The organism is Paenibacillus alkaliterrae, from assembly GCF_021532375.1.
GTDB classification, from domain to species: Bacteria; Bacillota; Bacilli; order Paenibacillales; family Paenibacillaceae; genus Pristimantibacillus; species Pristimantibacillus alkaliterrae.
Window position 1 is genome coordinate 1 of record NZ_JAKGAP010000017.1, and the last position, 115343, is coordinate 115343.

Below are 115343 nucleotides of genomic sequence, written 5' to 3' on the forward strand. Positions count from 1 at the left end.
ATTGCCGGGCAGAAACTCTATGAGTTCGTCCGGCAGATGAAATACAAGTGTGAGAAGATCGGGGCAAATTTTTTGCAAGCCGACAAATGGTTCCCCTCATCTAAATTGTGTTCATGCTGCGGGCAAGTCAAAACAAATCGTCATCGCCGATATGTAGGATTCGTTGCATCCGAATTTACGCCTGTAGAGTGTTAGACCAAACGCAAGTAGCCTTGGCAAAAGCGGACACGCTGAAGCAGGAAGCAAACAAGGATTTATAGACTTTTATAAGTTCTTGGCAACGGGTGGGAAGGATGAAAGACTTTCAGGACTACATGCAATTGCATCTTTGCTTCGATGGAACGGGCAATGAGGTCGAGGTCATAGATGTCACGCAGCTGGATGACATCACATTCAAAATCGAGGAAAACCCCGTGTTTACGGAAAAGGTGTCATACGGGGATATCATTAAAGTAAGATGGATGAAGGATGTCGCTCTTTACATAGAAACGATAAAAAAATCAAAGTTTACAAGATACAACTGGCTGCTCAGCAAAGAGGTCATTCATTCCTTGGAGCTGAAAATTCTTAAAAATAAAATTCGCGAATGGAAAGGGAAGTCCGAGCAGGTTTTTGGTGGGATCTTTATTGTCAATTTGCCAGCTAACTCATCCATTGATATTCATGATGAAGTACAGAAGGTCATCCAAACGGTTCAAAAATAAGGATAAGGGAGGCGACTGCTGTGGAGCTTGGTTTACAGGGGAAGGTAGCCATCGTCACGGGCGGAAGTAAGGGGATCGGTTTTGCTACCGCGCTGCTGCTGGCTAGGGAGGGCGCTGAAGTGGCGATTATTGCCAGAGAGCCGGTATCGCTGCGAGAAGCTGCAGCGCAAATATTGGAGCAAACGGGTAAAGCGGCGCTGGCGATCAGAGCGGATGTATCGGTGCAGGGGGAAGCGGTTAGAGCCGTGAACGAAACGGTGGAACGGTTCGGGAAGGTCGACATTCTTGTTAACAATGCCGGCACATCGGCAGCGCGGCCCTTCGAGGAAGTTGAAGCGGATGCCTGGACGGCTGACCTTGATTTGAAGCTGCTCGGTGCCGTGCAGTTCTCGCGCGCTGCGCTTCCCCATATGCGCAAAGCAGGCGGGGGAGCCATCGTCAATGTTACGGCTGTCGGCGGAAAAACGCCCTCAGCCTCGTCGCTTCCGACGTCGGTTAGCCGAGCGGCGGGACTTGCGCTCACCAAAGCGATGAGCAAGGACCTCGCCCCCGACCGCATTCGCGTAAATGCGGTTTGCATCGGATTAATTCGCAGCGCCCAAATCGAACGGATGTGGCAGGCGAAGGCTCCCGAGCTATCTTGGGATGAATTTGCTGCCGACCCGCGGCATGGCATACCGCTGGGCCGGATTGGCCGGGCGCAGGAAGCGGCTAATGTCATCGGTTTTCTCGTGTCCGATGCCGCTTCTTTCGTTACAGGCACTTCCGTAAATATCGACGGAGGAATATCTTCGGTCTTATAGAATATGGCATTTGATTAATTTTCAAAAGTGTACTACCATTAGATTATAATGATTATAAAAGTAAGCCTTTACATAAGTAAGTTAATCGCTTTATGTAATCGGCTTTTCTATAAGAGGAGGTATCCATGCAGATGAGCATCTCGGCGGAAATGGAACGGATAAACCGACACCTGATGGCGAACGGATACAAATTGACCACACAGCGAGAAATCATATTGCGGGTATTGCTTGAAAATGAAAAAGATCACTTGAGCGCCGAAGGCGTGTTCATGCTGGTAAAGAAAAAGTATTCCGAGATCGGACTGGCTACCGTATACCGCACGCTAGAGCTGCTCGCTGAGCTGAACATCGTCGAGAAGATGAATTTCGGAGACGGCGTAGCCCGTTATGACCTTCGCGGCGAAGAGCAGGAGCATATGCATCATCACTTGATATGCGAAGAATGCGGATCGCTCCAGGAAATTAAAGAGGATTGGTTGTTCGAGCTTGAGCAGCGGCTTGAACGGGAATACGGCTTTAAAGTGACCGACCATCGATTGGATTTTACAGGCACCTACAAGGACTGCACCAAAGGCGAATGCAAAAGAGACCGTAAAGCAGTGTCTTGATTTAGCGAAAAATGGAAACCATAAAAGTCTTTCTACCTAATTGGCGGAAAGACTTTTTATACTGTATTAATCGTAATGATTCTGATATACTTTTATGTAATGATTACGATTAAAAGTGAGCTGAAATTAAAGGAGCCATACCCGCAATGAGCAAAAATAACTTCGAGTGCGACAGCATTTTTATGGCCGCGACAAACCTGCATGAGGAATTGGATCATGCTGTGTGGCGCAGGTTCGATACGAAAATGACGTACGGGCTGCCCGATGATGAGACGCGAAACGAGTATATCCGCTTGCTTATCGGGGACTTCGGGCGGGAGGAGCACACTCTGGAGCAGGCTGCCTTCTCGCTTAGAGGCTGCAGTTTTGCCGATATGGAGCAAATCGTGCTGAAGGCGAAGCGGAAAGCGATTATTGAAGGCTGCGCGCTTACAGCTGCCCATATCCGGTACTCGCTGGAAGAGTATAAACCGCATTTGAATGCGGGAATAACCTCATGAGCGATCATAATTATAGTATGAACATTTACTTGAGGGGGTTGAACGATGGCTGGCATAGCCTTAAACGACGATTCGGAAATCGTATTAAGCTCGCAGACGATACATTTATGGGAACGAAGGCGGATCGAGCTGGCAGCTTGGGTGGATCGGGATAAGCTCAAAATAAAGGATAAGCTTACCGTTGAACTCGAAGGATTTACAGTGGATGCAGAACTCTGCACTGCGCTTTCTATCATTAGGAATTTGAAGATACACACGGAATTCAGCTGCGCGGGCGTTAGCCTGGTCGATGATCCTTTCGATCACTCCCTGTATGCGTACATCACGCTTTCAGCCTCCGAGCGTACGGAACGCTTCGTTGCTTTCGTGCAGCGCCTCATGAAGCACAGGCTGCTCGTGACATTCGAGCCCGGACGCAAGCGTTACGATTTGTCTTCCTTCTTCATCGGCCACAATCGCTCCTTCTGCCTGCTGATTCAACGCTGCGCGGAGGCTTATGCACAGGCTGACGGCAACGCGGCGGAAAGGCTGCCGTCATGAAAGCGCTGGCCTCATATTGGAACAGCAAAGCCGAAGCATATGCAAAGCGAGTGGAAACGCTGACGGCAACGCCTAATCATAAGGAGCTTTGGGCCGTTCTACTGAGTAAGCTGCTCGGCGTGAAATCCGGATTGGAGCTGCTCGATATCGGAACGGGAACTGGATTTCTGGCACTGCAGCTGGCAGCTCTGGGACATCGGGTAACAGGCATCGATTTTTCGGAGGAAATGCTGTTCATCGCAAGGGCAAAAGCTAAAGAAACGGGCCATGCGTGTTCCTTTCTGAAAGGTGACGCCGAGGATATGCCGTTTCCGGATGACAACTACGATATCATCGTTTGCCGGCATGTATTATGGGGGCTGGCATGTCCCGATTGCGCATTGGCGGAATGGCATAGAGTGCTTAAGCCGGGAGGGAAAATAATTATTATGGATGGGGATTGGAAAGCCCGCAACGTTGATCCAATCTTTCGCAGCGCTGCGGCCATGGGGCGCATACGCTTGGGAGGAGTGCAGCCGAAAGCGTGGAAGAAACGGAAGTCGGAGCATACGGAAAAAAGCCGGCTTGACCCAGAAAAACAATTATTTAAGCTTTTGAGCGACTCAGGCTTTCGCGATATTGCCAGTCATCATCCCGCAGCCATATTTGAACGGAAAACAAGCGATTTGTTATTGGAGCAATTTCAAAGAATATGGATAACCGCTTTAAAATAATTGAAGAACTGGCAAAGCTCAGCCCTCCACGCATAGCGGAGGGCTTTTTTACGTATAGAAGCGTCTTACACAGCTATATAAGTTGAAATAAAGATTACAAAGGTTTCTTCTGCCATAACGTCGCGCCTGCTAGATGAATTACGAATCTAACTGGAAAAAATTCTGCTAAACTTGCTTCATCAGCGAGTAAGTCTGGCCTAACTGGAATTTGTCATGCTAGTGTGGGCCGTTTACGCTTGGTTCAGCACGAATTTCTCGATGACGTGGCGAACGCCCTCTTCATTGTTCGATCGTGTAACGTAGTCGGCAATATCCTTTAGCGATTGAATGGCATTGCCCATGGCTACGCCGAGACCGGCTGCTAGAATCATTTCGTTGTCATTCCAGGCATCGCCCATGGCGATCGTTTGCTCCATGGTGCAGCCGATGTGATCGGCCAGAAATCGCAAGGCATGCCCTTTGGTGCCTTCCTTGTGCATAAACTCCAAGTAATGCGCCTTCGATTTTGTAATGTGAACGCGATCGCCGATTAATGGTCGAAGCTGCTCGGCAATTTCATCGAGTCTAGCCGGTTCATCAATGATCAACATTTTGTTCATCGGGAAATCGAGCAACTTGCCAAAGTCGGGTTCTATTTTGTATGGAATATTGGAAAGCTTGGAGTAGGCTTTAATTTTGTCATTGTCCTCCGTGCCATAAAGCTCGTCGTCCACGTAAAGCTGCAGGTGGAGACCATTCGCCTCTGTAAAGGCATGCAGCTCCTTGGCTGCATCGACCGGCACATTTCTTTCATATAGCACCTGGCCGTCGAGCAGCGTTTTGACGAGGGCTCCCTGATAGGTAATAATAGGAACATTGAGTTCAATTTGCTTCGCAATCTTCCGGGCGGAAGCGAACATGCGGCCGGTTGCCAGCGTAACCATAACCCCCTTCGCAATGGCGGCTTCTAACGCGCGTTTCGTGCCTTCCGTTACAGTGATTTCGTCGGTTAGTAAAGTATCATCCACATCAATGGCAATTAATTTGTACATGCTTGCGGTAATGCTCCTCTCCGGCTCTCTAAGTTTATGTATAAGATTAGGTTGATTGTAGCGAAAATGCAGCAGACATACAAGACCAAGACGATGCTTTCAAAGTAAAACCTTTTAGGAGATGAATGGATGAAAAACTTTACGACAGCTGCGGCCAAACAACGCTTTCTGACGCTCTGCCTGCTGGGCGCATTATTATGTATAGCGACCGGCTTCGCTTTAGGGCTGCTATGGATGGGCAACCGGTATCCCATGCTGGGCGAGCCCGCGTTTCAACAATTTACGGTATCTTACAAGAAAATTATGAATGATTATTTAAACGGCGCCGAGCCTAAGAATCTAATTAACGGAGCGGCTGAAGGAATGGTTGCGTCGCTTGAGGATCCGTACTCCCGTTATTTGGTCGAGGAGAAGGGGGATGCGTATACGCAATCGTATGAAGGCGAGATTTACGGGATCGGGGCGGAAATCAGGGAAGAGGAAGGCGAATATGTCATTTCCGGACTGACGAAAGGGGCGCCAGCCGAGCGGGGAGGGCTGCTGCCCGGCGACACCTTGATAGCCGTCGATGGCCAAAAAATAAGCGGCAAATCCTTTCAAGAGCTGCTGGGAATCATTAGGGGCGAAGAAGGAACGGATGTATCGCTGCAGGTTCAGCGGCCGAATCAGACTGAGCTGATTTCCTTGACGCTGAAGCGGGAAGCGATTCCTATTCATTCCGTTACAGCCGAGCTGCTTGAAGAAGGAATCGCGCATGTGACGATCAGCCGCTTCGCCGAGAAAACGGCAGAAGAATTCGAGGGAGCTCTTAAAGAGCTGCAGACGAAGCAGCCGATCAAGGGCTTGCTGCTCGATATGCGTTCTAATCCGGGCGGCCTGCTCCAGCCGACGCTGCAAATAGCGAATACGCTAATTCCGAAGGATAAAGTGATTTTAGATGTCGTATACAAGGAAGAACGGCAGACGATTACGTATAAATCGCAGCAGGAGAAGGAATGGACGGTGCCGGTAGCTGTATTGGTGAACGGTCAGTCCGCCAGCGCGAGCGAGGTATTGGCGGCGGCGCTCAAGGAATCGGCGGGGGCTGCGGTCATAGGCGAGAAAACGTACGGCAAGGGTGTCGTTCAAGCTTTTAGGCAATTTAAGGATGGCTCCGTATTAAGCTTGACCGAAGCGCAGTGGAAGACGCCCGGCGGGACTTGGATTAATGAAGTCGGCGTTTCGCCGGATTACGCAGTTGAGCTGCCTGCTTATACGAAGCTGAGACCGCTGGCGATCGGCACCGATATGAAAGTTGGAAGCTATGGCGAGGATGTGAAGACGCTTCAGCTAATGCTTAAGGAGCTCGGCTATAAGTCGGCGGAGCAAGAGGGCTTGTATGATGAGCGGACTGCTGCAGCCGTTCGCGCGTTTCAATTAGCGGAAAAGCTGGAGGAAACCGGAGAGTTTAATGACAAAACCGGATACAAGCTGCTTGAGCGCTTGCGCGAGAAGCTGAAGCGCGAGGATAGCCAGCTGCTGAAAGGGCTTGAGCTGTTGAAAAAATAGTATCTTTTAAACAGCATGAAAAATCGCTGTTGACAACGAGGGTGATAATCATTATCATCTAATAGAAAGCAAATCCTTCGTTGCGGTGCGGGGTGAATCGGATGAAAAAGATCAAATATTGCAAACGGAATTTCAAGAACGGATTAAAGCCGATTTATAAGGCGATGAAGGAACGTTATCCTGACATTAAGCAGAAGAAGAGCGACTGTCTGGGCAATTGCAAAACCTGCAAGCTGGAATGTTTCGTTGTCGTCAAGTCGAAAACGGTAAGCGCGCCGTCCGCAAACCAACTGTACAAACGATTGAAGAAAATGATCGGATAATCATATAAGATGGATATACTTACAAAGGACGGCATTTGCCGTTCTTTATTTTTATGTTAGAATAAGTACAAACTAGGAAAGCTGAGGTGCATGAGCGATGAATGATGGATTAGCAGACGCGTTAAATGAGCAGATGAATTTTGAGTTTTATTCCGCGCATGTGTATCTTGCGATGGCAGCGTATTGTTCCGGTGAAAGTCTTGACGGATTTGCGAATTTCTTTATTGTACAGGCTGAGGAAGAACGATTTCACGCTATGAAAATATACAAGTTTTTGAATGACCGCGGCCGCCGCGCTACACTATCCGCCCTTGGTGAACCGAACAACGACTATGCGTCAATCCTCGACACTTTCGAGCAGGGCTATGCTCATGAGCAGCAGAACACGAAACGCTTCTACCATCTGTCCGACCTTGCCATGAATGATCGAGAGCATGCGACGATCAACTTCTTGAAGTGGTTCATTGACGAGCAGGTAGAGGAAGAGGCGTTGTTCGATAGCATTATACATAAGCTTAAGCGAATCGATAAGGACAGCAATGCCTTCTACATGCTGGATGCCGAATTCGCCGGGCGTTCCTTCACGCCTCCGGCTTTGTAATATCCGATTAATAACATCTATAGAAAAAGCCGTTCCTTTAGTAGTGCTTTCTACTGAAGAAACGGCTTTTTCTAAATGTTCTTAGTTCTTTTTGCTTGGCAACAGCTTCGTCCCTTGCTCCATGGGCGACCGGCACAATGGACAGGAGCGCGCCTCGGCCTGCGAATCTTCGTACGTTATGATACGCTGCCACACCTGACAGCTATCGCTCGTACAGAGCCAAGCAAGCGCCGTTTCGCCGTCGCCATCTGCCTCGCAGTCCTTCGAGAAAGCCGAGCGGATGAATCTGGATAATTCCGCAGGATTACCGCGATACGTAGCGGGAGAGCTAATATAAAGCTCCTCTTGCGCCCTTGTAACCGCAACGTAAGCAAGGCGCCTCTCTTCCTCAAGGGCCTCGGTTAAAGTATCGATTCCCGTCTGAATAGAGCTGCGGTCGCTATGCTTGTCAGCCGCAAGCGCGGAGCTATGCGGAAGTATACCCTCGGAAGCTCCGATGACGAATACGACCGGAAATTCAAGCCCTTTCGATTTGTGGATCGACATCAGCGATATAGCGTTTCGGTTCAGTCCATGCTTCTGCTCCCGCGAAGCGGCAGCATACTTGTCCGTAATATCGTCAATGTAGGCCATAAATGCTTCAATGGTATCGTAGCTGCCAGCCGCGGCTTCGAATTCATCCAGCACCTCCTTCAAGCCTTCCTTGTGCTCGGTCATTTCATGCCGTTTGCTCGTCTCGAGGTATTGATCGTAGAAGGCTTGGCGAAGCTGCATAACGGCATCTGCCGGCTTGCTGTCGGCAAAGGATTTAATGAGCTTAATACGCTCTTTAATTTTGTCCTTCTGAAAATCCTTCAGCTGCGGGAAGTCGAGCAGATGGATGAGCGGCCATTTCTTCGCGCGCTGCTTGTCTTGATTCCATATAAACGCCATAGCTTGCTCGCGATTGATATAGAGAGAGGGAAGCAAAGCTTCTATGGCGTCAAAATTTCGGCGATCCAGAAACAGGCGCAAATGTGCGACTAAAGGCTTGATCGCCCATTGGTCATAGAACAGCTGGCCGTCGCCGTAATCAATGAACGGAAGCTGCTTGGTCAGCAGCAGCTCGACGAGCGCTCTGCTGCTGCTCGCCGTACGGAATAGGACGGCAAAATCTCCAAACGCCCATTTCCCTTGCCCGGTCTGCTCGATAATCTTCTCCACGACGAGCTGCGCTTCGTCCTGCGTCGATTTCAGTCTGGCGTAGGCGGGGTTAATACCCTTTGACTTAACGGCGAGGAGCGTTTTCTCCTTGCGCTGCTTATTATATTGAATGATGGCATTGCCGAGCCCGACAATCGTGCTTGTTGAGCGGTAATTGATATCGAGAACAATCGTTGACGCTCCCGGGTATTGCTGCTCGAAGTTCAAGATATAGTCGTTCTTGGCCCCATTGAACGAATAGATCGTCTGATCGTCATCGCCGACGACCATCAGGTTGCGGTGCTTGTCAGCGAGCATTTGCACGATCACGTATTGAACCTGATTCGTATCCTGGAACTCATCGATCATGATGTATTGAAAGCGCCGCTGCAGCGTGGCGAGAAGCGTTTCATCATCGCGAAGCAGCCGGAAAGTCTCCAGCAGCAGATCGTCGTAATCGAGCTTATCCAGCTCCTTCTTCCACTGCTCGTAACGGGTGAACAAAAGCTTAAGCTCTCTTTCCTCCGTGGTCGTTTCGGGAAGCTCGCTTATGCTGAGCATCCGCAGCTTAATGGCCGAGAGCTGGGCCAGCAGCGTTTCCGGCTCGTAGTCGTTTTGCAGCAGCAGCTCGCGCATCAGCCGTTTGAAAAAGATATGCTTCTGACCGGTTTCGCCAAGAATAGATTGGCGATAGCCGCGTCCCCGCAGCAATTGGAGGCAGAAGGAGTGGAAGGTACGCGCTTCAACGCCGCTTGCGGCCTGCGCGTCAAGGACCGGAAGCGAGCGAATTCGGCTTCTCATCTCATCGGCTGCTTTTTTGGAAAAGGTCATCAGTAAAATATGCTGGGGCTGCACATGCCGCACGGCAACCAGGTAGGCTGTCCTGCAAACGAGCACCGAAGTTTTGCCCGAGCCAGCGCCCGCTAGCGTTAAAGCGGCTCCCGTTTGGTGGCGAACCGCCGCCATTTGCGGTCTGTTGAGTGAAATCCCGTATTGCTCCAGAGCCCGGAAAAAACCGCTGTCCGCTTCACCATCGCCAACTAGATCACGGCTCGTTTCCGCCTCCGCCTTGGAGGCAAGGGGCACCTCGCTATTACGGATGCCGATAGGGAATGTATAATAATGGTTACTCAGCTTTATCACCTTCAATAATAATATTTTTCAATTATAACAGATCACACATAGAATGAGGGATGTCACAATAACAGGAAGCCGATATATACGCATGGTTAAGCTCAAGCCGCTGAAGCAGTCTGCGATGAATTCAAAGTTGATTATGGAATAAAAAGGATTTTTACGCTAAGATGAAAGGGTTGAATAAAATATTTTGTCGACTTTCATCGTAACCGGGAGCGTGTTGTTCATGTCCACTGCCAGCTTCAAATCGAAATTAGCTTACAGCTCGGGTAACTTATCCGTCAACTTGATTGCACAGGCTTTCGCTTCTTACATTGTATTTTATTATGTCGACGTGCTGGGCGTCAGGCCGGGCCTGATCAGCGTGGCGATGGTCATTCACGGTATCGTGAATGCGGTTCTTAATCCGTTTTTCGGCCATCTCTCCGACCGGACGAGCTCCCGCTGGGGGAGGCGCATTCCGTACATGATGTTTGGCATGGTGCCGCTCGCTGCCTTGTTTACGGCGATCTGGTTCCCGATTGGGACGGGCTCAGCGTTGTTCTGGTACTTTTTGACGATCGTTCTCCTGTATGATGTGCTGTTCGTAATGGTTGTGCTCAATTATTCGGCTTTGTTCCCGGAAATGTTCACGACGATCAAGGATCGGGCCGTTGTATCGTCCTGGCGCCAAATGTTCGGAATTGTCGGGATGATTATCGGCGTGGCGCTGCCGCCGCTCGTATACGGCAATCTCGGCTGGGGCCCGATGGGAGCGATCTTCGCCGGAATCGCGTTACTGTTCTTCATCATTATGGTGTCGTCAAGCAAAGAGAAAATGGTCGTTAGGCGCGAGGAAATTGGATTTCTGCAATCATTGAAATTTACATTTTCGAACAAAGCTTTCGTATTATTCGTAATCGGCAGCTTTTTCGTGCAATTTACGTTTGCGGTACTGCCCGCAGCCATCCCGTTTTTCACAAAATATGTGCTTCAAGCAGCGGAGGACAGCAATACGTTTCTGCTTGGCGCTATCTTCATCGCCGCTATTCCTTGCGTTTACGTGTGGGGCAGACTCGTGCAAAAATGGGGACCGCGAAGGACGGTTATCTATGCGGTATCCATTTATGCGGCCGCGATGATTCCGTTCTTGTTCGTGGCGAATGTGACTGCAGCCGTCGCGGCTGCTGCCGTGATCGGAATTGGTTTAGCGGGCTTGCTCGTGCTTTTAGACGTGCTGCTGTCCGAAATTATCGACGAGGACGAGCAACGGACGAACGTGCGCAGGGAAGGGATGTATTTCGGGATGAACGGTTTCATCGTCAAATGGGGCGTTTCGCTGCAAGCGGTTGTGCTGGGCGTAATCCTGGAAGCAACCGGCTACGTCAAGGATGCTGTGCAAACCGAAGCCGCCGAATGGGGAATCCGTTCGATGCTCAGCGTTATCCCTTTCCTTGCCTTAATAATAGCCCTAATATTTTTTTACCTTTACCCGATACGCAGCTCGAACCATCCAGGCGCCGGAACAGAACTCAAATCATGATTAGAGCTTATATGTGGATGAGACAAAATCCGCTTAAACCAGGACGAGGCCTCCATCGGCTATGAGGCTTATTCCATCCTTCATTATGGAATGGATCGCAACGGCATAACGCTGCCGATTCATCTTATCGCATGGGGAAGCGGACAAAATGCGCTGTATGCTTATTAATCGATACCGTTTATTTATTTGTTTGGATTAAATGTTTGGTCGGTGCGTGCGGTCAGCATCTTCTTCGGCATCGTTAGCATGCTTCTGTTTTATAGCATTTCCAATCAATTGTTTAAGAGGAAGCGCGCTGCGGCTGCCGCGGCTTTCTTTATCGTGATTTGTCCGTGGCATATCATGATGTCGAGGTGGGCGCTGCATTACACGGTTATGATTCAAAAGTAATGAGAACTGCTGTGCAACACCGGTCTATTGCTTGCTGAAATAGCAGAACAGACCGGTTTCAAGAGTGTGTATCATCTATCCAGGATGATAAAAAAAATACCGGACAGACACCGACTGAGTACCGCCGAACCAGTTGGAGCGGCGAAAAGGATAGTCCATTCGGTAGATTATAACCAGGTTTATTTCGTCTTTTTCTGTGCAGCGGATCTTCCCTGCTTTTTCGGATCGCTTGATTTTGGCGCGACATGTTGCACGTTGGGCTTGTTTTGATCGCTCATGATCGATGCTCCTTTCCTTTGGCTTCTTTTTAGAATGCGCCAATGGCAAAGAAACTATAACTGTTGGAAACGATTTGCTGAACTGATGAGCTAAATCCAGAAGCTTAGTGACGAGCTGGCGGCTTTGGCAAAGACCAGCGACTCAAGTAACTAGCTGGCTGTTACGATTTTACGGGTTCACCATTTATATAATAGCTTTCTTCACGATAAGCATGGAACACGATTTCGATTTCGTTGATACCGAGCTGCCGAACGTATTGCGTGACAGCGTGCGCGAAGCTATTGCGCACCTGCTGTCCGCGCTCGAACCAGCCTACCTCAATGAAGGCGAAGGCCGGCTCGTCTGGAGCTCCTCCGTAGACGTTGGTTGCGTTCATGACGTTCATGGTGAAGTTATCCGTACCGCAGCTGCATAGGATAGCTAACTTCTTGGCTAACGGTGCAGCTACCTTCCGCAGCAGTTCGGCCTCCACGCCGCGAAATAAAAGATGAGGCATGCTTCTATTCCTCCTTCTGAAACGGCTTAAGAAACAGCTTCGGTATTTCGGTTTCAAAGCGTACCAGCTTGCCGGTTATTGGATGGGTGAAGGCAAGCACCCGGGCATGCAGCCCAAGGCGGCCGATTGCGCGTGAGCGCGAGCCGTATTTTTTGTCGCCTACGACGGGATGGCCGATGTCCTCCATATGAACGCGGATTTGATTTTTACGTCCCGTTTCCAGTTGAACCTCGAGCAGCGAGAAGGCTTTGCTGGCACGCAGCACCTTGTAATGCGTTACGGCATGCAATCCGTCATTCGGATAGGAGCTGGAATACATCTTGAGTGTCTTGCTTTCTTTCAGCCACGAAGTAATCGTTCCATTCTCCTTCTTAACCGCTCCTTCAACGAGCGCGACGTAAATTCTCTCCTGTACCGCACTCTGCCAGCTGTTCTGAAGCTGCTGCTGAACGGCTTCGCTCTTCGCGAACAGCATGACGCCCGACGTATCGCGGTCCAGCCGGTGTACGATGAAAATTCTGTTTTTCGGATTGTCGAGCCGTACATGAGCCATTAGCTGGCGGTAGGCGGTTACCTCGTTTGGGGGTGCGGAGTCCGAGGAGACCGATAATAATCCGGCATCCTTCTTAATGATGATGATATGCTCGTCCTCAAACATGATGGAAAGCCCTTCGAACGGCAGCTTCTCCTTCGGACGTTCCTTGCTTACGGTTACCGTATGGCCGGGCTGCAAGGGATAGTTGTAAGCGGTTGTTGATTTTCCGTTGACGGCAACCTGTCCGTGGGCCAGTATGTTCTTCACGACGTTACGGCCGGCACCGGAAATATTTTTTATAAGAAAAGGCAATAGCTCTATCGTCTCCGTCACCGGATAGGTTTTGCTTTTATCTGCCCCAGCGTGATGAGTCGGGCGCTTTCTCCCCTTTTGCATGCTGACAACCTCCTTGATTCAATGCTCCTACTATAACACGAGTGATGCTTGCAATTCTAATCTTCCTTTCTATGCGTAATGGAGTTCTATGAAACTCGTTTTCATAGACAAAGCGTCAGCCGGGATGGTACGATGAATGTGAACAAACCTTATGGTGAATATGGAAATAGTTGGGGGAAACTACGGCGTGAAAACAAAACTTATCCAGTCGCTCCTTTGTCCTTTGTTAGCGGCAGCTTTATTGCTGACTCCGCTGCCAGGCACTGGCGAGGCAACCGCTTCTACGGCTAATGCCGCGACTAAGGCTGTCGCGGCTTCAGCATCGCAAGTGCAAGTGGTTGTAGACCACAAGAAGCTTACTCTCTCAGCTCCGGCTTATGTAGAGAAGGGCGTTACTTTTGTACCTATGCGCGAAATTTTCACTGCATTGGGGGCGACTGTAACCTGGGAAGGCAAGACAGGAACGATCATCGCTCGCAAGGGCCATCTTACTATTTCTCTTCAAGCCGGAAAGAAAGAAGCTGTGATCAACGGTAAAGGGGTAAAGCTGAATGCACCTTCCGTGGTGCGCAATGCTGTTACATTTGTACCGGTGCGTTTCATTTCGGAAGCGCTTGGCGCGTCCGTAGCGTGGGATCGTGCCGCGAATACCGTTAGCATTTTGTCTGAGGAAGCTGTTGAACTGGCGAAGTACAAGGAATGGCTTGAGGAACAGAAGAATATACCGAAGCTGACTTCGACCGAAATCGTCGAAAAATTTGATAAGAGCGTCGTTCTCGTTATGACGAATCGCGCGCAGGGCAGCGGTGTCGTCATCGGCGATCATTTGATTTTGACCAATTATCACGTCATTTCGGACGCAGTCTCGGCTACGGCGCTGACCCTTTACGGGGAGGAGCTTGCGATCGAGGGCGTAGTCCACTATGACGAGCAAGCCGATTTAGCGATTATAAAGACGAAAGAGCCTCTCGATGTGGCAGCGGTAGAGATTAACTATGGCTTAAATGACCGCAAAGGCGACAAGGTCGTTGCGATTGGAAGCCCGCTTGGGCTGCAAAATACAATTTCAGACGGTCTTATCAGCAATATTACTTATGAAGGCGGAGTCCGCTACGTCCAAACGAGCGCGCCAATCGATCACGGCAGCTCCGGCGGCGCTCTATTTAACGAATATGGCGAGCTTATCGGAATTACTACGCTTGGTTACTCCGACACGATTGCTGACCTTAATTTTGCGGTTTCCGTCATGCATGCAGCTATTCTGGTTGACGATTTGACCGAGGAAATGATAGACGAAGCGGCATTTTTGCCCTCCACTCTCCCGGACACGTTAGTCGGCGCTCCGCTGACCGATATTCAGAAGCTGCTGGCGGAACAATTTGCTTCGGTGGTCACTACGGAAGGAGAAGCTAATTTCACCGGCTGGGAAGCGAAACGCGATTCTGCCGGCTGGTTAGTCTTGAGTGCTGATATCGATCCCCTCTTCTATATGTATTACGGTCCGTCTACTGCCGATGAGCTGCGGATTTGGGCGATCAATTTAGGCTATGAGCTCCATGACCTGCTGCCCGACGAGAAAATTCAGGTGCTTATTTCCTTCGAACGGGATTACGGATTCGAGCCGCGAGGTTTTGCATCCGGCGAGGTGACTTCGCTTGGCAGCGACAAATGGCGCGTTCGTTATCCCGTCATAGACATGCAGCTGAAAGATCAGCTTCACATTCAAGTAAGAGACTAATCGAGCGAGGTATCTATTCCTAATGGACGGGAATGGGTGCCTCTTCTTTTTTGCAACATTTTTCGGTACAATAGAAGGCATCTTGCTAAAGGGATATGGCATCAGCGAATTCAGTTTTGTTAGCCAATGTATAAGTTAGAGAGGTCATATTATGAAAGTGGTACTATCCACATTAAATGCAAAGTTTATCCATACCTCACTCGCGCTTCGGTGTCTCAAGGCGTATAGCGGCGAGCGGTTCGATATCGATATTGCAGAGTATACGATCAAGGATCCGTCGATGAACATCGTGTCGGATATTTTCTCGCGCAAGCCTGATGTAGTAGGCTTCTCCTGTTACATTTGGAACATAGAAGAGACGATAACGGTTATAAATATGCTTCGAAAAATTATGCCGGACATAAAAATCATTCTCGGCGGCCCAGAAGTCAGCTATGATATGGACTTCTGGATGAACCGTGTGCAAGAAGTTGATTTTATCGTGGTCGGGGAAGGTGAAGAGACCTTCCATCACTTGCTTGCCGAAATCGAGGGCGAAGGCAAATACCATATGGTGTTCGGCGTGACGTACCGGAAGCAGAGAGAGGATCGGGTGGAGGTTATTGTCAATCCGCCTCGTCCGAAGCTGAATTTGAACGAGCTGCCCTCGCCGCATCGCTTTCAGGAGGACATCCCCCATCTCGGGAGCCGCGTCGTATATTTCGAGACAAGCCGGGGTTGTCCGTTCAGCTGCCAGTTTTGTTTGTCCAGCATCGAGGTCGGCGTTCGATATTACGATATGGAACGCACAAAGGCCGATATATTGTATCTGATTGATTCGGGAGCGAAGCTCATTAAATTCGTTGACCGTACGTTTAATATTAAAAGAGATTATGCGTTGGAGATTTTCGGATTTTTGATCGAGAATCATCGCGGCTGCGTCTTCCAATTTGAAATAACGGCAGATATTATGCGCCCTGAGGTGCTGGATTATTTGGCTGAACACGCGCCTCCCGGCATATTCCGCTTCGAGATCGGCGTCCAGTCGACGAATGATCCGACAAATGAAGCGGTACAGCGCAGACAAAATTGGATGAAGCTCGTACGTACGGTAATGAAGGTAAAAAATTCGCAAAAAATCGATCAGCATCTCGATTTGATTGCGGGCCTGCCGCTCGAAAACTACGATACGTTCCGCGGAACGTTTAACGATGTGTTCGAGCTTCGACCCGAGGAGCTGCAGCTTGGCTTCCTCAAAATGCTGCGAGGCACCGGACTTCGCCGCGACGCGGACAAGTGGGGCTATATTTATATGGACAGGGCGCCATACGAAATGCTGGGCAACGATCTGATGCCGTTTGGCGATATCGTACGGATCAAGCGAGTGGAGGACGTGCTGGAGAAATATTGGAACGCGCACCGGATGGATCGCACGCTTCTTTATTTGGTGGATCGCGTGTTTCCGTCTCCATTCGATTTCTTCCAGGCGTTCGGGGATTTCTGGGAGCGCAGCGGCTGGCAGAAGATCGGTCATCAGCTGGAGGATTTATTCTCGCGGCTTTGGGCGTTTTTAGACTCTTTGCCACTCCCTTCAGTGAAGGACAAAGGTTCGTTAACGACGGAGCGGGAGGATACGTCCGGCGATGATCCATTCTCGTTCGACGCGATTATCGCAGTTGCGGGGGCGCGTTTGGATCCGGATGTTGTGTTCGGGCTCATGAAATATGATTATTTCCTGAATCATAACTACAAGCCGCGCAAAACTTGGTGGGATTTCACGATGGACAAGGCGGTTTGGAGCGGTTATATGCGGCGTCTGGCCGAACGGCCGGGCGAGGTTTCCGAGAAATTCGCTGCTCTTGGCTTGAACGAGAGGGAGCTTCAAAAGCATGCGGTTATCGAACGGCTGCCTTTTGATTTGGATATGTTCCTGGCAACCGGCGAAGTAAATAAGGAGCGGCATACGTTATTGGCCGTTCTGTATGCGATAGAGGCAGGAAACAGCAAGCCTAAGGCTCGCCCGTTTATGCTGACGATGGAAGCGGGAAGCGAAGCATTTTCTTTGTAAAGCTGAATTTCCTCCGCATAAAAAAGGTCCGGCGTTTTCGCAAACGTCGGACCTTTTTTATAAAACAAACTTTGCTTATGCCGGAACGACGCTGCGAAGTACGGTCATGCTGCCGGAGAGCTCATAGCTGCCTAAAGTAGCGGGAAGCAGGAAGCATTCCCCGGCTTTTACCGGCTGCTCGCCGTCGGCCCATTTCAACTGTCCCTCTCCTTCGGCTATAACTAGAATGACGAAGCTCTCTTGCGAGGCAGCTAGCTGCCAAGGAGCCGTCACGATTCCTTTTTCCACGACAAAGTATGGTGATGTTGCAATGTTCAACCACTCGCCGGCAACGGCGTCGTCGGTTTTCATTCGCTGTGCGCCTGCGCCTTCGTAAGCGATAACGTTAAGCGAATCGTCAATGTGAAGCTCGCGCATTTGACCGTCGAGACCAGGGCGGTCATAGTCGTGCAAGCGGTAAGTGGTATCGGAATTTTGTTGAATTTCCGCCACAACGACGCCTGAGCATAGAGCGTGAACCGTACCGGCAGGAATGTAGAACGCATCTCCGGCTTCGACGGAAACCTCCTGCAGCGTGTCCATAATGCGCCCCTCCGCGATAGCGGATTCCATCGCCGCACGGTCAACGCCGTCCTTCAGGCCGTAGATGATTTTCGCGCCGGGTTTGGCGTCAAGAATGTACCACATCTCCGTTTTGCCAAGCTCACCCGCAGGAAGTCCCTCGTAAGCATCGGTTGGATGCACCTGAATCGACAAATCATCATTGCAATCGAGTAGTTTAATGAGAAGGGGGAAACGTCCATTTTTTTCGGAAAAGCCTTGCGTGCCGAACCATTCGCGTCCGTACTTTTCCCGGATTTCGTCGAGACCTGTCCCGGCAAGCGCGCCATTGACAACCTTCGTTGTACCATTCGGATGATCGCCGATCATCCAGCCCTCGCCAATTGATCCTTCCGGAAGCTCAAGGCCAAAGCCCTCAAGCGCGCGTCCTCCCCAAATACGTTCTTTCATTTCCGCCTTGAATTGCAATGGATAAGGTTTAACTGCCATTTTTCATATCTCTCCCTTGGTTATGAATATGTAAACTTTTTCTCTATCGCGATGAGATAAGGTGATTCCTCACGCTGCAGTTGGCGGTATACAACCGCCTGCGCCAGCCTTTGCGGCAGCGATGAGGCATAAGCCTCAACGGATGCGGCCTCATCCGCGCCGCCCGGATGTCCAGGATACAGTACACAGGTAATGATGCCGCCCGGACGAAGCAGTGTGAGAGCCGCATCCAAGGCGGAGAGCGTTGAGGACGGCTCCGTAATGACCGTCTGATCGGCACCTCCAGGCAAATAACCCAAATTGAACATGACGGCCGATACTCGTCCTTTGAATGCCGGATCAACGATTTCCGCCATTTGCGCGTGATTGTTCAGCACCAGCTTTACTTCGGGCAGCATGCTGCCGCCGGTGCGGGCGCTAAGACGCTCACTCGTTCGGTTAAGAGCTTCTTGTTGAATATCAAAGGAATAAACCGTTCCCTTAGCCCCTGCAAGCTCGGCCAATACCAGCGTGTCCACGCCGGTGCCGGCCGTTGCATCAATCACGATATCGCCGGGCGAGGTCCGCTCGGCGATCCACTTGTGCGCCATGCTCAGCACGGATAGGAAGCCCATGCGGCACCTCCAATTACGATCCCAAGGTTATGCTCATCGTTCGCCCAATGCTTGCTTGCAGATCCCTTATTCATGTGTTCAGCGGCAAGAGTCATTATTATGCTTAAACCTCCTGCTGCCAAAGCTTGCCCTGCCAGGTTTGGCGGCGGCGCAGCTCGTCGTCGAAGGCGTTGAGAACTTCCCATTTCTTGAGGCTCCACATCGGTCCGATGAGCAGGTCGCGCGGGGCGTCGCCGGTTAACCGGTGAACAATCATCCATGGAGGCAAATACTCAAGCGTATCGACTATAAGCTTCACATACTCGTCCTGCTCAAGAAACTTCAGCAAACCTGCTTCGTACTGGCGAACCATCGGAGTCTTGCGCATGAGATGAAGCAGGTGAATCTTGATTCCCTGAACATCCATCTTCGCCACGGCGCGGCCGGTTTCCAGCATCATCTCATGCGTTTCCTGCGGCAGCCCGTAAATGATATGCGCGCATACGCGGATACCGCGATCGCGCAGCCTGCGTACCGCATCCAGGTAGCACTCGGTATCATGCGCCCTGTTAATGAGCTCGGACGTAGATTCATGCACCGTTTGCAGTCCCATCTCAACCCATAGATAAGTTCGCTTATTAAGCTCCGCCAAATAATCGACGACATCATCGGGCAAGCAGTCGGGACGCGTTGCAATCGACAAGCCGACGACACCAGGCTGCTGAAGGATCACTTCATAATACTCGCGCAGCTGTTCGACGGGCGCATACGTATTCGTATAGGCTTGAAAATAGCCGATGTATTGCGCGTCGGGCCATTTCTGATGCTGACGGTCACGTATATGGTTGAATTGCGTGACGAGATCATCGCGCCTGCTCCCTGCAAAATCGCCAGAACCCCGCGCGCTGCAAAATGTGCAGCCGCCCTTGGCAATGGATCCGTCGCGGTTCGGGCACGTGAAGCCGGCGTCGAGCATGACCTTGAATACTTTACCGCCGAACTGCTCGCGCATTTCGTAATTCCATGTATGAAATCTTTTATCGCCCCAGAGCAGAGGCTGCTGTGAAGACTCGTGCAGCTCAATCATCGTTTTCCCCTTCTTTCAATACATACACCCTATATTTTAACGAAAAACGAACGGAAAAGCCACGGTTGATGTGCTTGCGCATAGAGAATGTTCGGGAATCGCTTTCATTGGAAATTATTTTTGAATTGGAGCATTTTGGGCTTGATTAACCTTACATGAAGTGTTATATTAAAAGTGCGAGAAGACAATAAAAATACCTGACACAGCCCATTTGAACCTGTATTCATGATATGTCGATTAAATGGAAATACTCTTATAATAAATCGATGAGGTGATTTGAGATGAGTACAATAACAAAAATTCAGCATGGCGATGACAAAGTTACAGTTGAGCTGACGGTTAAAGAATTGATTGCATTGACGGGTGTCCGTTTTCATAATAACCACAGCATAGAAATATCCGCCCGCAAGAAACTTAATGAAGTCCTTATGAAAGCCTATGAGCGCGATCAGCGGGATAACGGTCCGATTCCGTATCAGCTGCTTTCCTAATCAACGTACAACTGCTTGCATATTCCTAAATGAGTAAGCCGCAGCGCCGACAGGCCGCGGCTTTTTGTTTTGGCATGCCCCTTTACATTACTCCCATTCTTGGGCACAATAAGGACTAGTTTAGTCGTATACGATAATTGGAGGAATCATAGCTTATGCGTTTAAGAGGAAGAAAAGGTATTCGTGAAAGCTTAGAGGCGCAACCGGAGCTTGTTGTACTTGATGCTGCGGCCCACAAAGGAAAGTGGCGCGAGTTTTTTGGAAACGATAATCCGATATTTGTCGAGCTTGGCATGGGAAAGGGGCGTTTCATCAGCCAAATGAGCGTACGCTATCCGCATATTAACTTCATTGGGGTCGATATGTACGATGAGCTGCTTCGCCGCGCGAGCGAGAAGGCACGCGACATTTGGGAGCAGAAGGGAGAGGCGAATCCTCCGAATCTGGCGCTGCTGCGGGCTAATATCGAAGGCATCGAGACCATGTTTGCGCCAGGCGAAATCGAACGCGTTCATTTAAACTTCAGCGACCCGTGGCCAAAAGGCAAGCACGCCCGCCGCAGGCTGACGCATCCTCGATTTGTCGCGAAATACATCGAGCTGCTGAACGAGCGCGGAGAAATACATTTTAAGACGGATTCGCAATCCTTGTTTGAGTTCTCGCTGAACAGCTTTGCGGAGATGGAGCTGATCATGCGGAATATTTCACTGCATCTGCATAAAGAAGGCCCCCGAGAGGACCTTGTATTTACCGAATATGAGATGAAATTTATGGAAAAAGGACAAAATATTTATCGCTGCGAGGTCGTGATCGGCTCCGAGGCGCTTCGTAAGCATCGCGATGCTAAGCAAGAAAAGTTGCTCAAGGAAGAAGCCGCCGCGAAAGATGCTGATTCGAATGAATCGGATGACGACGGTAACTAATAAAGTCCTGCCGCGGAAGTGACCCAGGAATAATGGACCGCGAAGGCGGTCAAGGTTCCGATAAACGCGCCTGCGACAATATCCGACGGATAATGCAAGCCAAGATACATTCTCGACCAGCCTACCGATATGCCGATCAGCAGCAATATTGGAATCAATAGCGCCAGCCATATGCCGCTTGTCAGCAATATCGGGACAATCCAAGCGAATATCGCTGTTGTATGGCCTGAAGGAAAGGAAGAGTCGACGAGCGGCTTCGGACATGTATGGACATCGGGCAACGCCTGATAAGGTCTCAGCCGCTTGAATTTTCGTTTTACGACAGCCACTGGCAAATGGCTAATAATGACCGCAGCCAGACATTGCCAGCCAGTCATGCTCCACGGAGCAGGCGCCAGAAGCGCATATAAGAGGGCGGTAGCGAGCGTGAAAGTGGCGCCGCCCATATGCGTGACGGTACTTAGCCACCGGCCGAGAAGCCGATGTCCTTTCCCCCCCGCCGGTCTCCGATTTGCCCAAATCAGCATTCGCTGCTCGTTCGTTTTCAGCCAGCCTATCATTCTTTCCATCGCTGTCATCCTCCTAAACGGTGGCTTTTGATTACTTTTAAAAATAATCTTAACATGTTTTTGTTAGGCGAACGTAAACTATTTCTTGTACCTATATAAATTGTACGTGAAATATTGATTGCAACTAATTGTTTAATTATGTGCATATGATGGAAAACTGTAATGGACACCGCGCAAGAAGCATGAACCGCGCTTTGCCAAGCATTCGAAAATAATGTCGAGACGAAGAATGGTGTCGAACGAGCCCCTGCTTGTTCATCTATACGACACAAAGATGCTTTTCGTTTGTAGAAACAGATTAAAACCTTTTAACAAATAAGGACGTTAGTGCTAAAAACGCTGTAAATGGTTGAAAATAAGGCTGAGTCGCCGTAAAAGGAGGTAATGCACACATTCCTATGCCATGCAAGCGTTTTTCTGCCGTGTTTAAGCGTAATCACGACCAATTGGGCTTTTGACAAAGAAGTTGTTTCTGTGGAGAATCAGTAATGTTCACGAGTCGTTTGCAGATAAACGCTCATACAAAGAGAAAATATATAATAAAAAGCTTGTCGGGCCTCCCGCTGGAGGTGCTGAAGCAGGCAAAAAAATGGGGTCTTAAGGGGGCAGTACCGCATGTTCAATACGATTATGTTTGTTGTTCAGATTTTGTTTGCAGTATTAGGCGTGTATCAGTTGTTTTTAACGTTTTTCGGATGGCGCCGCAAGAAAGAGGATCTATCGCATGCACCTAAAAAATCTTTTGCTTTATTGGTGGCAGCCCATAACGAAGAGCAGGTCGTTGGAGCATTAATTGAAAATTTGCAAAAAATGAAATACCCGCGCGAGCTGTTTGACATATTTGTTATTTGCGATAACTGCAGCGACGGTACGGTTGAGGTTGTGAAAAGCTACGAGGGCGTATACGCTTGCGTTCGAGAAAATCCAGCCCAGCGCGGTAAAGGCTATGCAGTGGAATGGATGCTTAAAGAGCTGTGGAAAATGCCGAAGAGCTACGACGGCGTCGCGATTTTCGATGCTGACAATCTTGTGGCTACCGACTTCCTGCAGTATATGAACAATGATTTGATCAACGGACATCAAGTCATTCAAGGCTATCTGGACACAAAAAATCCGAACGATTCTTGGGTCAGCTCGGCCAATGCCATTAATTATTGGTTCTGTAACCGCTTATGGCAGCTGCCGCGTACGAATCTGGGCTTGGCAAACTTCCTTGGCGGAACCGGTATGTGCTTCGATGCCAAGCTGCTTCAAGAAATGGGCTGGGGCGCAACAAGCCTGGTCGAGGATTTAGAGTTTACGGTACGCTGCATCAAGAAGGGCATTTACCCGAAATTCAACTTCGAGGCGAAGGTATTCGACGAGAAACCGATCACGTTCCAGGCTTCCGCGCGTCAAAGGCTGCGCTGGATGCAAGGACACTTCGACGTAACCCGCAAATATATGCTTCCATTGTTATGGCAGGGGATCAAGGAACGCAGCTGGACGAAGATTGACGCTGCGCTTTACGTATTCAACGCTTATAACTACTTAGCCGGCTTTTTTATCGCAGCAATCATTTGGGGCGATATCATATTGTCGGGCGGAGACAACGTAACCTCCGTGTACAACCTGCTGCCGATATGGCTCAGCATTCCGTACATGGCATACATTTTGGTCCAAATTCCGTTATCGATGTATTTGGCGAAGGTGTCCTGGAAGCTGTACCTGCGCATTCCGACCTTTCTGCTGTTCACCCTTTCCTGGTGGCCGATCACAGTTCACGCCTTCTTTACTCAAAATAACAAGAAGTGGAGCCATACGCAGCATACTCGCGTGATAAGGCTGGAGGAAGTACAAAGCAAGCAGCTCTAACTTCCCGGTTCTTCATAATGCTTAAGCGCCGCTCCTTATCTATCATTTTAGCAGTTGACACCGATTTGCGGGCTATGGTATAGTAACACGGTAACATTTTCAACTAACTTCATGACGCACAAGCAGAAGCACCCGCTTCTCACCTTTCGGCGCAAGCTGGCTGGTTCGCGATAATCGATTGGTCATTTCATTGTTTCAGCAGAAATAATGTATTGGCATAAATGTACGGTTATGAGATGCGGGTTCGAGCGAATCCGCATCTTTTTATTGTGTGAGAACATGAAAAAGACCATTTTGGAGGTGGCACGTTATTAGCAGAGAACATCAAATCAATGATGAAATCCGAGCCAGAGAAGTACGTTTAGTCGGAGCTGAAGGTGAGCAAATCGGTATCAAATCGATTCGCGACGCCATGCAGCTTGCCGTTGAGCTTAATCTGGATCTGGTGAACGTTGCTCCGACGGCCAAGCCGCCGGTATGCCGCATCATGGACTACGGGAAGTTCCGTTACGAGCAGCAGAAGAAAGAGAAGGAAGCACGCAAGAATCAGAAGATCGTCGATATCAAAGAGGTATGGTTCCGCGCCAACATTGACGAGAACGACTACCAAACGAAATATCGCAACGTTGTTAAGTTTCTGAATGAAGGCGATAAAGTGAAAGCTTCCGTCCGGTTCCGCGGCCGCGAAATTGCGCATGCGTCGCTCGGGCAAAAGATTTTGGACCGTCTCTCGAAAGAGGTTGCCGAATTATGCAGCGTTGAGCGCGCTCCCAAGCTGGAAGGCCGGAGCATGATTATGATTTTGGCACCTAAAACAAACAGCTAACAACCGGATTACGACTTTTAAGGAGGATAACTGATATGCCTAAGATGAAAACTCACAGCAGTCTGAAAGACCGCTTCAAAATTACCGGTACTGGTAAAGTAAAACGTTACAAAGCTTACCGTAACCACTTGCTTTCGCACAAATCCGGTCGTCAAAAACGCGTACTTGCCGGCCAACCGCTAATGGCTGCCGGCGACGTTAGCCGTTTGAAGCAAGGCCTTTCCAACTTGAAATAATAAGCTCGGTCCAATAAGCAAAATTCAACCTACAGGAGGTTTCCACTCATGGCAAGAGTTAAAGGCGGATTTGTCCGCACTCGTCGTCGCAAAAGAATTCTAAAGCTGGCTAAAGGTTATTTCGGTTCGAAGCATCGTCTGTTTAAAACAGCGAAGGAGCAAGTTGGTAAGTCCCTTATGTACGCTTACCGCGACCGTCGCAACAAGAAACGCGACATCCGCAGACTGTGGATCGTCCGTATTAACGCGGCAGCTCGTATTAACGGCCTTTCGTACAGCAAATTGATGCACGGCTTGAAGCTTGCTGGCGTAGAAGTTAACCGTAAGATCCTTGCTGACCTTGCAGTGAACGATATCACTTCATTCAACTCGCTTGCAGGCATCGCCAAACAAAAAGTTAACGCTTAGTCGTTATGAGATAAGGGCTGTCCCATGTTGTCTTTTCGAAGACTACGGGACGGCCCTTTTTGTTTTTTATCATCATGTGCACATTTGCGTGCGCAGAGGACAAACAAACAGACGGATGCTTCCTGACCTGAATATGCTGAAGAACAACGGGAAAGGAGGGATTTCACATGCGTAATGTTACCAAGCAACAAGTACGGAAACTGGTCGGCAAATCCATTTATGCAGTACGCCCTGACGGCTCTGTCGTCACAGGCAAGCTTGTTCGGGTTCACCAAAATAAACTTATCGTAGCACCGCTCAAAAAAGATAAGGGCAAGCTCGTGCAAACGAAAGCTATTTTACCTCTAGTCTTATTCAATCTTCTGGCAATCGGAACGCTGCCTTACTGGGGCGGCGGCTACGGCGGCGGCTACGGCGGAGGTTTTGGCGGCAATTGCTGCTACACCGGCTATGACAAATGCTGCTACGGCGATTCATACGGATATGGGAAAGGCTACAATTTCTACTAATGGCGATTAGGTAATCATAGCGGGGTCAATGACTTAAGCAGCTCATAGCAGTGAAGCTCTGGGTAATAACGGACGGTTTGATACCCAAGCTTTTTATATAAATTATGGGCTTTGGCGTTAACCTGATCCACGAATAACCGAGCTGCTCTGCAATTTTGTGCTTGACCGTAGGCCTCGCTATAGGCCATTAGCTTTTTTCCCCATCCGCGATTGCGATGACTGGGATGCGTGACCATCATATCCAGATAAAGCACTTCACCCATGACCTCAAAATGGATGAAGGCGACAGGTGCGCTTTTCTTGGACAAGGAGGCTACATAGGTAATACCGCGCCTGAAGCGCTTCGGAAGCTCGCGAATCGTCTGTGCATCATGCTGGTGTACCGTATGAGATAAGGGAATAAGCTCGCTTTGGATGAGGCGAACCAGCTCGGCCTGATCAATTCTCGGGTCGTAAATTCGAATCATGATCATCTCTCCAATTCTGCGGCTCCCCTTGGCAGGAACCCTGCATGAGTTTGCCGATTAGGGGTTAAATTAGTATATGTGCCATCACCGCTGTTTGCGCCAAATACGTTTTTACGCTAAGAGTAGTTAATGGTTCTTGACGAACAGGAATTCACGGCATATAATAAAGGAAGTCTTATCTACCACGTACTGGTGTAATACATGTGGTAAATACAAAATCGGCAATGATGAGGACGAAGTGCTAAGGGCTCTTTTGATCAGAGAGCGGACAGATCAGCTGCAACTGTCGCCAAAATCCCTTTTCTACGAGCTCACCTCGGAGCTGTTCCCTTGAAAAGCAACAACGATTGCTGTTGCGTATTAGGGGGAATCGCAGGGCAAGCGTTACAGTGCCAATGGTATGAACAGCCGTGCACGCGTTCTTACCTGTGGAGGTTATGCATCGGGAGATGTGTAACGAATTTGGGTGGTACCACGAAAGATCAACCTTTCGTCCCTCTTTGCTTCAATTTGAAGCAGGAGGAGCGAAAGGTTTTTTTGTTTTTTCTGAGAGGAGGATGACTGATGGTAACGCAAGATGCAACAATGAAGTCAAAAGAGGAATTGAAGGAAAGGCTCTCGAAGCACGAGGTCATATCAGGTTCGGAGATCCTGCTTCGCAGCTTATTGCTTGAGGACGTAGACTGCGTATTCGGCTATCCGGGCGGAGCGGTATTGTACATTTACGACGCGATGCACGGCAATCCCGATTTCAACCATTTGCTCACGCGGCACGAGCAAGGTGCGATTCATGCGGCTGACGGCTATGCGCGCGCAAGCGGTAAGGTAGGCGTATGTATCGCTACGTCGGGCCCGGGCGCAACGAATCTTGTTACCGGCATCGCAACCGCATATATGGATTCCGTGCCAATGGTCGTCATTACAGGCAATGTTATCTCGAGTCTGATCGGAAGCGATGCTTTCCAGGAAGCGGACATTACGGGCATTACGATGCCGATTACGAAGCACAGCTACTTGGTACGCGATGTTGTTGACTTGCCGCGCATTATTCATGAAGCCTTTCACATTGCCAACACTGGACGCAAGGGTCCGGTATTGATCGATATACCAAAAGACGTATCCGCTGCGAAAACGTTGTTCAAGCCTGTTACGGAAGTGAGCATCCGCGGCTATAATCCGACTGTATCGCCTAATAAGCTGCAGGTCGACAAGCTCATTAAAGCGATCGAGCAAGCGGAGCGTCCGCTCATTCTAGCCGGCGGCGGAGTCGTCTATTCAGGCGGCCATGAAGAGTTGTTGGAATTCGTAACGAAGACACAAATTCCGATTACGACAACGTTGCTCGGTTTGGGGGCATTCCCGAGCGGCAATGATTTGTGGCTGGGCATGCCGGGCATGCACGGAACATACACTGCGAACAAATCGATCCAAAGCGCTGATCTGCTGATCAACATCGGCGCTCGCTTCGATGACCGCGTAACCGGCAAGCTGGCAGGCTTCGCACCGCTGGCGAAGATCGTTCATATTGACATCGATCCAGCTGAAATCGGCAAAAACGTGCCAACGGATATTCCAATCGTCGGTGACGTGAAGACGGTACTGCAGCTTGTTAACCAGCAAGCAAAGCGTGCTGACAAAGCGGATGAATGGCGTGCACAGCTTAAAGCCTCCAGTGAGCAATATCCGTTCAGCTACACGGACTCCGAGGATGAGCTTAAGCCGCAATGGGTAGTTGAGCTGATCTACGAGACGACAAACGGGGATGCCATCGTAACGACTGACGTCGGCCAGCACCAAATGTGGGCCGCTCAGTATTACAAATTCAACAAGCCGCGGTCCTGGGTAACATCCGGCGGACTTGGCACGATGGGTTTCGGATTCCCTTCCGCCATCGGGGCTCAAATGGCAAATCCGGACCGCGTGGTCGTTTCTATTAATGGAGACGGCGGCATGCAAATGTGTGCGCAGGAGCTCGCGATTTGCGCCATTAACAACATTCCGGTTAAAGTTGTTATTATTAACAACCAAGTACTCGGCATGGTTCGCCAATGGCAAGAGCTCATTCATGAAAACCGCTTTAGCCACATCGATCTTGCCGGCAGCCCGGACTTCGTTAAGCTTGCCGAAGCCTATGGCGTTAAAGGCTTCCGCGCAGCGAATAAAGAGGATGCTCGCGCGGTGTGGGAAGAGGCGCTTCGCCATCCAGGTCCAGCGGTCGTTGAATTCGTCGTTCGCAAGAATGAGAACGTGTATCCGATGGTAGCACAAGGAAGCACAATCGACCAAATGATCATGGGGGATGCGGAATGAAAAAGCACACGATCGCAGTAATCGTAAACGATCAGCCAGGCGTTCTGCAACGCGTTTCCGGTTTGTTCGGACGCCGCGGCTTTAATATTGAAAGCATTACAGTAGGTTCGAGCGAAGAAGCGGGCTTGTCCCGTATGGTCATCGTCACATCAGGTGATGACCATACTCTCGAGCAAGTGACGAAGCAGTTGTACAAGCTGATCGATGTCATCAAGGTTATTGATCTTAGCTCTAATCCGATGGTGGCTCGCGAGCTTGCGCTCATTAAAGTCAATGCGGAGCCCGCAGCCCGCCCGGAAATACTCGGCGTAGTCGAGACTTTCCGCGCCGCGGTTGTCGACATTGGCACACATTCGCTTATCGTACAAGTCGTCGGCGATACCGAGAAGATCGATGCAATGGTTGAATTGCTCAAGCCGTATGGCATACGCGAGTTGTCGCGGACGGGTGTAACCGCGTTAAACCGAGGCAGCGCAAAGTAAGGCATGTTCATTTCAATATCCCGCTTTGAGCGGGAGTTTAAGGGGGGAACCGCTGGCTATGCGCCATTCTCTGCTTAAACACCCGCTCAAAAGGGTTAAATTAAAGGAGGCAATTATTAAAATGGCAGTTACAATGTACTATGAAAAAGACGCCGATCAAGGCGTACTACAAGGTAAAACAATCGCAGTTATCGGTTACGGCAGCCAAGGTCACGCGCAAGCGCAAAACCTTCGCGACAGCGGCTTGAAAGTGGTTATCGGTCTTCGTCCCGGTAAATCCGCTGACGTAGCTAAGAAAGACGGTTTTGAAGTACTTACTGTTGCGGAAGCAACTAAAGTGGCTGACGTTGTTCAAATCTTGCTTCCCGACGAAACACAATCGAAGGTATACAATGAAGAAATCGCTCCTAACTTGAAAAAAGGCGCGGCTCTTATGTTCTCCCATGGCTTCAATATTCACTACGGCCAAATCGTGCCTAGCAAAGATACGGACGTATTCCTGGTAGCTCCAAAATCCCCTGGTCACATGGTTCGCCGTACGTACCAAGAGGGCTTCGGCGTACCTGGACTAATCGCAATCGAGCAAGATGCTACTGGCAATGCTAAAGCTATCGGTCTTGCATATGCTAAAGGTATCGGCTGTACACGTGCAGGCGTTATCGAAACTTCTTTCAAAGAAGAAACAGAAACAGACTTGTTCGGTGAGCAAGCCGTACTTTGCGGGGGTGCTTCGGCACTGGTTAAAGCAGGATTTGAAACGCTTGTGGAAGCTGGATATGCTCCAGAAATGGCTTACTTCGAGTGCTTGCACGAGCTTAAGCTGATCGTTGACCTGATGTATGAAGGCGGACTTGCAACTATGCGAGATTCCATCTCCAATACAGCTGAGTACGGCGACTATGTAACGGGCCCTCGTATCGTTACAGAAGAAACGAAGAAAGAAATGAAACGCGTTCTGGAAGACATCCAATCCGGACGTTTCGCTCGCGACTTCATCTTGGAAAACCAATCGAACCGTGCGATGCTTACGGCTACCCGCCGTAACGAAGCAGCTCACCCGATTGAGCAAACAGGCGCTCAGCTTCGTGAATTGATGCACTGGATCAAGAAGTAATAAATAGAGCTTGAACGAAATAGTTTTCAGAAGAACGATAATATCCCGGTTCGCCGGATCGCGTGACGACGGTTGTAATGGCCGGCATGCGACTCCAACTGCGTACCGGGATCATTCTGTTCACGGAGGTGCATGGCACAAATGCGGAAAATATATATTTTCGACACAACGCTTCGTGATGGAGAGCAGTCTCCTGGCGTAAACCTGAACACGAAGGAAAAGGTAGAGATCGCGCTGCAGCTTGAGAAGCTTGGAGTGGACCGTATTGAAGCCGGCTTCCCGGCAGCATCGCCTGGCGACCTTGCAGCGGTTAACGCCGTAGCACGCGCTGTTAAGAACGCAACCATTATCGGCTTGTCCCGCTCGCGTGAGCAGGACATTGATGCAGTCCGCGAAGCGCTTCAGGGAGCTCAGGATCCGTGTATCCACTTGTTCCTTGCCACAAGCCCGATTCACCGTAAGCATAAGCTGCGGATGGAGAAGGAGCAGGTGCTTGAAACGGCGGAGCGCGCGATTCGTTATGCGAAGCAATATTTTGACAAAATCGAGTTTTCTCCTGAGGATGCAGGCCGTACCGAGCTGGACTTCCTGTGCCAAGTAACGGATATGGCGATCAAAGCGGGCGCCACGGTCGTTAACATACCGGATACGGTTGGATACATGAATCCGCAGGAATTCGGCAACATATTCAAAACGCTGAAGGAAAACGTCCCGAATATCGAGACGATCCAGCTGAGCGCGCACTGCCATGACGATCTCGGCATGGCGACGGCTAATGCTCTAGCGGCGATTATGAACGGTGCCGATCAAGTGGAAGGCACGATTAACGGAATCGGTGAGCGCGCGGGCAATACGGCGATCGAAGAGATCGCGATGGCGCTTGCGACGCGTCCAGATTTCTTCGGTGCGCAAACGACGCTGAACCTGAAGGAGATCGCGAAGACGAGCCGCCTTGTCAGCAAGCTGACGGGCATGGTCGTTCCGGGCAACAAAGCGATTGTCGGAGTGAATGCGTTCGCGCATGAGTCCGGCATTCATCAGGACGGCATGCTGAAGGAAAAAACGACTTACGAAATCATTTCGCCGGATACAATCGGTCTGAAGGAATCGAAGCTTGTACTCGGTAAACACTCCGGACGCCATGCTTTCCGCGAGAAGCTGATTGATCTTGGCTATGAGCTCGAGGAAGAAGCGGTTAACGCGGCATTCGCCAAATTCAAGGATTTGGCGGACCGGAAGAAAACCGTCAGCGACGAAGATATTCGCGCCATGCTCGAGGAGAAGCTCATAGATACGCCGGAGGTGTTCTCTTTGGAGACGATTCAAGTGAGCTACGGCAATCAATCGACTCCGAGCGCATCGGTCCGCATTCGCAAAGCCGAAGGCGAGGTCGCGGAAGAAGTGGCGATCGGCAACGGTTCCGTTGACGCGATCTATAACGCCATCGACAAAGTAACGCAGGAAACGGTCGAGCTTGAGGATTACTCGATCAAATCGGTATCGCAAGGCAAGGATGCGCAGGGCGAGGTTCATGTTGTGCTGAAGCAGGATGAAGTGTCTGCTCAGGGGCGTGGACTTAGCACGGATATCCTTGAAGCAAGCGCGCGGGCGTACATCGATGCGCTTAACCGGCTGATTGACAAACGCAAGTCGCCGGGCCGCCGTGACAAAATGAGCTTGATCTGATTAGTTGTACGAATAAAGGGGTTGTTCAGGGAGTCTGTTGTGACTCTCCCGAACAACCCCATTTTCTTAAAAAGAAAGTGATTCGTCGTTAAAAACGCAGGACATATGCAGTTCACTCCAAATTGTAACTCCATGCTCCCAAGCCCTGTTTGGAGCGTTATGAATAAAGGAACGCGGTGTTCGATTGAGCCAGCAAACGATTACTCCGAAAGCGATACTGGAGATAGAAGGCGAGCTATTGACTCTATAGACACAGTCTATAGAGTCAATAGATTTTATATCTTTGTAATCATTCAGGTTTTATGGTACAAATGATAATAGATTGAGAATGAAGAGGAGTGTTACATACAAATGTCCGACGTAAAAAAAATTGCAGTTATTGCCGGCGACGGTATCGGTCCCGAGGTTGTAGGCGAAGCTCTGAAAGTGCTTAAAAAAACCGAGGAGCTGTTCGGCTACCAATTTGAAACGGAGCACGGATTGTTCGGCGGAATAGCAATCGACGAGAAGGGCACGCCCCTGCCGCAGGAAACGCTTGAGCTTTGCAAACGCGCAGATGCGGTATTGCTTGGCGCAGTTGGCGGCCCGAAATGGGATAACAATTCGAAGGAGCTTCGTCCGGAAACGGGCTTGCTCGGCATCCGTAAAGAGCTTGGCTTGTTCTCGAACATTCGTCCCGCAACAGTATTCGATTGCTTGAAGGAAGCTTCGACGCTAAAACCGGAAGTGCTTGAAGGTACGGACCTGATCGTGGTTCGCGAATTGACGGGCGGCATATACTTCGGTGAGAAGTTCCGTCGCGAAGGCGTGCACGGCGAAGAAGCCGTTGATACTTGCGTTTACAATGTACAAGAGATTGAACGAATCGTTCGTCAAGCCTTCGAGATCGCAATGACTCGCGGCAAACGCCTTGCTTCCGTCGACAAAGCCAACGTACTGGAGACATCCCGTCTATGGCGCGAAGTCGTAAACCGGATTGCGCCGGAATATCCGGAGGTCGAGCTGGAGCATGTGCTGGTTGACAACTGCGCGATGCAATTGCTTCGCCGTCCTTCCAGCTTTGACGTTATCGTAACGGAAAATATGTTCGGAGACATCCTTAGCGACGAGGCGGCGATGCTTACCGGCTCGATCGGCATGCTTTCCTCTGCTTCGCTAGGCGAAGGCAGCTTCGGTTTGTACGAGCCTGTACACGGCTCGGCGCCTGACATCGCAGGTCAAGGCATCTCCAATCCAATCGCAACCATTCTTTCTGTTGCGCTGATGTTCCGTCTAACATTCGGCTACCATGAAGCGGCAGCGGCTATCGAAGCGGCCGTGAAGGAAGTGCTTGATGCAGGACATCGTACAGGAGACATCGCTGTCGATAAGAGCAAAGCGATTGGAACGACTGAGATGGGCGATTTGATCGTAGCGGCAATTAAAAAATAGATTGTTAATTATAATTATTATAAAAAAGTAATAATTATAATATTGACTTCATTATAGACTAGTGATACTATTTACTAGGTAAGTCACATCTATGAAGTGACATAAACAAAATAAATTTTCGGATAGGTCAAGGAGGTTTTCTATAATGGCAGAACGTTTGGTAGGCCGCCCGGCTCCGGATTTCTCTATGGAAACGGCAACAGGCAACGGCCAAGATTTCGGTACGGCAGCTCTTTCGGATTACAAAGGCAAATGGTTGGTCTTGTTCTTCTACCCGCTAGATTTCACTTTTGTATGCCCGACTGAAATTACAGCATTGAGCGCAGCTGCTGCACAATTCAAGAAGCTTGACACTGAAATTCTTGGCGTAAGCGTGGACAGCAAACATAGCCACCGTGCATGGATTAACACACCGGTGAACGATAATGGACTTGGCCAATTGGAATTCCCTCTTGCTGCCGACATTACGAAGAGCGTTGCTCGTGACTACGGCGTATTGATCGAAGAAGAAGGTATCGCGCTTCGCGGTCTATTCATTATCAATCCAGAAGGTGAAGTGCAATACCAAGTCGTTAACCACAACAACGTGGGCCGCAGCGTTGAAGAAACGCTTCGTGTATTGCAAGCTTTGCAATCCGGCGGACTTTGCCCGATCAACTGGAAGCCAGGCCAAAACCACCTGGTTGCAAAATAATAAATTTTGCACTGATAACAAACAAAACCCGTGCCGCTCGCTGGCACGGGTTTTGTTTGTTATCAGTGCTGTCATACATATCCTTATTGAAAAGCAGGAATTTCGGGTATGTAAAGCGAATAACTTATACTTAGCAAGAAACCTAAGAAGACACTTACGATTAGCTTTGGATCCGCAAGCCTAAGCATACGCTTACGAAGCAGGTTGCATCCGCAACCTTTAAGGAGGGTATCGTCATGAGTTTTTGCTGTGGAGCTAGTATGATTGGAACGAAGGGGACGTTAAAGCATTTTCGTACTCATATCCATAATGTGCCAATCATGTTCTGCCCGGTTTGTCACCGCGTGGACATTCATTATTTAATCGAGAATGAATATGAAATATTAGCCGAATATGCGCATGGCGACGGTGCGGCTGAGGTTGATTTTCAAGAATACGTGGACCAGGAAGGTAAGGCGCTGCTGGAAAACTGCGTCAATCATGAGAATGAAGATCCGATGGCAGTGGTTCATAGTCAAATCGATATGGCGCTTGACCTGCTTAGCTTCGCCAAGCAGATTGAGGATGCGGAATGGCAGCAGTTATTGAAGAAAAGGCTTGTCATGCTGGGCAGCAGAAGAAACAAGCTGCAGCAGCGCCGGACGTCCGTTTAAGCTTTTACAACGAATTGTGAGCCTCCTTTTCGGGGGCTTTTCTTTTTGTTGCAACATTCCGAGATGTTCCAGTAGATGTACCCCCTTAACCGGATATACAGAAACGAATCCTACTAATAGTGAGGTGGAGCGGTTGTTACTTGTATTGTTCAAGCGCTTCCTGCGGAAATCCGTTTCCTCAGAAGCAGAAGAGAGCGAGCAGAAGCTGGCTCCCGAACAATGGGTTGCTCGAATTCGTCAAGGAGACGAGCTGCTTCGCGAGCAGTTCATAGCAGACTACAGACCTTATATATTGAAAGTAACAAGTCGATTTTGCAAACGGTACATTGATCCGACTAGAGATGATGAATTCAGCGTGGCGCTGTTGGCTTTTAATGAAGCGATCAATCAATACGCCAGCCACGCCGGAAAATCATTTATCGGATTTGCTGAAACCGTCATACGCCGTCGGCTTATTGATCATGTCCGAAAAGAACAAAGGCATTCGCAGGTGGTACCATACAGCATGTATGATTCTGAGGATGATGAGCAGCCGCATTATAACTCGATCGAAACCAAGCAAGCGATGTCCGCCTTCGAGGTGAAGCGAACGGAGGATGAGAGACGTCTTGAAATAGGAGAGCTCAATCAGGAGCTGAACCGATTCGGAATCTCTTTCGCGGAGCTGGTCGAGCATTCACCGAAGCATACGGATTCCAGGAAACTTCTGATCGGAATCGCACAAACGCTGGCGACCGAATTGAATATGCTGGATTCGTTAAGACAAACGACCAAGCTACCTGTGAAGGAGCTTACCGAGCTTTGCGGCGTTTCCCGCAAAACGGTGGAAAGAAACCGGAAATACATCATAGCCATTGCACTTATCATTTCGGGAACATATCCTTTCATGCATGATTATTTGAATATATCTGATGACCAATTTGAAATGAATCGGGAGGCGAGCAAATGAAACGCGGAGTCGTATTGAGTGTCCATAAGCAGCATGCTGTTGTTATGACAGCTGATGGCCAATTTTTGCGAGCCCCTATTTCAGGCAAAGCGCAAATTGGCGAAGAGATTACGTTCGAAGAGGAATATAAGCTTATCCGCACATTTAAGCCGGTTTATTGGTATTCCGGCGCTGCGGCCATCATTTTGCTGCTGCTTCCATTGCTTCTATTCGTTCAGCGTGATGCCCATCCAGTGGTCGCTTACCTGAGCATGGATATTAATCCGAGCGTAGAGATTGGCGTGGATGGGGAAGAGAAGGTGCGAGAGCTTCGTGCGCTAAATGAAGACGGAGAGCTGATCATTCAAGGCTTACTCTACGAAGGCGTGAACGTGGAGACGGTAGCGTCTTCGATTCTAGAGAGGGCTAAAGGCTCACATTATTTGGATACGCCAAACAAAGATATATTTATTACGAGCGTGCTGCTTGGAAATAGTGAAGATCTCAAACTCGATTACGAGACTATTTTGGCGAAAAAAGTCGACGATGCCATTCGCGGCTTATTGATAGAGCTTTCTGCGGACTCCGCCAGTGCAAATGTGACTACCTTGTCCGTACCAAATGAAGTGCGTGATGCAGCAGCCGCTAATGGCATATCCGCAGGTAAAATGGTCGTTTATTTGATGGCGAAAGAAGAAGGATATAAGCTTGAATTAGAGCAAATGCAGCAGCATTCCATTGATAAAGCAACCGAGTCGATTGGAGGAGTTATGACTATCGTAAAAAATGCGGAGGATACGAGCAAGGAGAAGCTGAAGGAGCTGGTTGCACGCGAACAGAAGGAGAAAAAGAAGGAGCAGAAGGACGATAAAAAGTCCGATAAAGCAAAGCCTTCATCTACTCCTAAAGTGAATAAACCTGTTAAGGCCGAGAAGCCTGAAAGACCCGATAGCAATGGAGCGGATAAAGCCAAAAAGACTGATAAGCCTGTAACAACGAGCACGCCAAATGATAATAAGAAGGGCGATAAGGATCGTCAAAATGACCGAGACCGACCGGATGACGACGACGATAACGACGATAATGATGATGAAAATGATGATGATAAGCGTACCGATTACAACGATGACGTTCGCCAAGATGGCCGTAATGATAATGATGACGACGACGATGATAATGACGACGATGAAAATGATGATGATGATGAAAGAAATGATGATCGAGATCGTCAAGGAGATAATGATCGGGACAATAAGCGCAGCTATGACAAAAAACGAGATACCGATCGCGGCAAGGATGAACGTGATGATGGCAATGATCGTGATGAAAGAAAAAGCAGGGACAATTAGAACTAGACCGCACTCTCATTACCCTTGTACGTACAACTTTAAGCGGAGTGGTGCTTGGGGCCTAGCTGAGTTAAGGGATGTCTTTCAGCCTAATTGTTACACAAATTTCGACAGGATTTCCGATTGACAATGGTTGTAAACTCCCCCTATGATTAGTATTAACTATTACCGTTTGTCTATAGATGTTGCCGGGGAGGAGTACATGATGCAGGCCATTCGAAAGCGCTATTTCCCGGCGCTTGCCGAGTATATCCGTAGTGGAAAAGAAGCGTCCCTGTTTCATGCCAATGAGCTTGGCAAAGAGCTTTATGGTATTAATCCGGAGGAAATTATCGCAGTGCATGAGGAGTGCATCCAATCGTTAGCCGCGAACGTGGATTCGGAGGAAGCAATAAGGCTATACAACCGTTCATTCGTTTTCTTAATGGAAATTATGGTTGCCTGCCACTTCCGGCTGGAACCTGACCTATCGACCGAACAGAAGTTTACAGAAATGCGCGAGATGCTGTTCCGTTCCAACCGATCCTTTGAAATGGTCAAAAATAAATATGAAAATGTATTGCAGCATATGGACAGCGGAATTGCCTTGTTTGACAGCGACGGCATCTTATCGTTTATTAACGTACAGATGGCCAAGCTGTTGGACATTCCTCGTAAGACGTTAATAGGTTGCAACATAAGGGAGATATTAAGGCACCCGCAGCTTACGGTCAGCGCCAAAAGGACTGTGCTCAGGCTGTACAAGGAAATGTTTCTCATGCATAGCCGTTATTATGAGTTTCAGCACAAGGATGGCAAACATCTATTGGTGACGGTTACATATGGAGATCAATTAGACGGTGATTTCTTATTCAGCGTCAAGGACGTATCCGAATATAAGCAAATCGAACAGACCGCTCTCCAAAATGACAAGCTGGCCATGCTGGGGAAAATTGCCGCCGCCATTGCCCACGAAATACGCAACCCGCTCACTAGTATCCGCGGATTCATTCAACTGCTGCGTCCGTATTTGCTTGAAGTGGGCAAAGAGGAATACGCACGTATTATTTTGACGGAAATCGACAGGGCTAATGATATTATTTATGAATTTCTGAATTCGTCCAAGCCGTCAGCTCCGATGAAGCAATTAGTGTCGATCGAACATCTGATCAAGGAAGTTGTATTATTGACGGAGAGCGAAGCTTTAATGCGGAATTGCGAGATTAAGGCAGAGTGCTACTGCGCGGAAAATCTCGTATCAATTGACGTGAAGCAGATTAAGCAGGTTATCTTAAATATCGTCAAAAATTCGCTGGACGCCATAGAAGAGGTGCACGGCGAACGCAGGGGCTTGATCGAAATCATTACCCGCCGCGAAGGGCAGTTCGTCGAGATTTTGATAAAGGATAACGGCAAGGGGATGGAGAAACCAACGATGAACAGGCTGTTTGATCCGTTTTTCACGACGAAGCAAACAGGCACGGGTCTCGGATTATCGGTCAGCTATCGAATCGTTCGAAATCATAACGGAACGATTCGCGTAGATAGCCAAGCAGGTGTCGGGACGGAGTTCATTATTTATTTGCCATTAGCCGAATAAAGGATTAGAATCGGGGTAAAAGACCCCGATTTTTTTGATTTCAATTATTGAAAGCGAGGAATGCCAAAGATGAGTGTTCAATTTACATATGGTGTTCGCGGCGAAGACCAAGCTGCTTCAGACGCCGTTATTCGATTCGTAAGCAAAGAGGAGCTTTCGCAAGGAAATGCGGTAACGCAAATTGTGCAGCCGCAAATCGATGAGGCGATTAGAAGCTTGTATGCAAGAGGCTTGTTCAAAGCGGAAGCGGAGCAAACAGAAATCGTTTCGACCCTGGGTCTTTATCCCGCCGCTCATATTGTGTTTGCAGGTTATGAGCAAGGAGGAAGCGTAACCAGCTTGCGATTAGCGGCATCGGCGGCAGCCAAAGCGTTAAAAAAGCTGAAGGCCGGATCGGTGCAGGTCATTTTGCCTGAACCGCTGCTGCAGCAAGCTGTTTCCGGTATCGGGGCGGAGCAGGCTGCTCAAGCCTTAACGGAAGGACTGCTGCTCGCGCTTCATGTGCGCCAGCCGCTCGAACGGGAGCAAAAAGAGAGATTTACGCTGCAGGACGTTACATTTGTGCCGCAAGGAGCAGCAACCTCGGAGGGGGAGTTATGGGAGAAAGGGATATCAAAAGGGAAGCTGTATGCGGCAGGCGTTAGCTTCGCGCGAGACCTGACGAACCTTCCCGGCAATGATCTTACGCCGGAGCGTCTTGCTTATCATGCCGAGGAGCTCGCGCGCGAGCTTGATTTGGAAATCGAGGTTATAGACGAATGGAGCGCGGCAGAGCAGCGGATGGGCGGCTTGCTTGGCGTCGGTCAGGGAAGCATTAATCCGCCGCGGATGATTGTCATTCATTATAAAGGGGATCCGGCTTCTGACGAAGCATGGGGACTGATCGGCAAAGGCATCACGTTCGATACGGGCGGCATTTCGCTCAAGCGATCGGAGGGCATGCAGGAAATGATCTCGGATATGGGCGGGGCGGCAGCCGTATTGGGCGCGATTCGCGTTATAGCCGAATTGAAACCGGCAGTCAATGTCATTGCGGTCATTCCAACCGCAGAAAATATGCCGTCCGACCGGGCGCTTAAGCCTGGTGATGTGCTGCGTACGATGAGCGGCCATACGGTAGAAGTAGTCAACACGGATGCAGAAGGCCGGCTTGTGCTGGCCGATGGTCTTACAACAGCAATTACGCGCGGCGCGACAAAGCTTGTTGATGTGGCTACCTTGACTGGAGCAGTGATGGTAGCGCTAGGTTACGAAGCGACGGGAGCCGTTACGAATAACGACGACCTGCTGAAGCAGGTGCTTCACGCATCCGAACGCGCGGGCGAGCGCGTTTGGCAGCTGCCCGCGTATCCGGAATACAAAAAGCTGATCAAAAGCGATGCGGCGGATTTGAAAAACAGCGGCGGCAGATATGCGGGAACGATTACCGGCGGACTGTTTATCGGTCATTTTGCCGAAGGGCTCCCTTGGGTTCATCTGGATATCGGCGGAACGGCTTGGCTAGATTCGAGCAGGGGCTGGGAGCCAAAGGGCGCTACAGGAGTAATGGTTCGAACATTGATTGAATTGATCGTAAACCAAGAGTAAGCAGAGCGGAGACCGTTGCCGATCAAAACAGACGTGTTATGATGAAATACGGCTCGGAAGAACAATCAATGCTTGAAATGGATGATATCGATGCCAAGATGATTATAGAAGGCAAGCGTTATATGTACTAAAATATAAAGAAGTTACAGAGCTGTGTCTTGCATGCAGCTGATGTGCTTCTTCTTTTTATGGTAAGCTATAAGAAATGATTAGGTTTTTAATTAATATTTCTTATATATGAGAAGTGCAAGACTGCGTGTATGTATGATGAGGCACGCCATAGAAAATAATAGGATGGCAATGAATAGAGAGGGTGGAATTTTCTGCAATGAGCATCCATGATGAGCGAAATCATTCGCCTTGGCAAAGCTACTATGGTCCCAATCTCGGGTATGTGCAGGAGCAATACGAACGTTTTTTGACCGAACCGGATTCTGTTGAGATATCGCTTCGCGAGCTGTTCGTTCACTTCGGCGCACCTCCCTCCGTATCGCTTGGAGCAAATTCAAACGCATCGGTGAAGCCGAATCCTCAACAGGCAGTCGCAACCGCTGCTGTCTCAGGTTCGATTGATGCAAATATGTTGAAGAAGGTCGTGGCTGCACATCAGCTGATGCTGAACATTCGCAGATACGGCCATTTAGCTGCGGATATCGACCCGCTTGGCTTCAGCCCTGAGGCCGATACGAAGCTGCTTGAGCCGGAAACCTTCGGATTGACACAAGCGGATTTGACCGCTATCCCGGCATCGCTTATTTGGGATAATGCACCAGCATCTATTTCTAACGGCTGGGAAGCTATTACCCGCTTAAGAGAAATTTATACGCGCTCCGCGGCTTATGAATTTACACATATTCATGATGAAAATGAACGCAATTGGCTGCATAAACAAGCGGAATCCGGATCATTTCCTGCTCCGCTATCGGCTAGAGAGCGCTCCGCGCTGCTGGAACGGCTTATGGAGGTTGAATATTTCGAAAATTTCCTGCACCGCACATTCGTCGGTCAGAAGCGGTTCTCCATTGAAGGCGTAGATATGCTCGTACCGGTATTGGATGAAATCGTTCGCGCTGTCGCGCATGACGGGGCGAGCAACATACTTATGGGGATGGCGCATCGCGGACGTTTGAATGTACTTACGCATGTCCTTGGCAAGCCTTATGAGAAGATTTTTTCCGAATTCCATCATGCTCCTAACAAAGAGCTTATCCCTTCTGAAGGCTCGATGGGCATTAACTACGGCTGGACGGGCGACGTGAAATACCATCTGGGAGCCGACCGCGCCGTTAAGGAAGGCGAAACGGTTCGCGCAAAGCTTACGCTTGCGAACAATCCAAGCCATCTTGAATTTGTTAACCCTGTGGTAGAAGGCTTCACGCGTGCCGCGCAAGAGGATCGGAGCAAGCCCGGTATGCCTGAGCAGGATTTGGCGAAGGCCGTTACGATTTGTATTCACGGCGACGCTGCTTTCATCGGTGAAGGCATTGTAGCGGAGACCCTCAATTTCAATAAACTGCAAGGCTACCGCAACGGCGGCACGCTTCATATTATTGCGAACAACCGTCTGGGTTTTACGACGAACAGCATCGATTCCCGTTCGACGCATTACGCAAGCGATCTGGCCAAAGGCTTCGACATCCCGATCGTTCACGTCAATGCGGATGAACCGGAAGCATGTCTCGCAGCCGTTCGCCTGGCTTGCGAATACCGGCTTCGCTTCAACAAAGGCTTCGTCATCGATTTGATCGGCTACCGCCGCTTCGGCCATAATGAGATGGACGACCCGGACGTAACGCAGCCGCTTATGTATACGAAGGTTCGCAATCATCCTACGGTCAGCGCGCTGTACGGCGAGCAGCTTAAAGGCGAGAAAGCCATTACGGAGGAGCAGGTTGAGGGATTGCGTCAGCGTACGAACAGCAAGCTTCAGGCGGCTTATGACGCCATGAAAGCCAATGAAGGCAAGCCGAGAATTCGCGAAGAGCAGCAGCTATCCATTGTTCCTGCTATTGAAGAAGCTCGTACGGCAGTGCCGTTAGAGACGCTGCGCGATATTAATTTGGAGCTGCTGAATCGTCCGGAGGGCTTTACGGAATATACGAAGCTGCAGCGTATTTTGCAGCGCCGCGCTTCCGCCTTGAATGATGGCGAGAAGGTAGATTGGGCGCATGCGGAGACGCTTGCGTTCGCGACGATTCTAGCGGACGGCACGCCAATTCGTCTAAGCGGACAGGATTCAGAGCGCGGGACGTTCGCGCATCGTCACATTATGCTCAACGACAATGCAAACGCGGCAAAGTTCTCGCCGCTGCACATCCTGCCGCAGGCGAGGGCATCCTTTGCCGTTCATAACAGCCCATTGTCGGAGACGGCGGTGCTGGGCTTTGAATATGGCTATAATGTATTCGCGCCGGAAACATTCGTGATTTGGGAAGCGCAGTATGGCGATTTCGCCAACGTTGCGCAGGTTATTTTCGACCAATTCATTTCAGCAGGCCGCGCGAAATGGTCGCAAAAATCGGGAATCGTAATTTTGCTGCCGCATGGCTATGAAGGCCAAGGACCGGAGCATTCAAGCGCAAGGCTTGAGCGTTTCCTTCAGCTCTCGGCAGATAACAACTGGACGGTCGCGAACCTGACGACGTCCGCGCAATATTTCCACTTGCTGCGTAAGCAAGCTTCGCTTCTTGGAACCGAGCATATGCGTCCGCTAGTGCTTATGGCGCCGAAGAGCTTGATTCGTAATCCGCGCGTCGCATCGCATGGCGTTGAGTTCAGCGAAGGCTCCTTTAAGCCGGTGCTGCCGCAATTCAGCCTGACGGAGCCGAAGGAGAAGAAAGATAAAGTGAAGCGCCTGCTGCTGTGCACAGGCAAGGTTGCGGTTGATGTCGAAGAGGCGCTCGCTTCTGCGAATGCGGAAGAGTACGAATGGCTTCGCGTAGCAAGAGTCGAGCAGCTATATCCGTTCCCGCAAGCGGAAATCGAGCGCATCGTGAAGCAGTTTGATAAGCTGGAAGAAATCGTATGGGTGCAAGAGGAGCCGAAAAACATGGGTTCGTGGTTCTTCATGGAGCCGCGCCTGCGGGCCTTGGCGCCTAAGAAGGCTGCTGTCCGTTATGTCGGCAGACCAGACCGCTCCAGTACGGCAAGCGGACACCAAGAGGTGCATGCCGCTGAGCAAAAATGGATCATAACGACGGCTTTGAACGGCAATCCAGTTGAAACAAGTTTGATAAGGGGGTAGTAACTAATGGCTGAAATTATCGTACCAGAATTAGGCGAGTCCATATCAGAGGGCACGATTACGAAATGGTTTGTGAAGGAAGGCGACTCCGTCAACCAGGGAGATGTCCTGCTGGAGCTTGAAACGGATAAAGTAAATATTGAAATTAGCGCGGATAACAGCGGCGTAGTTTCCAAAATCGCCAAGCAAGACGGGGAAGTCGTTCTCGTCGGCGAAGCGATCGGATCGATCGGCGCTGCAGCGGCAGGCGGAGCATCCGCTCCGGCTGCTCCGGCAGCAGAACAAGCAACTCCAGCCGCTTCGGCAGCTCCGGCAGCTCCGGCCACACCTGTTGCACCTGCTGCTCAGCCATCCGTGCCGGCAAGCGAGGGGCCGTCGGCAATTATTGCTTCGCCGGCAGCACGCAAGCGTGCCCGCGAGCAAGGCATTGATTTATCGCAAGCTGCCGGACAAGCACCGGCACCTGCGGTTGCGAAGCCTGCAGCCTCGGCTCCGATTAAGCAAGCCGATTCTGCCGGCGCAAGCAAGGATGCAAAGCCGACTGAGCGCAAGCGCATGTCACGCCGTCGGATTACAATTGCAAACCGTCTTGTGGAAGCGCAGCGTACGGCAGCGATGCTGACGACGTTCAACGAAGTTGACATGACCGCGATTCTTGATTTGCGCAAACGCCGCAAGCAAACGTTTTTCGAGAAAAACGATGTAAACCTCGGTTTTATGTCCTTCTTCACGAAAGCGGTAGTCGGCGCATTGAAGGCATTCCCTCTGCTTAATGCGGAAATCGACGGCGAAGAAATCGTCGTGAAAAAATTTTTCGATATCGGCATTGCCGTATCTGCGAAGGAAGGCTTAGTCGTACCGGTCGTTCGCGACGCAGATCGTCTAAGCTTCGCCGAGATCGAGAAAAACATTGTAGACCTTGCCGGTAAAGCAAGAGCGAACACATTGTCGATCGCCGATCTTCAAGGAGGAAGCTTCACCATCACGAATGGCGGCGTATTCGGCTCCCTGCTGTCGACGCCAATTCTAAACACGCCGCAGGTTGGTATTCTCGGCATGCACAAAATCCAGGTGCGTCCGGTAGCTATCGATAATGAACGGATGGAAAACCGTCCGATGATGTATATCGCATTATCCTACGATCACCGTATCGTTGACGGAAGCGAAGCGGTACGTTTCCTCGTAACGGTTAAGGAGCTTCTTGAGGATCCAGAGCAGCTTCTGCTGCAAGGTTAATAGAAGGTTTATCGTTAAGACTGCTTTTCGAGTAGAGATTTCTATTCGAAGGCAGTCTTTTTTTTGCAGCCGTGGACATTATATTTCAGGAGCGCATTGTTTTTTTGCTTTAAAGTGTAGTAATTTGCAGGAAGACGAGGAATCGTGTTGAAAGTAAAAGAAGACAATGCTGATCATGATGAGGTGGGGGAACATGATGAATGTAGATTGTAATGTCGTACAGTTGAAGGAAAGTGAAGAGAGATATCAGCATCTCGTTCAATTGTTGCCTGATGCGCTTATTGTATTTAATGATGATCATATCGTATTTGCCAATGCCTCTGCGTTAAAGCTGATTGGCGTAAATCGGCCGGAGGATATTATTGGACAATCCATCTATCGTTTTGTGCATCCGAGATATGTGAACGAAATGCCGGCTCAAATTCAATATTTGCTCCGTGAAGCACATCCGACTTATTTTGTTCATACAAAGCTCATTCGTACGAACCGTGAGCCGGTAGACGTTGAAATGAGAGCGGTTGCAGTCAAGTATGACGGCAAGCCATCCGTACAGCTTATTATCCGCGATATCTCTGATCGTAAGCGGATGGAGGCCTCGCTGGACGAAAAGGAGTATTTATATAAAAGCTTGGTTGAGAGCGTAGTTGCTGGCGTATTCGTCGGATATGGCAACAACGTAGTTTTCTGCAATCCTTGTTTGGCGGAAATGTACGGTTATACAGTGGAGGAGATGCTCACGCTGGCGCCGCACGAACTCCTTGACGGGAACGAGCTTATTAAAATAAAGAAAAATATAAGGGATGCTATGGTCAACGGAAAAAAACAGTTTCCGATTAAATGCAGAGGCATTAAGAAAGACGGCAGCACCATCTTCTTAGAAGGAAACGGCACTATTATCATGTTCAACGGGCATCTTTCCTTGCTTGGCACGGTGCAGGACGTCACCTTCAAACATGAGCAGGAGTGTATGCTGCGAGACAGCGCCAAGCTGTATCAGAAAATGATAAAGTTCGTGCCGGAGCCGATTGTCGTGAGCGATGAAGGAATAGTCGTTTATGTGAACAAGCTCGCCATGCAGATGATTGGAGCGTGCGAGGATTCAGAAGTAATCGGCAAGAGCGTATTTCAATTTATTCATGCATGCAAGCATGAGCGGGTTGTTGAAACGATGAAGCAGGTCATGTCCACGGATGATCCGACGCCGTATCAGGAACGAGTGATCGTCTGTCCCGACGGCCGGCTTCTGGATGTAGAAATTTCGAGCATACGGATTAATAATTATATGGGCAAGGATGTCATACTCAGCGTTATTCGCGATCTGACGGAACGCAAGCGATCGGAGGAAATGCTCGTCCGCTCCGAGAAGCTGTCCGTAATCGGCCAGCTTGCGGCTGGGGTAGCCCATGAAATCCGCAATCCGCTTACAGCGCTGAAAGGCTTTACGCAGCTGCTGAGAAACAAATACCCGGAGCAGCAGCATTATTTTGAGATAATGGCTGCGGAAATTGACCGAATCGCTCTCATCGTAAATGAATTCATGACTTTAGCGAAGCCGCATTTCTCACAGTTTAACAGCGCTCAGCTTGAGCCTATCCTGCAAAGCGTTATACACATTTTGGAAACCCAGGCGATCTTGCTGAACGTAACGATCGTCTTTCAGCACGAGGAGCCGCTGCCGGTTGTCTATTGCAATGAAAATCAACTGAAGCAAGTGTTTCTGAATGTCATTAAAAATGCGATCGAAGCGATGCCGGAGGGCGGCGAGGTTGTCATACACACGGAGCAGACGGATAACGGAGAGGTGCAAATCCGGATCAAGGACGGAGGTCCGGGCATACCGGAGGAGCTCATCAAAAAAATCGGAGAACCCTTCGTGACCACAAAAGAGAAAGGGACGGGACTCGGTCTCATGATAAGCACACGCATTATCGAAGCGCACCGGGGGACGCTCCAAATTAGCAGTGTGATCAACGAAGGGACGGTCGTTCAAATTAATTTGCCGGTTCAGGAGCTGACGGCGGTTGTAACCTCATGAGGCTGCAGAAGCCGTTTCTACCGAGGCAGCTCTGAGCCGTTTGCGTTTATGGTGAAGCGTGAAGTAAATGACGGACGACAAGGCGATAATAAGGGCACAAAGAACATACATGGCGCTGTAACCGTAATGAGAAGCCAGAGCCCCAAGGGAATAAGAACCTATACCGTATCCAAGGTCAAACAGTAAATAAAAGGTTGCAGTAGCAAGTCCGCGACGCTCTGGTGGAACGGCTAATACGGCGATCGTTTGATAGCAGGGCAGCAAGGCACCGTAGCCTAAGCCGATGATGGCGCCGGATACGAGCAGCAGAACAGGCGAATGGGCTTGGCTTAGCAGCAGCATGCCTGCGGCAAATATCGCAATGCTAGGGTAGACGATCAGATGCTCCGAGGCCCGGTCCAGCAATTTGCCGACGATAGGCCTCGGCAAAACGATCATAATGCCGAAGCAGACGAAGAAATAGCTGGCATACTGATCAATGGCTTGCTCATGGGCATAGACGGACATGAACGTGACTAGCCCGCTGTAGGCAAAAGCGACGGCGAATCCGCTCAGCGCGATGGGTACGGCTTTGCGTTCCACGAGGTCTCGCGGGTGAAACTTTGATTTGACCGGCGAAGACGGCTGCCCGGAAGATTCTGCTTGCGGCTGAGTGGATGGACGTTTCGTAGAAGCGCCAAGCACGAAGGCTAGCAAGGAACATAACGCACACATGGCTAACATAGCCGTAAAGCCGCCATGGGTCGTAATGGTTAAGCCTGCGAACGGCCCGATAACCATCGCGAGGCTCATGAATAAGCTGAAGTAGCTAATTCCTTCCCCTTTGCGATGTTCCGGGATAATGCCGATCGCGGTTGTGTTCGCAGCTGTAGTCGCGATAGCGAAGGTGCCGCCATGCAAGAAACGAACGAGCAGCAGCATCGCATAACCGAAAACGCCTAAATAGGCGACGGAGAGTAATAAATACAGCAGCAAGGATATCGATACGATTCTCCTTTCGCCGTACCTGCCCATAAGCTGACCGGCAAATGGGCGAAGCAGCACAGCCGCAATGACGAATACGGTCATAGACAAGCCGGCTTGCGTATCCGAGCCGCCCAGCCCTTTCGTCACATATACGGAAAGAGCCGTTGCCATTGTGTAAAATGCAAAAAACAGAAAAAAACTGCTTAAACAAATTTTGATGAAGTCCGCGCTCCACAATTTGTTGTTATTCACTTCGATGTTCCCCTCTCGGATGATGCCGATGCTCAGAATTGATTTTATTGATATTGTTTCGCATTTCGGTTGATTTTCCCCATAAATTTTTTGAAAGCGCTAATCTCATCCTCCGAAATGCCCGTTAAAATATGCTCGACAAACGCGGCTTCGACTGGTGCCAGCGAACGTGCAGACAGCCTTCCTTGATCGCTGATATAAAGCAGCTGCGACCTGCGGTCATGCGGATTCGCTGCACGCCGGACGAGAGCTTTGCGCTCCAGCTGATCGACAAGGCGCGTGATGTTGGCCGGGTCCTTCTCGGCCCGCTGGGACAAATCCCTATGGGTAATCCCATCCTTTTCTTCCAGACAGATGAGCACTGACCATTGCTCGGGTGTTACGTCATGATCCTGAAAAAGCTGCTGGAGCCGCTGATTCAGCGTTCGGCCTGTATTGCTGATCAAATAGCCTACAGAGTCTTTTAATTCCATAGCCGCACCTGCTTTATGAGTTTAGTTGATATGACAATAATACGCTTAACAACTAAATGGGTCAACTGCTCCAATCTATTACTTCTGATTGGAGCTTACAACGGGCCTGAGGAGTGGAGTTGATGCTGCTTGCGGTATTGCTCGGGGGTTAGTTCGGTTTGCAGCTTGAAGGAGCGGCTGAAATGCGAGGGATGCTTGAAGCCAACCTCGTAGCCGATTTCCGTAATCGGCTGGTTGCTATTAATGAGCTCGATTTTCGCTTGATAAATTCTGCGCTGCATCAGAAATTGAAAGATCGTCGCGCCGGTGACTTCCTTGAACGTCTTCGCCAAATAGTATTTGCTAAGATGCAGCTCAGCCTGTATGCCTTCCAGCGATATATCCTCCTGATAGTGGCGATCCAAATAAGAGATCACCGCCTGTACGTGATGCTCCTTGGAGGATGGGAAGGAGGACTTTGACTTAAGCGGCTGTTCGCACAGATAATTGACCAGGATTAGAAAATCGAGCAGCAGCGCCTGAAAGCGGTGCTGCGCAAACTTTTCTTTCCGTGCGTACAACTGCTCCAGCTTCTCGAACGCCGCTTCCACCTCGATTTTGTCGGTGCCCCGGAGCTGTAATCTCACATTTTGCAGCTTCTCGAAAGGGATCAGCAAATCATCGGCGAAGGGAGGCTGTATAAGTTGTTTAAAGTAAAAGGGATCGAAATGTAGCGTAGTGCGGTGATAAGCCACGCTTGGATCGACATGCGCCCGGTGCAGCGTCATTCCATGCATGAGCAGCAGGTCGCCCGGCTCGAGCACATGGATACGGTCGTTAATGAGGTAATTCACCCTGCCTCCGCGAAAATAATAGATTTCATAATGGAAGTGAGTATGGTACGGGACATGGGCATTAAAGCTTGAGCTTGTACTAAGGGTATACGGCGACTTTATGATATGCTGTGTGCTCATTAGTTTGTCCCCCCTTATAATTACCCTCATTATACAACAACTACAGTCAAATAAAAGCACAAACAGGATAATGGGAATGAAGTTTTGCAACCTCTTGGGTGGTACCATATAAGCATGAAAGCATTTACTTAGCGGTTAACAACAATCAATCCAATAAAGGGGCGGTTTACGAATGCAGGTTGTCCGTTTGGGCATTATCGGTTTGGGTAATATGGGCAAAGGACATATCGGATATTTGTTGAAGGGCGAAGTCAGCGGCGTCTTTATAGCGGCAGTCAGCGACAGCGTGCCCGAGAGTCTGAAGTGGGCGAAAGAGCGGTTAGGTGACAATGTCGGCTTGTTTACGAGTCCTTATGAAATGATGGAATCAGGCTTAATCGACGCCGTGCTAATCGCTACTCCGCATTATTCGCATCCTGAGCTTGCAATCGCTTCCTTCGAACGGGGCCTTCACGTATTATGCGAAAAGCCTGCAGGCGTTTATACGAAGCAGGTTCGCCAGATGAACGAAGCAGGAGCGAAGGCAAACGTTAAATTCAGCATGATGTACAATCAGCGGACGAACCCGCTCTACGTGAAGCTCAAGGAGTTAATCGATTCTGGTGAGCTTGGCGAGGTAAGGAGGACGAATTGGATCATTACGAATTGGTACCGTTCTCAAAGCTACTATGATTCGGGAACCTGGCGAGCAACCTGGGCGGGAGAAGGCGGCGGCGTTCTGCTCAATCAGGACCCCCATCAGCTTGACCTGTGGCAATGGACGATCAGCATGATGCCGAAGCGGGTTCGCGCTTTCTGTTATTTCGGTAAGCATCGCAACATTGAGGTCGAGGACGATGTGACGGCATTCGTCGAATACGAGAATGGCGCGACGGGCGTATTCGTTACGACAACGGGCGAAGCACCGGGAACGAACCGGCTGGAAATTAGCGGCGATCGCGGCAAAATCGTCATCGAAAACGATACGCTTACGTTCTGGAGGCTGCGGGTGCCTGAGCCGGAGTTCAACAAGCAGTTCACCGGAGGGTTTGGCGCACCGGAATGTTGGAAAATTGAAATTCCGGTCAAAGGCACCTATCAGGATCATAAGGGCATTACGCAAAACTTCATAAATGCGATTTTGTACGGTGAGCCGTTAATCGCTCCGGGCGAGGAAGGCATCAAAGGCCTTATGCTCTCCAATGCGATGCTGCTGTCCACTTGGACGGACGGGTGGGTAGACCTCCCGATTGATGAGGATCTGTTCTATGAGCATTTGCAGGAAAGAATCACAAACTCGGCTTACCGAAAGGAGGCACAGCTTCGATGAGCAAAGCAGACGGCATGAAGTATGCGCCAAAGGGCAAACCGAACAAGGTCGTAGAGACGGGGAGCTTCGTGATCGCGGCGCTCAGCCTTGATCATGGACATATTTACGGCATGTGCAACGGACTTGTGGAAGCGGGGGCGACTTTAAAATGGGTCTATGACCCGGATCCGGCTAAGGTAGAGGCGTTCGTGCGTCAATATCCGCAGGTGAAGGCTGCCGAATCGGAGGCACAGGTGCTCGGGGATGCCGAGGTTCAGCTTGTGGCTGCGGCTGCGGTAACCTCATTGCGCGGACCGCTCGGCGTACGCGTCATGCGCAGCGGCAAGCATTATTTTACGGACAAGGCACCGTTTACTACGCTGGAGCAACTGGAGGACGCGCGCACCGCCTATGAGGAAACCGGGAAAAGGTATGCCGTTTATTATAGCGAGCGCCTGCATGTGGAAAGCGCGGTTTTTGCCGGACAGCTTATCGAGCAGGGCGCGATCGGCCGCGTTGTGCAGGTCATGGGCCTTGGTCCGCATCGCCTGAACGCGCCGGCCAGACCGGCATGGTTTTTCGAGAAGGAGAAGTACGGCGGCATTCTTTGCGATATCGGCTCGCATCAGGTGGAGCAGTTCTTGTATTTCACGGGCAATAGCAATGCGAGCGTCGTGAACAGCAAGGTAGCCAATTATGCGAACAAGGATTACCCTGAGCTGGAGGACTTCGGCGATATGACGCTTGTAGGGGAGAACGGGGCTACCGGCTACTTTCGGGTGGATTGGCTGACGCCGTCCGGTCTCGGCACTTGGGGTGACGGCCGAACCCTTATCCTTGGCACGGAAGGCTATATCGAGCTGCGCAAATATATCGATATTGCCAGAGATAAGGCAGGCGATCAGCTTTACTTAGTGAATGCGGATGGCGAACAGCATATGCAGATGGGCGGCAAGGTCGGTTTCCCTTATTTCGGCCAGCTTATCCTTGATTGCCTGAACGGCACGGAGAACGCGATGACGCAGGAGCATACGTTCAAAGCGGCAGAGCTTTCTCTTCTGGCTCAGAAGCATGCGACGAGAGTGGAATAGGCTAAAGTTTTTGGCATTTAGAAGAAGAGGCTGTCCCGAAAGGCATCAAAGATGTCAAGGGGGCAGCCCCTTTGTTTGCCGCTTCAGGCGATTCGACTGGGGAGTATTGAGATTAATTAGTAATAATTACGATCTTGACGTAGTGAAGGGTCATTGTTATACTCAATAATGCGTAATAATTACTATTAACTGACGGTGTCGGTTTATTTTTCAGTGTATAGTCGTAACTATTACGTTTATGGAAAAGGTGAATAGAAGAAAGAGGTGTCACGGGTGACGGTGAAAAAAATTCCGGTTACGGTGCTGAGCGGCTATTTGGGCGCTGGCAAGACTACGATTATGAATCACGTATTGAACAATCGCGATGGTCTTAAGGTCGCTGTCATTGTGAATGACTTAAGCGAATTGAATATCGATGCAAGCTTGATCCGGGATGGCGGCGGGTTGTCGCGTACCGATGAGAAGCTGGTGGAAATGTCGAACGGCTGCATCTGCTGCACGCTGCGGGAGGACCTGCTGAAGGAAGTGGAGAAGCTGGCGAAGGAGAATCGGTTCGATTATATTCTGATCGAATCGACAGGTGTTGGAGAGCCGGTTCCGGTCGCACAGACGTTTACGTATATCGACGAAGAGCAAGGCATTGATTTGACGCAGTTTTGCAGGCTGGACTGCATGGTTACGGTGGTGGACGCTTATCGCTTCTGGCATGATTACTCGTCTGGCGAGACGCTGCTCGAGCGCAGCCAAGCGGTTGGCGAGGATGACACTCGCGAGGTGGTCGATCTGCTGATCGATCAAATCGAGTTTTGCGACGTGCTTATTTTGAACAAATGCGATCTCGTGGCTGATGAAGAGCTGGCGGAGCTGGAGGGCGTGCTTCGTACGCTGCAGCCGCGCGCCAAGTTCATGCGCACCTCGAATGGACTGATCGATCCGAAGGAGATTTTGAACACGTCGCTGTTCGATTTCGATGAGGCAAGCAGGTCCGCGGGCTGGATTAAGGAAATGGAAGCACCAGCGCATACGCCGGAGACGGAGGAATATGGCATTTCCTCCTTCGTCTACGAGCGAGCGAAGCCGTTTCATCCGCAGCGGCTCATGGCATGGATGGAGGAGTGGCCGGAGGAGATCGTTCGCGCCAAAGGAATGGTGTGGCTGGCGACGCGCAATGATTTCGCCCAAAGCTTAAGCCAAGCAGGCCCATCCATTCAATTCGGGCCCGCAGGGCAATGGGCTGCCGCGCTGCCGGAAGCGGAGCGGGAGGCCGTGCTTCAGGAAGAGCCGGAGCTTGCGTGCTCCTGGGATGAGAAATATGGTGATCGCGTGAACAAAGTCGTGTTTATCGGCATAGAGATGAATCGGACGAAGCTGATCGACTCGCTGGACAGCTGCCTCCTTACCGACGGAGAGTTGAACATGGAATGGAACGAGTTTCCCGATAAGTTTCCGAATGCTTCTGACGAGCAGTTGGAGGCAACGATTCATTAATTAACGTTTCTCAGCGAGTTTTTCAAATGGAGAAAATGGATTTTGGAGGTGAACGATGTGAGAGTAATTGTAACACTAGCTTGTACGGAGACGGGTGACCGCAACTATACGACAAGCAAAAATAAAAGAACGACGCCCGAGCGCCTTGAGGTGAAGAAATACAGTCCCCGCCTCAAAAGAGTTACCGTCCACAGAGAAACGAGATAACAGCAGAAATAGAGCGACTGGGCGATCACGTTCAGTCGTTTTTTTCTTACATAGACTTGGTAGAAGAGGTGACGGGGCTGCTGATGGTAGGGGTTAACCTGGTCGTCGATTTGAGCTATGGCCTGCTCGATCCGCGCATTCGTAACCGGAGAGGGGAATGGTCATGAGGACGGCGCTTTCAAGCTCGCTTCGTTCAAGGGGCGGATCGGATTTATGGGGCAGCTTGCGGGAAAACCCGCTTGTAGTACTCGGCTCATCTATGCTAACCATTATCGTCATGCTGGCCTTCATTGGACCGCTCCGATTCTGCCGCTCGATGTCACGGATGAGAATTCCGTACGCTACGCTTACGAACAAGCGGCAAGCCGATTCGGAGCGCTCGATTCCGTTATTAATAGTGCGGCGATTTTGCTTGGACGGGATCAGAAGCTCGAGCAGCTGGATTTTGAGCAAGTGGAGCAAACGTTTCAAACGAACCTGTTTGGCCCGATGAGCGTGCTTAAGCATTTCTTGCCGCTTCTGCTTGTGGGCGAGAAGCAGAGCATTATCAATATTAGCTCTGAAGCGGGCAGTTTTGCCGGAGCATACGGCGGGGATTATTCTTATGCGCTTTCGAAATCGGCGCTGAACATGTTCTCGGCGCAACTCCGCCGGGAGCTTGCGCCGCAAGGCATTCTGGTGCACGCGCTGCATCCGGGCTGGATTCGAACGGATATGGGCGGCGAGAAGGCGCCAGGCGATGCTGCCGCCGCTGCCGTTGGCATACTTAACATTGTGGAACGAGTGACAGAGGCGACTGCGGAAACGCTCTTTATTGACCATAATGGTAATCCGATGCATTTGTAGCATTTTTCGCACGAAGCTTGGCATAACCGTTTCACTTTCCAAAAGATCAGCGTTCGCCGCTGTCTCAGTCGTAGCTGTTGCCTCAATCTTCGTTGCATTCTTGAAGAGCGGTGGTTGAGGCTAGCTTTGCTGTTCCAGACGGTCCACGCGCCTGCGGAGACGATCGACTTCATTGGAAAATCGCTCTACTTGGCGTTCCAAACGGGTTACTCTTCGGTCCAGATTATCCGCTGGGGGCGGGCCGGAGCTAATGCCTATTTATGCGTAAAGGCCGATCAAGCTCATGCTTGATCGGCCTTTACTGCGTGCTGCAGACTGATTATAGGTAAACGGCTTTGCCGGTTTTCGACGATTCATAGATGGCTTCAAGAATTTGCGAAACGACGTAAGCCTGCTCCGGCGTAACGACTGGATCAGTGTCCTCGTCGATCGCCTTCAGCCACATTCTCATTTCGAGGTCGGCATCGCTCTCCGTTTTGCCATCGTAGAATGCGACCCCGCCGGCTTTCAAGTCGACTTCGGTCTTGAACAAGCGGCTGTGCTTCTCTCCGTTGATACGGAGACCGTTCTTCATATCTGCTCCGCCCTCGGTTCCGGACAAGGTACATTTGGCCTCGTCGACTTCAAGCGTGTTGAGCGCCCAGCTGGATTCAAGCACGATCGTAGCGCCATTTTCCATAACGATCATTCCGAAAGCGGAATCCTCTACCGTGAACTTGGCAGGATCCCATGGACCCCATGCGTTTGCGGCGTTTTCGCGCTGCGAAAGCTTATGGTACGAGGTGCCGAGAACGACCTTCGGTTTGTAGTTGTCGAGCATCCAAAGAGTCAAATCGAGCGCGTGCGTACCGATATCGATAAGCGGTCCGCCGCCTTGCTTCTCTTCGTCAAGGAAAACGCCCCATGTCGGAACGGCGCGGCGGCGAATGGCGTGCGCCTTCGCGTAATAAATATCGCCGAGCTCGCCTGCCTCGCAAAGTTTTTTCAAATGCTGGCTGTCCGGGCGGAAACGGTTGTTGTAGCCAACGGTCAGCTTCTTGCCGGAACGGCGCGCGGCTTCGACCATGCGCTGCGCGTCATGAGCGGTCTTCGCCATCGGCTTCTCGCTCATGACATGCTTGCCTGCCTCTAGAGCTGCGATCGAAATATCCGCATGCGAGTCGTTTGGCGTGCAGACGTGAACGATTTCTATGGTGGAGTCGCTCAGCAGCTCCTTATAGTCGGTATACACTTCCGCGCCTTCAGCGCCATAAAGGGCCGCTGCATCAATAGCGCGCTGCTCGACGATATCGCAGAAAGCTACGATTTCAACGTTGCTTAGTTTTTTTAAGCTGGGCAAATGCTTTCCGTTCGCAATTCCGCCGCAGCCAATAATAGCTAGCTTATATATTTTCGACATGTTCAAATCCTCCCAGGTTTTCATGGATAGTGTTATTGTGGTTTTCTTTCGCGCGAGCTCTTCCTATAAACGGAAGGGGTTACGCCGAACTTCTTCCGAAATACGGCGTGCAGGTAATTGCCGCCGGCAAACCCGGCAAGCTTGGCAATTTGCTCGATGGATTGCTCAGTGTCATGCAGCTCGCGGCAAACGACGGCAAGCCGAATGTCTTCCAATATGCGGCTGAAGGTATGCCCGTTGTGGAGCTCCTTGAACAACCGCTGAATATGGCGAGTGCTCAGATTAAGCTTGTCTGCAACGTCCTCAAGCGTGATGGAGCCGTCAAAATTGGCATGAATGTATTCCATCGCAAGCCGGTAACGGTAAGCCTTCATATCCCGCGTCGGAAACTGCTTCTGCTCATTCGCGGTATCGTAAGCCCGAACGGCCCGCAGCAAAATTTGAATGACCGTTTGTTTAATGGTTGTATAGCTGCCGACAATATTATCGCTGCAGGCCTGGTAGGCTTCAAGAAACCGCGGCATCGCTTGATGCAGATCCGACGCTGGAAATAGCGGCAGCGTTCTTAGCTTCTCCATGCAATCGTGCGCCTCGGCCGCTTCCCAATCATCATAGGAATGAGAAGCATCGCCGCCGTCTTGCCCGGTTCGGTCGATAATATCGACATGAAGGCAAAGCTCATCCATCGCTTCTACGGGGTCAGCCTCTTGATAATGCATCACATCAGGGCCGGTTAAATAGAACATGCCGGCTCTGAGCGGATACTCCTGATCGACTAGTATGACCTTTCCTTTACCCTGCGGAATGAAATGAAATTCATATTCCGCATGCTTATGAAATCCGACGGTCCGGCCGGGAGGAAATTGCGTTAAATGGAAGCGGAGGACGTGAATGTCGTATTGTCCCCACCTGATCCGAAGCTCCAGACGCTCCAGCGCATCCTGGCGTTCCCTCATCACCTCATAAGGAAAGTTAACCATGCCGATACCTCCTGGGAGTATTTTCCAACCAGCAGCTTCTTATTCGCTCAACTCGTCTATTCTTACGGAGCGATGCTCCCCGGCGGAACGGTTCGATGCTTCCATCAGCTTCGTTAAATCTACGGCTAAGCTAATATTTTCGTCTGCTGTCGTGTCGTTCAAGATATGCTGCACCCATTGGTGGAAAGCGCTTTCTCTGGCGGCGGGAATCGGCTGCTCGGTCCACTGCTCCGATAACTTGCCGTCTGCGGCAGATGTGCGAAGCAGCAGCTTGGCGTCCGGCGTTCCGTAAAGCAGCGTGCCTTCCGTACCGTGTACCTCCAGCGTAAACGGCGAATGATTATTAACGAAGCCCGCCTCTACGATTCCGACGGCACCGGAAGGAACGGATAATACCGAAACAGCGTTATCCTCGACCTGCTTGCCGGTTACATAACCGAAATGGGCCGATACCTCGCTAGGCATCTCGTTCAAGAACAGTCTGGTCAAATACATAGGATGACAGCCCAAATCGATTAAAGCGCCGCCGCCGCATTCCTCCAAGCTGTAAAAATGCTCAGGAAGCCAGCCTGCCGTAGCGCCGTTATGCGACAAACGAGCACGTACGAGCGTCACTTTGCCAAGCAAGCCTTGCGATAAAATCTCGCGGATGGCAAGGGTATAGCCATCATTTAAGCGCGGCAGCGATACGGTTAGCTTGACCTTGTTTTTGGCTACCTCATCCAGTATAACATGAACTTCCTTCAGTGTTGCGGCAACGACCTTCTCTGTGAAAATATGCTTGCCGGCTCTTGCGGCAGCAACCATCACCTCTTGATGCATCGCGGTAGGCGCGTCAACGATAACGGCATCGATATCATCCCGGTTCAGCATTTCGTCCAGATTGGAATAGAAAGGGACATCCAGCTTCCCCGCTGCGGCTTGCCCGCGTTCAGCGATTTCATCCCATACCGCGACGATTTCCGTACCCGGGTGCTCCTGAGCTTGTTTCGTATAATCCCATGCGTGCACATGCCAATAGCTAATTTTTCCAATGCGAATCATAGGTCCGTCTCTCCTCACACGTTCAAAATGGTTTACCTGATATCGTGTATAGATTTATGACAATGATTATAATCTATCATATTTACATGCTTATTTTTAGTGTAATTTAATGACTATCAATATAAGATATTACGACATGTAAACGCGATTATCTATAGTTTTTACGATAATCGCGGGGGGATACACGAATGGTTTTTTTGAACGTCTTGCCAAAATGGGAGAAGTTATCGAAGCCGACGGCCGCGGCAATATCCGTTATGCTCATCTCCGATTCGCGAAGGAGGCGCTGCGCTTCCTTAATACGCGTTAAAATGATGTAATCGGATAAGGTGAAGCCGGTCGTTTCCTTAAACATGCGGCTCAAATAATAGGGGCTGATAAAAAAATGCCCGGCTAACGCGTCAAGCCGAAGCGGCTCCGCAAAGTGAGCGTTGATATAGCGGATCACCTCCGATATTTTCACATGCATGGGCGTTGAATTATGGAGAGGAGCGGGTTTATTCTGCTGCAGGTATCTGGCTGATATCAGCAGCAGCTCGGTAATCGCGTGGTTAGGATAGAGCTCATAACCGGATGGCATCTGACTGATTTCCGCGAGCGTTCGCCTCATGACCTGCTCGGCAGCAAGCTGCTCCTGACGCGGCAATCGAATGATATGGCTTTGCTGCTGGAACGACGATAGCAGAAAATCTTTATGCTTTGCGGAAAGAGAGCCTATATAGGCATCGTGGAAATGAATGATGACGCGCTCGTGAGCCGCCTCGCCCGCTTGCATCGTTTTGTGTAGCTCATGCTTGTTAATAAATACGAGATCCCCTTGCTCGACGGAATAGGAACGGTCGCGTATGAAATAGATCCGGCTGCCGGACAGCATGTAATAGATTTCGTTATAGTCATGATAATGATCTTCTTCCATCGTATAAGGCTCCGAACGCTTCATATATTCGATGTAAAGCTCGGAGGTGGAGCCGTAGCTGAAGGTTTCCTTTTGAAAGACCATTTAGATCTGCTCCTTTCATTTAAAACGCAAAATAAGCGGTGTTTTTCGAAAAACAAGCAGGATATGACGAGAATTATATCACTCCTATGCGTTAATATGAAGGTAAGAAAACCGGAGGGGGAATTATTGTATGTCTAAGAAACGTTATGTTTTGGTCGGCAGCGGCGGCAGGGCCGAATTTTTTTACGGCGCTCTTGCAACCGATTTCAGGGAAACGTCGGAGCTGCTTGCATTCTGCGATATCAATCAGACCCGAATGAACTATGCGAACAGCATATTAGTTAACAAATATAAGCATGAATTAGTAAAAACCTACAAATCGAATGAATTCGATCGCATGATCGAGACGGAGAAACCGGATGCGGTGATCGTGACGAGCATGGACCGTACCCATCATACGTATATCATTCGCGCGCTTGAGCTAGGCTGCGACGTGGTGACAGAGAAGCCGATGACGGTAGACGAGAAGAAATGCCAAGAAATATTGGACGCGGTCGAGCGGACCGGGCGCAACGTTCGCGTGACGTTTAACTACCGCTACGCGCCGCATCATACAAAGGCGAGAGAGCTAATCGCGAATGGAACGATCGGCAAGGTCACATCCGTACACTTCGAATGGCTGTTGAATACGCAGCACGGAGCCGACTACTTCCGCAGATGGCATCGGAATAAACAAAACAGCGGCGGCTTGCTCGTACACAAATCAACGCATCACTTCGATCTCGTGAACTTCTGGATCGGCTCGCAGCCGGAGTCGGTGTTTGCCTTCGGAGATCTCTTGTTCTACGGCAGGGAAAACGCCGAGCAGCGCGGCGAAACGCAATTTTATGAGCGCGCGACGGGAAATCCGATTGCCGAGAACGACCCTTTTGCGCTACACTTGGATAAAAATGAGCATTTGAAGGCGATGTATTTGGATGCGGAGCATGAAGACGGCTATCGCCGCGATCAAAGCGTATTCGGTGACGGCATCAATATCGAAGATACGATGGGCGTGCTCGTCCGTTACAAAAACAATGCCATCCTGACGTATTCGTTAAACGCATATTTGCCTTGGGAAGGCTATCGCATCGCGTTCAACGGTACAAAGGGGCGCATCGAAATGAATATCGTCGAGCAGTCCTACGTCAATTCCGGCGGAGAAAAATCGCAGGAGGGTGCGCTCAAGGAGAAGACGATTAAGGTGTTTCCGATGTTCGCGGCGCCGTATGAGGCCGAGGTCGAGGAAGGTAAAGGCGGCCATGGCGGCGGCGATCCGGTATTGCTGAACGATTTGTTCGGTACGCCTGTGAAGGATGAGTGGAATCGAGCGGCTAATCATGTTGACGGAGCACGCTCCATTCTGACCGGTATCGCGGCGAATCGTTCGATTCAAACGGGGCAGGCGGTTCAGATCGAAGATTTAGTGAGCTTCCACAAATAGCGTATTGGGGGAAAGCCGGAATGAAACCTTTTATGGACGATCATTTTTTGTTAACGAACGAAACGGCCAGACGGTTATACCATGATTTTGCCAAGGACATGCCCATCATCGATTATCACTGCCATCTAAGTACGCAGCAAATATACGAGAATACGAGCTTTGCGAATCTTACGGAAGCGTGGCTCTACGGCGATCATTACAAATGGCGGGCGATGCGCGCAAACGGCGCGGAGGAACGTTATGTAACGGGCGGCGGGGGTGTCACCGATTATGAGCGTTTCGAGGCATGGGCGGGAACGGTACCGCAAACGATCGGCAATCCGCTTTACCAGTGGTCGCATATGGAGCTTCGCCGCTATTTCGATGTTAATGAGCTTATTAATAAAAAGAACGCGCCGGCGATCTGGGAGAAAGTTAACGCGAAGCTGGCAAGCGGAAGCTATAAAGCGCGCGATCTGATCAAAATGTCAAACGTAGAGGTCATTTGCACGACGGATGACCCTGTTGATTCGCTGGAATACCATATCGCGATTAAAGAATTAGAAGATTTCAATGTGCAGGTGCTGCCGTCGTTCCGTCCGGACAAGGCGCTCGAAATTAACCGGCCGACATTTCTGGAATGGGTCGGCAAGCTTGAAGCGGCTGCTTCAGCTAAATTGGACAGCTATGAAGCAATGCTTGACGCGCTGGAGGCGAGAGTGAAGTTTTTCGACGAGGTCGGCTGCAAGGTGTCCGATCATGCGCTCGATTACGTTGCATATGCCGAGGTGACAAAGGAAGAGGCCGCGACAATTTTTGCCAAGGCATTGAATGGAGAAGCGGTAACCTTAGAGGAAGAAAAGCAATACAAAACGTATACGCTGCTTTTCTTGGGACGCTTGTACGCCGAGCGCGGCTGGGCGATGCAGTTCCATATTAACGCCGCACGCAACAACAGCTCCCGCATGTTCGGCAAGCTTGGACCGGATACGGGCTTCGATTCCATAAACGACAGTGCCGTAGCTTATCCGCTCGTGAAGCTGCTCGACGCGCTTGATACGGATGATGCGCTGCCGAAGACGATCGTGTACTCGCTTAACGCGAAGGACAATGATGTGCTCGGCTCGATTATCGGAAGCTTTCAGGGCGGAGGCGTTCCGGGAAAAATTCAGCTGGGATCAGCATGGTGGTTCAACGATACGAAGAATGGCATGCTGGACCAAATGAATGCACTCGCTAACCTTGGCTTGCTTAGCCGCTTCGTAGGTATGCTGACCGATTCGCGCAGCTTCCTCTCCTACACGAGACATGAGTATTTCAGGCGGCTGCTCTGCAATTTGCTCGGCGAATGGGTCGAAAACGGCGAGGCGCCGCAGGATATGGAATTGCTGGGCGATATGGTGCAAAATATATCTTATCGCAACGCGAAAACCTATTTCGGCTTCTAAAGATCAGGAACGTTCTGCAATTCCCCCGGCTTGGAGGGAGCTGCGGAACGTTTTTTTGTTTCCATTCTGTAGGCGGCCATCATATATTTAAGCATTTGCGGTCCGGCTATATTAGCGGCTATGCCGAACAGCTCCGAATGAGCCGTTTTTCGGCATAGCAAATAAAACGCCGTTCCGCCGATTAATTCGAAGGTGATAAACTCTTTCCATTTCCAAGCAGTATGATAGCCCTCCCGCTGCTCGGCGCATTCCAATCCTAACTAGTAGAATGTTCCGGAAACAGTGTTCTTACGGAACGAGCAGCTAGCCCGCGTTTTGCTCCGTAGGCTAACGGTTTAACGGACGTCAGAGGCGTTATCATCCCAAAATGAGGTATTTGAAAAATCTAACGGACATGAGAAGTCTTATGGGACCGATTTTTGCCATATTCCCTTTGATTTATTGGAAATAACGTTCCTCACGTCCGTTAGATTTCGATAACAGTGGTTTTCTTTGAATTAGTGTCTCTCATGTCCGTTACACGTTGATAATCCGGCAGGCGACAGGCCGTTCATTGAGCTGTTTTCGTTTAACATGAGGTTATTTACGGTCCGTTACAATTTGGTCGTATACTTGCGTTATTTCAGAATCGATCTACTAGAATATGCGGAGCGGCTTATCCATCATTCGCAATTTACGGTCATGACAGCACGATTTATTAAATATTCGACATAATATTAGATTTTTAATAATTCCTATTAATTGTAAGATGAATCCTAGCATTTAAGAAGCTTAACCAGGAGGATTTAATAATGAGAATAACCGATGAACAGATTGCCCAATTTAAAAGAAACGGATTTCTAATTGATGCTGCGGAACGCATTATTGGCCGATTGATGTTGTGCGTTTATATGAAAACCAAGATTTGAATACGATCGCGTTCTAAGGCGATTGAAATGAAAGGTCTCACTACGAGCTTGGGTCGCGGCTTGTAGAGCGACCTTCTTTTTCTTATTGCGTATTCAGTTGCTCGAATGCACGACGAAGGATGTGCAGCATGTCATCAATATCTCTTGTTGTCACGATTAGAGGAGGCACCAACCGTATCATTGCCGGATGAGGCGAGTTAATCAGTAAGCCTTCTCGCAAGCAAATAGCTGCAAGCTCTGTCCCTGTACCTTCTGGAACGTCGAAAGCAAGCAGCAGTCCTTTGCCGCGGATGTTCGAAATAGGGAAGCCGAGAGAGAGCTTTCGCAATCCATTGATCAAATACTGGCCTTGTACTTCAGCATGACCTGCCAAATTCCGCTCCAGCAGCTCCTGAAGCACCGCATAGCCTGCCGCCATCGCAAGCGGCGCGCCGCAGTAGGTGCCGCCTTGCTCTCCCGGCTCGAACAAATCGTATTTGGCGGTCGTGAGCATGGCCGACAAAGGGAAACCTCCGCCGATGCCTTTGCCGAGCGTCAGAACGTCCGGATTTATGCCGTAATGTTCGTATGCGAACAGCTTGCCCGTGCGCCCCATGCCCGTCTGAATTTCATCGAAAATAAGCAGCATCCCGTACATATCGCAAATTTTCCGCAAGCCGTACAAATAAGCTTCATCCACAGCATTCACGCCGCCCTCGCCCTGTACAAGCTCGAGCATGATCGCACACGTATTGTTCGTAACGGCGGCAAAGCAGGCATCGAGATCGTTGATCGGCACATGCTTGAACCCGTCTACCTTCGGCGCGAACAGCTCCTTCCACTGCGGCTTGCCGGTTGCCGACATCGTGGCGAGCGTGCGGCCGTGAAAGCCGTTTGCGAGCGTAATGATTTCGTATGCCCCGTTCATGTAGACCGCTCCATGCTTTCTTGCCAGCTTAATCGCGCTTTCGTTCGCCTCGGCGCCGCTGCTTGCGAAAAAAGCCTTATCCATTCCGCTCACTCCGGTAAGCAGAGATGCAAACTCAATCATCGGTTTATTATAGTAACCGGAGCTGGCATGGACGAGCGTTGAAGCTTGTCGCGAGAGCGCCTCCTGCAGAACGGCTGGGGAATGCCCCAAGCTGGTTACGGCCCAGCCGCCGACAAAATCTAAATAACGTTTACCCTCTGTATCCCACAAAAACATGCCCTCGCCGCGCTCCATCACGATGTCAGGCCGTCGTGCCGTGAACAACACCGACTTCTCCGCAACTGCGAGCAAATCATTCGTTATCGAATTTTCCGTTTGAATCATGACGAGCCTCCCGTTTACTCAATGTATTGTATAAATATACAACAATTAGAATAATAATTCAACCCTGCATTGATCTTGTAAAGGAACGAAGCAGGAATATGAAAGAGGCTGTCCGCAGGCATCAATCGATGCCGGAAGAACAGCCTTTCTTGTTGTCATCGCGAATGAGTCAGCCTGCGGAACGCCGCAGGAGAAAGGTTCATCCACCGCTTGAATTGCTTGCTGAAATGCGAGACGTCGCGGTAGCCGAGCCGATAAGCAATGTCCTCGACGGTCAGCTCCGTATCGATCAGCAGCAGCTTAGCCTGCCGAAGGATGAGGCCTGTCAAGTATTGGCGGGGTGGCATGCCGTAGACACGCTGAAACACCCGTTTGCAATAAGCCGGGCTGTAGCCGAGCTTAGCGGCCATTTTTTCAATATTGATTTTCTCTTCGTTCGAACGGTTGAGGGCTGCCCCGGCGCGCAACTCCCTTTCCATTGCCGCGGCAAGCGCGACTTTGTTCTCGGAAGCATTCGTTTCCTGCAGGATGTCAGCTTCACCGTCCATCGCCCAATTCGTCAAAGCGGACAGCAGCCGGAACGTATCGCTCAGGAAGGTCAGTTTGTCCCGGAGCATGCCGGTTTCGGCATAAGCGAGGGAAATGAGCATGTTGTCGAGCGCGGCTCTAATGGCGGTGGCAGCGAGCCCGTCAGATGCGGATAGCAGCGTCGTCTGCATCCCCATCAGGCTCCTGCGGAGCGTAAGGTCGTCGATATCGAAATGCAGGCAGAAATAGGTCATCGGCTCCATGGCGGGGGAGCCGCCGCTGGCATGCGCAACGCCGGGCGGAAGGAAAAGGATGTCACCTTCCTGCTGTAAGTAAGCCGAATTTTCCGCGTGCATCGTCTGCTGGCCCTCCAGCACCATATTGAGCTCGAACATCGTATGCTGATGCTCGGGATAGCTCCATTGCCCGTTCACGGCGCGCTTATGCGCGGCCACGATCTGAAACGCAAACTGGAGATCGGGCGTCATCAGCTCCTGTATGCTGTTTTCGCGTCCGAAGGGGAGATGGTTTTTCATCATCGTTTCCTCGCTTAATAGGATGTGTCCAGTATAGCATATCCGCGCAGCGTTCCCCGGGAACGATTTGTACAAATTTAGGTCCGATTTGGACCTGTATCGACCGGCGCCGTGCACGTATGATGGCAGTAGAACAAATCCTATGAAGGAGCTGAACCTATCATGGCACGAAACGAATTTTTTAACGCGCACCATTCCCCGATCGGGGCTTTCTCCAGCTTTACTTTAGGTTTTCCCGGAGCTTCCGGCGGTTTTGACATTGAAATGGCCAAGCCGCCGAAGCAAAATATATATATCGGCCTGGAACGCGGCGATGCATCCGGCTTCGACACCTTTCCGTTCCACGACGTGCGGGAAGAGGACGAGAGCAGGCGCTACGATATCGAGAATCCAGATCCGAAACCGGATAAGCCGAAGCTGCTGTACCCGCTGCCGCAGCATGCGGTTCAGCGCGATTTCCGCTTAACGACGGACACCTGGCAGTCGGGTGATCTGACGTTCCGCATCTACTCGCAGGTCCGTCCGGTTCCGGATCCGATGGCGGCGTCCGAGGATGAGCTGAAGGATGCGCTCATTCCGGCGGTGTTCGCCGAGCTTACGGTGGACAATACCCGTTCGGACAAAAAGCGCCGCGCGTTTTTCGGTTTCCAGGGAACGGATCCGTACAGCTCGATGCGCCGTATGGACGATACTTGCCGTAAGCCCGGCATCGGTCAGGGGCGGCAGCTCGCGATCGTATCGGACAATCCGGCGGTCGTATCGGCTCAGCATTTTACGATGGAGGATATATTGAGCGCGGAGCTGAAGGAGAACTGGACCTTCGGACTCGGCACGGTCTGCTCGCTTGTCATGGATACGGAGCCTGGCAAGCTCCGGACGTACCGGTTCGCTATTTGCTTCTATAGGGGCGGCTACGTGACGGCGGGCATTGACGCTTCCTATTACTATGCCCGGTTTTTCCCTAATGTGGAAGCGGTGGCCGATCATGCGTTGACCCACTTCGACAGGCTTACGGCAGAAGCGGAGCAAGCCGGCAAAATGACCGAGCGGGAGAGCTTGTCGGACGACCAGAAATTTATGCTGGACCATTCGATACGCAGCTATTACGGCTCCACGCAGCTGCTCGATTACGAAGGCGAGCCGTTCTGGATCGTGAACGAAGGCGAGTACCGGATGATGAACACGTTCGACCTGACGGTCGACCAGCTGTTCTACGAGCTGAAGATGAATCCTTGGACGGTGAAAAACGAGCTGGACATGTTCGTGAAGCGCTACAGCTACGAGGATACGGTGCGGGGGCCGGGCGATTCCGCGGAGTACCCGGGCGGCATCAGCTTCACCCATGACATGGGCGTGGCGAACGTCGTGTCCCGTCCCGGCTACTCGGCATACGAGCTGTACGGCATTGATGGCTGCTTCTCGCATATGACGCACGAGCAGCTGGTGAACTGGGTGCTTTGCGCGGCGACGTATGTCGAGAAGACGGGAGATCAGGCCTGGCTTGCGGCGAACCTGGAAATATTCGAAAGATGCCTCGCCAGCATGCTGAACCGTGACGCTTCCGAGCCGGAAGAACGCAACGGCCTTATGGGACTCGACAGCTCGCGGACGATGGGCGGAGCGGAAATTACGACGTATGACAGTCTGGACGTATCGCTCGGCCAAGCTCGCAACAACATTTATTTGGCCGGCAAAATTTGGGCGGCATACGTTGCGATGGAGCGTATTTTCACAGAGAACGGCAAGGCCGCCTTGGCAGAGACGGCGGGCAGCCAGGCAGACAAGTGCGCGGCGACGATCGTCAGCCACGTTGCGGATGAGGGCTATATCCCGGCGGTTATCGGTGAAAACAACGACTCCAAAATCATACCTGCCATCGAGGGGCTCATTTTTCCATATGTGACGGGTAACGACGCGTCGCTTGACCGTGACGGCCGGTTCGGTGAATATATGAAGGCGCTGTATAATCATCTCCAGTATGTGCTGAAGCCGGGCATCTGCCTGTTCGACGACGGCGGCTGGAAGCTGTCCTCCACGAGCAACAACAGCTGGCTGAGCAAAATTTACTTATGCCAATTCGTGGCGCGGGAGCTGCTCGGGCTGAAGTGGGAGGAGAGCGGCCGGGCGGCGGATGCGGCTCACGTGAAGTGGCTGACGCATCCCGAGCTGTCGATTTGGAGCTGGAGCGATCAGATTATTTCCGGCGAGATCACGGGCAGCAAGTATTACCCGCGCGGCGTTACCTCGATTTTGTGGCTGGAGGAAACGGCGCAGCGATAAAAGGCGAGTAGGCTTCAAGCTAATGTTTTTCAGCATTATGCTCTATCTATCCAAGGCGTCGATAGCGACATTTGTGCTGTTTTATATGGTCGGGTACCACCCTGATGGAACAAGTGATCACTTACATCCCGGGAGCGAAGATGGCAGCTATTGTTGTCTCAGCGTCGTGCGCAAACAATACGATATGGTTCGTGCCAAGGTGGCCGATCCGTGCTGCTGCGTAGCATACCGAGAAATACATTAACTTGGAGAATACGCACCGCAATCCCCTTTCGGATGACGAACTTGCCAAGAAGCTGGCGGAAAAGTTCGGCGTTTAAAGTAAAACTAAAGAAGCAAATCGGTCAAGTTTAGCGGGATCTTTTCCAATTAGATTCGTCCGACAATGTGCAAATTACCCTTAATTTTCCTCTGGAACAGGCCATTATATTTTGATATTCTCGTAGAAGAATATTTTTAAACCAAGAGAGGATCATCAAAATGAAAAATGTTTATTTTCGAAGCTTTACCTTCTTACTTTTAGCAATACTTCTGGTTTATCCTCTTCATTCCGTACAAGTGAAAGCGGCCGTACTCACTCCATTGGATATGTACTTTCCGACAGACATAGACGAACACTGGGCTTATTATGAACTGGACAATTTCGTAAACGCAGATTTGTTGCGGGGTTATGTGGATCTGGAAGGAAACGTAACGGTAAAGCCAAACCATTCCATAAGCCGTGCGGAGTTTGTTTCGATTTTGGTTCGTGCATTGGGGTTGACAAGCGAAGCGCCTGGAAAAACGTTTACTGACGTTGAAATGGGAAAATGGTACTCCGAGCCGATTCGCGTTGCCAGCTCCCTCGGTATCGTTGGCGGAATTAGTGAAACAAAGTTCGGGCCAAATCAGCTTATTAAACGTGGAGAGATCGCCGCTATGGTTGTGAGAGCCTTTTCTTCATCTGTTCAATTTGAAGGCGAAATGAAGCCATTCTCGGATGTGCCCGAATATTATGCTAAACCATCCATTTTAAAGGCAAGCCAAGCTGGTATTGTACGAGGAGCCAGTGAAACGGAATTCAAGCCTTTCGCCAATGCGAAACGAGCTGAAGCCGTTGTCATGCTGCAGCGTGCGTTAGACTTGCAAAATAGTGCATTACCTGATGACAGTTTACTCACAACTGCCGTTTTAGATTCAGAAGAGAAGGAAAACCAAGTAATCAAAGATAAAACATACGATCAATTTGATGATGTATATGCGCAATTTTATACGGGTTATTATTTTGCGCTTAGCCATTCAGCTTCAGAAGAACTAATTGCACTTGTAACTCAAGGATATGAAATTGAAATAGAGAAAATCAGTGCACAAACGCTTACGGTCTTGGAGAAGACAGATCGATTCGCCGTGATTGAGTCGTCTGGCGGAAGCTTCAAAACAACAATCACTAAAGATAACGAACAAACAGAAGAAAAAGTGGCAACCGACGGCATTTACTATTTGAAGAAAATGCCCGACGAAAGCTGGAAAATCTATATGTACTATGAAGATGAGCAGCAATAAACCAGTTCATTCTTTTGATGGATAATATCAAAAAAAGGGGTGCGAACGACTAACGTTCATGCTCCTTTTTACTATTACCTCCTTTCATAGTTATGGACTCTAAAAATCATAGCCCCAAAGTATTGCAGGACTAATTACATGATGTGTCGAATATTGAAACACGTTTTATTAACAGTGAGGGATACTATGAGCTATAAACCTTGTGAAGATATTTTCCGTAACGCATTTGAATATTCGACTAACGGTGTAGCCATTGTTGCACTAAACGGACGTTGGCTGAAAGTTAACCGTTCATTTTGCAATATAACCGGCTATTCTGAAGAAGAACTGCTTTCATTAGATTTTCTATCCATTACCCATCCGGATGATCTCGAGCTCAGCAGAAAATATGTATTGGAACTGATGAACGGACAGATTTCTTTCTTTCAAACGGAGAAACGGTACATACATAAACTTGGACATACGGTGTGGGTTATGCTAAGCAGTAATCTACATTATGATGACGCGAACAACCCGCTCTATTTTATATCTCAATTTGCAGATATTACGAGGTACAAATGTACGACTGAACGAAAGGTAATGGAACAGCAATACAGGTCGCTTTTTGAATACCATCCCGATGCCATCATTTCCTGTGATCTCAATGGTCGTATCTTTAGCTGTAATCAGGCTTGCGAAAAAATAACAGGTTATCGTAAGGAAGAACTTCTTTATGAATGGGTTGGAAACTTTTTTGCAAAAGACGAATGGGATAAATCGGCTGCGCACTTTCGAGACACGGCAGATTTAAAACCGAAACAGTTTGATATCGGAGCTATCCATAAAACCGGGAACCGAATTGATTTCAACATGACAAGTGTACCCCTTGTCGTAAATAATGATATCGTCGGTCACCATTTGATCATAAAAGATATGACGGAACAGAAGCAAGCCGAAACGGTGCTTCGTGAAAACGATCAACGTTATCGTCAGCTCATTAAACTTTTGCCTGAACCAATCGCCGTGCACAGCGAGGGGATATTCGTCTATATAAATGATGCGGGGATCAGACTTGTTGGAGCGGCGAGTCAGGAGGAGCTTGTCGGACAATCGATATTTGACTTCATCCATCCCGACTTTCATCATCAAGCGGCAAATAATATCAAGCAAGTAACGATGGGGAGTACAATTGGTTTTTCAGGATATAAGTTCATTCGTATGAACGGGGAAGTGATAGAGGTTGAAGCCTGCAGCACAAAAGTGAACGAATACATGGGAAGATCCGTTATCCAAACCGTAATCAGAGATATTACGGAGCGCAAGCGAACGGAAGAACTGCTGAGAAAATCGGATAAGCTTTCTGCTGTCGGTCAACTGGCAGCGGGAGTTGCGCATGAAATTCGAAATCCGCTGACGGCAATAAAAGGGTTTGTTCAACTGCTGCAATCCAGAACTAATGAAAATAGAGATTACTTTGACATTATGTTGTCGGAGCTTGAACGTATCAACTACATCGTCAGTGAGTTTATGCTCCTGGCTAAACCTGCCCAGGTCATCCATTTTGAACAAAGAGATATCCGAAAGCTGATCCATAATATCTTATCCCTTCTGGATACCCAGGCCATTATGAATAACGTCCAAATCCAAACGGAAATCGATCCGGATATCCAGTCTATCATGTGTGAAGAAAATCAACTCAAGCAAGTATTCGTGAATGTGATTAAAAATGCAATCGAAGCGATGCCAAACGGAGGGCTGCTCGTCATCCAAGTCAGGCACAAAAACAAGAGTGATATCTTGATCCGTTTTATTGACCAGGGATGCGGCATTCCAAAAGAAAGGCTTCCGAAGTTGGGCGAGCCCTTTTACAGCACAAAAGAAAAAGGAACCGGACTAGGACTCATGATGTGTTTTAAAATCGTTGAAGACCATCATGGCCATATACAAATTAAAAGCAAACCTGGCAAGGGAACGATGTTTGATATTATTTTGCCTGGGGAATAAAGGCTCCAACTCCTCTAAAAGAAAGGGATACGTTTACTTAAACGTATCCCTTTCTTTTGTTTATCCAATCTCCTTCATGTCAATAATGATATTTGTATCAGGGCATGGTTTAGTTCGAAACATACATTACTGGAAAAATGACAAAGTGAGGCGTGCACATGGAGCAGGGCGGATCCCTCGGGGGAACAAGCGGTAAAAACTCTTCGGCGAGTACGACTTTACATAATCAGAAGACCGGAAACAACGGCGGCGAAAAAAAACCGATATCGAAAATTCTTGAGGTCAACCGGCAGCAAATAATGGATAACTTCAAAGATTGTTACGACTTTGTATTCCTGCCGTGGAGGTATGGTCCTGAACTCGGGAATGAGGCTTTTTCCGTCTATTTTGATACATTAATTGAAGATAATAAGATTAATTACATGAAATCCTCGCTGCAGGATCTGGTGAGCCATGAAATAGGACAGGGTACCGAGGTTACACCTGAGATCTTCATGCGCTTTTTTGAAAAACATGGCGTCTCAAGTCAAACCGCGATGCTTATCGATGATTTTGATACAGCCGTCGTAAATCTTTTGAACGGCAATCTCGTCATTTTCATAGACGGATGGGATAAAGTGCTGAGCTTTCAGGCCATTGGCGTCCAAACCAGACAAATCACCGAACCGGTCAATGAAGCGGTTGTTTACGGTCCCCGGGAAAGCTCGGTAGAAAACCTGAAAAAAAATATCGGTCTAATCCGGATACGCATTAAATCTCCTCGATTTAAACTGGAATCCTTATTGGGAGGCGGAGAGAGCCAAACGGAAGTCGTTTACGGTTACATTGACGGCTGTGTAAATCCGGAAACATTGGCTGAATTTAAAAGACGAATCGGCACCGTCAAGGATAAGGAAATACTGGAGGTCGCTTATGTTGAAGAACTTATTGAGGATTCGACTTATTCTCCCTTTCCTCAATTCCGATATACCGAGCGGCCGGATGTAGTGGCAGCGGCATTAATTGACGGAAAGATCGTCGTACTCTGTCAAGGCTCCGGAATGATGATGCTTTGTCCCGGCTTGTTTATCGAGCTGCTGCAGTCAAGCGAAGACTATTATCAGCGGTCCATCATTGCATCGTTAACCAGGATCTTGCGGTTAATGGCGGTTATCATTGCACTTACGCTGCCGAGCATTTATATCGCCTTAACCACGTATCATCCCGAATTGATTCCGTCGGTTCTTCTGCTGGCGATTGTCGATGCTCGGGAAGGAATTCCGTTTCCGGCTTTTTTTGAAGCGCTGATCATGGAGTTCTTCTTTGAACTGCTGCGGGAAGCAGGGGTAAGGCTTCCCCGGCCGGTCGGATCCGCTGTAAGCATCGTCGGCGCGCTGGTCATCGGAGAAGCGGCGATCGCAGCCGGGATCGCCTCTCCGATCATGGTCGTTCTAGTAGCCTTGACGGGGATTGCCTCCTTTACCGTTCCGCAGTATAACGCGGCCATCGCATTTCGTCTCTTGCGATTTCCGCTAATGGTCATTGCCGCTCTTCTGGGAGGATTCGGGCTCTTGTTCGGCTTGCTCTTCATCTTGCTGCACCTGGTTACCTTGCGCTCGCTCGGCCAGCCTTATTTAGCTCCAGTCGCTCCGCTCAGGCCGCGGCAGCTGCTTGATGTGCTGATTCGCGCTCCTATAAAGCACCTCTTGCGCTCGCCGCGTAACCGGCATATGCATATGCCGGTTACGCGAAAGAAAGGATGACGAGACGATGAGAAGGTTGCATCTGAAGCTGCTTTTGATTGCTCTGGTTACCCTTTCTTCAACGGGATGCTGGAACAAATTGGAGCTTCCCGAAAGAAGCTTCATTATGTCTTTAGGAATTGACGAGGGCAGGAATGGCAATATTCGACTGACGGCACAGTTATATAAACCGAACCCCGGATTAAAAGAAAGGGGAGGGGACGAGTCGTTCTTCAACGTTCAATCCGAGGACGAATCGATGTTCGAGACCGTGCGCGACCTGACTCTCCATATGGGGCGCAAAGTCCATTGGAGCCATCTGCGTATCATTGTCATTGGGGAGGAGTTCGCAAAGAAGAGAGGGCTCGAAGAAGTTCTCGATTTTTTTTATCGCAATCAAGAGCTCCGCCTTACTTCTTACGTCCATATTGCCAAAGGAAAGGCTGGCAAATACATGAGTACGAAGCCGCTGATCGAGAATACGCTCGGCCAGCAGCTGCTGACCATTCAAGAAGTAGCTTACAAATATTCCGGAAAGACGGCGAATGTGACCCTGCTTGATCTCGGATTTCAGCTGAAGGGGCAAGTCGATGATGCGATGATCCCTTACCTCTACCGAAGTAAAAAAATAACATACACAACTCCGGTTGCGGGGGCCGCCCTTCTCAAAAAAGGAAAAATGATAGGGAAGCTGTCTTCCAAGGATATGGAAAGCGTCTTGATGCTGCGCGATGAGTATAAACGAGGAGTTTTCGAAATCCCCTGCTTGAACCAAGGGAATGGCAAATCGAAAAGGTATGAAACGGTTCAAATTATTTCATCGAGCACCCAGCTTTCTCCTGAGATCAAGCAGAGGTCTGTCACGGTGAAAGCGTCCATAACGATTGAAGGTACCATCACCGAGCTCAAGTGTTCCAAAATAACGACGAGCGAAGAGGAAATACAATTCATCAATCAAATAAAAGAATTCGTCGAGCAAGAAATGCTGAAATCGTTTGAGGAGCTGAAGAAGAAAAAAGCCGATGTCATTAACCTCGGCAATCTGATATACCGCAGACATCCCGCGTTATGGAAAAGCATGAAGGAAGACTGGCACGAGATTTTTGCTAATAGTCAGTTACAGATTCATACAGATGTAAAAATTATCAATACCGGGACGACCGTCGGCAAATCTGTTTTGTCTAAAGAAAAATAGGAGGGATACCCGTGCTGGAGAAAATTTTCGTTCTATTTGTCATGTTTGTGCTCATATTAGCTTATGACGTCCCGAGGCTCAAACTGAAGCAGAAGCGTGAACGGCTGGCTTACGGGGGGCTGATGCTTATCGCTCTCTATTTCAGTGTGGACTATGTATCCAACATCGATATGCCGAAGCTGCATATGGTTGTCACTCTGTTGTTATCCGATACGGCGGAGCAGATATTCGGATATTTAAAGGCGGGAGTTTCTTGACAAATCGCGAATCCATCACTGCGGGACAAATGTCCCTCTTATTTTTCACGTTCATGACAGGGTCGTCCATTATCAATATTCCGGCACCGCTAATCGCTTTCGCCAAAAACGATGCGTGGCTGTCACTAATTATTTCAGGCACGATAGGAGGGCTTTTACTAAGCTGTGTCCTTTATCTGAATAAGCAATACCCCGGCTTAACTTTTGTCGAATACAGCCGTAAGGCGGTCGGCACGTGGATCACCTACCTCCTATCGATTCCTTTCGTGTCCTTTCTGTTCCATATGTGTGCCGGTATCGTAATCGACGTCGACTTGTTTATGACCAGCTCTTTAATGGACGAAACGCCTATGTATATCTTTTCCTTTATTGTGCTGTTAGCTGCCGCAATTACCGCGCAGGCCGGTATCGAAGCCATGGCCAGAATGTTTATTATCATCATCACGGTCATGCTTTGCTTCGTTGTAATCATCTTCTTATTAGCGCTTCCCGACTATCATCCGGATCAACTGCTGCCCATTATGCCGCAAGGAATCAAACCCGTGCTGCATGGCGCGTATTTTTCTTACGGGTTCCCTTACGCAGAGGTGATCGTGTTTGTCATGCTGCTGTCGTTTGTCCGCAAAACAAACAGCAAAGAGCTGAACAAGTCCATGTATATGGCATTGGTCATGAACGGTGTCATTTTAATCATATCAGTCGTATGCACGATTATGATGTTCGGCCCTATGGCAGGTGAAAGAAAATACTCCCTGTATCAGTTTGCGCGCATTATCCAGGCTGTCGATATCATCGAAAGAATCGAATCCATCATCGCGATGGCCTTAATCGCAGGATCATACATGAAAGCTACGATTACCTTGTATGCGCTGACGTTAGCCATGTCGCAACTGCTGCGTTTACGCGATAACCGGATCCTCATGTTTCCTATTGCTTTGATTATCGTGCTGCTCACCCTATTGTTATCCGAAGGCATGACCAAATGGGAAGAAACGGTAGCGACGATACACCCGCTTTATGTGTCGATATCGTATGTGTTTCCTGTGCTGCTGCTAACACTGGTCACCTGGATCAAATCCAAAGGAAAGCAATCAAGCTAAGAGAGAGAAGAGTTTCGGTATAAAACTCTTCTCTCTTTTTTTTGTACGGACATATAAATCGCTTAACTTCAGCTCCATACTGTTGCAGCTAATGCGCTGTTGTTATAATACAAATATGATTTATTCTGAAATAGGCTCTTATAGGGGGAATGTCAATGGGATTCAAAAAGTATAATCGTAAAAGTGTTTTTGTAGCTCTATTATTGTCCTTTATCTTGATTCTATTATTTCCTGTAACGGTAAATGGGATTCTTTACAACCGAATGGAATCTGTTATTAAAGAAAATGCCAACCGTAATAATTATGCTTTGTTAAAGCAAACAAGCCAAGTAGTGGATAATCAGCTTCATGTAGTAACCCAATTGTCGGCACAAATATCGTTTAATCCAAAACTGCAGCTCTTATTAAATTCAAAATTTTTAGCTAATCAAGAAAGTGTATATAAGTACGTAAACTTTATGAATGATTTAGAAAATTATAGAGTTTTAAATGATTTTATCCATGATTATTATGTTTTTATTTCAGATAAAGATATGATCATTTCCTCATCGGCAAAAACGGACGCTCAAACGTTTTACCGCTCTTTTTATCGTTATGAAGACATGGATTATGAGCAGTGGAGAGATCGTTTTTTTGAAGTTAACCAACTCTATTCATACCTTCCTTCTTCAAACGTCTTCACTGGAATGTCCTCAACTCCTGAACGTATGATCACATATTTACAGCCTTTGCCATATGGAGAAACAAAACATCCTGAAGGCTATTTGGCTATTTTGATTCACGAACAACAAATTAAAGAGATGCTGCAAAACATTGAATGGGCAAACCGCGGCGATATTTATATTTTAGACAAGGATAACCGTAAAATAATGACGACTGCTGAAAAAGAGCTTTCATTGGATAGCATGGATTTACGGCTTACCGGCAACAGTGGTTTGCTGGAACGTGAAGTTGACCAACAAGATATGATGGTGTCTTATATCATTTCAAAAGAAACCGGATGGAAATACATTTCAATTGTGCCGAAGTCATTATTTATGCAAAAAGTAAACGCCGTCAAAGCATGGGCGTTATCTTTACTAATCGTTTGTTTGATCGGCGGCTTAATTACATCTTATTTACTTGCTTATCGTCATTATGTTCCGGTCCGAGATCTTGTTCAATCCATTATAAAAAAACGGGATAAAAAGAGTGATCGCACTTTCAATGAATATCATCTTATTGAAGAAACGCTTTTAGTTAATTGGGATACAGAAAAAGAGCTAAGAGATGTTTTGACTGCACAGACGCCGAAAGTAAAAGCGAACTTTTTGTCTCGATTGATTCAAGGCTTTGTAGATCAATCAGCTTCAAATCGTGAATCATTGGAGTTTATGGATATTACATTTACTTCTGACGATTTTGCCGTTCTTGTTGTGGATGTTGATGACAGCAGTCACTTTGCAAAAGACGTATGTGAAAAGCAGTGGGCAATTATTAGATTTATTATAGAAAACGTGAGTGAAGAGCTGGCAAATGATCGCAATAACGGTTATAGTATTGAGCTCGACCGAAACCGGTTAGCTCTGTTAATAAATTTCAACAAAGAAAGAATGAGTAGTGCAAGAACGGATTTGGACACTATAGCCAACACGTTAAAAGAAATCATTGAAAAACGTTTTAGTATTTTCATAACAATCGGTATCGGTGAAATTTGCGAAGGTGTAGATAATGTTGGGAAATCTTACAGAGAAGCGCTGCAAGCTCTCGAGTATCGAATGATTAAAGGACAAAGCAAAATCATATACTTTCACGAGATTCGAGATGCAGAGCATCATTATTACTACCCGATCGAAATGGAATTACAGTTAATGAATTTTATTAAAACGGCCGACTTTGAGAATGCCGACAAAATTTTGGACAATGTATTTAAAATGAATTTTGAATCTCGCAATATATCTCTTGAACACGGGAAATGTCTCTTTTTTAATGTCATGAGCACGCTTATCAAAATATTAAATGACATTAATATAAATTATGAAAGTATTTTTGAAGATCAAGCAGACCCGGTTCAACAACTTGCGAACTGTCACACGGCCGAGGAAATGCATGCCAAAATGGAAGAAATATATAAATTGCTTTGTATGTATATGAAGTCGAATCGGAGCGACAACAATGTTCGTTTGTTGAGTTCTATTACCGACTATATTGATCAAAACTATGCTGACAGTATGTTGAGTTTGACTTCAATAGCGGATGAATTGAGCATTACACCTCAATATTTATCCTCATTCTTTAAAAAGAATAAAGGAGAGAACATAACGGATTACATTGCAAAAGCAAGATTAGAATATGCGAAAAATCTGCTTGCGGGCAAGAAGTTGACAATTTCAGAGATTGCAATAAAAATAGGTTACGCCAATGACATTGGATTAATACGCTTATTTAAAAAGTATGAAGGAATTACTCCAGGAAAATATAGAACAAATCTTAAAAATTGAAAGTTGATATTAAGGATTGAAAGTCTGAAATTTTAAATATGGATAGCGGATCAGTAGGTTGTACCATTCACTAATGAACGGTGTTATGCAAAGATAAATGCACAGGGGCAAACGAAGTCCAGTCCGATTTCGATTTGTTACCGATACGAAAATTTAAAATGAATTAGGGAGGTCAGTAGAAATGTGGAAAAGGGCAACGAAAAGATCCGCCATCGTAATGTCAATTTTATTATTGTTAATTGTAAGCGTTTTAATAGGGTGTAGAAGTTCAGAGGAAGTGGATAAACAACCAGGTGAATCTAATGACGAATCTCTCACCTCTTTATCGTATTTCACCATAAATAATAGACCTGACTCGTTAAAAAATTATAATGAAATGGCCGCGTATAAGAAGTTAGAGGAGATCACCGGAGTCAAAGTCGATTTCAAACATCCTGCCTCGGCTGAATCTACGCAGCAATTTAATTTGATGATGGCTGCAGGAGATTTACCTGATGTCATTGAATGGGGCTGGTCAGGGGTTGCTGGAGGTCCGGAAAAATATATTAAAGAAAAAAAGATCGTTAAATTAAACGACTATATCGACAAACATGCACCGAATTTGAAGAAAGTGTTAGACGAAAATCCGGAATGGAAAAAAATGATTATGACGGATGATGGAAGTATTTATTCATTTCCTTTCTTAAGACAAGATGAAGTCAATATGACGTTTTTCGGGCCTGTACTCAGGAAAGACTGGTTGGAAAAGCTCGGATTGGAAATGCCTGAAACGATCGATGATTGGCATACCGTTCTAACAGCTTTCAAGGAAAAAGATCCGAACGGAAACGGTAAAGCGGATGAAATTCCTTTATTAATTAATAAAGATAACTTCACTTTCAATGCTTTTGTAGGAGCATGGGGAATTACGAACGGTTTTTATCAAGTTGACGGCAAAGTGGAATACGGACCTATTCAGCCTCAGTATAAAGAATATTTGACTCTCATGAATGATTGGTATGAAGAAGGACTAATCGATCATGAATACATCGCGACCGACAGTAAACTTCAAGATGCTAAGGTGACTAACAATCAGCTTGGAGCGTTTATAGGGTATACGGGAAGCAGTATTATGCGCTATATGCAGCTAATGGCCGATAAAAACTCAGACTTTTCACTTACGGGCGCCACTTATCCTGTTCATAAGGAAGGAGAGGTTCCACCGTTTAATCAGGCGGAAAAAGCTTATAACGGTATTGGTGCAGCGATCACGACATCGAATGAAAATATTGAGGAAACCGTTAAATGGTTGGATTATAAGTACGGAGAGGAAGGACATATGCTCTTTAACTTCGGTATTGAAGGAGAAAGCTATGAGCTGGTTGAGGATTATCCGACATATACGGAGAAGATCATCAAAAATCCGGAAGGCGTATCGATGTCAGATGCTTTAGCGAAATATGTTCCGGCCGGTTGGAGTGGACCTTTCGTTCAAGCTAAGGCTTATGCAGAGCAGTATACGAGTATGCCGGAACAGCAAGAATCGATTAAAAATTGGAAAAAAGGCTCTAACGAAAGAGCCATGCCAATTGTAACACCAACCCAAGAGGATAGTACTGAATATGCATCAATCATGAACGATGTAGGAACGTATAAATCCGAGATGATCAATAAATTTATTACGGGTGAGGAACCGTTATCAAAATTTGACGAGTTCGCGGAAACAATTAAGGCTATGGGCATTGACAGAGCACTCGAAATCCAACAAGCCGCCTTAGAAAGATACAACAAACGATAAAGTGAAACTTCAATCAGTGAGAGGTTTGTTCACCCTCCACTGGGCTCTTACTGTCGATTATCCTCCACTTTTGGGACTGGAAAAGTGGGGGTTTTATCGGCAGTTAGTGCGGGATAATACGGACTATCACCTGAAATGAGGTTTTAGAAATGGAGACGTTGCGAACGGAGACAAGAGAAACAAAATCACCAGCGTTAAGTACGAATGAGACCTATTGGAAAAGGCTTGCAAAAGATCTTATACGCAATAAATACATTTACATTATGCTTCTTCCTGTGGTCATTTATTACCTCGTTTTTCATTACGGTCCGATGTACGGGGTACAGATTGCGTTTAAAAATTACAATACAACCGAAGGAATATGGGCTAGTCCATGGATCGGTTTTAATCATTTCGTCGAATTTTTTAACAGCTTTTATTTCTGGCGCTTAATAAAGAACACTTTTTTAATTAATTTTTACGAGCTGATTTTTGCCTTTCCGGCACCCATCATTTTAGCTTTATTATTAAATGAAATACGAAAAATGTGGTTTAAGCGTGTGGTACAGACGATTAGTTATTTGCCGCATTTTATATCGATCGTTGTCGTCGTCGGGATGCTTGTTGATTTTACGACTATAGACGGTTTGATCAATGCTATTCTAGTATCTTTCGGATTTGAGCCTATTTCGTTTTTTCAACAAGCCGACTGGTTTCGAACTGTTTATATAGGTTCCGGAATATGGCAGGGTATCGGATGGGGATCGATTATTTATCTTGCTGCGATGGCCAATATTAATCCAGCGCTTTATGAAGCAGCAAAAATTGACGGAGCCGGCCGCTTCAAGCAAGTGCTGCATATAACGATTCCAGGTATTGCGCCGATCATCATTATTTTGCTTATATTGCAAATGGGCTCTATGTTAAGTGTTGGATTTGAAAAAATCATTTTGATGTATAATCCGATGACGTATGAAACAGCTGACGTAATATCCACTTATGTGTATCGTAAAGGTATTTTGGAAGCAAGCTTTAGTTTCAGTGCCGCGGTTGGTTTATTTAACGCCGTCATTAATTTTACGCTGTTGATCTTAGCTAACCGAATAAGCAGGCGAGTCAGTGAAACTAGTTTATGGTAAGGGGAATAGTACTATGAAAATGAAACAAAGATTAGGAGAAAAAACATTTGATTTTGTAAATACATTGTTTATGTTAACTTTAATACTCGTTACTTTATACCCATTCTTATATGTATTGTTTGCTTCCGTTAGTGATCCGGGTCTTTTGGCAAAAAATAGAGGAATTCTTTTTGCACCGGTAGGTTTTAGTCTGAGAGCATACGAGTTGGTTTTGAATAATGCCATGATTATAATTGGCTATGCCAACACTCTTTTCTATGTGATAGTCGGAACAGCGATCAACATCTTTCTTACAAGTTTAGGTGCATACGCATTGTCCCGCCGCAATGTCATGTTAAAAAAGCCGATTATGATGATGCTCGTCTTCACCATGTTTTTCAGCGGCGGTTTAGTTCCGACATATCTATTAATTAATGACTTAGGTATGATGGATACGAGATGGGCGCTCATTATCCCTAGTGCGATGAGTGTATGGAATTTAATCATTATGAGAACATCCTTTCAAGGGATTCCTGAAAGTTTGGAAGAGGCTGCAAAGCTCGACGGTGCAAACGATTTTACGATTTTATTCCGTATTATTTTACCGCTCTCATTGCCTGTTTTGGCAGTAATGGTGCTATTCTATGGCGTAGGCCACTGGAATTCATATTTCAATGCGATGATTTATTTGCGTGACAGGGATTTATTCCCATTACAGCTCATATTGCGTGAAATTCTGATAACAAACAGCACGGATAACTTTATAACAGGAGTAGCCGGCGGAGACAGGTATCCAATCGGGGAGACGGTTAAGTATGCCACAATTATTGTTGCAACGCTTCCAATCCTTTTCTTATATCCGTTTCTGCAAAAATATTTTGTTAAAGGTTTTATGATCGGATCCATTAAAGAATAAAGAAAATCAATTAACATTGTACGTTTTGGAGGAGATAACATATGTCAACTATATTTGAAGAAGCTATCCATTCTGTATTGAAAAAAATAGATATGAAGCTGGACAAGTATACAAATCAATTCCCCGATGACCATACCGCTAATAACGTCTATCAACCTAGAAAGGTCTATAGAGAAGACTTGAAAGCTGGAGCGAATGTTGGCTGGACAACAGGGTTTTGGACCGGGATGCTGTGGCTCGCTTATGAAGTGACGGGCGATGAAAAGTACCGAAAAGTTGCAGAAATTCATGTTGACAGCTTTGGCGAACGAATGGAGAAAAAAATCGGTATCGATACGCATGATTTAGGATTTCTGTATACCCTTTCATGCGTCTCAGCTTACAAAATAACAGGCAATGAAAAAGCAAAAGGGATTGCATTAAAAGCAGCCGATCATTTAATGACCCGTTTTTTCGAAAAGGCAGGTATTATTCAAGCGTGGGGGGATTTGAACGATCCCAATCAAAGAGGAAGAATTATCATCGATTGTTTGATGAACTTGCCTCTTTTATATTGGGCTTCTGAAGTTACCGGAGACGATAAATATAAGGATGCTGCGCACCGTCATGCATTGAAATCGTTAGACCATATCGTAAGAGAAAACGCGACGACGCATCATACGTACTATTTTGATACGGAGACAGGGAATCCGCGATTTGGAAAAACACATCAAGGTTACAGCGACGAATCATGCTGGGCAAGAGGCCAAGCGTGGGGTGTATATGGTTTTCCGCTCAGTTTCAATTATACGAATGATGAAAAAATATTAAATGGAAGCTTAAAAGTAACGAACTATTTCCTTGGCCAATGCCCAGAAGATCTCGTCGCTTATTGGGATTTATGCTTCTCAGACGGAAGTGGAGAAGTACGAGACAGCTCCGCCTCATCGATTGCGGTTTGCGGATTGTTTGAATTAGCGAAGTCGGTTCAGAACGATGAAACGAAAACGTATTACGAGAATGCTGCTTTTAAAATTTTACAATCACTATATGAAAACTACTCATCAAGGAATGAAGAACAAGCAGATGGCTTATTGCTGCAAGGTGTGTACAATCGAAACACTGATTCGGGAGTAAATGAAGCAAACCTGTGGGGTGACTATTTTTACTTTGAAGCACTTGTAAGAGCAACGAGAGATTGGAAGTTGTATTGGTAAAAGAAAATTGTTTCTGAACGAACGATGTATGAGAGTAAGGAGAGAGCATTAATGGAAACAGAAAAAATAAAAACGAGTGTAGACCGTACTTATTGGCTGCATACGATGTGTCATATTGCTGACCCGGTACTTCAAAATTTAGCGAATCAACAGTTAAAACAAACGATGCCGGTAGAAGCAAGCGGTCAGGATCGGGAACACTACACTTATTTGGAAGCCTTCGGAAGACTAATAAGCGGTTTGGCTCCTTGGCTTGAAACCGGATCTGATTATGGTTCTGAAGGAGAATTGAGAAAGAAATATATAGACTTATCTCGGCGGGCGATCGATGCGGCTACCAATCCCGATTCTTCTGATTACATGAATTTTTCAGAAGGTTATCAACCAATCGTGGATGCTGCCTTCTTAGCCCATGCTTTAGTACGGGCACCTCAGCAATTATTTTTCAAACTGGAGTCTCATGTACAACAAAATTTAGTACAAGCTTTAAAGGCAACTCGGACTCGTAAGCCGTTTTTTAACAACTGGCTTTTATTTTCCGCCATGATCGAAACAGCTTTGTTCAAAATGGGAGATGAGTGGGATCCAATGAGAGTTGATTACGCTCTTAAACAGCATGAACAGTGGTATTTAGGAGATGGAATGTACGGGGACGGACCGGAATTTCATTTGGACTACTACAACAGTTTTGTCATCCAACCGATGCTTGTCGATATCGTGAAAACGTTGGAAAATGAATCAAACGATTGGAAACAGATGAAGGAACGGGTTATTAAACGCGCTAAAAGGTATGCAATAATTCAAGAAAGAAGCATTTCACCGGAGGGAACTTTTCCGGTTGTTGGCAGGTCTTTAGCTTACCGGTTTGGAGCTTTTCAACATTTGGCGCAGATGTCGCTGCAACATAAACTGGACGAAACGTTGCAGCCTGCACAAGTTCGCTGTGCGTTAACCGCTGTAATAAAAAGGATGATCGAAATGCCCGGTACTTTTGACGAAAATGGATGGTTGCGTGTAGGTTTCTGCGGACACCAGCCAGAGATCGGGGAGGCCTATATTTCGACAGGAAGCCTATATTTATGTACGACCGTGTTTTTACCGCTTGGATTACCGGAGGAAGACTCTTTTTGGCAAGGAGAAGCGGATTGGACATCCAAAAAAGCATGGTATGGGCAGCAAGTGCCAATAGATCATGCACTACAGCAATAATAATAAGGCAGCAAAAAAACGGCCGATCGCTTAACGCGATTGGCCGCTTTTAATGTATCATGCTTATTTTTTCAGGGACGCTTGGTACGTTTCGTTCATTTCTTTGGTAATCAGCTGCATGTTCGGATCTGCTTTCAGATCGGCAACGTATTTGTCGTACTCTTGAAGCGTCGCTTTGCCGAGAATGACTTTTACGCGCATGTCAGCCGTCTTTTTCTTGATTTCGCTGTAGTATTTGTTATACGCATCGGAAACGAGCCCTTCATCCGGACGCGGTACTTTAACGTTTTTGCGCTCATCGACGATTTGCTTCTGGCGGGCGTAGAAGTCCGCTGGCATGCCTTGCGCGAAGACAGCCGAATATTCGTTGATTTCATGGAAAATGGAATCCATCAGGTTCGTCGTAACTTTGTCTTTCTTCGCTTGCTCCGTCGGAACGATGTTGCCATTCTCCTCTTTGTAGTGAACGCCCGGAATCCCGTAACGGGCCAGCTTGTTGCCCTCTTCGCCGTAACCGTAGTCCATGAACGCCAGAATTTTCTTCACTTTGTCTTCCGGCACTTTCTTCGGAATCAGATAGTGGCCGTAGAACGGAGCGCCGGATGGCGTATACTTGTTGCCGCTTGGACCTGCGATTGCCGTTACCGGCATCAGATCGGCTTTCGGATCGATCTTCTGAATCGGCTCGATACGGCTCCACGCATTGTTCATCGCATAACCGCCGCCGCCGGCTTTGCCGCTTTGGAACACGTCGTTGATTTGCGAGAAGTTCAGGATCGCGAAGTCGGCTGGGAACAAGCCGTCGTCATACGCTTTCTTGATCCACAGCATCGCTTCCTTGGAGGCATCCTCCGTAAGAATCGAATGCAGCTTGCCGTCGCGCAGCTTCCATGCGCCTTGCGTATCGTTGAAAATGTTATACATGAAGCCGATGAAATCCGGGTTAGCCGCATAAGCAACCGTGTCGGCGATGCCGTTGCCGTCCGGATCTTTTTCTTTAAACGCTTTCAGCGTGTTGTAGAATTCATCAACCGTTTCCGGCATTTTCAAACCTAGCTTGTCCAGCCAGTCTTTGCGCAGAATCGGAAATACGCCGCCGCCGTAGCTCGGGTAATAACGCGGAATCGTGTAGTTTTTGCCTTCGATTTTGGTCTTTTCGATTGTTTCTTTCATGGCAGGAGAGCTAAGGTTCGGATAGTCATTCAGGAACGGCGTCAGATCCCAGAACACGCCTTGCTTGATCATGTTGCGGATTTGCGGGCCTACGGGCGCAGCCGTAATGTCCTCCACGAAAGTCAAGTCGGGCAAATTGCCGGATGCCAGCAGAACGTTAATCTTGTCTGCGAACGTCGTCGCGGAAATCCAGTTGATATTCAGCTTCGTGTTCGTTTTCTTCTCGAATTCCTGCCATAAGCTGTTCGTATCGTCGATAAACTCGTCCGCATAGCTGATGACGGAGATGTTGATATCTGCAGGAGCTGCAGCTTTGCCGCCGTCACCACCGGAAGAAGCATTATCCTCCGAACCGCATGCCGAAAGCGCGAGAGACGAAGACAAAACCAGGGCCGTAAATAAACTTGCTATTTTCTTTACTTTCATGACCAAACCTCCCATTTTGAATGTTATATATTGTGATCATTCCTTGACAGAACCAACCATTGCCCCTTTGGCAAAATGTTTCTGCAGGAACGGGTACACCAGCATGATCGGAACGGTCGCAATAACAACCGCAGCCATTTTGAGTGTTTCCGTCGGCATTTGCTTGCTTGAACGGAAATCGATATTTCCTGTCGCGGAAGCAGGGTCAATCAGCATGTTCTGAAGCACAACCTGCAGTGGCCATTTCTGGAAATCATTGATGTAGATAAGCGCATTGAAGTAGGTATTCCAGTAGCCTACCGCGTAAAACAGGCCGAATGCCACAAGTGAAGGCAGCGACAACGGCAAAATGATCCGGAACCAAATCCCGATTTCGTTCGCACCGTCAATTCGAGCGGCTTCCTCCAAGCTGTCAGGTATGCTGTCGAAAAATCCTTTCATCAGCAGCACATACCAGCCGCTCGTCATGACAGGAAGAATGAGCGACCATATGCTGTCGATCAAGCCGAGCTGCCGAACGACCAAGTAAGAAGGAATCAAGCCCGGCTGGAACAAGATCGAGAACATCAGCAGGAACATGATGAATCTGCGGAAGCGGAGCCGTCTGCGGGATACCGCGTAGGCCAGCCCCGACGTGACGATCAAGCTGATTGCCGTTCCGACGGCAGCCAGAAAGGTACTGATGCCGAACGCGCTGGGAAACGTATTGGTAGTCAGCAACGTTTTGTAAGCGTCGAGCGACCACATTTTCGGAAATAGAATGAGCTTTTCCTTGTAATACTCGATCGGATCGGTAAACGACAGCACAACTGTATAGTAGATCGGAAAAAACGTTGCGATAGATACGATAACGAGAAAGGTAACGTTAAACGTATCGAAAATTCGTCCGGATAAGCTTTTGCTTCTCATACTGCTGATCTCCTTTTTGCCCGATTTCTAATAAACGCCCTCTTCGCCAAAGCGCTTCGCAACTTTATTGGCAATCGTGACAAGCGTAATGCCGATAATCGATTTGAATAAGCCGATCGCCGTACTATAGCTGAACTGGCCTTGCTGTATGCCCGCCCGGAATACGTACGTATCGAATACGTCCGCCACTTCGGTTACGGTAGCGTTGTTGTTCATCATCAAGTAAATTTGTTCAAAGCCCGTATCCATGATCGAGCCGAGGCGCAATATAAACAGAATGATGATGACGTTGCGAATGGCCGGCAAAGTAATGTGCCACACTTGACGCATACGGCTCGCACCGTCCATGACAGATGCCTCATACAGCTGCGGATTGACTCCGGCAATAGCCGCGAGGAAAATAATCGTTCCCCAGCCCGCTTCCTTCCAGATGGATTGAATCGTGACAAGGCCCCAGAAATAGTCCGGCTCCGTCAGGAAGCCTACTTTGTCCATGCCGATCGCTTCGAATATTTTATTGATCAAGCCCTCCGACTCCGAAACCATCAGGAACGTCAGACCGGCGATGATAACCCAAGATAAAAAGTGAGGAATATAGATAACCGTTTGTACAAGGCGTTTGAACACCATATTGCGCAGCTCGTTCAATAAGAGCGATACCACGATCGGAAACGGAAAGAAGAAGACGATATTCAGCAAGCTGATGGCAAGCGTATTCCGGAGCAGCAGGATGAAATCTTTATTGGAGAAGAACCGTTGAAAATGCTCCAGCCCGACCCAGTCGCTTTTGAGAATGCCGAGATAAGGCGAGTAATTCTGGAAAGCGACGACCAAGCCGCCGACCGGAATATATTTAAAGATCAAAAAATAGAGAAGGCCGGGAAGCGCTAACAAATATAAATATTTATCGCGCTTCAGATCAAACCAGAGCCGTTTCGCCGCGGTCGGCGTTTGAAGCGCTTTCAGATTAGCCCGAACCTCCGAAACATGTGAATTCATCAGGAGCCCTTCTTTCCTTGATGTATTGTTTTTTATGCCAGACGAACTTCCATTTCCGGTCCGTTCGTCCGCACCTCGTTTACATACGCATAATTTTACAAACGTGCGTCATTTCGCACAATGATAAGTTTTTGCTTCGGCATGAAAAAGGCTCCCGACCAGGCCGGAATTGGCCATGCGGAAGCCTTGAAACTGTCTCGTGCAAAAAAATGCTATCGGTCAATTAGCCTATGCAGAATAATGGATCATAGCAATATAAGAGATTTCCTGGTCTGTTTTGTTGTGATACGAGTGGGGTTGATTGGCGGAAAAGTGTATAGCATTGCCCTCTGCAATGTTGTAAACCTCATCGTTGAACTGGATAGCGAGGCTCCCTCGGACAATGATAACGTACTCCTCGACGCCATCGTTATGAGGTTCGGACATATGATTGCAGCCAGGGGCCATATGCACCGTATAAATTTCAAATCCCTTTCGTTGATCAAATGGAAACATAGGGTAGACCCGATAATTACCGTCCTGTTCCAAAAAGGGTTCTATATCATCTTTAGAAATGACCGATATTTTGGGGTTCTCTTCTTCGATTAACGATGTAAAAGAAATCCGCAGCCCGTTTACGATTTTCCATAGTACCGATATGGTTGGATTGGAATCGCCGCGTTCGATTTGACCAAGCATGGCTTTACTGACACCTGTCAGTTCGGCAACCTGATCCAAACTGAACCCTCGCGCTTTGCGGATGGCCAAAAGATTTTTCCCTACTTTTTTATGTATGTGATCCATCATACCCTCCAACTGTACTTCGTATATTTAGTCTTTTCATAGTATACCACTATACCACGGCAATTTTTTTTGGAAAAAGAGATAAAATGATATTGTCTAATATAACATACAATTGTATATTATATTGTATCGATGCAATTTGTTGATCTAAAGGAGGGATTGTAATGGGCAAAACGATGATAGGGCTCGTGAAAGAAGAGAGAGGCCCAGGTGCGGTGCTGAAGCAAGTTCAGGTGCCGGAAATTGGACCGAATGAAGTGTTAGTACGTGTGAAAGCGACTTCCATCTGCGGGACCGACATGCATATTTACAATTGGGATGATTGGACGGAGAAAACGGTCGTCACTCCGAATGTGTTCGGTCATGAGTTTGCAGGTACTGTTGAATTAGTTGGCGATCAAGTCATGAATGTAAGGATTGGCGACCATATTTCAGGAGAAGGGCATATAGTCTGCGGTCACTGTAAGACATGCCGTACCGGAAATGCGCATGTTTGCCCGAATACACGCAGCTTTGGCATTACTGCACCAGGATGCTTCGCCGAATATGCTGTCGTGCAAGCGAGTAATGTCATCCATAATCCGCCCCATATGCCGTTTGAGTTAGCCTGCCTGCAGGACCCTCTCGGCAATGCGGTGCAAACCGTTCTCTCAGGGGATATTGTCGGCAAATCGGTTGCTGTCATTGGTACAGGATCCATCGGCTTAATGGCTATTGCCGTTGCGAAAGCATGCGGAGCAGGCAAGATTATGGCTGTCGATATTAATCCATACCGGTTAGATCTGGCGAAAAAGATGGGTGCAGATGTGGTCGTGAACAGCAAGGAAGTATCCATGGTGGAAGTCATAAGAGCTCATACGAACGGCGAGGGTGCTGAAGTTGTGCTCGAAATGTCCGGCCATCCAGCGGCGATTCGCGATGGTTTCGAGGCGGCGGCTAATGCGGCTCGCGTTTCGCTGCTTGGCATTCCTACGAAAGAGGTATCCCTTGATTTGGCCAGTCATATTATTTTCAAAGGGATCCGCATTGAAGGCATTACCGGTCGACGCATGTACCAGACGTGGTATCAGATGAAGGGGATGCTGGAAAACGGGCGGTTAAACCTTAACGGACTTGTTACGCATACCTTTACGTTGGACCGGTATGAAGAAGCATTTGAATTGATGAGAACGGGAAGCTGCGGGAAAGTCGTTTTTATACATGGATAGTATGAGAAGTGCACAAAGAGAGGATGGAGTACAATATGGGCAAGTTTGATCATTTATCCACTGAGCTGGAACAGCTCTGCAACGAGGGAAGATACAGGCCCTTAAAAATATGGGATAGCGGTTCCGATACGTGGATGGAGCTATCCGGCAACAAAATATTACAGATGTCCTCCAACAATTACCTGGGTATGACGAACCATCCGGATTTACAAAAAGCAGCCATTGAAGCGATTGAACAATACGGGGTAGGGAGCGGATCTGTCCGATCCATAACAGGCACACTGCGTATTCACGATGAGCTGGAAAATGAACTGGCAAAGTTCAAGGGAACAGAAGCGGCTTTGGTGTTTCAGTCCGGATTCACGACGAATCAGGGAATATTATCATCCATTCTAGGTCCGGATGATGTCGTAATTAGCGATGAGTTGAATCATGCCAGCATTATAGACGGTATCCGGCTTACGAAAGCACACCGCAAAATATATGGGCACAAGAACTTGGAACAGTTGGAAGATTGCTTGAAAGCAAGCGCTTCTTTCCGATCGCGAGTTGTAGTGACCGATGGCGTGTTCAGTATGGATGGAGATATCGCGCCATTGCCTGAAATTGTCCAACTTGCTGAGAAATACGATGCCATTGTCTATGTGGATGACGCCCATGCGAGCGGAGTGTTAGGCCGTAACGGCAAAGGTTCGACAGATCATTTCAATCTTCACGGAAGGGTACATATTCAAGTCGGTACGCTTTCGAAAGCGATTGGCGCGGTAGGCGGCTATATGGCGGGATCGCAGCTGCTGAAAGATTATCTTATCCATAAAGCGCGGTCGTTTCTGTTCAGCACATCGCTTCCGCCATCTGTTGCCGCTGCATGTCTCGCTTCCGTACGCGTGTTGAAGAACGAGCCGGAGCGAAGCGAACGACTGTGGAGCAACACGCTTTATTTCCGCGATAAACTGCAGAAGCTTGGTTTCGATACGGGAGAGAGCGAAACGCCGATTATCCCGATTATTGTTGGAACCCCGGAGAAGACGAATAAGTTTTCGGACCGTCTGCTGGAGGAAGGGGTTTTTGCGCAGGGAATCGTATTCCCGACAGTGGCAATGGATAAAGGCAGGGTTAGACTGATCATTACGGCGAATCATACGATGGATGATTTGAACTTTGCACTTGACCGTCTTCAGCATGTCGGTAAACAGTTCGGGTTAATCTAACCCGAACTGTGAAAGCGTTGACATTAAGGCGGAGGCATTATAAGATGAACGCAGGATAACGTTTGGGTATATAACAGGAAAAAGGGGTTGCTAGCGCTTTGCCTACATTAAAGGATGTTTCTCAGCATGTCGGCGTATCCGTTTCCACAGTTTCGCGCGTCATCAATAATGATACGAGCAGACATATCAATGCGGATACTAAGGCGAAAGTATGGCAAGCGGTTCAGGAATTAGGATACGAGCCGAACGAATCGGCGCGGCGTTTAGTAAAGAACCAGAAGGAAGAAGTAAGACCGACCAAGCAAATCGGATGTATCGTAGCGGGATCTCACTTAAGAGAGGATCACCCTTATTTTTCTCCCATCCTAGCCGGATTTAACAAAAAGTTAATAGAACTCGGATATACAGTTGCTTTTATCCATACCCCCGAAGAGATCGGTGATGAAGTACTTCTACGCAAAATGGTTCAAGAGATTCGTATCGACGGCGTCATTGTGATTGGCTGGATCAATGAAAAGCTCCTGAATTACTTGAAGTCAACCCGTATAGCCATCGTAGGGATTAGCGCTTCAGGTCATGGTATTTCTTTGGTGGACTATGATCGGGTATCTGCGGCTAAAACCGCTGTAGATCATCTCCTTGCTCAAGGGCATCGCAAGATCGGGTTTGTCGGCGGCCATGGGCATACAGGCGAATTGGATAGTGAGGAAAGATTTCAAGGATACAAATACGCATTGTTTGAAGCGGGTATTACATTGAACCCCTCATGGATCATCAATACGAACTGGAAAGTAGATAAAAGCTTTGAAGACATGACCGGGTTGATAGAGCATAACGGGAGCGACCTGCCCACGGCTATGTTGTCTGCGAGCGATTTGCTTGCCATTCCTGCTATGCGTGCGGTCCTTGAACATCATTTACGGATTCCGGAAGATATCGCTTTTATCGCGATGGATAATATTGAGCTTTCACAATACACGTCTCCTCCGCTATCCTCGGTTCATGTGCCTAAATATGAAATCGGTATGGTTGCGGCAAAAACGTTGGTCGATGAATTGCAGGGTGGTTACCCATTAACTTCAAAGATTTTACTGCCTTTTGAAATGAGGGTAAGGCAATCTTCGAACTATAATAGAAAATAGTTCTTTTTTTCCCTTCACGGAAAACGTTATCCAAGTTGGCCCCAATACTCTTCTGAGTGTCGACAGACCGGTGAGGAATCAACAGCGAATTTCTTTGAAAGGGGGGCTAAAGGGTTTCTTGTGAGGCGGAATGCAATTTGAGTTTCTATAGTTTTCTGAAATGGGTTAAGAAACGGTATTCATATTATCCGAGGGGGGAACGAAGATGGCTAGAAATCTATTTGTAATGATGTTATTGGTGATGATGATGGTTGTAACTGCATGTGGAGGATCTAATTCGTCGAATAATACATCCGAACAACCGTCCAATAACAAGGAGACGGAGACAACGGATGAGAAAGTAACCCTTACTTATGCTACTTGGGGTGGCGCTGACGATAAAGCTACGCCTAAAGTGATCGAACTGTTTAATAGTACTCACCCTAATATTGAGGTGAAACTTGAATCCACGCCGAACAAGCAATACTGGAGCAAACTTGAAACCGCTGCCATTGGCGAAACTTTGGCTGATGTGTTCTGGATGAATGGTCCGAATATTGTGAAATATGGCTCGAACAATATCTTACTTCCGATAAGCGAGCAAATTAAGGCGGATGGGTTGGATATGACCAAATATCCGCAGTCTCTTGTTGATTTATATACAGTGAACGGAGAAAACTACGGCATTCCTAAAGATTTTGATACACCAGGTCTATGGTATAACAAGGAAATGTTTGACGCTGCCGGCGTGAAATATCCTGATGATACGTGGGATTGGAATTCCCTACTTGAGGCGTCTAAGAAATTGACCGATCCTGCCAAAGGCGTATGGGGTATTGCAGCTACATTAGATAGCCAAAGCGGTTATTATGATACGATCCTGCAAGCAGGCGGTTATATAATCTCTGATGATAAGAAAAGCTCAGGGTTTGATAAGCCGGAAGCGATTAATGGGATTAAGTTTTGGACGGATTTAATTAATGTTCATAAAGTTTCTCCAACGATGGCCCAAATGACCGAAACTCAAGGTACGGATTTGTTCAAGTCCGGTAAGGTGGCTATGCTTGCGGAGGGTTCATGGAATGCTAGCGACTTTGCAAGTAATGAGAACATCAAAGGTAAATTTGATGTAGCAGTACTGCCTAAAGGTAAACAACGCGGCGTTATTATTCACGGTCTTGGCAACGTAATTTCTGCGCAAACCAAACATCCGAAAGAAGCATGGGAATTCGTGAAATTCTTAGGATCAAAGGAAGTTGCTGTTATTTATGCAAGCACAGGGACGGTAATCCCTGCATATGAAGGCACGCAAGAAACTTGGGTTCAATCGAATCCTGATGTGAATTTGCAAATTTTTATTGATCAATTGAAAGATTCTAAGCCATATCCCGTATCCCAAAACACATCCGCTTGGGCCAGCCTAGAGTCGGAAATCTTTACAAAAGCATGGGCAGGTGTAATTACACCTGAAGAAGCTGGCAAGGAAATGGCCGCAAAAATGAACGAAGCATTAGAAAAAGAGAAATAAGGGAGTAAATAGTTCCATTTGAATATCTGGCGGTCCTACTTCTTGTAGGGCCGCACTATTCAAAAAAAACCGCTACGAACAAGGGGTGACAGGGTGTGGAAATTAAACAGGTTAGCCCTCAAGTGAAAGTTCACGATAACCCTAAGCAACGAAAGATGAAACAACGCCGTTATGGTCGTGGAGACCTTTTTTGGGCCTATATAATGATTGCACCTTTAATGTTGGGTCTTTTCATTTTTTATGTATATCCCGTCTTTCAAACGGTTTATTATTCGTTCGTGGAATGGGGAGCCTTTGGCAATTACAAATGGACCGGTCTTGACAACTATAACAAGCTGCTGACAGATACAGATTTGCACAGGGCGATTCGCAATACAGTTGTCTACATTGTTCTATCGGTTCCTTTAAGCATCTTCCTTTCCATTCTTGTGGCTGCATTACTTAATCAAAAAATACGTGGACTTACGATCTATCGGACGCTTTATTTTCTTCCGGTCATTACGATGCCGGCGGCAGTAGCGATGGTATGGAGATGGCTTTACAACGCCGACTATGGTTTATTGAATTATGCATTGGGCTTATTATCGATCAAAGGCCCTCATTGGCTTACTGATCCGAACATCGCATTATACTCGGTTATTCTCGTAGCTATTTGGAGTTCAATCGGTAACAATATGATTATTTTCTTGTCCGGTTTACAGGGCATTTCTTCCTCTTATTATGAGGCGGCATCGATAGATGGAGCAGGCACGATATCCAAGTTTTACCGAATCACACTGCCTCTTCTTACACCAACGATATTCTTCGTAGGCGTTATCTCCTTAATTAGTGCGTTTCAGGTGTTTGACATGATCTACATGATGATTGGTGAAAAAAACATCGCGATTGAATCGACACAATCGATTGTCTTTTTGTTCTATAAGTATGGTTTTACTCAGAACATGAAGGGTTACGCGTCGGCTATCGCTGTACTGCTGTTTGTCATTATTTTGATAGTGACGTTCATCCAAATGAAATTGCAGAAAAAATGGGTTCATTACGGATAAGGAGGCAGCCATATGTTTGCGAATGGATATAAGAAGAAAGTTGGGTCTGCGGTTCTCGTTCATATCATTCTATTGGTTGGAGCTGCCATTATGATCATACCGTTCATCTGGATGTTTCTGACCTCAGTGAAAACGATGGGTGAATCCACCATGGTTCCACTGGTGATAATCCCTAAACAGTTACAGTGGAATAACTACTTAAAAGTATTTGAGAGCCTTCCGTTTCTAACCTTTTATTGGAATACCATGATTACAACACTATTCAAAACCGTTGGACAGGTGATGATCTGCTCTCTTGCCGCATACGCCTTTGCGCGTATCGAATTCCCAGGACGGAACTTATTCTTCTTACTGGCATTATCTGTTCTTATGGTTCCAGGACAAGTATTCTTAATTCCACAATATATGATTATGAAAGATCTAGGTTGGCTTAACTCGCTGCAAGCCCTCATTGTTCCTGGGTTGTTCAGTGCATTCGGAACGTTTTTGCTTCGTCAATTCTTCATGACATTGCCAAAAGAATTGGAAGAGGCGGCTAAGCTGGACGGCTGCAACCAGTTTCGCACGTATTGGCAGATCATGCTGCCGCTTGCGAAGCCTGGGATGATTGCGCTGGCGATTTTTGTTATCTTGTGGTCGTGGAACGACTTGATGTGGCCGCTCATTGTGAACACCTCACCGGATAAGATGGTGCTTTCAGCTGGGCTTGCATCGCTGCAAGGAGAGCATTCAACGAACTATACTATTTTGATGGCGGGTTCCATGATGGCCATTATTCCAATGATTATCATTTTCCTTGTATTTCAGCGATCGTTCATCGAAGGGATTGCATTGACGGGTTCGAAATAAATGATGCATCAAATAAAATAAGCATCAACTAGACAAATAAACAAAAGCTAGAGGGAGATAAAGATGAAGAAACTTACAGCTATTTTAATAGGAGCCGGTGATCGCGGATTTCGCGCTTATGCACCCTATGCCATTCATAATCCGCACGAGTTTGATATTATTGCAGTTGCTGAGCCCAATGAGGAACGTAGAAAGGCATTTGCCGAGGCGCATAATATTTCACCAGAACGCTGCTATCCGTCATGGGAAGCAGCGATGGCAGAACAGCGTCTGGCCGACATTGCTATGATCTGCACGCAGGACCGGATGCACTACCACCCGACGTTGAAAGCACTTGAGCTAGGGTATCATGTCATGTTAGAGAAACCGATGTCTCCGAATCCCAAAGAGTGCGCTCATATGGAGATGGCGGCAACGAAGTATGGTCGTCTGCTCACGATTTGTCATGTGCTTCGTTATACGGCATTCTGGTCATCGATCAAGAAGGTTATTAATGAAGGCAAAATCGGGCAGATCGTATCCATCCAATTGAACGAAAATGTAGGTAATCTGCATATGTCACACAGCTTCGTGCGTGGTAATTGGAACAATTCAGACGAATCTAGTCCGATGATTCTGGCCAAATCATGCCATGACATGGACATCTTGTCCTACGTGATGGATGAGCCATGCTTGCGTGTCAGCTCGTTCGGATCCTTGATGCATTTTAATGAGCGAAATGCGCCGGAAGGGGCGCCTTTACGATGCTTGGATGGTTGCCCTGCGGCAGAGAACTGCCAGTATTATGCACCAAGATATTATTTAGGTGAAGGCATGGGCTGGGCACGCAAGTTTACGGAAGATACGAGCCGTGAAGGCATTCTGGAAGCATTGCAGACGACTCCGTACGGCAAATGTGTATACCGCAGCGACAACAATGTCGTAGATCATCAAGTCGTTAACATGGAGTTTGCCAGCGGTGCAACGGCCATGTTCAGCATGTGTGGATTTACGCACGACAATACGAGGATTGTACAGATTATGGGCACGAAAGGCGATATTCGCGGCAACATGGAAGAGGATTCATTTATCTTAAATGAGTTTTTAACGAAGGAAAAAACGGAGTTTCATGTCAGCGCTCCTTCTGGAGGGCATGGCGGCGGGGATGCTGGAATCGTTCGCAAATTTTTGAAAGAAGTATGTGAATTCGAGGGAGACGCTATCCAGGCCTCAGCTTCAGCAGCAGCATCAGTAAGGGGTCACTTGATGGCATTTGCGGCAGAAGAATCACGGATGAATAATGGAATGTCGATCGATATTGAGGCTTATTACAAACGTTTGGTTACCCCGGAATAGTTCACACGTTATAAAGGTTTCTTTATAAGTTAGGAAGTGACGTCCTAGTGATTACCAGAAGGCTGCATATAAAAAAAGGATCCTTTTATCGCAAAAGCTTGATTCTCGTATTGCTCATAACCTGTTTGCCGGTTAGCTTTATCGGGATCAGCCTTTATTATGCCGGCGGAGACCGGATTGTGAACGAACTAAATAAATCGCATCAGCTGCAGCTCAATCAGTCGATTCAGAGGATGAACGACTATTTTTCCCAGTTGGAGCTTTACTCGACGCAGCTCGCTTTTAAACCGGGCTTTGACGAATCCATCAAGACTCTTGATTTTGTCGACCAATTCGAAACGACGAAAGAACTTCTGAAATCACTTAGTTTGATGAGGGATACGAATCCGTTTATCAGCAGCGTATTTCTATATCTCAAGGATCAGAACAGCCTCATTGGCGACGCGGCGGGCGTTAGACGCATAACGGATGCTGAAGACCAGAAGCTGTTTCTGTCGCTGCTTGGTCCAATCCAAGGAATTTATTGGAAAAATAACCTTAACCGAATCGACCGGCCCGATTCTCCTCAGAAAGCGATCGTCATTAAGCTGCCGGGCGGCGGCTACCAGGAGCATTCATACGGGGCGTTCATCATCTACATTAATCAGCAGAAATTGAACGAGCTGGTGGAAAAGCTTTCCTCTAAGGACGGAGCCGCGTTTTTAATCGACAGCAATGGCGAATATATCACTTCTCCCCGTCTGGTCGAAACCGGGTCGGAAGGCAGTTTTGAGGAAGCGCTGAAGAAGCGCATCCTGAAGGAAGGCCGGGACGCGAATACGTTCGTTATGAAATGGGACGGGGAAAGCTACTCCGTTTCGTACGGCAAAATGGCATTTATGGTCTCGGCGTTTACGTATATTTCTGCCACGCCGCTATCGAATATTACCGCTCCGTTCCATTCGATGTCCAAATCGATCATTGTCATCAGCTGTATCGGACTTCTTGCGGCGTTATTACTCGCATGGTTCGCTTCACGTCGCATCTATGACCCGATCGGACGGCTCATGCGGTTGATTGAAGGCGACAAGGGGACGGAAGGCAAGGACGAGATCGCCTTTCTGGAAAGCCAGTGGAAACGCAACATGTCGCAGAACGAAACGATGTCCACCCGGCTGAAGGAAGTGCTGCCTCGTCTGAGAGAGGGCTTTCTGAATCAATTTTTACAGGGACATCACTACTACTACTCCGAATCGGAAATCATCGAGAAAATGAATCAGCTCGACTGGGACATCCTCGACAAAAAATTCGCTTTTATTATGGTGCAGCTGCAAGGCATGTCCAGCACCGAGGGGAAGTTTTCCGATAAAGACGAGCAGCTCGTTTCGTTCGCCGCCTCGAAAATCGTGCAGGAGCTGGCTTCGTTCCGGATTACCCATAACCATGTCATCGACTTTCACGATTTGTCCGCTTCGATGCTTATCGTCCTGGATGCGGATGAAACGGAAGAACAATCGACGCGGGAGCTTCATGCGCTCTCCGAGCAAATCATACAAGCGATCAATGATGTGCTGAGCATCGAAGCCACGATTGTAATCAGCCCGATTGCCGATTCGATCGTACAGACGCCGGACATGCTGGAGCAATCCCGCAAAGCGCTGCTGTTCCGGGATATTGAGCGCACGAATCAAGTGCTGAGCATGAACGATTTCAAGTCGGAAGAAAGCAATGCCGCCCAATATCCGTTCGAGCTTGAACGCGAAATTACGGGTGCGATCCGCATGGGACAAGAAGAAGAAGCCATGCGGCTGATCGGCGAGTTTTTGCGTCAGCTGCAGCAGAACTCCAGAAAAGAGCTGATCGTCCATCAAAGCATGCTCCTGCTGCTCGGCAGCATCCTGAATGCGATTATGCGGAATGATACGAATCCGTATACCCTGTACGAAGGCACCCACCTGTATGAAGAGCTGCTGCAAATCCGAGAGCCGCAAAAAATGCTCGCGTGGTTCCGGTCGACGCTTGTCGTCCCTTATGTCCAAACGTTCTCGCTAGCGTACGATCCGGATTTGAAGCAAATGATCGACAGCCTGCTCGTCCGGCTGCAGGAGGAATTCCTATCGGGCATCTCGCTCGAATCGTATGCCGACGAACTGCAAATGACGCCCTATAAGCTGAGCAAAACGTTCAAGCAGCTGACCGGCACTAACTTCATCGATTACGTCACGCGGCTGAGGCTGAACCGCTGCAAGGAGCTGCTGCTTACGACGGATCTGAAAATCAACGACATCGCAGATCTGCTCCGCTATCAGCCGTCTTATTTGATTCGTATTTTCAAAAAGAACGAAGGCATGACGCCGGGACAATACCGGGACAAGTTTACGCAGCAAGGCTGAATCGGAAAGTCATCTAATTCAGTAGACATTTTTTCTATATAAGTTGAACTAATCAATCACTCGAGTTCACGGCTGCACCGGCATCACGAACTGCAAAAACTCCAGATAATTGGTCTCAGACACGCTCTATTCATGCATGTAACGGGAAAACCAGGCGTTATTCACGGGAATAGTCGCTTCTAGTCGGCATACGGACCGCATTAGCGGGACAAATTCCAGTTAGACCAGAATTACTCGCTGATGAAGCAAGTTTAGCGGGATTTTTTCCAGTTAGATTCGTTATTCATCCCGCGGGCGCGACGCTTGTTTGTTTGGAAACGGCTAAAGCCCATAAATAATACGAAAGGAAGATAATTCGCAAGCCTGCGCATGTTACGCGCAGGCTTGTTTTGTTCATATTTACCTTGTTATGGAAAATCGACTGTCAATAACGCGCAAAGCCGATTGCGCAACAAGTCACCATCGTGTTATCAGGAGGTCATTATCCTAGTGGTTGGCCATCTTGAATACGTACTATAATGGCGTTGCAAGGGATTGGAATACAGGAAGGGTGGGCTCATGAAAGCTTCAGAAGCGGTGTTGATGCAATCGAAGGCAGAGATCAAAATTTGGAAGAAGCAGCGCGACTTCCTCCGGAAGCTTAACAAATTCAAATGGCTGCTGCTTATGACGCTGCCGGGCGTCGCGTATTTGTTCATCAACAATTACATTCCGATGTACGGGGTCATTCTTGCGTTCAAGCAATACAATTATGCGGACGGTATCTTCGGAAGTCCTTGGTCAGGCTTTGACAATTTCAAATTTTTGTTCAACTCTCCGGACGCGTACACCATTACACGCAATACGATCGGGTACAACATTGTTTTTATTTTCCTTAATCTCGTGCTGGCCCTTCTAACGGCGCTGCTCATTAACGAAATTAAAGAGAAGGTTGTCTCGCGCTTCTATCAGAGCATGTTTCTGCTGCCGCACATTGTTTCCATGGTTATCGTCGCTTATCTTGTCTACAGCTTCTTGAACATGGAGAGCGGTCTTATCAATAGGCTGCTGGACAAATGGCTGGACAAGGAAGCGATCGCGTGGTACAGCGAAGCGAAATATTGGCCTTACGTACTCGTTATCGTCAATGCTTGGAAGCATGTCGGCTACTTATCCATCATCTACTTCGCTGCGATTATCGGAATCGATAAGGAATATTACGAGGCCGCGACGATCGACGGTGCCGGCAAATGGCGGCAAATGACGCGCATTACGCTGCCGCTTATCGCTCCCGTCATTACAACAATGACACTGCTGTCGGTCAGCGGCATTCTTCGTTCGGACTTCGGCCTCTTCTTCCAGGTGCCGATGAACACGGGTGCGCTGCTCTCGACCACGAACACGATCGATACGTTCGTCTATAGGGCTATGCTGACGCTCGGTGATATCGGCATGTCGTCGGCTGCGGGCATCTATCAATCGTTCATCAGCCTGCTCCTCATTCTAGCTGCCAACTACGCCGTGCGATTAGTGAATAAACAGGATGCCTTATTTTAGGGAAAGGATGCGAGACAATGCTAACGAAACAAAAGCTTGACCAATTCGGTATCCATACGTTTTTTACGCTTTTTACGATCGGATCACTGCTTCCTTTTGTCCTAATTTTTATGGTCTCGATTTCGGATGAGTCATCAATAAGCGCGAACGGCTACTCCTTGCTCCCAACCAGCATCAGTTTTGCCGCCTACCGGTTTCTGCTGTATGATTTTACGGAAATAGCGAGAGCCTACGGCGTCACCATTCTATGCACGATCATTGGTGTTATGGTCAGCTTATTCAACACGACGCTGCTTGCCTATCCGCTCTCACGGATGGAGCTGCCGTTTCGCCGAAGCTTGTCCTTCTACATTTTCTTCACGATGCTGTTCAGCGGCGGAATGGTGCCTTGGTATTTGACCTTCGTCAATCTCGTCCCGGTCAAAAATACGCTGCTTGCCATGATCATACCAGGTATGCTGTTAAGTGCGTTCAACGTGCTGCTCATGCGGAGTTTCTTCTCCCATTCGATTCCCGACTCGGTCGTCGAAGCTGGAATTATGGATGGGGCGAGTGAATTTCAGGTTTTCCAAAAAATTATCGTCCCGTTATCGCTGCCGATTATGGCGACGATCGGTTTGTTCACGACGCTGGCGTATTGGAACGATTGGTATAATTGCTTGCTTTTTATCGACAGCCCCGCGTTGTATAACGTCCAATACTTGATGACGAAAACGCTTACGAATATTCAATTTTTGCTTATGAGGGCTGACAGCTCCGCGCAAGCGGGCGAGCTGCTGGCGAAAATGCCGCGAGAGACGGTGCGCATGGCGTTAGCGATCGTTGGAATTGCGCCTTTACTGTTTGCCTACCCGTTCTTTCAGAAATTTTACATTAGCGGCATCACGAGCGGTGCCGTAAAGGGCTGACGTAAGCGGGTCTGTTCATTTGACTAAGGCAAGGGGGTGTTGATGTCGTTATAGGACTAGCGTTAGTTTGATATTGCAAAACCGATATTACAGCATTAAAGTATGATTTTTCATCCAAACAGAGTATGGAGAGGGGATTTTCAGTTCATGCGAATACCAATCAAATTGGCAATGATCCTCATGTTTTGCTGTATGTTGATTGTATCGGCCTGCGGCAAAAACGAAGCGGGGAGCAATGGTGCGGAGAACAACAAAGAGGATGCCCCTTCAACGAACGCAGCGGATTCCGGCGCAGACAAATTGGAGCCTTACAAAATTACGCTCGTCTATCCGGCTTCGGCGGCCAAAGATTTGTCTCTTGTGCAGGAAGAGATGAGCAAGTATTTGACCGAAAAAATGAACGCAACGATTGAGCTTAGGCCGATCGAGTGGGGCGCATGGGACGACAAGACGAATTTGATGAAAATTTCCAACGAGCCGTTCGATCTGATGTTTACGGCCAGCTGGTACTATTACCCGAGCGACGTGGTGAAAGGGCAATATCACGATCTTGACGAGCTCATGAACGAGTACGGTAAAGATATTCCGGATGTATTGGGGCCTGATTTCCTCAAAGGAGCACGTATCGGCGGCAAGCTTTATGCCCTGCCAACGAAGAAGGAATTCGGCCAAGGCTTCGGCTTACTTCTGAATAAACGTTTCGTCGATAAATACAAAATCGATACGAACGGCATCAAATCGATGGAAGAGCTGGAAGAAATGTTCCAAATAATCAAACAAAACGAGCCGGACGTCGTACCGATCGTCTCGTCCAAATTTACGAACGTTTGGGGAGCTGCAAACTACGACGGCATTACGGCCGGATTGTCGGTTCCGCGCGGCAGCACGGAAATGAAAGTGGTTGATGTTCTGGACGATCCGAAGCAGCTCGAGTTTTATAAACGGATGCATCAATGGAACAAGAACGGCTGGTTTGACAAGGACGTCATGACATCCGATTCGGAACAGGCGATGAACATGATCAAGGCGGACAAGGCGTTTGCCGTCGCTTCCTCGCTCAAGCCGGGCAAGGATAAAGAAATGACCGTACAGTACGGAACAGAAGTTGTTCAAGTCGAAACCGCGGAGCCGTTCACCGTGACGGGCGACGCTCAAGGCGCTATGCTTGGCATTTCGCGCACATCCAAGGACCCGTCAAGAGCCATGATGTTTCTGAATTTGCTTTACACGGACGCCAAATTGATCAATATGCTCAACTGGGGCATCGAAGGCAAGCATTACGTGAAAAAGTCGGACAACGTCATCGATTATCCGGAAGGCGTGACGGCAGAGTCGCAGACGTATCCAAATCCGGGCGGCTGGATGTTTGGAAATCAGTTCAATACGTACTTGTGGGCGAACGAGGACCCTGACAAATGGAAGTTGTTCGATGAGTTTAACGCTCGCTCGGAGCGTTCGATTATACTCGGCTTCACCTTCAACCAAGAGCCCGTCAAATCGGAATTGGCTTCAATCGCCAACGTGGAGGCGGAGTTTCACGACGCTCTTGCCTCAGGCGCCGTAGATCCGGAGAAGACGATTGCGAAGTGGAAGGAAAAACGCGCAGCAGCCGGCTATGACCGCATCAAGGCCGAGGTTGAGAAGCAGCTTCAGGAATGGGCCGCAGCTCAAAAATAATAGCCGCACAAGCTGAAGACTGCACTGGCATTACCGGCCGGTTTCTTCGTCCGATCGCAATCGGACGCAAGAGGCCGGCTTATTGCCATGATCATGCATAATTGTATAACATTAACGAGATGAAAGGCAGAGGATATAGTCGACAAGCATCGAAATGATAGAAACAACTACCATCCATCTCATTAGGAGCGTCTTAAGCCATGAGAAGTTCTCTTCACTACAAGCTGATTATCGGGTTTATTTCCATTGCCGTGCCCCTTGTCGCTTTGCTTCTATACAATAACGTATACGCTTCCAATACAGTAAGAGAGCAGGTCACGCAATCGAACAAAAACGCGGTTATGCTGTATGCCAATCAAATACAAGCCGCCCTTGATCGTGAAACGAACTTTTTGTACAATCTTACCGTCGACGATCCGAATATTACATTATTATCCCGTTACTTGAACGATCCGACTGAGTATATGCTGACCAAGGTGCGTATTCTTAATGAATTAAGCCGGTATCACCGCTTTGACAGCAGCGTCGATTTTCAATTCATCTATTCCATAGAAAACAAAGATCTCTTTAATACGGCCTTTAAAACTAAAGATTATAATGAAGTGATTGCGATAAAAACGATGCTCACGCAGCTATTGGACGGCCTTGAGCCGGACAGCCCGTTTTTTTGGGAATGGAAATCTGTTCAATACGGGGACGATCATGCCCTGGTCCGGCTGGTGGATACGAGAGAAGGGTTTTACTTAGGCGCGTTCGTAAGATTGAGCCACATGATGATACCGCCCGATTTGATTCAGTTAGGGGATAAAGGATTCGCTTCGTTTATTTTGGAGGATGGCGAAATTATAGCTGGCGAAGAGATTCACGTCCGTTACTCCGAGCTTCCTTTGCTTGATTATAATCCCGACGATACGTATCAGCTCCTTCATTTTCAAGATGACAGATACGTTGCAGTTACGAGCCCGATCAAGGGGACCGATACAATGCTGAGCGTCTTTATCCCGGAGCGGGAAATGCTGAGGAAGCTGCCTTATTTTAAATGGATCATTTCTATTATTCCCGTGCTGGCGGCTATCGTTCTTTTGTTCTATATCATTTATCTGAGAGACATCGTGCTGAAGCCAATGAACAAATTAATACGCGGTATGGTCAGAATAAAGGAGGGGAATTTAAGCATTCGGCTGCAGCCGTCAAAGACGAAGGATTTTACGCTTATCAACGAGACGTTCAACGATATGGCTGAGCAAATTGAGGAGCTGAAAATTTCCGTGTACGAGGAGCGAATTGAAGCTCATCGAGCGGAGCTGAAGCATTTGCAGCTTCAGATGAACCCTCACTTCATTTTGAATGCGATCAATATTCTTTACAATTTGGCACAGCTCAAAAAATACGACATTATCCAAATGATGTGCCTGAATATGGTCAATTATTTCCGGTTTACGACACAAACCCATCGAAGCGTGGTGAGGATCGCCGAGGAGCTGGAGCATATGGAGAGCTACATCAACATTCAACAGCATCGGTTCCCGGGCAAGATTACGTATCGTTTCGAGGTCGAGGACGGACTGGAGAAAATGTCCATTCCTCCGCTGCTCATTCAGCCCTTCATCGAAAATAGCATGAAATATGGCTTCGATTTTATGGAGAAGCCTTTTCATATCGATATTCGCATTACCAGCATGCCGGATTCGCAGCTTATGCAAATCGTTATTTCCGATAACGGAGCGGGCTTCTCCGAACCTATATTGGCCGAATTGCAAAACGGCCGCTATTTCGGAACGCAGGACGGCGAGCATTTGGGCATTTGGAATGTGTACCATCGGCTCCATTTCTTGTTCGGGCAAACGTCCCGCATACAATTTGCGAATGGAGTCGATTCGGGAGCTAACGTCACGATTTGGATGCCGGTTCGGACCTTGGAGCAGTTCGCGTGAACGAATTCGCATTGAAGGAGGATTTCAATGACTGGAGCAGCACTTATTGTAGACGATGAAATTTATGCGGTCATGGGAATTAAGAGCGGTATCGATTGGGAAGCGCTGCGGATTTCCGAAGTGTATGAGGCCTATAATATGCGTGAAGCGATTGCGGTTTTCGAGCGATCGAGCATTGATATTCTTATTTGCGATATCGATATGCCGAAAGGAACGGGAATCGAGCTGGTGGAGTGGGTCAATACGCAGTCGCCCGCGACGGAGACGATTTTTCTAACGGCCCATTCTGATTTTGCATTTATGCAACGCGCAGTTCAACTGGGCAGCTTCGATTATATGTTGAAGCCCGTCGCTTTCGACACGCTGCAAACGACGCTTGAGAAGGCGATGCAAGCGCTTGAGCAAGAGCGGGAGCTGGAGCGTCTGCGGGAACAATATAAGCCGTACTACGAGCTTTGGACGAAGAACAAGCCGCTCGTCGCCACTCAATTTTGGAACGATTTGTTTGCGAGAAAGAAGCTGTGCGCGCCGGATAACGCCGCAAGCCTCATAGCCGATCACGAGCTGCCGATCACGCCCCAAACCCGCATTTTGCCTATTGTCATCAGCGTCGAGAGCTGGCTGCAGGAATTGGGCAACAACGATGAAGAAATGCTGGAGTATGCCTTGCGGGAAGCGGCCTCTGACATACTGCTCGAAGGCGCCCGCGGGGCAGTTCTCGAGACGAAGCACGGCGTTAACGTCGTCATCCTATTTGCGAAGGAGGGCGAACTGGAGGCAGAGCGGCAAATCGAAAGCAAATGCCGGCAATTTATCGACTATTGCAAGGAGCGGATGGGCGGCAGCCTCTCGTGCTACATCGGCGAAGCATCGCTGCCTCATGAGCTGCGCGATATGTATCGCCGGCTGCTCGATATGGAGTATAACAATCTTCATAAGTCGAATCAGGTGTATTGGTACAAAAATTATGAAGCCGGTCATGCGGCGCCTAAGCTGCCGGAGTTCGCCGCTTGGACGATCCTGCTTGAGCAAGGGAAAAAAGCCGAAATGGAGAAGGAAATTAACCGCTTCTTCTCAGAGGTCGGCAAGCATCAGCGGCTGGGAGCGGACTCGCTGCATGCTTTTTATAACGGCTTTTTGCAAATGATCCATTACATTTTACATAAGAAGGGCTTGTCCGCCCATGAGCTGCTGGACAGCCATCGCGATATGGCGAACAAAAGCTTCCCGCGTTCACTGGAGCAATTGCAGGTTTGGGCGCTCAAGCTGGTCGCGGTCGTATCCGATTATTTGCATCATAACGATTCCGTCATTAAGCGGCTGCAATGCTACATCGCCGATCGCTTGAACGAAGCGATCACGAGAGAGCAGCTTGCGGAGCATGTGCATTTGAATCCCGCGTATTTATCCCGCCTTTTCAAGAAAGAGGTCGGCGAATCGATTACCGATTATATCCTGCGCGAGCGGATGAAGGTTGCGAGGGAGCTTATTCAAAACTCGACGATACCTATTTCCGACATCGCCAGATCGCTCGGCTTCAGCAATTTCTCTTATTTCTCGAAAATGTTCAAAAAAGTTTACGGCACGACGCCTCAGCATTGCAGGCGGTAGCGCTAGTGCAAGGACAAGGCCATAACGTTAAGCGGTATGGCTTTTAATTTTTTAGTAGAGGAGCTCCGGATGAAGTTTTCCCAGTCGAATTCCATTTTTGCCTTAAAGCGTCCTATCGTTTCAGTCATATATTAGTATAATCACAATTGAAATGGGGTAAACTAATTTATGGAAATACCTGTAACAGGTTATGTCGTTCATAACAAAGATTCGGATTCTGAGCATTCTCATATCCTATATCTTACAAGTTGGAATGGCAGACCGATTCATGTCCATGAGTTTTCGGGAGTCACTTCCTTTGACGTCGGCCACGACCACCGGTATGCAGGCAAGACGGAACCAGCACCTTCGGGCGTCAAACATGTTCATCATTATTGTACCTTTACGTCCGTGGATAACGATCATAAGCATATCATTAAAGGAACGACCGGACCCGCCATTCCGCTTCCGAGAGGCGGGCACTATCATTATTTTGAAGGCTGTACTTCGGTCAGCGGTTTGACCCCTCATGCGCATCAGTATTGCGGAAAAACAGGCAACGAATTGGATTATTGTTAACGAAGCACAAAGCGACGATTTCCACGGAGTGGGATCGTCGCTTTTGTTAGATATCGGAAAACATATATAAGGCTGTTTTGTTTGACATCTATTTTGAGAACGATTATCATAATCATCAGATAGTTTCATTAAACCTTTAGGAGATAGAGCATATGGTTCCCTTCGATTTACCTTTATTGCAAAATCGATTCAATATCTCGTTTGAAGCATGCACGAACAAGGAAGCAAAGGAAAGTATAACTTTGGATTCTGAAGAACAATTTGTTTACTTGCTGAAACGATTCGGTGAAGGTTTGAATACGTCGAATAGGGGCGTGATCGGTTCACTATTTATTAAACGTTACGGCGCGTTAATTGCCGGGGGACTGTATTTATGGACCCACCATCAAATCGGGTTCGATATGTCGGTGGAGAAGGTGAAAATAACGGTAAACGGCAGTGGGCTAAACTTTCATATCGCAGATGCGGTTACATTTAATCCATTGAAATCTGTCCATGAACCGAAACAGAAAAACGATATGTATATCGGACATTTACTGTCAGAAAACGTTAATCCCGTGTTTGCTAAAACCGTGTATCATACCGGAATCCGGGAATCAAACCTGTGGGCTACCTTATCCTATCTGCTTGCGTATTGGAAGAAGGAATGGATAAGATCGGCTGAATCAAGCGAAATTCGCAGCAATATCGAGAACGCTTTCCGCGTCATGACAGAGCAATATAACCCGGAGTGGTTTCCCGGAAAGGCGGCCAATCCTATCATTAGCCGCTTTCGGAGTATAGATGATCCGCTGCATGAAGGACAGCACATTTTGCTTCGGGAAAAATGCTGTTTAAATTACCGTCTGCCCGGTGAGGACCGTTATTGTTATACATGCCCTCTCATATCGGATGAGAAACGCATTGAAAAATATTTGGCGGCTCACGCAGGAGAACATCAACCAATATCGGCACAGGGGAAAACATAAGGTGCAGGGAGAAAAGTGAAGCTACTTGAACGGAAAAGTCGCTTCTCTTTTTCATTTTATTTAGGGCTTGTCTTGAGACATGATGAGATACTTCAGTCTTGGTCCGATCATTTTGTCGTAGGCTGATATTCTTTGAGATTGCCGATCACAGAGAATGGTAACACCTAGCGTCATCAACAAAGGGATAGTCATTTTCTTTTTCAACTCGAAAACCACCATAAAATAAAATTACTTATTGACATTGATAATGATAACTATTATCATTTACAGTATACCACCGATAATGATAATTATTATCAATTTATGCTTAAGGTGTATCCGGATGGGCTGCTATATCAGATTGTGCAAAAATCGGGTGAAGAACGAAGCAACTCAATCCGATCGAAAAAAGGAGGGGAAACAGTTGTGGCGTCGTCCAAGTAACCTGAGTCGATCACGTGGGCAATATACAGCTGCACTGGATTTTATAGGCTCAGCGATTTCCGCTCCATTCCATGTGAACAAACATTGCGATAGCTCCAGGACCTTGTTAGATGGTGGAAGAAATACTTGCATGATAACTCATAATCTTAAAGAAGGTAGGGATTTAATATGCTTCCTTATACAAAAAATGATGAATATCTTGATAGTCAGGCAAGGCGTGAATCCAATGCCCGTTCCTATCCGCGGCGCATACCGATTGCGATTAATGAAGCATTTGGTATTTATGTAAAGGATGTAGAAGGAAAGACCTATATCGATTGTTTGGCCGGAGCAGGAACATTAGCACTGGGACACAATCATCCAGTAGTGATTGAAGCGATCAAGAAGTTGCTTGAAGAAAAGAGACCCCTACATACGTTGGATATTACGACTCCGATTAAAGAGGAATTCGTGGAAGAGTTATTTGGCAGCTTGCCGGCTGATTTTTCCAGGAATGCCCGAATTCAGTTTTGCGGCCCTTCCGGATCTGATGCCGTAGAAGCGGCTTTAAAATTGGTCAAGACTGCAACGGGAAGACGGAGCATTATGACCTACCAAGGCGGATATCATGGGATGACGCACGGTTCCCTAAGTCTTATGGGCAATTTGGGACCGAAAAAAGAGGTTGCCAACCTTATGCCGGATGTGCATTTTCTGCCTTACCCATATCGCTATCGCTGCCCCTTTGGGATTGGAGGCGAAGAAGGGCATCGGATTGGGAGCGCTTATATCGAACGCTTGCTGGATGATCCGGAAAGCGGGATCGTTCAGCCGGCGGGAATGATCATGGAGATCGTCCAGGGAGAAGGCGGAGTAATTCCGGCTCCTGATGAATGGATGCGGGAAATTCGCCGCATGACGGAAGAGAAAAGTATTCCTCTAATTATTGATGAGGTTCAGACGGGATTGGGGCGTACGGGAAAAATGTATGCCTTTGAACATGCAGGCATTACGCCCGATGTTTTGGTTCTTTCCAAAGCAATTGGCGGAAGTTTACCGTTAGCGGTCGTCGTGTATCGTGAAGAATTGGACAAATGGGCTCCAGGTGCACATGCAGGAACGTTCCGGGGAAATCAAATGGCAATGGCGACTGGTACGGCAACGATTAAATTCATTAAGGAAAATCGTTTGGCGGAGATGGCGGAATTAAATGGGGAGCGATTGGTATCCCAGCTTCAGCAGATTCAAAAGCAAACAAATAGTATTAAGGATATCCGTGGCCGCGGACTGATGATTGGGGTGGAAATCGTAAATACGGAGAAGCCTGCAGACCATCTGGGAACTTATCCGGCCTATCCGGAACTGGCGAGCCGCATTCAACAGGAATGCTTTAAACGGGGGCTGATTCTTGAACTTGGCGGCCGTCACGGCAGCGTCGTTCGCTTTTTGCCGCCTTTGATCGTCACAAGCCAGCAAATCGACACCATTAGCGACATCTTTTATGAGGCCATTAAGGAAGCGGAAGCTTCCGCAGCGAATGATTTCTCAACTGAAAAAGCTGTACAGGAGGTGCGTTAATGGCGGAGAACATTTCTGCCCTTCAGTGGGAAAAGCGCAATCAAACTTTGGAAAAACATAGATTCGACCGTTTGTTTTTGCATAGCGATGAGCAAAGTATCGCTTATTATCAAAATGCCATGAAACGGGCACAGGAAGCTTTACTGGAGCAGTTCTCGCAAAATAATAAGCCGTACAGCGGTTTATCTCCCGAGGCCTTTTCGAAGCTTTTCAACTACACCTTCGGGGAGGTTTTACCGGAAGAAGCGGGAGAAATGGGGACTCTGATCGAGAGGATCGGGGAGACCGTTTTAAAGCATTCCATTGTCGTCTCCGATCCGGCCTGCCTGGCCCATCTCCATTGCCCGCCTTTAAGCGCGGCTTTGGCAGCTGAAGTCATGATCAGCGGAAGCAACCAATCGATGGATTCATGGGATCAAAGTGCGGCGGCCACCGTGCTGGAACAAAAAATCATTGATTGGTTATGTGAAGTTCTCGGATATGGTCAACAGGCGGATGGCGTGTTTACAAGCGGGGGGACCCAGTCGAATTTTATGGGATTGCTTTTGGCCCGCGATCGATACCTCCAGCGAATGTTCAATTGGTCGGCACAGCGTATGGGACTTCCGCCGCAAGCGAACAAGCTAAAGATTTTGTGTTCCAAGCAAGCCCATTTTACTGTGCGCCAATCGGCTTTTCTGCTCGGATTGGGGGATCAGGCGGTCATTCCGGTAGATACGGATGATAAGTATCGGATGTGCATAAAGGATCTGGATCGCCGGATAAAAGAATTGCAGGCTCAGGATTTACGTCCATTTGCCCTGGTAGCTACGGCGGGAACGACAGATTTTGGAAGCATTGATCCGCTTGAGGAGCTGGCGGTTCGTGCTAGGGAACATCAGATGTGGTTTCACGTGGATGCCGCCTATGGCGGAGCACTGATGTTGAGTGAACGTCATCAAGCCAAGTTGAACGGCATTCATTTCGCCGATTCGGTCACGGTCGATTTTCATAAATTATTCTATCAGCCTATCAGTTGTGGAGCTTTTCTTGTAAAAGATCGTAATGATTTTGATCTGATCAAGCTCAATGCCGATTATTTGAATCCGGAAGATGATGAGGAGAGAGGAATTCCAAATTTAGTTACAAAATCGGTGCAAACCACGCGTCGTTTTGATGCCTTGAAACTATTTATTTCCCTGCAGGCTGTTGGGAGAAAAACATTCGGTGAAATGATTGACTATACGATAGATTTAGCTTCAGAGACAGCACAAATGATCCAGGATGATCCGGCATTGGAATTGGTGAATGAACCAGAAATCAATGCGATTGTATTTCGTTATTTACCGCAAGACAGTAAAGATAGGCTGACGGAGCAGTCAAATTGGATAAACGGGTTGATTCGCTCCAAATTATTGCAGGAAGGTCATGCCGTATTGGCAAGAACTCGCGTCAATGGCTTGGTTTGCTTAAAATTCACACTGCTTAATCCGCGTACTTCTTTAGATGACATTCGCAAAATATTGAATCAAGTCAAGAGGATAGGCGGGCATCTGGCAAAAGGAACGGGGGAATGAATAATATGAAGTATAAACAGATTGCAGAACAGGCAACGATTCAAAGTTTTTTAAATTGCTATTTAAGAGAATCCGGGCAATATAAACTTCTGGACGCCGAAAGTGTGGCAGTGAATCCAGCAAATCAACAACCGTTGGCAAAGCAATGGCTTCATTGTCCGTTACCGCAGCAGGGCATTCACTTATACATTCCGCTGCGCTATTGGTCCATCACGGGACGCCATTTATTTTTGTTTCCTATTTTCTATTCCGATTCTGATCATCAAAAGCTATTTGAATTGGATTATATAACTTTAGTCACCTTCATTGTTAAAGAATTGAGCATCACCTTTGGAAAACAGGCAGCCAAGCAAGATGAGCTGATGCTGCGCGTCATTCTCAGCTGCCAAAATATCGAGCAATACGTCAGCGAACGATATCCGGATGCGGAACAGCTGTATGGGCTGGACATGAATTTTATAGACGCTGAACAGGCATTAATATTTGGCCATTTAATGCATCCCACCCCAAAAAGCCGACAAGGTATATCCGAATGGGATGCCCCGGCCTATTCTCCGGAATTAAAGGGAAAATTCCCTTTGCATTATTTCCGCGCACACACATCGATCGTTTGCCAAGGATCAGCTTTGGCGGACACGGCATCAGATATAATCAAGCAATTGCTGAACAATGATCCCCAGATAACGGATGAATTTAAGGCGAAATATGGCAAGGATGATGAGTACGCACTGATTCCGATCCATCCTTGGCAGGCACAATTTTTGATGAGCAAGCCTAAAGTTCGTAAGCTGATGGAACAAGGTTTGTTGGAAGATCTCGGACAGCAAGGAAGGGCCTATCATCCAACCTCTTCCCTGAGAACGGTTTACCATCCTGAATCAGATTATATGATTAAATTTTCATTGAATATAAAAATTACCAATTCCGTGCGTGCCAATAAGTATCAGGAATTGGAGAGGGGAATCGAGGTCAAAAAGTTGATGGAAAGCGAGATCGGCAAGCGGTTGAAAGCTAACCATTCCCGTTTTCAAATGATTTGCGATCCTGCTTTTATCACCCTTGATATCGATGGGGAAAAAGAATCAGGATTTGAAGTCATTCTGCGGGAGAATCCTTTCAAATTTGGGGATGAAAGGAATTCCACGCCGGTGGCATCCTTGTGCCAAGATTCAATCGAAGGAAACTCTTCTCGGTTGGTTGAGATCATGAAGCAATTAGCTGAAAAAGAAGCACGCTCTACGGAAGACGTAAGTATGGATTGGTTCAAAAAATATCTGGATATATCTCTAAAACCGATCATGTGGCTTTACTTCACCTATGGAATCGCCATCGAGGCTCACCAGCAAAATAGTGTCATTCGGCTGAAAGAAGGCTATCCGGAACGATTTTTCTTTCGAGATAACCAAGGATACTATTATTGCCAATCCTATCATGAAAAACTGAACCATATTTTGCCCGGAATCAGCCAAAAAAGCAACACCCTTTGTTCCGATGCGATTGCGGATGAGCGCTTGCGGTATTATTTCTTTTTCAATCATTTGTTAGGGTTGATCAACGCTTTCGGAACAGGCGGCTTAATTGAAGAAAGAAAGCTTCTGCAGGAGTTAAGGGGAGTCTTGGAGACGATCGAGATTCCCGATAACAGTTCTTCCCAATTGATAACCAGCTTATTGTCGCATGCCAAGCTTCCGTGCAAAGCGAATCTTCTAACACGCTTTCATGATATGGATGAACTGACGGGTTCGCTTGAAACGCAATCGGTCTATGTGAAAATCGATAATCCTTTAAATCTGAAGGAGCTGATCGGTAGTGCAGGCTAAGGGTAAATTTACTTATGAAGTTAATGACCCGGACATTGACCGCACCATTTCATTCCGTTGCGCAACCATAAAGGAAGATGTGCACAGGCTCCATCATTGGCATCATCAAAATCATGTGATCCCGTTTTGGAAGCAAAATTTCTCTTTTCCGCAATACCGGGAGTACTTTCAAAAGCTGCTGGCAGATCGCCATCAAACCTTATACATCGGACATTTGAACGGTAAACCGATGAGCTATTGGGAGTCCTATTGGGCCAAAGACGATATTATCGCCGGGCATTATGAGGTTGAGGCTGGCGATCAGGGCATCCATCTCTTATTTGGTCCAGAGGAATTCTTGGGAAAAGGTTATGCCTTACCCCTGTTAAGGGCAATGACTGCTTTCCAGTTCCAACATCAGGATACTAAAAAAGTGATTACTGAACCGGATATTCGCAATGAAAAAGTTATTCATATTTTTAAAAAATGCGGATTTGAGCCACAAAAAGAGATTGATTTGCCGGATAAACGGGCATTGTTGATGTTTTGTTACCGTGAAACATTTTTGGGGAGGTGGAAGGATGTCGATTACATCCAAGACTTATACAGGAGCGAACAACATGTTTGATTTGATTGGGATCGGCATAGGCCCTTTTAACCTTGGCTTGGCCGCTTTATCTGAGGATGTAGAAGGAATTAACGCCTTATTTCTTGAGCAGAAGCCCCGCTTTCAATGGCATGCGGGCCTGTTAATGGAAGAAACGACCCTTCAGGTCCCTTTTTTTGCCGATGTAGTGACAATGGCTGATCCGACGAGCCGCTTCAGTTTTCTGAATTACTTGCACGAACATGAACGGCTGTATAAATTTTATTTTCTTGAACGGTTCCATATTCCGCGCAGGGAGTACAACCATTATTGCCAATGGGTAGCTGAACAATTGAGCAGTTGCTGCTTCGGTCAGCAGGTCACTGAAATTAAATGGAAAAATGAGCCCTATGGAGAAGGTTATTTTGAAGTCGAGGCCAAAGATATTCATTCCGGTAAAACGGAGTATTATCAGGCCCGGCATTTGGCATTAGGGGTTGGAAACGTTCCGTATTTGCCGGATTGTTTCTCCTCCCATTCTTCTGACGATGTTTTTCATTCGGCGGAATTTCTGTACCGGAAAGAACGATGCAGCCGGGCAAAATCGATTACGGTCATCGGTTCGGGGCAAAGTGCGGGGGAAGTGTTTCTCGACCTCTTGAGGGAACAGCAGGTATACGGATACCGTTTGGATTGGTTCACCCGTTCCAAAGGATTTTTTCCTATGGAATACTCAAAATTGGGGCTGGAGCATTTTTCGCCGGAATATACGCGCTATTTTTATCAATTGCCGCAAGACAAAAAGGACCGCATAATCCCCAAGCAGGATTTATTATATAAGGGAATCAGCGCAAAAACGATCTCGGATATCTATGATGTCCTGTACGAGCGTTCAGTAGGAGGCGAGAAGCCTCCGGTACGCATGATGGCCATGACGGAGGTGTCTGAGGTGCAGCGGCTGCATACGGAAGAAGGTGACGCCGCATACCGTCTATCATGCATGCAGTGGGAACAGGAACAAGTCTTCAGCCATGACAGCGACGTCGTCATTGCGGCAACCGGTTATCACCGTATGGTTCCCGGATGCTTGGCCAGCCTACACTCCCTGATCCACTGGGATGAATACGGAAGGTATATCGTTCAGGATAACTACCAGTTAAAACTGACGGAGGATATACCGAACAAAATTTTTGTGCAGAACGGTGAAATGCATACGCATGGGGTGGGAGCTCCCGATTTGGGGCTGGGAGCATACCGCAACTCGGTGATTATTAACCATCTGGCCAACAGGGAAGCATATCCCGTCCGCAGCCGAAATGTATTTACTCAGTTTGGGATCGGATAAAGCAGTGGTTCAGCCAAAAGGGATTCAAGCCATATTGTTTTTTTGCATCTTTTACTTCGTCTTTACGGAAGTCGCTTTATCACCGTTCTATCCTCAATTTTTTGAGAAAGTATTCGATATTAAGGATTTGGAATATACCGGCTTCTATATTTTTATGGCCCGCTTGACGGTGGTGATATCAGCTCCGATCTGGGGATTATTGGCCAAACGCTATGAAGTGAAGTACCTGCTGTTCACCGGGCAATGGATCTCTGTATTCATGCTGATCGGGATGGGTGCGTCCGCGAATGCGGAACAATTTCTTATTTTTACGGTGCTGCTGCTTATCGGAAAAAGCAGCTTCTTGCTGATTTATCCTTTGCTCATCGAATTGGGTGGACATAAGCAGAATGCTGCGGTAGCAGGTTGCTATCATGTGGTTTTACATTCAGCAGTTATAATGGGGACCCTACTAGGGGCATGTCTGTTGAAGCTGAATGAACCTTTAGACCTTTTTTACTGGATGGCCGTTTGTGATCTTGGGTTATGGATTATCTGCTGGTTCGCCTTACGAAAGGTCTTTTCAAAAAAACAGAAGAGCATCGAAAAGAATTCCCCTCGGGTTGGCAACCACTCGATTGGGTTCATGCTGACGA

100 protein-coding genes (1 of these 100 running past the window's edge) are annotated in these 115343 nt (G+C 48.1%); 77 read left to right on the forward strand and 23 right to left on the reverse strand.

Features of this window, described 5'->3' with window-relative positions:
- The 7 genes from L1N85_RS09035 to L1N85_RS09065 all read left to right on the forward strand — a co-directional run.
- The coding region (locus L1N85_RS09035) for a transposase (RefSeq protein WP_235237231.1) at positions 1-195 on the forward strand (195 nt) is incomplete at its 5' end.
- 98 nt (positions 196-293) lie between these two features.
- Positions 294-704, forward strand: a complete 411-nt coding sequence (locus tag L1N85_RS09040; RefSeq protein ID WP_235237232.1) for a DUF4265 domain-containing protein — start codon at positions 294-296, stop codon at positions 702-704.
- Between the two features lie 20 nt (positions 705-724).
- Positions 725-1507: an SDR family NAD(P)-dependent oxidoreductase gene (locus L1N85_RS09045; protein WP_235237233.1), complete on the forward strand. Its 783-nt coding sequence runs from the start codon at positions 725-727 to the stop codon at positions 1505-1507.
- Between the two features lie 131 nt (positions 1508-1638).
- A complete protein-coding gene (gene fur / locus L1N85_RS09050; protein WP_235237332.1) occupies positions 1639-2115 on the forward strand; it encodes a ferric iron uptake transcriptional regulator in 477 nt (158 codons plus the stop codon).
- A 146-nt stretch (positions 2116-2261) separates the two neighbouring features.
- Positions 2262-2615 (forward strand): ATP-binding protein, encoded by a 354-nt coding sequence (locus L1N85_RS09055; protein ID WP_235237234.1) that lies wholly within the window; start codon positions 2262-2264, stop codon positions 2613-2615.
- 45 nt (positions 2616-2660) lie between these two features.
- Entirely contained in the window at positions 2661-3155 is a 495-nt protein-coding gene (locus L1N85_RS09060) for a hypothetical protein (RefSeq protein WP_235237235.1), read from the forward strand.
- Positions 3152-3868 (forward strand): class I SAM-dependent methyltransferase, encoded by a 717-nt coding sequence (locus tag L1N85_RS09065; RefSeq protein ID WP_235237236.1) that lies wholly within the window; start codon positions 3152-3154, stop codon positions 3866-3868. The genes L1N85_RS09060 and L1N85_RS09065 overlap by 4 nt, the downstream gene beginning before the upstream one ends.
- Before the next feature lie 230 nt (positions 3869-4098).
- Here L1N85_RS09065 and L1N85_RS09070 read toward each other — a convergent pair whose 3' ends face one another.
- Positions 4099-4899, reverse strand: a complete 801-nt coding sequence (locus L1N85_RS09070) for a Cof-type HAD-IIB family hydrolase (protein ID WP_235237237.1) — start codon at positions 4897-4899, stop codon at positions 4099-4101.
- 129 nt (positions 4900-5028) lie between these two features.
- Here L1N85_RS09070 and L1N85_RS09075 point away from each other — a divergent pair, with 129 nt between their 5' ends.
- The 3 genes from L1N85_RS09075 (at position 5029) to L1N85_RS09085 (ending at position 7371) form a co-directional block, all read left to right on the forward strand.
- Positions 5029-6447 carry a S41 family peptidase gene (locus tag L1N85_RS09075; RefSeq protein ID WP_235237238.1) on the forward strand — a complete coding sequence of 473 codons (1419 nt, stop codon included), beginning with the start codon at positions 5029-5031 and terminating at the stop codon, positions 6445-6447.
- A 101-nt stretch (positions 6448-6548) separates the two neighbouring features.
- Entirely contained in the window at positions 6549-6770 is a 222-nt protein-coding gene (locus L1N85_RS09080; RefSeq protein ID WP_235237239.1) for a DUF1450 domain-containing protein, read from the forward strand.
- 97 nt (positions 6771-6867) lie between these two features.
- A complete protein-coding gene (locus L1N85_RS09085) occupies positions 6868-7371 on the forward strand; it encodes a ferritin (protein ID WP_235237240.1) in 504 nt (167 codons plus the stop codon).
- Positions 7372-7452: 81 nt separating this feature from the next.
- On the opposite strand, the gene L1N85_RS09090 is transcribed toward L1N85_RS09085, so the two are convergent.
- Complete coding sequence (locus tag L1N85_RS09090) at positions 7453-9696, reverse strand: UvrD-helicase domain-containing protein (RefSeq protein WP_235237333.1); 2244 nt, start codon at positions 9694-9696, stop codon at positions 7453-7455.
- A gap of 220 nt (positions 9697-9916) precedes the next feature.
- Between L1N85_RS09090 and L1N85_RS09095 the strand changes: the two genes are divergently transcribed.
- Positions 9917-11212 (forward strand): MFS transporter, encoded by a 1296-nt coding sequence (locus tag L1N85_RS09095; protein ID WP_235237241.1) that lies wholly within the window; start codon positions 9917-9919, stop codon positions 11210-11212.
- 186 nt (positions 11213-11398) lie between these two features.
- The gene (locus L1N85_RS09100) at positions 11399-11602 is read left to right on the forward strand and encodes a phospholipid carrier-dependent glycosyltransferase (RefSeq protein ID WP_235237242.1); all 204 of its coding nucleotides are present in this window, start codon (positions 11399-11401) and stop codon (positions 11600-11602) included.
- Between the two features lie 439 nt (positions 11603-12041).
- Here L1N85_RS09100 and L1N85_RS09105 read toward each other — a convergent pair whose 3' ends face one another.
- On the reverse strand, positions 12042-12377 hold the full coding sequence (locus L1N85_RS09105; RefSeq protein WP_235237243.1) for a DUF1904 family protein: 336 nt from the start codon (positions 12375-12377) through the stop codon (positions 12042-12044).
- A 4-nt stretch (positions 12378-12381) separates the two neighbouring features.
- Positions 12382-13308 (reverse strand): RluA family pseudouridine synthase, encoded by a 927-nt coding sequence (locus L1N85_RS09110; RefSeq protein ID WP_235237244.1) that lies wholly within the window; start codon positions 13306-13308, stop codon positions 12382-12384.
- Positions 13309-13495: 187 nt separating this feature from the next.
- On the opposite strand from L1N85_RS09110, the gene L1N85_RS09115 reads away from it, so the two are divergent.
- Positions 13496-15046, forward strand: coding sequence for a stalk domain-containing protein (locus tag L1N85_RS09115; protein ID WP_235237245.1), 1551 nt, complete (start codon positions 13496-13498; stop codon positions 15044-15046).
- 151 nt (positions 15047-15197) lie between these two features.
- Positions 15198-17093 carry a B12-binding domain-containing radical SAM protein gene (locus tag L1N85_RS09120; RefSeq protein ID WP_235237246.1) on the forward strand — a complete coding sequence of 632 codons (1896 nt, stop codon included), beginning with the start codon at positions 15198-15200 and terminating at the stop codon, positions 17091-17093.
- Positions 17094-17168: 75 nt separating this feature from the next.
- Here L1N85_RS09120 and L1N85_RS09125 read toward each other — a convergent pair whose 3' ends face one another.
- The 3 genes from L1N85_RS09125 to L1N85_RS09135 all read right to left on the reverse strand — a co-directional run bounded on the left by L1N85_RS09125 (position 17169) and on the right by L1N85_RS09135 (position 19823).
- The gene (locus L1N85_RS09125) at positions 17169-18143 is read right to left on the reverse strand and encodes a type I phosphomannose isomerase catalytic subunit (RefSeq protein ID WP_235237247.1); all 975 of its coding nucleotides are present in this window, start codon (positions 18141-18143) and stop codon (positions 17169-17171) included.
- 20 nt (positions 18144-18163) lie between these two features.
- Positions 18164-18757, reverse strand: coding sequence for a class I SAM-dependent methyltransferase (locus L1N85_RS09130; protein WP_235237248.1), 594 nt, complete (start codon positions 18755-18757; stop codon positions 18164-18166).
- A 103-nt stretch (positions 18758-18860) separates the two neighbouring features.
- Complete coding sequence (locus tag L1N85_RS09135) at positions 18861-19823, reverse strand: TIGR01212 family radical SAM protein (RefSeq protein WP_235237249.1); 963 nt, start codon at positions 19821-19823, stop codon at positions 18861-18863.
- A gap of 281 nt (positions 19824-20104) precedes the next feature.
- On the opposite strand from L1N85_RS09135, the gene L1N85_RS09140 reads away from it, so the two are divergent.
- Both L1N85_RS09140 and trmB read left to right on the forward strand, forming a co-directional pair.
- Positions 20105-20314, forward strand: a complete 210-nt coding sequence (locus L1N85_RS09140; RefSeq protein WP_235237250.1) for a hypothetical protein — start codon at positions 20105-20107, stop codon at positions 20312-20314.
- Between the two features lie 155 nt (positions 20315-20469).
- Complete coding sequence (trmB, locus tag L1N85_RS09145; protein WP_235237251.1) at positions 20470-21237, forward strand: tRNA (guanosine(46)-N7)-methyltransferase TrmB; 768 nt, start codon at positions 20470-20472, stop codon at positions 21235-21237.
- Here the strand turns inward: trmB and L1N85_RS09150 are convergent.
- A complete protein-coding gene (locus tag L1N85_RS09150) occupies positions 21234-21806 on the reverse strand; it encodes a phosphatase PAP2 family protein (RefSeq protein WP_235237252.1) in 573 nt (190 codons plus the stop codon). The genes trmB and L1N85_RS09150 overlap by 4 nt on opposite strands.
- Positions 21807-22421: 615 nt before the next feature.
- On the opposite strand from L1N85_RS09150, the gene L1N85_RS09155 reads away from it, so the two are divergent.
- The 5 genes from L1N85_RS09155 (at position 22422) to L1N85_RS09175 (ending at position 25639) form a co-directional block, all read left to right on the forward strand.
- Positions 22422-23660 (forward strand): glycosyltransferase family 2 protein, encoded by a 1239-nt coding sequence (locus L1N85_RS09155; protein WP_235237253.1) that lies wholly within the window; start codon positions 22422-22424, stop codon positions 23658-23660.
- Between the two features lie 328 nt (positions 23661-23988).
- A complete protein-coding gene (infC, locus tag L1N85_RS09160) occupies positions 23989-24486 on the forward strand; it encodes a translation initiation factor IF-3 (protein ID WP_235237334.1) in 498 nt (165 codons plus the stop codon).
- Positions 24487-24521: 35 nt separating this feature from the next.
- A complete protein-coding gene (gene rpmI, locus L1N85_RS09165; RefSeq protein ID WP_235237254.1) occupies positions 24522-24722 on the forward strand; it encodes a 50S ribosomal protein L35 in 201 nt (66 codons plus the stop codon).
- Positions 24723-24770: 48 nt separating this feature from the next.
- Complete coding sequence (gene rplT / locus L1N85_RS09170; protein ID WP_235237255.1) at positions 24771-25130, forward strand: 50S ribosomal protein L20; 360 nt, start codon at positions 24771-24773, stop codon at positions 25128-25130.
- 167 nt (positions 25131-25297) lie between these two features.
- Entirely contained in the window at positions 25298-25639 is a 342-nt protein-coding gene (locus tag L1N85_RS09175; RefSeq protein WP_235237256.1) for a hypothetical protein, read from the forward strand.
- Positions 25640-25653: 14 nt separating this feature from the next.
- On the opposite strand, the gene L1N85_RS09180 is transcribed toward L1N85_RS09175, so the two are convergent.
- Complete coding sequence (locus L1N85_RS09180) at positions 25654-26106, reverse strand: GNAT family N-acetyltransferase (protein ID WP_235237257.1); 453 nt, start codon at positions 26104-26106, stop codon at positions 25654-25656.
- Positions 26107-26670: 564 nt separating this feature from the next.
- Between L1N85_RS09180 and ilvB the strand changes: the two genes are divergently transcribed.
- From ilvB to L1N85_RS09250, 14 genes are all read left to right on the forward strand, one after another.
- On the forward strand, positions 26671-28416 hold the full coding sequence (gene ilvB, locus L1N85_RS09185; RefSeq protein WP_235237258.1) for a biosynthetic-type acetolactate synthase large subunit: 1746 nt from the start codon (positions 26671-26673) through the stop codon (positions 28414-28416).
- Positions 28413-28898, forward strand: a complete 486-nt coding sequence (gene ilvN / locus L1N85_RS09190) for an acetolactate synthase small subunit (RefSeq protein ID WP_235237259.1) — start codon at positions 28413-28415, stop codon at positions 28896-28898. Before ilvB ends, ilvN begins: the two co-directional genes overlap by 4 nt.
- A 121-nt stretch (positions 28899-29019) precedes the next feature.
- Positions 29020-30012: a ketol-acid reductoisomerase gene (ilvC, locus tag L1N85_RS09195; RefSeq protein WP_235237260.1), complete on the forward strand. Its 993-nt coding sequence runs from the start codon at positions 29020-29022 to the stop codon at positions 30010-30012.
- A 141-nt stretch (positions 30013-30153) separates the two neighbouring features.
- The gene (locus L1N85_RS09200) at positions 30154-31698 is read left to right on the forward strand and encodes a 2-isopropylmalate synthase (RefSeq protein ID WP_235237261.1); all 1545 of its coding nucleotides are present in this window, start codon (positions 30154-30156) and stop codon (positions 31696-31698) included.
- 351 nt (positions 31699-32049) lie between these two features.
- Positions 32050-33129, forward strand: coding sequence for a 3-isopropylmalate dehydrogenase (gene leuB / locus L1N85_RS09205; protein ID WP_235237262.1), 1080 nt, complete (start codon positions 32050-32052; stop codon positions 33127-33129).
- A gap of 145 nt (positions 33130-33274) precedes the next feature.
- A complete protein-coding gene (locus L1N85_RS09210; RefSeq protein WP_235237263.1) occupies positions 33275-33823 on the forward strand; it encodes a peroxiredoxin in 549 nt (182 codons plus the stop codon).
- A gap of 236 nt (positions 33824-34059) precedes the next feature.
- Positions 34060-34476, forward strand: coding sequence for a hypothetical protein (locus tag L1N85_RS09215; RefSeq protein WP_235237264.1), 417 nt, complete (start codon positions 34060-34062; stop codon positions 34474-34476).
- Between the two features lie 133 nt (positions 34477-34609).
- Positions 34610-35425 (forward strand): RNA polymerase sigma factor SigI, encoded by an 816-nt coding sequence (gene sigI / locus L1N85_RS09220; protein WP_235237265.1) that lies wholly within the window; start codon positions 34610-34612, stop codon positions 35423-35425.
- Positions 35422-36753 (forward strand): anti-sigma factor domain-containing protein, encoded by a 1332-nt coding sequence (locus L1N85_RS09225; RefSeq protein ID WP_235237266.1) that lies wholly within the window; start codon positions 35422-35424, stop codon positions 36751-36753. The genes sigI and L1N85_RS09225 overlap by 4 nt, the downstream gene beginning before the upstream one ends.
- A 205-nt stretch (positions 36754-36958) precedes the next feature.
- Positions 36959-38332 (forward strand): ATP-binding protein, encoded by a 1374-nt coding sequence (locus L1N85_RS09230; protein ID WP_235237335.1) that lies wholly within the window; start codon positions 36959-36961, stop codon positions 38330-38332.
- Positions 38333-38401: 69 nt separating this feature from the next.
- Positions 38402-39919 carry a leucyl aminopeptidase gene (locus tag L1N85_RS09235; protein WP_235237267.1) on the forward strand — a complete coding sequence of 506 codons (1518 nt, stop codon included), beginning with the start codon at positions 38402-38404 and terminating at the stop codon, positions 39917-39919.
- Positions 39920-40247: 328 nt separating this feature from the next.
- Positions 40248-43163 (forward strand): 2-oxoglutarate dehydrogenase E1 component, encoded by a 2916-nt coding sequence (locus L1N85_RS09240; RefSeq protein WP_235237268.1) that lies wholly within the window; start codon positions 40248-40250, stop codon positions 43161-43163.
- A gap of 6 nt (positions 43164-43169) precedes the next feature.
- Positions 43170-44399, forward strand: coding sequence for a 2-oxoglutarate dehydrogenase complex dihydrolipoyllysine-residue succinyltransferase (gene odhB, locus L1N85_RS09245; RefSeq protein ID WP_235237269.1), 1230 nt, complete (start codon positions 43170-43172; stop codon positions 44397-44399).
- A 193-nt stretch (positions 44400-44592) separates the two neighbouring features.
- Complete coding sequence (locus tag L1N85_RS09250) at positions 44593-46434, forward strand: PAS domain S-box protein (protein WP_235237270.1); 1842 nt, start codon at positions 44593-44595, stop codon at positions 46432-46434.
- Here the strand turns inward: L1N85_RS09250 and L1N85_RS09255 are convergent.
- The 3 genes from L1N85_RS09255 to L1N85_RS09265 all read right to left on the reverse strand — a co-directional run bounded on the left by L1N85_RS09255 (position 46429) and on the right by L1N85_RS09265 (position 49078).
- A complete protein-coding gene (locus tag L1N85_RS09255; protein WP_235237271.1) occupies positions 46429-47652 on the reverse strand; it encodes an MFS transporter in 1224 nt (407 codons plus the stop codon). The two genes, L1N85_RS09250 and L1N85_RS09255, sit on opposite strands and share 6 nt — an antisense overlap.
- 44 nt (positions 47653-47696) lie before the next feature.
- A complete protein-coding gene (locus L1N85_RS09260; protein ID WP_235237272.1) occupies positions 47697-48125 on the reverse strand; it encodes a MarR family winged helix-turn-helix transcriptional regulator in 429 nt (142 codons plus the stop codon).
- A gap of 95 nt (positions 48126-48220) precedes the next feature.
- Entirely contained in the window at positions 48221-49078 is an 858-nt protein-coding gene (locus L1N85_RS09265; RefSeq protein WP_235237273.1) for a helix-turn-helix transcriptional regulator, read from the reverse strand.
- Positions 49079-49250: 172 nt separating this feature from the next.
- Here L1N85_RS09265 and L1N85_RS09270 point away from each other — a divergent pair, with 172 nt between their 5' ends.
- The 6 genes from L1N85_RS09270 to L1N85_RS09295 all read left to right on the forward strand — a co-directional run bounded on the left by L1N85_RS09270 (position 49251) and on the right by L1N85_RS09295 (position 54289).
- Positions 49251-50387 (forward strand): Gfo/Idh/MocA family protein, encoded by a 1137-nt coding sequence (locus tag L1N85_RS09270; RefSeq protein WP_235237274.1) that lies wholly within the window; start codon positions 49251-49253, stop codon positions 50385-50387.
- Complete coding sequence (locus L1N85_RS09275; RefSeq protein WP_235237275.1) at positions 50384-51457, forward strand: Gfo/Idh/MocA family protein; 1074 nt, start codon at positions 50384-50386, stop codon at positions 51455-51457. Before L1N85_RS09270 ends, L1N85_RS09275 begins: the two co-directional genes overlap by 4 nt.
- Positions 51458-51730: 273 nt before the next feature.
- On the forward strand, positions 51731-52945 hold the full coding sequence (locus tag L1N85_RS09280) for a GTP-binding protein (RefSeq protein WP_328285191.1): 1215 nt from the start codon (positions 51731-51733) through the stop codon (positions 52943-52945).
- A gap of 57 nt (positions 52946-53002) precedes the next feature.
- On the forward strand, positions 53003-53152 hold the full coding sequence (gene rpmG / locus L1N85_RS09285; RefSeq protein WP_235237276.1) for a 50S ribosomal protein L33: 150 nt from the start codon (positions 53003-53005) through the stop codon (positions 53150-53152).
- Positions 53153-53269: 117 nt separating this feature from the next.
- Positions 53270-53998, forward strand: a complete 729-nt coding sequence (locus L1N85_RS09290; protein ID WP_235237277.1) for an SDR family NAD(P)-dependent oxidoreductase — start codon at positions 53270-53272, stop codon at positions 53996-53998.
- A gap of 114 nt (positions 53999-54112) precedes the next feature.
- Complete coding sequence (locus tag L1N85_RS09295) at positions 54113-54289, forward strand: hypothetical protein (RefSeq protein ID WP_235237278.1); 177 nt, start codon at positions 54113-54115, stop codon at positions 54287-54289.
- A gap of 28 nt (positions 54290-54317) precedes the next feature.
- On the opposite strand, the gene L1N85_RS09300 is transcribed toward L1N85_RS09295, so the two are convergent.
- The 4 genes from L1N85_RS09300 to L1N85_RS09315 form a co-directional block, all read right to left on the reverse strand.
- Entirely contained in the window at positions 54318-55397 is a 1080-nt protein-coding gene (locus L1N85_RS09300) for a Gfo/Idh/MocA family protein (RefSeq protein WP_235237279.1), read from the reverse strand.
- A 32-nt stretch (positions 55398-55429) separates the two neighbouring features.
- Positions 55430-56377 (reverse strand): AraC family transcriptional regulator, encoded by a 948-nt coding sequence (locus L1N85_RS09305; RefSeq protein ID WP_235237280.1) that lies wholly within the window; start codon positions 56375-56377, stop codon positions 55430-55432.
- A 39-nt stretch (positions 56378-56416) separates the two neighbouring features.
- Positions 56417-57421: a Gfo/Idh/MocA family protein gene (locus L1N85_RS09310; RefSeq protein ID WP_235237281.1), complete on the reverse strand. Its 1005-nt coding sequence runs from the start codon at positions 57419-57421 to the stop codon at positions 56417-56419.
- Between the two features lie 148 nt (positions 57422-57569).
- Positions 57570-58421 carry an AraC family transcriptional regulator gene (locus L1N85_RS09315; RefSeq protein WP_235237282.1) on the reverse strand — a complete coding sequence of 284 codons (852 nt, stop codon included), beginning with the start codon at positions 58419-58421 and terminating at the stop codon, positions 57570-57572.
- Between the two features lie 130 nt (positions 58422-58551).
- Here L1N85_RS09315 and L1N85_RS09320 point away from each other — a divergent pair, with 130 nt between their 5' ends.
- Complete coding sequence (locus L1N85_RS09320) at positions 58552-59844, forward strand: Gfo/Idh/MocA family protein (protein ID WP_235237283.1); 1293 nt, start codon at positions 58552-58554, stop codon at positions 59842-59844.
- A gap of 20 nt (positions 59845-59864) precedes the next feature.
- The gene (gene uxaC / locus L1N85_RS09325) at positions 59865-61271 is read left to right on the forward strand and encodes a glucuronate isomerase (protein ID WP_235237284.1); all 1407 of its coding nucleotides are present in this window, start codon (positions 59865-59867) and stop codon (positions 61269-61271) included.
- Here uxaC and L1N85_RS09330 read toward each other — a convergent pair.
- The 3 genes from L1N85_RS09330 to L1N85_RS09340 form a co-directional block, all read right to left on the reverse strand.
- Positions 61268-61525 carry a hypothetical protein gene (locus L1N85_RS09330; RefSeq protein WP_235237285.1) on the reverse strand — a complete coding sequence of 86 codons (258 nt, stop codon included), beginning with the start codon at positions 61523-61525 and terminating at the stop codon, positions 61268-61270. The genes uxaC and L1N85_RS09330 overlap by 4 nt on opposite strands.
- Positions 61526-62261: 736 nt before the next feature.
- Positions 62262-63473, reverse strand: coding sequence for an aspartate aminotransferase family protein (locus tag L1N85_RS09335; protein WP_235237286.1), 1212 nt, complete (start codon positions 63471-63473; stop codon positions 62262-62264).
- Positions 63474-63628: 155 nt separating this feature from the next.
- Complete coding sequence (locus tag L1N85_RS09340) at positions 63629-64540, reverse strand: helix-turn-helix transcriptional regulator (protein WP_235237287.1); 912 nt, start codon at positions 64538-64540, stop codon at positions 63629-63631.
- Between the two features lie 159 nt (positions 64541-64699).
- Between L1N85_RS09340 and L1N85_RS09345 the strand changes: the two genes are divergently transcribed.
- The 13 genes from L1N85_RS09345 (at position 64700) to L1N85_RS09405 (ending at position 83290) form a co-directional block, all read left to right on the forward strand.
- Complete coding sequence (locus L1N85_RS09345) at positions 64700-66817, forward strand: glycoside hydrolase family 52 protein (RefSeq protein ID WP_235237288.1); 2118 nt, start codon at positions 64700-64702, stop codon at positions 66815-66817.
- 480 nt (positions 66818-67297) lie between these two features.
- On the forward strand, positions 67298-68359 hold the full coding sequence (locus tag L1N85_RS09350; RefSeq protein ID WP_235237289.1) for an S-layer homology domain-containing protein: 1062 nt from the start codon (positions 67298-67300) through the stop codon (positions 68357-68359).
- A 186-nt stretch (positions 68360-68545) separates the two neighbouring features.
- A complete protein-coding gene (locus tag L1N85_RS09355; RefSeq protein WP_235237290.1) occupies positions 68546-70342 on the forward strand; it encodes a PAS domain-containing sensor histidine kinase in 1797 nt (598 codons plus the stop codon).
- A 158-nt stretch (positions 70343-70500) separates the two neighbouring features.
- Positions 70501-72084, forward strand: coding sequence for a spore germination protein (locus L1N85_RS09360; RefSeq protein ID WP_407946354.1), 1584 nt, complete (start codon positions 70501-70503; stop codon positions 72082-72084).
- Between the two features lie 7 nt (positions 72085-72091).
- Positions 72092-73258, forward strand: a complete 1167-nt coding sequence (locus L1N85_RS09365) for a Ger(x)C family spore germination protein (RefSeq protein WP_235237291.1) — start codon at positions 72092-72094, stop codon at positions 73256-73258.
- Between the two features lie 11 nt (positions 73259-73269).
- Complete coding sequence (locus L1N85_RS09370; RefSeq protein ID WP_235237292.1) at positions 73270-73515, forward strand: hypothetical protein; 246 nt, start codon at positions 73270-73272, stop codon at positions 73513-73515.
- A complete protein-coding gene (locus tag L1N85_RS09375; protein WP_235237293.1) occupies positions 73512-74615 on the forward strand; it encodes a GerAB/ArcD/ProY family transporter in 1104 nt (367 codons plus the stop codon). Before L1N85_RS09370 ends, L1N85_RS09375 begins: the two co-directional genes overlap by 4 nt.
- Before the next feature lie 155 nt (positions 74616-74770).
- Positions 74771-77095 (forward strand): helix-turn-helix domain-containing protein, encoded by a 2325-nt coding sequence (locus L1N85_RS09380; protein ID WP_235237294.1) that lies wholly within the window; start codon positions 74771-74773, stop codon positions 77093-77095.
- A 181-nt stretch (positions 77096-77276) separates the two neighbouring features.
- Positions 77277-78872 carry an extracellular solute-binding protein gene (locus tag L1N85_RS09385; protein ID WP_235237295.1) on the forward strand — a complete coding sequence of 532 codons (1596 nt, stop codon included), beginning with the start codon at positions 77277-77279 and terminating at the stop codon, positions 78870-78872.
- A gap of 149 nt (positions 78873-79021) precedes the next feature.
- Positions 79022-79990 (forward strand): ABC transporter permease, encoded by a 969-nt coding sequence (locus tag L1N85_RS09390; RefSeq protein WP_235237296.1) that lies wholly within the window; start codon positions 79022-79024, stop codon positions 79988-79990.
- A gap of 13 nt (positions 79991-80003) precedes the next feature.
- Positions 80004-80885, forward strand: coding sequence for a carbohydrate ABC transporter permease (locus L1N85_RS09395; RefSeq protein ID WP_235237297.1), 882 nt, complete (start codon positions 80004-80006; stop codon positions 80883-80885).
- A 41-nt stretch (positions 80886-80926) separates the two neighbouring features.
- Positions 80927-82081: a glycoside hydrolase family 88 protein gene (locus tag L1N85_RS09400; RefSeq protein WP_235237298.1), complete on the forward strand. Its 1155-nt coding sequence runs from the start codon at positions 80927-80929 to the stop codon at positions 82079-82081.
- 51 nt (positions 82082-82132) lie between these two features.
- The gene (locus L1N85_RS09405) at positions 82133-83290 is read left to right on the forward strand and encodes a DUF2264 domain-containing protein (protein ID WP_235237299.1); all 1158 of its coding nucleotides are present in this window, start codon (positions 82133-82135) and stop codon (positions 83288-83290) included.
- Between the two features lie 63 nt (positions 83291-83353).
- Here L1N85_RS09405 and L1N85_RS09410 read toward each other — a convergent pair whose 3' ends face one another.
- From L1N85_RS09410 to L1N85_RS09425, 4 genes are all read right to left on the reverse strand, one after another.
- Positions 83354-84889: an extracellular solute-binding protein gene (locus L1N85_RS09410; RefSeq protein ID WP_235237300.1), complete on the reverse strand. Its 1536-nt coding sequence runs from the start codon at positions 84887-84889 to the stop codon at positions 83354-83356.
- 36 nt (positions 84890-84925) lie between these two features.
- Positions 84926-85798: a carbohydrate ABC transporter permease gene (locus tag L1N85_RS09415; RefSeq protein WP_235237301.1), complete on the reverse strand. Its 873-nt coding sequence runs from the start codon at positions 85796-85798 to the stop codon at positions 84926-84928.
- 27 nt (positions 85799-85825) lie between these two features.
- Positions 85826-86797, reverse strand: a complete 972-nt coding sequence (locus tag L1N85_RS09420) for an ABC transporter permease (RefSeq protein ID WP_235237302.1) — start codon at positions 86795-86797, stop codon at positions 85826-85828.
- 228 nt (positions 86798-87025) lie between these two features.
- A complete protein-coding gene (locus tag L1N85_RS09425; protein ID WP_235237338.1) occupies positions 87026-87580 on the reverse strand; it encodes a helix-turn-helix domain-containing protein in 555 nt (184 codons plus the stop codon).
- A 164-nt stretch (positions 87581-87744) separates the two neighbouring features.
- Between L1N85_RS09425 and tdh the strand changes: the two genes are divergently transcribed.
- The 21 genes from tdh to L1N85_RS09530 form a co-directional block, all read left to right on the forward strand.
- Positions 87745-88788, forward strand: a complete 1044-nt coding sequence (gene tdh / locus L1N85_RS09430; protein WP_235237303.1) for an L-threonine 3-dehydrogenase — start codon at positions 87745-87747, stop codon at positions 88786-88788.
- A 35-nt stretch (positions 88789-88823) separates the two neighbouring features.
- Complete coding sequence (locus L1N85_RS09435; RefSeq protein ID WP_235237304.1) at positions 88824-89999, forward strand: glycine C-acetyltransferase; 1176 nt, start codon at positions 88824-88826, stop codon at positions 89997-89999.
- Positions 90000-90097: 98 nt separating this feature from the next.
- Positions 90098-91141, forward strand: a complete 1044-nt coding sequence (locus L1N85_RS09440; protein ID WP_235237305.1) for a LacI family DNA-binding transcriptional regulator — start codon at positions 90098-90100, stop codon at positions 91139-91141.
- Positions 91142-91346: 205 nt separating this feature from the next.
- A complete protein-coding gene (locus L1N85_RS09445; protein WP_235237306.1) occupies positions 91347-92648 on the forward strand; it encodes an ABC transporter substrate-binding protein in 1302 nt (433 codons plus the stop codon).
- A 155-nt stretch (positions 92649-92803) separates the two neighbouring features.
- Positions 92804-93694, forward strand: a complete 891-nt coding sequence (locus L1N85_RS09450) for a carbohydrate ABC transporter permease (RefSeq protein WP_235237339.1) — start codon at positions 92804-92806, stop codon at positions 93692-93694.
- A gap of 12 nt (positions 93695-93706) precedes the next feature.
- Positions 93707-94543 (forward strand): carbohydrate ABC transporter permease, encoded by an 837-nt coding sequence (locus L1N85_RS09455; protein ID WP_235237307.1) that lies wholly within the window; start codon positions 93707-93709, stop codon positions 94541-94543.
- A gap of 63 nt (positions 94544-94606) precedes the next feature.
- The gene (locus tag L1N85_RS09460; protein ID WP_235237308.1) at positions 94607-95878 is read left to right on the forward strand and encodes a Gfo/Idh/MocA family protein; all 1272 of its coding nucleotides are present in this window, start codon (positions 94607-94609) and stop codon (positions 95876-95878) included.
- Between the two features lie 47 nt (positions 95879-95925).
- On the forward strand, positions 95926-98250 hold the full coding sequence (locus tag L1N85_RS27560; RefSeq protein ID WP_235237309.1) for a helix-turn-helix domain-containing protein: 2325 nt from the start codon (positions 95926-95928) through the stop codon (positions 98248-98250).
- A 558-nt stretch (positions 98251-98808) separates the two neighbouring features.
- Positions 98809-99786: an ABC transporter permease gene (locus tag L1N85_RS09470; RefSeq protein ID WP_235237310.1), complete on the forward strand. Its 978-nt coding sequence runs from the start codon at positions 98809-98811 to the stop codon at positions 99784-99786.
- 17 nt (positions 99787-99803) lie between these two features.
- Positions 99804-100694: a carbohydrate ABC transporter permease gene (locus tag L1N85_RS09475; protein WP_235237311.1), complete on the forward strand. Its 891-nt coding sequence runs from the start codon at positions 99804-99806 to the stop codon at positions 100692-100694.
- A gap of 147 nt (positions 100695-100841) precedes the next feature.
- On the forward strand, positions 100842-102371 hold the full coding sequence (locus L1N85_RS09480; RefSeq protein ID WP_235237312.1) for an ABC transporter substrate-binding protein: 1530 nt from the start codon (positions 100842-100844) through the stop codon (positions 102369-102371).
- 200 nt (positions 102372-102571) lie between these two features.
- Positions 102572-104305 carry a sensor histidine kinase gene (locus L1N85_RS09485; RefSeq protein ID WP_235237313.1) on the forward strand — a complete coding sequence of 578 codons (1734 nt, stop codon included), beginning with the start codon at positions 102572-102574 and terminating at the stop codon, positions 104303-104305.
- A 27-nt stretch (positions 104306-104332) separates the two neighbouring features.
- The gene (locus tag L1N85_RS09490; protein WP_235237314.1) at positions 104333-105916 is read left to right on the forward strand and encodes a helix-turn-helix domain-containing protein; all 1584 of its coding nucleotides are present in this window, start codon (positions 104333-104335) and stop codon (positions 105914-105916) included.
- Positions 105917-106084: 168 nt separating this feature from the next.
- A complete protein-coding gene (locus tag L1N85_RS09495) occupies positions 106085-106474 on the forward strand; it encodes a YmaF family protein (RefSeq protein ID WP_235237315.1) in 390 nt (129 codons plus the stop codon).
- A 152-nt stretch (positions 106475-106626) separates the two neighbouring features.
- Positions 106627-107442 carry a (2Fe-2S)-binding protein gene (locus L1N85_RS09500; RefSeq protein ID WP_235237316.1) on the forward strand — a complete coding sequence of 272 codons (816 nt, stop codon included), beginning with the start codon at positions 106627-106629 and terminating at the stop codon, positions 107440-107442.
- A gap of 591 nt (positions 107443-108033) precedes the next feature.
- On the forward strand, positions 108034-109422 hold the full coding sequence (locus L1N85_RS09505) for an aspartate aminotransferase family protein (RefSeq protein ID WP_235237317.1): 1389 nt from the start codon (positions 108034-108036) through the stop codon (positions 109420-109422).
- Complete coding sequence (locus L1N85_RS09510) at positions 109422-110978, forward strand: pyridoxal phosphate-dependent decarboxylase family protein (protein WP_235237318.1); 1557 nt, start codon at positions 109422-109424, stop codon at positions 110976-110978. Before L1N85_RS09505 ends, L1N85_RS09510 begins: the two co-directional genes overlap by 1 nt.
- A 5-nt stretch (positions 110979-110983) precedes the next feature.
- Positions 110984-112798 (forward strand): IucA/IucC family protein, encoded by a 1815-nt coding sequence (locus L1N85_RS09515; protein WP_235237319.1) that lies wholly within the window; start codon positions 110984-110986, stop codon positions 112796-112798.
- Positions 112788-113405: a GNAT family N-acetyltransferase gene (locus tag L1N85_RS09520; RefSeq protein ID WP_407946355.1), complete on the forward strand. Its 618-nt coding sequence runs from the start codon at positions 112788-112790 to the stop codon at positions 113403-113405. The genes L1N85_RS09515 and L1N85_RS09520 overlap by 11 nt, the downstream gene beginning before the upstream one ends.
- Positions 113359-114708 (forward strand): lysine N(6)-hydroxylase/L-ornithine N(5)-oxygenase family protein, encoded by a 1350-nt coding sequence (locus L1N85_RS09525; RefSeq protein ID WP_235237320.1) that lies wholly within the window; start codon positions 113359-113361, stop codon positions 114706-114708. Before L1N85_RS09520 ends, L1N85_RS09525 begins: the two co-directional genes overlap by 47 nt.
- A protein-coding gene (locus tag L1N85_RS09530; protein WP_328285192.1) for an MFS transporter crosses the window boundary here: on the forward strand, positions 114680-115343 show its 5' portion. 566 nt of this gene lie beyond the right edge of the window; 664 of the gene's 1230 nt are visible here — the first part of the coding sequence; its start codon is at positions 114680-114682; its stop codon lies off the right edge, out of view. The genes L1N85_RS09525 and L1N85_RS09530 overlap by 29 nt, the downstream gene beginning before the upstream one ends.

Bases quoted from the DNA above. Each gene is read 5' to 3' on its own strand.
- L1N85_RS09040 (WP_235237232.1), top strand. From the start codon at position 294: ATGAAAGACTTTCAGGACTACATGCAATTGCATCTTTGCTTCGATGGA.
- fur (WP_235237332.1), top strand. From the start codon at position 1,639: ATGAGCATCTCGGCGGAAATGGAACGGATAAACCGACACCTGATGGCG.
- L1N85_RS09055 (WP_235237234.1), top strand. From the start codon at position 2,262: ATGAGCAAAAATAACTTCGAGTGCGACAGCATTTTTATGGCCGCGACA.
- L1N85_RS09060 (WP_235237235.1), top strand. From the start codon at position 2,661: ATGGCTGGCATAGCCTTAAACGACGATTCGGAAATCGTATTAAGCTCG.
- L1N85_RS09065 (WP_235237236.1), top strand. From the start codon at position 3,152: ATGAAAGCGCTGGCCTCATATTGGAACAGCAAAGCCGAAGCATATGCA.
- L1N85_RS09070 (WP_235237237.1), bottom strand. From the start codon at position 4,899: ATGTACAAATTAATTGCCATTGATGTGGATGATACTTTACTAACCGAC.
- L1N85_RS09075 (WP_235237238.1), top strand. From the start codon at position 5,029: ATGAAAAACTTTACGACAGCTGCGGCCAAACAACGCTTTCTGACGCTC.
- L1N85_RS09080 (WP_235237239.1), top strand. From the start codon at position 6,549: ATGAAAAAGATCAAATATTGCAAACGGAATTTCAAGAACGGATTAAAG.
- L1N85_RS09085 (WP_235237240.1), top strand. From the start codon at position 6,868: ATGAATGATGGATTAGCAGACGCGTTAAATGAGCAGATGAATTTTGAG.
- L1N85_RS09095 (WP_235237241.1), top strand. From the start codon at position 9,917: ATGTCCACTGCCAGCTTCAAATCGAAATTAGCTTACAGCTCGGGTAAC.
- L1N85_RS09105 (WP_235237243.1), bottom strand. From the start codon at position 12,377: ATGCCTCATCTTTTATTTCGCGGCGTGGAGGCCGAACTGCTGCGGAAG.
- L1N85_RS09110 (WP_235237244.1), bottom strand. From the start codon at position 13,308: ATGCAAAAGGGGAGAAAGCGCCCGACTCATCACGCTGGGGCAGATAAA.
- L1N85_RS09120 (WP_235237246.1), top strand. From the start codon at position 15,198: ATGAAAGTGGTACTATCCACATTAAATGCAAAGTTTATCCATACCTCA.
- L1N85_RS09125 (WP_235237247.1), bottom strand. From the start codon at position 18,143: ATGGCAGTTAAACCTTATCCATTGCAATTCAAGGCGGAAATGAAAGAA.
- L1N85_RS09130 (WP_235237248.1), bottom strand. From the start codon at position 18,757: ATGGGCTTCCTATCCGTGCTGAGCATGGCGCACAAGTGGATCGCCGAG.
- L1N85_RS09135 (WP_235237249.1), bottom strand. From the start codon at position 19,823: ATGATTGAGCTGCACGAGTCTTCACAGCAGCCTCTGCTCTGGGGCGAT.
- L1N85_RS09140 (WP_235237250.1), top strand. From the start codon at position 20,105: ATGAGTACAATAACAAAAATTCAGCATGGCGATGACAAAGTTACAGTT.
- trmB (WP_235237251.1), top strand. From the start codon at position 20,470: ATGCGTTTAAGAGGAAGAAAAGGTATTCGTGAAAGCTTAGAGGCGCAA.
- L1N85_RS09150 (WP_235237252.1), bottom strand. From the start codon at position 21,806: ATGGAAAGAATGATAGGCTGGCTGAAAACGAACGAGCAGCGAATGCTG.
- L1N85_RS09155 (WP_235237253.1), top strand. From the start codon at position 22,422: ATGTTCAATACGATTATGTTTGTTGTTCAGATTTTGTTTGCAGTATTA.
- rpmI (WP_235237254.1), top strand. From the start codon at position 24,522: ATGCCTAAGATGAAAACTCACAGCAGTCTGAAAGACCGCTTCAAAATT.
- rplT (WP_235237255.1), top strand. From the start codon at position 24,771: ATGGCAAGAGTTAAAGGCGGATTTGTCCGCACTCGTCGTCGCAAAAGA.
- L1N85_RS09175 (WP_235237256.1), top strand. From the start codon at position 25,298: ATGCGTAATGTTACCAAGCAACAAGTACGGAAACTGGTCGGCAAATCC.
- L1N85_RS09180 (WP_235237257.1), bottom strand. From the start codon at position 26,106: ATGATTCGAATTTACGACCCGAGAATTGATCAGGCCGAGCTGGTTCGC.
- ilvB (WP_235237258.1), top strand. From the start codon at position 26,671: ATGGTAACGCAAGATGCAACAATGAAGTCAAAAGAGGAATTGAAGGAA.
- ilvN (WP_235237259.1), top strand. From the start codon at position 28,413: ATGAAAAAGCACACGATCGCAGTAATCGTAAACGATCAGCCAGGCGTT.
- ilvC (WP_235237260.1), top strand. From the start codon at position 29,020: ATGGCAGTTACAATGTACTATGAAAAAGACGCCGATCAAGGCGTACTA.
- L1N85_RS09200 (WP_235237261.1), top strand. From the start codon at position 30,154: ATGCGGAAAATATATATTTTCGACACAACGCTTCGTGATGGAGAGCAG.
- leuB (WP_235237262.1), top strand. From the start codon at position 32,050: ATGTCCGACGTAAAAAAAATTGCAGTTATTGCCGGCGACGGTATCGGT.
- L1N85_RS09210 (WP_235237263.1), top strand. From the start codon at position 33,275: ATGGCAGAACGTTTGGTAGGCCGCCCGGCTCCGGATTTCTCTATGGAA.
- L1N85_RS09215 (WP_235237264.1), top strand. From the start codon at position 34,060: ATGAGTTTTTGCTGTGGAGCTAGTATGATTGGAACGAAGGGGACGTTA.
- L1N85_RS09225 (WP_235237266.1), top strand. From the start codon at position 35,422: ATGAAACGCGGAGTCGTATTGAGTGTCCATAAGCAGCATGCTGTTGTT.
- L1N85_RS09230 (WP_235237335.1), top strand. From the start codon at position 36,959: ATGCAGGCCATTCGAAAGCGCTATTTCCCGGCGCTTGCCGAGTATATC.
- L1N85_RS09235 (WP_235237267.1), top strand. From the start codon at position 38,402: ATGAGTGTTCAATTTACATATGGTGTTCGCGGCGAAGACCAAGCTGCT.
- L1N85_RS09240 (WP_235237268.1), top strand. From the start codon at position 40,248: ATGAGCATCCATGATGAGCGAAATCATTCGCCTTGGCAAAGCTACTAT.
- odhB (WP_235237269.1), top strand. From the start codon at position 43,170: ATGGCTGAAATTATCGTACCAGAATTAGGCGAGTCCATATCAGAGGGC.
- L1N85_RS09250 (WP_235237270.1), top strand. From the start codon at position 44,593: ATGATGAATGTAGATTGTAATGTCGTACAGTTGAAGGAAAGTGAAGAG.
- L1N85_RS09260 (WP_235237272.1), bottom strand. From the start codon at position 48,125: ATGGAATTAAAAGACTCTGTAGGCTATTTGATCAGCAATACAGGCCGA.
- L1N85_RS09265 (WP_235237273.1), bottom strand. From the start codon at position 49,078: ATGAGCACACAGCATATCATAAAGTCGCCGTATACCCTTAGTACAAGC.
- L1N85_RS09270 (WP_235237274.1), top strand. From the start codon at position 49,251: ATGCAGGTTGTCCGTTTGGGCATTATCGGTTTGGGTAATATGGGCAAA.
- L1N85_RS09275 (WP_235237275.1), top strand. From the start codon at position 50,384: ATGAGCAAAGCAGACGGCATGAAGTATGCGCCAAAGGGCAAACCGAAC.
- L1N85_RS09290 (WP_235237277.1), top strand. From the start codon at position 53,270: ATGGCCTGCTCGATCCGCGCATTCGTAACCGGAGAGGGGAATGGTCAT.
- L1N85_RS09300 (WP_235237279.1), bottom strand. From the start codon at position 55,397: ATGTCGAAAATATATAAGCTAGCTATTATTGGCTGCGGCGGAATTGCG.
- L1N85_RS09305 (WP_235237280.1), bottom strand. From the start codon at position 56,377: ATGGTTAACTTTCCTTATGAGGTGATGAGGGAACGCCAGGATGCGCTG.
- L1N85_RS09310 (WP_235237281.1), bottom strand. From the start codon at position 57,421: ATGATTCGCATTGGAAAAATTAGCTATTGGCATGTGCACGCATGGGAT.
- L1N85_RS09315 (WP_235237282.1), bottom strand. From the start codon at position 58,421: ATGGTCTTTCAAAAGGAAACCTTCAGCTACGGCTCCACCTCCGAGCTT.
- L1N85_RS09320 (WP_235237283.1), top strand. From the start codon at position 58,552: ATGTCTAAGAAACGTTATGTTTTGGTCGGCAGCGGCGGCAGGGCCGAA.
- uxaC (WP_235237284.1), top strand. From the start codon at position 59,865: ATGAAACCTTTTATGGACGATCATTTTTTGTTAACGAACGAAACGGCC.
- L1N85_RS09335 (WP_235237286.1), bottom strand. From the start codon at position 63,473: ATGATTCAAACGGAAAATTCGATAACGAATGATTTGCTCGCAGTTGCG.
- L1N85_RS09340 (WP_235237287.1), bottom strand. From the start codon at position 64,540: ATGATGAAAAACCATCTCCCCTTCGGACGCGAAAACAGCATACAGGAG.
- L1N85_RS09345 (WP_235237288.1), top strand. From the start codon at position 64,700: ATGGCACGAAACGAATTTTTTAACGCGCACCATTCCCCGATCGGGGCT.
- L1N85_RS09350 (WP_235237289.1), top strand. From the start codon at position 67,298: ATGAAAAATGTTTATTTTCGAAGCTTTACCTTCTTACTTTTAGCAATA.
- L1N85_RS09355 (WP_235237290.1), top strand. From the start codon at position 68,546: ATGAGCTATAAACCTTGTGAAGATATTTTCCGTAACGCATTTGAATAT.
- L1N85_RS09360 (WP_407946354.1), top strand. From the start codon at position 70,501: ATGGAGCAGGGCGGATCCCTCGGGGGAACAAGCGGTAAAAACTCTTCG.
- L1N85_RS09365 (WP_235237291.1), top strand. From the start codon at position 72,092: ATGAGAAGGTTGCATCTGAAGCTGCTTTTGATTGCTCTGGTTACCCTT.
- L1N85_RS09380 (WP_235237294.1), top strand. From the start codon at position 74,771: ATGGGATTCAAAAAGTATAATCGTAAAAGTGTTTTTGTAGCTCTATTA.
- L1N85_RS09385 (WP_235237295.1), top strand. From the start codon at position 77,277: ATGTGGAAAAGGGCAACGAAAAGATCCGCCATCGTAATGTCAATTTTA.
- L1N85_RS09390 (WP_235237296.1), top strand. From the start codon at position 79,022: ATGGAGACGTTGCGAACGGAGACAAGAGAAACAAAATCACCAGCGTTA.
- L1N85_RS09395 (WP_235237297.1), top strand. From the start codon at position 80,004: ATGAAAATGAAACAAAGATTAGGAGAAAAAACATTTGATTTTGTAAAT.
- L1N85_RS09400 (WP_235237298.1), top strand. From the start codon at position 80,927: ATGTCAACTATATTTGAAGAAGCTATCCATTCTGTATTGAAAAAAATA.
- L1N85_RS09405 (WP_235237299.1), top strand. From the start codon at position 82,133: ATGGAAACAGAAAAAATAAAAACGAGTGTAGACCGTACTTATTGGCTG.
- L1N85_RS09410 (WP_235237300.1), bottom strand. From the start codon at position 84,889: ATGAAAGTAAAGAAAATAGCAAGTTTATTTACGGCCCTGGTTTTGTCT.
- L1N85_RS09415 (WP_235237301.1), bottom strand. From the start codon at position 85,798: ATGAGAAGCAAAAGCTTATCCGGACGAATTTTCGATACGTTTAACGTT.
- L1N85_RS09420 (WP_235237302.1), bottom strand. From the start codon at position 86,797: ATGAATTCACATGTTTCGGAGGTTCGGGCTAATCTGAAAGCGCTTCAA.
- L1N85_RS09425 (WP_235237338.1), bottom strand. From the start codon at position 87,580: ATGGATCACATACATAAAAAAGTAGGGAAAAATCTTTTGGCCATCCGC.
- tdh (WP_235237303.1), top strand. From the start codon at position 87,745: ATGGGCAAAACGATGATAGGGCTCGTGAAAGAAGAGAGAGGCCCAGGT.
- L1N85_RS09435 (WP_235237304.1), top strand. From the start codon at position 88,824: ATGGGCAAGTTTGATCATTTATCCACTGAGCTGGAACAGCTCTGCAAC.
- L1N85_RS09445 (WP_235237306.1), top strand. From the start codon at position 91,347: ATGGCTAGAAATCTATTTGTAATGATGTTATTGGTGATGATGATGGTT.
- L1N85_RS09450 (WP_235237339.1), top strand. From the start codon at position 92,804: ATGAAACAACGCCGTTATGGTCGTGGAGACCTTTTTTGGGCCTATATA.
- L1N85_RS09455 (WP_235237307.1), top strand. From the start codon at position 93,707: ATGTTTGCGAATGGATATAAGAAGAAAGTTGGGTCTGCGGTTCTCGTT.
- L1N85_RS09460 (WP_235237308.1), top strand. From the start codon at position 94,607: ATGAAGAAACTTACAGCTATTTTAATAGGAGCCGGTGATCGCGGATTT.
- L1N85_RS09470 (WP_235237310.1), top strand. From the start codon at position 98,809: ATGAAAGCTTCAGAAGCGGTGTTGATGCAATCGAAGGCAGAGATCAAA.
- L1N85_RS09475 (WP_235237311.1), top strand. From the start codon at position 99,804: ATGCTAACGAAACAAAAGCTTGACCAATTCGGTATCCATACGTTTTTT.
- L1N85_RS09480 (WP_235237312.1), top strand. From the start codon at position 100,842: ATGCGAATACCAATCAAATTGGCAATGATCCTCATGTTTTGCTGTATG.
- L1N85_RS09485 (WP_235237313.1), top strand. From the start codon at position 102,572: ATGAGAAGTTCTCTTCACTACAAGCTGATTATCGGGTTTATTTCCATT.
- L1N85_RS09490 (WP_235237314.1), top strand. From the start codon at position 104,333: ATGACTGGAGCAGCACTTATTGTAGACGATGAAATTTATGCGGTCATG.
- L1N85_RS09495 (WP_235237315.1), top strand. From the start codon at position 106,085: ATGGAAATACCTGTAACAGGTTATGTCGTTCATAACAAAGATTCGGAT.
- L1N85_RS09500 (WP_235237316.1), top strand. From the start codon at position 106,627: ATGGTTCCCTTCGATTTACCTTTATTGCAAAATCGATTCAATATCTCG.
- L1N85_RS09505 (WP_235237317.1), top strand. From the start codon at position 108,034: ATGCTTCCTTATACAAAAAATGATGAATATCTTGATAGTCAGGCAAGG.
- L1N85_RS09510 (WP_235237318.1), top strand. From the start codon at position 109,422: ATGGCGGAGAACATTTCTGCCCTTCAGTGGGAAAAGCGCAATCAAACT.
- L1N85_RS09515 (WP_235237319.1), top strand. From the start codon at position 110,984: ATGAAGTATAAACAGATTGCAGAACAGGCAACGATTCAAAGTTTTTTA.
- L1N85_RS09525 (WP_235237320.1), top strand. From the start codon at position 113,359: ATGTCGATTACATCCAAGACTTATACAGGAGCGAACAACATGTTTGAT.